The organism is Pseudomonas extremorientalis (assembly GCF_001870465.1).
GTDB lineage: Bacteria > Pseudomonadota > Gammaproteobacteria > Pseudomonadales > Pseudomonadaceae > Aquipseudomonas > Aquipseudomonas extremorientalis.
On sequence record NZ_MDGK01000041.1, the window covers coordinates 57672 to 173014 of the forward strand.

The window sequence follows — 115343 nt, forward strand, 5'->3', positions numbered from 1 at the left end:
ATTGGTCCAGCAATACACTTGAAACGGCCACGCAACCCCGTGACTTCTTCAAGGCCATATGGCACTCCTTGCCCGGCACCAGCAGTTTGGAAGACCTTTATCACGGCCAATTCCTGAAAGCAGGCGTAGACCTTGGCATTGATGTCGCGATCCTTGTTGCCACAGAGGGCGCCAACAATTTGTGGAGCTTGGCCAAATCTGCTGCATCTTGGGCGGCTGCCAAGGTATCCGCAGGGTTTATCGAGAAGTTTGGCGTTAAAGAGGTTGAAGCAATTGAGCTCAAGGACTTCACGGCTGCCACTACCACGCAATCTACCCGCTCGTTGAGCCGGCTACAGGATGGCCAGCTAACTGAGCAGACAGCTGACATGGCCAATGGCTGCGTGTGGCTTTCCGGAGCTCAGGACCGGGCCAACATCACCGCCATACGCCAGGGCAATGAGTGGTATGCCTACGACGCAAAGACCATGGCCGCTTATGGTCCTGCGCTTGAGGGTTTTGTGTCTGACACATCCTCGGTCCTGAAACAAGAAACCTTTTCCGACGGCACCAAAGCCCTGGTCACCGAAAAGCCTTTGGCCGCAGATGCCTATACCGTCACGCGCACCCATGGCTTCGACTTGATCAACGAGGGCAAGGTTTACCGCTACGACTCTCGCCAACCAGGCTTGCTACGAGACCTGGAGTCAGCCGACCACTACACGCCGCTGGAAAGCTTTGAAGCCTGGTGCCCAGCCCCGAGTATCGGCGGCCGCGTCAAGCGCGGTGCCAACGACGTCTGTTTTACCAAGTTCATCGAGGAGGTATCCGGCGAATTGAAGCAGGAACTTCAGGCGCTTGAGCACGTGCGCCTGTTTCCCTCAGCGCCGAAGTTCCTGCGCAAGGGCCAGTTTGTGATTTTCGAACGCCGCCGCTGGAAAATGGTCGACGGCGAAAGGGGGCCAAAATTGCATCCGGTGCCTGGGACCAAGCCCATCGTCTACAAATCAAAAATCACCGGCACACTCAAAAATGAACCCGAATTCGGCTTTTTCAGCGCACAAAACAGTGAGGGGCTGGAGCGAGAAACACGCGTGGTCAAGCTCAACCGCATCACTGATGCTGTCGACGATAAACGTGAACTGCGTGGGGTGATCGTTAACGACACGGCACCCGGCAGTACCGCCAAATACCTGGTGATCGAGGCGGATACCGCCGAGTTCTACTACGCACGATTGGAGGAGACACCCGGCAGCCAACTGACGTTCAATAAATGCACGCCTAGGGAGCTACCGATGGTGAGGGCTTACCGGAATAAATTCAGCATCCGTCAAGGTGTTGCCAACTTACCGTTTGATGCCAATTTCATTGCGCTGCCAAAATTGAAGTTTGCCTTTGAAGATCTGGAGCGCACGGGCTACTTGAAAGAGGACATCGATGAGTTAAAAGCAATGTGCAAGAATCTGACGGATGAACAGCAACGCGAGGTTGTCTATCAGCTACAGCGGGCCAAAGCGATTGATAAAGCGGATATTGCCTTGCAACCCAACCAGGTTACCGCGCTGGACCAACCCGCCAACTTCACATCGTGGACCGCTGAACAGCAAAACAAATTCTACGCACAACAAGCGCAAGACAGCGTGAACCGTTCCATGAAAGCCACAGGCCTGGGGCCTGCTAACCAAATGCACTCAAAAGCGGACCTGGCCCGCGCTGAGGCCGCGGATATGACGATTAACTGGTTGCGCAAGACCGTACCGCCTGGGGCGTTGAACCGTCCAAACCTGATTGTGAAGTCCGGGGCTGGAAACTGTGGGGAAATGGCTTTGCTATCCGAAAACATCATCAAAAAAAGCGGAGGAAAGGCCCAAACATGGTATGTGGAAGGAGGCGACCACGTATTCACAGTTGTCGGCGGACCGGCCTCGGGAGGTAAAGCCACCATTGATTTTTCACAATCCGAATGGAAAGACGCCTGGATCGTCGACCCCTGGGCCGAAATTTCATGCAGGGCATCCGAGTACACCGAGTTAGTGAAGAAGAAGATGGCCGAGTGGGACGCTAAAGGCCTGAAAATTCACACCCGTGGCCAATGGCGCAAGCCTGTGGACCCACAGTGGATCAAAGAGCTGACCACGCATGAAAAAAGATCCTATTAAGCCGTAACGTCGTAACCTGCGAAGACCTGGCCCCACCGCGCTATTCAGGGCGCCAGGTTTTCGGATGCCCGCCGCCTTCAAGCACCCACCTGAACTCAAGTGCAAAAAAGTATCAGTCCTAGTGCTCCCAAGGATTTGTCACATCGCCGTTTCAAGGCTGTAATCGACGCACACTCTTCCTGACTCCTTGTAGGAAGACACAACAACAATAACTGTCCTTCCGTAGCCCCCTGGGCGCGGAAATGGAGTGCGCGATGAAGTTCACAGCAAAAGCACTGCTCGTCTCTACCTGCATGACCACCTGCATGACCCTCAGCGCCGTCAGCTTTGGCGCGCAGACCCTGACCATTGCCACCGTCAACAACAGCGACATGATCCGCATGCAAAAGCTCTCGAAAACCTTCGAGGCCGAGCATCCGGAGATCAAGCTGAACTGGGTGGTGCTCGAAGAAAACGTACTGCGCCAGCGCCTGACCACCGACATCGCCACCCAGGGTGGGCAGTTCGATGTATTGACCATCGGCATGTACGAAGCTGCACTGTGGGGCGCCAAGGGTTGGCTGGAGCCGATGAAGGATCTGCCGGCGTCCTACGACCTCGACGATGTCTTCCCTTCAGTACGTGACGGTTTGTCCGTCAAAGGCTCGCTGTACGCCCTGCCGTTCTACGCCGAAAGCTCGATCACCTATTACCGCACCGATCTGTTCAAGGACGCCGGGCTGACCATGCCCGAGCACCCGACCTGGACCCAGATCGGCGAATTCGCCAGCAAACTCACCGACAAGAGCAAAGAGCAATACGGCCTGTGCCTGCGCGGCAAAGCCGGTTGGGGCGAGAACATGGCGCTGATCACCACCCTGGCCAACGGCTACGGGGCGCGCTGGTTCGATGAGAAATGGCAGCCGGAATTCAACGGCCCTGAATGGAAGGACGCGCTGAACTTCTACGTCGACAACATGAAGAAATCCGGCCCGCCGGGCGCTTCCAGCAACGGTTTCAACGAAAACCTGGCGCTGTTCAACAGCGGCAAGTGCGCGATCTGGGTGGATGCCAGCGTGGCCGGCTCGTTCGTCACCGACAAGACCCAGAGCAAAGTGGCTGACCATGTCGGCTTCACCTTTGCCCCTCATGAAAAGACCGACAAAGGTACGTCGTGGCTGTACTCCTGGAGCCTGGCGATCCCGACCAGTTCCAAGGCGAAGGACGCCGCCAAGGTGTTCACCAGCTGGGCCACCTCCAAGGAATATGGTGCCTTGGTCGCCAAGACCGACGGCGTCGCCAACGTACCGCCAGGCACGCGCAAGTCGACCTACAGCGACGAGTACATGAAAGCCGCACCGTTTGCCAAGGTGACGCTGGAATCGTTGAAAGTCGCGGACCCGACCAAACCGACGCTCAAGCCGGTGCCGTATATCGGTATCCAGTTGGTGACCATTCCTGAGTTCCAGGCGATTGGCACCCAGGTCGGCAAGTTCTTCTCGGGCGCGCTGACCGGTCAGCAGACAGTGGATCAAGCCTTGACCGCCGCGCAGACCACCACCGAGCGTGAGATGAAGCGGGCGGGCTACCCCAAATAACCCAGCCCCACCCACAGTCAAATGTGGGAGGGGGCAAGCCCCCACCCACATTGACCGCGCTCCGATTCGTATCTGACTGGTCTTGACCCTAATGAATACACCCGCCAAAAACCGCCTGGCCAACCCCGGCTGGTTCCTCGTCAGCCCCTCGGTGGCCTTGCTGCTGCTGTGGATGATCGTGCCGCTGGGCATGACCCTGTACTTTTCGCTGATCCGCTACAACCTGCTCTACCCCGGTGAAAACGAGTTCGTGGGGTTGGAAAATTTCGCTTACTTCGTGACCGACTCGGGCTTCCTGCCCGGCGCCACCAATACCCTGTTGCTGGTGGGCAGCGTGCTGCTGATCAGTGTGGTGTTCGGTGTGTTGATCAGTGCCCTGCTCGAAGCCAGTGAGTTTTTCGGTCGTGGCCTGGTGCGGGTGCTGCTGATCTCGCCGTTCTTCATCATGCCTACCGTCGGCGCGCTGATCTGGAAGAACCTGATTTTCCACCCGGTGTCGGGGATTCTCGCTGCCGTGTGGAAGCTGTTCGGCGCCGAGCCGGTGGACTGGCTGGCGCACTACCCGTTGCTGTCGATCATCATCATCGTGTCGTGGCAATGGCTGCCCTTTGCGATCCTGCTGCTGATGACCGCCATGCAGTCCCTCGACCAGGAACAAAAGGAAGCTGCGCGCCTGGACGGTGCCGGCGCCATCGCGATCTTCTGGCACCTGACCCTGCCCCACCTGGCCCGGCCGATTGCCGTGGTGGTGATGATCGAAACGATCTTCCTGCTCTCGGTGTTCGCCGAAATCTTCACCACCACCAACGGCGGCCCCGGTTACGCCTCGACCAACCTCGCGTACCTGATCTACAACCAGGCGCTGGTGCAGTTCGACGTGGGCATGGCCTCGGCCGGCGGCTTGATTGCCGTGGTCATCGCCAATATCGCGGCGATCATCCTGGTGCGGATGATCGGCAAAAACCTGACTGACAAGCCTTGAGGGCCGCGCCATGACGCTTCAACAATCCCGCCGCCTGCAAAGCCTGTTGCTCGGCACCCTGGCCTGGGCCATCGCGATCCTGATTTTCTTCCCGATCTTCTGGATGGTGCTGACCAGCTTCAAGACCGAGATCGATGCGTTCGCCACGCCGCCGCAGTTCATCTTCACGCCGACGCTGGAGAACTACCTGCACATCAACGAGCGCAGCAACTACTTCAGTTATGCGTGGAACTCGGTGCTGATCTCCTTCAGCGCCACCGCCCTGTGCCTGCTGATCTCGGTGCCGGCCGCCTACTCCATGGCGTTCTACGAAACCCAGCGCACCAAAGGCACGCTGCTGTGGATGCTGTCGACCAAGATGCTGCCGCCGGTGGGCGTGCTGATGCCGATCTACCTGCTGGCCAAGAGCTTCGGCCTGCTGGATACACGCATCGCGCTGATCATCATCTACACCCTAATCAACCTGCCAATTGTGGTCTGGATGGTTTACACCTACTTCAAGGACATCCCCAAGGACATCCTCGAAGCCGCCCGCCTGGATGGCGCCACCCTGTGGCAGGAAATGGTCCGCGTACTGCTGCCGATTGCCAAGGGTGGCCTGGCGTCAACCGTGTTGCTGTCGCTGATCCTGTGCTGGAACGAGGCGTTCTGGTCGCTGAACCTGACCTCGTCCGCCGCCGCGCCGCTGACCGCGCTGATCGCCTCCTACTCCAGCCCCGAAGGGCTGTTCTGGGCCAAATTGTCCGCCGTGTCGACCCTGGCCTGCGCGCCGATCCTGATCTTTGGCTGGATCAGCCAGAAACAGCTGGTGCGCGGTCTGTCCTTCGGCGCCGTTAAATAATAATTCCTAGCGGAGGCCCCTCATGGCCAATCTGAAAATCAAGAATCTGCAAAAAGGCTTCGAAGGCTTTTCCATCATCAAGGGCATCGACCTGGAAGTGAACGACAAGGAATTCGTGGTGTTCGTCGGCCCCTCGGGCTGCGGTAAATCCACGCTGCTGCGCCTGATCGCCGGCCTGGAAGAAGTCAGCGAAGGCACCATCGAACTGGACGGGCGCGACATCACCGAAGTAACCCCGGCCAAGCGCGACCTGGCCATGGTGTTCCAGACCTACGCGCTGTACCCGCACATGAGCGTGCGCAAGAACATGTCGTTTGCCCTCGACCTGGCCGGTGTCGACAAGAAACTGGTGGAAAGCAAAGTCAGCGAAGCGGCGCGCATCCTGGAACTTGGGCCATTGCTGGAGCGCAAGCCCAAGCAACTGTCTGGCGGCCAGCGCCAGCGTGTGGCCATTGGCCGGGCAATTGTGCGTAACCCGAAGATCTTCCTGTTCGACGAACCGCTGTCCAACCTCGACGCCGCCCTGCGCGTGCAGATGCGCCTGGAACTGGCGCGCCTGCATAAAGAACTGCAAGCGACCATGATCTACGTGACCCACGACCAGGTCGAAGCCATGACCCTGGCCGACAAAGTGGTGGTACTCAACAGTGGCCGTATCGAGCAGGTCGGCTCGCCGCTGGAGCTGTACCACCAGCCGGCCAACCTGTTCGTGGCGGGTTTCCTCGGCACACCGAAGATGGGCTTCCTCAAAGGCAAGGTCACCCGCGTCGAAGGCCAGGGCTGTGAAGTGCAACTGGATGCCGGCACCACCATCAACCTGCCGTTGAGCAGCGCCACCCTGAGCGCCGGCAGCGCGGTGACCCTGGGCATTCGCCCGGAGCACCTGGAAATCGCCACGCCCGGCCAAACCACCCTGACCGTCACCGCCGACGTCGGCGAGCGCCTGGGCAGCGACACCTTCTGCCACGTCATCACCGCCAATGGCGAGCCGCTGACCATGCGCATCCGTGGCGACATGGCCAGCCAGTACGGCGAGACGCTGCACCTGCACCTGGACCCGGCGCACTGCCATCTGTTCGACACCGATGGCGTGGCCGTGGCCCGCCCACTGCGCGCTGCCGCCTGATTTCGCGAGATTGAACTGATGAAACTGAATAAACACAACCTCACCCAGCTGGCACCGCAAGTGAAGCTGCCCACCTATGCCATTGCCAGCACCACCCAGGGCATCGCCCATATCGGCGTCGGCGGTTTTCACCGTGCGCACCAGGCGTATTACACCGATGCACTGATGAACACTGGCGAAGGGTTGGACTGGAGCATCTGCGGCGTCGGCCTGCGTGCCGAGGACCGCAAGGCCCGCGACGACCTGGCGGGCCAGGACTACCTGTTCACCCTGTACGAACTGGGCGACACCGACGACACCGAGGTGCGGGTGATCGGCTCGATCAGCGACATGCTGCTGGCCGAAGACGGCGCCCAGGCGCTGATCGACAAACTGGCCGACCCGGCCATTCGCATCGTCTCGCTGACCATCACCGAAGGCGGCTACTGCATCGACGACAGCAACGGCGAGTTCATGGCCCACCTGCCGCAGATCCAGCACGACCTGGCGCACCCGAGCGCACCGAAAACCGTGTTCGGCTTTATCTGCGCCGCGTTGACCCAGCGCCGCGCCGCCGGCACCCCGGCATTTACCGTGATGTCCTGCGATAACCTGCCGCACAACGGCGCCGTGACCCGCAAGGCCCTGCTGGCGTTCGCAGCGCTGCACAATGCCGAGCTGCACGACTGGATCAAGGCCAACGTGAGCTTCCCGAATGCCATGGTCGACCGCATCACACCGATGACCAGCACCGCCCACCGCCTGCAATTGCATGACGAGCACGGTATCGACGACGCCTGGCCGGTGGTGTGCGAACCCTTTGTGCAGTGGGTGCTGGAAGACAAATTCGTCAACGGGCGCCCGGCCTGGGAAAAGGTCGGCGTGCAGTTCACCGATGACGTTACGCCCTATGAAGAAATGAAGATCGGCCTGCTCAACGGCAGCCACCTGGCGTTGACCTACCTGGGTTTTCTCAAGGGTTATCGGTTTGTGCACGAGACCATGAATGACCCGCTGTTCGTAGCCTACATGCGCGCCTATATGGACCTGGACGTCACGCCGAACCTGGCGCCGGTGCCGGGCATCGACCTGACGGAGTACAAGCAGACGTTGGTAGACCGCTTCTCCAACCAGGCGATTGCCGATCAACTGGAGCGCGTGTGTTCCGATGGCTCGTCGAAGTTTCCCAAGTTCACCGTGCCGACCATCAACCGGTTGATTGCCGATGGGCGCGAGACGCAGCGTGCGGCGCTGGTGGTGGCGGCCTGGGCGTTGTACCTGAAAGGCGTGGATGAGCATGGCGTGAGCTACAAGATCCCCGACCCGCGTGCCGAGTTCTGCCAGGGACTGGTGAGTGACGATGCACTGATCAGCAAGCGCCTGCTGGGGGTGGAAGAGATTTTTGGCACGGCTATTCCCAAGTCGGCCGAGTTTGTGGCAGCGTTCGAACGGTGTTATGCAAGCTTGCGTGATCACGGCGTGACCAGAACCCTGGAGCATCTCCTGAAGAAACCGACTTAAACATGTGGGAGGGGGCTTGCCCCCTTGTACATTGGAATGCATTGCCAACTCGAACAATAAACTGCTGAGCACACCCTCATGACCCAGCAAAACCTGTTTCTCGGCATCGACTGCGGCACCCAGGGCACCAAGGCCATCGTTCTCGACGCCTCCAGCGGCAGGGTACTGGGCCTCGGCGCTGCGGCGCATACCCTGATCAGCGGCGCCAACGGTCGCCGCGAACAGCACACCCAGGAATGGCTGGACGCCTTCACCGAGGCCACCCACCGCGCCCTGCAACAGGCCAGTGTGGACGGCCAGGATATCCTCGGTATCGGCGTGTCCGGCCAGCAACATGGCTTGGTGCTGCTGGATGAACACGGTGAGGTATTGCGCCCGGCCAAGCTGTGGTGCGACACCGAAACCACGCCTGAAAACGAGCGCCTGCTGGCCTATCTGGGCGGTGAGAACGGCTCGCTGGAACGCCTCGGTGTGGCGATTGCACCGGGTTATACCGTGTCCAAGCTACTGTGGACCCGCGAACAGCACCCGGACCTGTTTGCACGCATTGCGCATATCCTGCTGCCCCACGACTACCTCAACTATTGGCTCACCGGTAAGGCCGTCGCGGAATACGGCGATGCGTCCGGCACCGGCTACTTCAATGTGCGCAGCCGTGAATGGGATGTGGACCTGCTCAAGCACATCGATCCCAGCGGCCGCCTTGAAGCGGCGCTGCCGGCGTTGATCGAAGCGGATCAAAGCGTCGGCACAATCCTGCCGGCCATCGCCGAACGCCTGGGCATCAACCCCAACGCCATCGTTTCCAGCGGCGGCGGCGACAACATGATGGGCGCCATTGGCACCGGTAATATCGCGACCGGCGTGATCACCATGAGCCTGGGTTCATCGGGCACCGTGTATGCATTTGCCGACCGACCCAACGTCAGCCCCCAGGCTTCGGTCGCGACGTTTTGCTCATCCAGCGGCGGCTGGCTGCCATTGATCTGCACCATGAACCTGACCAACGCCACCGGGGTCATGCGCGAGCTGTTCGACCTCGACCTGGCCGCGTTCAACACCCTGGTCGATCAGGCGCCCATCGGCGCCGACGGCGTGAGCATGCTGCCATTCCTCAACGGTGAGCGTGTACCCGCACTGCCCCACGCCACCGGCAGCCTGCACGGCCTGACCATGACCAACCTGAGCCGCGCCAACCTGTGCCGCGCCGTGGTCGAGGGCACCACCTTCGGCCTGCGCTACGGCCTCGACCTGCTGCGCGAGACCGGCCTGCAAAGCCAGAGCATCCGCTTGATCGGCGGCGGCTCGAAGAGCCCGGTGTGGCGGCAGATGGTGGCCGACATCATGAACACCGAAGTGGTCTGCACCGAACAAAGCGAAGCCGCGGCCCTGGGCGCGGCGATCCAGGCGGCGTGGTGCCAGTCCGGCGAAGCGCTGGCCAGCCTGTGCGACAAATGCGTAAGCGTCGACCCCGCCAGCCGGACCCTGCCGGTGGCGGGCAGCGTAGGCGCCTACCAGCAGGCTTACGAGCGCTATCAACAACTCGTGGCAACCCTTTAAGAGCGAACGACTATGTATCTGGTGTGTGGTGAAGCGCTGTTTGATTTCTTCAGCGAGGAAGATGCCAGCGGGCAGGCTTCCAAGGTCAACTACAAGGCGATTGCCGGCGGTTCGCCGTTCAACGTGGCGGTAGGCCTGCGCCGCCTGGGTATCGAGGCCGGGTTGTTCGGCGGCTTGTCCACCGACTTCCTTGGCCGTCGCCTGTTGCAGGTGCTCAAGGATGAAGGCGTGAGCGAGCAGTTCCTGGTGGAGTTCGCCGCGCCGACCACCCTGTCGATGGTCGCCGTGGGTGCCGATGGCTCACCGCAGTACAACTTCCGAGGCGAAGGCTGCGCCGACCGCCTGCTGGAAGTCGCCCACCTGCCCGCGTTGGGGGCTGACATTCGCGGCCTGCATATCGGCTCGTTTTCCCTGGTGGTGCAGCCGATTGGCGACACCCTGCTGAACCTGGTCAAGCGCGAAAGCGGCAAACGCCTGATCAGCCTCGACCCCAACGTGCGCCTCAACCCGCAGCCGGATATCCAGCTGTGGCGCGACCGCGTGGCGGAGCTGGTCAAGCATGCCGACCTGATCAAGGTCAGCGACGAAGACCTGCACCTGCTCTACCCGGACCAGTCGCCGGAAAGCGTGCTGCAGGGCTGGCTGCAACACCGTTGCCAATTGGTGTTCCTCACTCGTGGCGGCGACGGTGCCAGTGTGTTCAGCCGCCAGCACGGCAACTGGTCGCAACCGGCAGTCAAGGTGGTGATGGCCGACACGGTGGGGGCCGGCGACACCTTCCAGGCGGCGTTGATTGCCTGGCTGACCGAGCAGCAGCTTGACTCGGTAGAGGGCCTGCAACAGCTCACGCGGGCACAGATCGACGTCATGCTGGGCTTTGCCATTCGCGCCGCGGCGATGACCTGCGGCAAGACCGGGCCGGACCTGCCCTATCGTCATCAGCTTGGATGAAGCTTTTGTCAGCCAGGCAAACTTTAATCGATGGTTAATCCCGCAAGCCGAGAGTGAAGTTGTACCCACTTGTTGCGGAGAAACACCATGAAACTGCGCACGTTGATGCTCGGTGCCACCCTTGCACTGGCGGCTGCGTCTGGCCTGGCCCAGGCCGAGGATCAAACAGCCGCCGTCAAACCCGTGCCTTACCACTACGGCCTGCCGATGAATATCGACAAGGTGCTGGCCATGAACGAAACCCCGACCGATGAGTGCAAGGTCATCAAGGCGGATATCAAGTTCCTGGATAAAGCAGGCAAGGTAGAAGACGTGAGCTACCGGAAAATGTCCGAAGCCTGCGACTTCCAGAACTGAGGCGTTGAAGCAATAGAGCCAGGCTCGCACAAATAGGCGTACGCTTGCGGGCTTGTCATAAGGCTGAAAGGATTCGCCATGCGCTTGAACTTCCGTACCCTCGCCACCTTCACCGCCCTGCTGTGCTTCGCCCTCGCACTGGTCTGGGGCCTGCGTCCCGACCTGCTGCTGTGGTTGTGGAGCGTGGAGTATTCCAACGCCACCGGGATGGTGTCGCGCCGCAACGCCGCGCTCTTCCTGGGCATCGGCATCATGTTCTACCGCGCCCGTCACGCGCCTCCTTCGGACACGCGCCGCGCCCTGACCACCGGGTTTGTCGCCGGGTGCCTGGTGCTGGCGCTATTGGGGTTTGGTGAGTGGATCAATGGCAATGCGGGGCCAGGCATCCTGCTGGCAGTGGCAACAGAAACCGTATTGGGCCTGGCGTTTATCCAGGCCCACAGGTCTTCGGTCCCTCATACTCAAGCGTCAAGCTAATAGAAGCTGCGCCCTCCCGCGCGTTGCAGGGCGGGTGCATGGGTATGCTTGAGGTCTTCGCGCAACCCGGCAATCAGGTTGCAAATCGCTCGACTGCTGTCGAGTTTGTCCGCGTTGATACCTTTGACTTCCAAATCCACCCGGTCACGGTCACGGTCGTCATAGATCTTGATCGTCAGCGAGGCATCTTCGGCTTTGGTGCATTCGCACCGTTTAGGCAGGAAACTTCCTTCAATGATGCTGCGAAGCTCTAGTTCCGAAAGCATGGTCAACCTCTCCTTTTCTGAGACTGCCAACAGATTGTTATGAACCTGGCAGGCGTGTGCCCGCCACGTCTTGCCGACCCTGGCAGACGCTTGTAACTCCCAAGCCTACTCGGCAAAAACGGCCCTCGTTGTAACCTTTCCTCATAAGCACTGTGCGTTGTTATAGAGGTTGAACAGTGTCGACGGAATCGTCGTCGAACCGCTGCGATTAATCGTTTAACCCTGGGCTTCAAGTTAAACGGCGCCCTGTGCAGCCACCCTTTCAGCAACATGTCGCAAACTATCGAAGTTGATGTTCGCACCGGAGTTGATCGCCACCAGGGTATGCCCGCGGAATTGATGACGGGCCACGTAGTGGCGGATGCCCGCTACCGCCAACGCACCGGAAGGCTCGGTGATGGACCGCGTGTCGTCGTAGATCAACTTGATGGCGCTGCACAGTTCGTCGTTGCTGACAGTGATGACTTCATCCACCCAGTCGCGGCAGATCTCGAAGCCATACGCACCGACCTGCGCCACTGCCGTGCCGTCGGCAAACCCGTCGACGCTGGGTAGTATCACCCGTTCACCGGCCCGCAGTGCCGCCAACAGGCAGCTGGAACCTTCGGGCTCGACGCCAATGATGCGCACCTCGGGCCGCAGGTATTTGACGTAGGCGGCGACCCCCGCGATCAGGCCACCACCGCCCACCGGCACGAAGATCGCGTCCAGCGGCCCTTGCTGCTGGCGCAGGATCTCCATGGCGACGGTGCCTTGGCCGGCGATCACGTCCGGGTCATCGAAGGGCGAAACAAAGGTGCACCCGGACCACTCGGCCAACTGCAGCGCGTGGGCCAGGGCAAACGGGAAGCTCGCGCCGTGCAGCACCGCTTCGGCGCCGCGTGAACGCACGCCCTGCACCTTGAGTTCCGGGGTGCTGGCGGGCATTACAATGCGTGCCTCGATCCCCAGTTCCCGTGCCGCCAGGGCCACACCCTGGGCGTGATTACCCGCCGACGCGGTCACCACGCCACGGGCTTTTTGCTCAGGCGTAAGCTGCACCAGCTTGTTGTAGGCGCCGCGAATCTTGAAGGAAAAGGTCGGTTGCAGGTCTTCGCGTTTGAGCAACACCTGGTTACCCAGCAGCGCCGACAGGGCCGGGGCCGCCTGCAACGGCGTGCGCACCGCCAGGTCGTATACCGGGGCGGCAAGCATCTTCTTCACGTAATGCTCAAGCAGTCCCGGGTCGGCGGTGTGAGGCGCGGTGCAGGTGCTCATGGGTGTCTCCTGGCTTTTTGTCAGAAACCCTGGAGACGGAAAAACAAAACCCGCCTCTAGGGCGGGTTTGGGTACAGCCGTGCGCTATCCCGCCAAATGAGGAATGGCGGTAATAATGCTTGGCTGGCTGCGAAAGGCTTGAAATGTCATGTAACCAAACTAACCGGCGGCCTGCGGGCAAGTCAATGGTCAAGCGCCATTTGGCGCCCAGGGGTTTACTGTCGATATACGAAACATATACGCTTTGTATATTTCCACCACACAGTGAACACCATGGGCATCGTCAAGATCACCGACCAATTGCACGAACAACTGCGCCTGGCCAGCGCCGCGATGGACCGCTCCATCAACGCCCAGGCCGAATTCTGGATCAAGATCGGGCTGCTCGCCGAACTCAATCCGCAGCTGCCCTACAACGAGCTGATCAACAAACTGCTGTTGGACAAGCCCGACCTGATCCGGGGGCGCAGTTGATGATCAAGACTGCCGCACAACTGGCGGTGATGCGTGAATCCGGACGCCTGCTGGCCCAGGTTTTCACCATGCTCGACGGTTTTGTCGCCGCCGGTCGCTCCACCCTGGAGCTGGACGCCGCCGTCGAAGCCTTCATCCGCAATGACCTCAAGGCCCGCCCGGCGAGCCTGGGTCAGTACGACTACCCCTTCTGCATCAACACCTCGATCAATGAGGTGGTGTGCCACGGCATGCCCAGCGCCAAGGACATCCTCAAGGACGGCGATATCATCAACATCGACATCACCCTGGAAAAAGGCGGCTTTATCGCCGACTCCAGCAAGATGTACATGATCGGCACCGTCGCGCCCAAGGCCCGGCGCCTGGTGGAACAGACTTTTGAAGCGATGTGGGCCGGCATTCGTCAGGTCAAGCCCGGCGCACGCCTGGGGGATATCGGCCACGCGATCCAGAGCCACGCGCAGGCCAACGGCTACAGCGTGGTGCGCGAGTATTGCGGCCACGGCATTGGCCGACAGATGCACGAAGAACCGCAGGTCCTGCACTTCGGCCGTCCCGGCACCGGGTTGGAACTGCGTGAAGGCATGGTGTTTACCGTGGAACCGATGCTCAACCAGGGCAGCTCGAAAGTACGCAGCCTCAAGGATGGCTGGACGGTGGTCACCAAGGACAACAGCCTGTCGGCGCAGTGGGAACATACCGTGGCCGTGACGGCGGATGGGTTCGAGGTCTTGACCTTGCAACCCGGCGCCTGAACGACACAACCCCTGTAGGAGCCGGTGTTCATACCACATTGGCGCCGCCCGCTATCCGCTTCAGCCCCAACACCATCAACCCCGCCCCAAGCCCCATCGCCAGCAGGAACAACGGATACGACACCCACCACGGCGTCCCCGCCGTCATCATGCTGAACTCCGACATGCCGCCGATGCTCGCAATCAGGTTGAGCGGCAGGAACACCACGTTGATCAGCGTGAGCTTGCGCAACAGGTTGTTCATGCTGTTGTTCATCAGGTTGCCGCGCGCATCGATCAGGCCGGAAAACACGTTGGAATAGATCTCCGCCTGCTTGTAGCACTGGTGGTTCTCGATGATCAGGTCATCGATCAGCCCGATGATCTCGGCGCTGAAATGTTCCTTTTCCGCGTGGTTGCGCAACCGCGACAACACCGCCCCGTTGCTGTGCAGCGCGTTGATGTAATAGATCAGGCTCTCGCTGAGGTTGAACATCTGCATCAGGTGGTGGTTGCTCATGGACGCATTGAACTGCTGCTGCAACTCGCGGGCGACCAGCTTGATCACCTTCAGGTGGCCGAGGTAATGGTGGATGTTGTTGAGCAACAGATCGAGCAGCACATCCAGCGGCGTGTGCAGTGGACGGCGCTTGCCCAGGCCGCTGAGCGGGGTTTCGTCGGTGGCGATCACCAGCAGGCGGCTGGGAGAAAACAGCAGGCCGCAGGACGACACTTCGAACACCAGGTTGCCGCCGCCGGAGTAGTTCTCCGGCCGTTTCCAGATCAGGAACAGATTGTCGGGGTGAAATTCGATACGCGAGACTTCGTCCGGGTCCAGGGCCGAGGCCAGGGCGTGTTCGTCCAGCTTGTGGTGGTCGCGCAGCCACTCACGTTCGGCCAGGTCAGGGTTGTTGAACAACATGACCGGGGCTGCGTCACTCTCTCCGCCCTGCAGCTTGCCATCGGTCAGGTCGAAACGCTGGATCATCGCCGGGTCACCAGACCTGGCCCTGGCGCTTCAACTCCAGGCGCCGCACGAATTCCTCCAGCACCAGGCCATACAAGTCGTCCTGCAAGTACGCATCCTCGATGCCCGCATCCAGGTTGGGGTTGTCGTTGACCTCGATCACCACCACCTTGTCACCGGACTGCTTGAGGTCGACGCCGTAGAGGCCATCGCCGATCAGGTTGGCGGTCTTCACCGCCAGCTCCACCACTGCCCTGGGCGCTTCATGGACCGCCAGGGTGCGGCATTCACCGTTGATGTCCTGGCCGATGGCCTTGTGGTTGTAGATCTGCCAATGGCCCTTGGACATGAAGTACTGGCAGGCAAAGATCGGCTTGCGGTTGAGCACGCCGATGCGCCAGTCGTACTCGGTGTAGAAGAATTCCTGGGCCAGCAACAGCACCGAATGCTCGAACAACTCGGCGGTGGCCTTGAGCAAAGCCTCCTGGCTTTCAACCTTGATCACGCCTCGGGAAAAGCATCCGTCAGGGATCTTCAGCACCAGCGGGAAGCCCAGGCGCTCGCCGACCCGTTCGAAGTCTTCCGGTCGTTCCTTGTACAGAATCTCGGTGGCGGGCATGCCCAGTTGGTGGCTGTTGAGCAAGTCGGTGAGGTAGACCTTGTTGGTACAGCGCAGGATCGACGCCGGATCGTCCATCACCACCAGACCTTCGCTTTCGGCTTTCTTGGCAAAACGGTAGGTGTGGTTGTCGACACTGGTGGTTTCGCGGATCAGCAAGGCGTCGTACTCGGCCAGGCGCGAATAGTCCTTGCGCTCGATCAACTCCACATCGATGCCCAGGCCCTTGCCCACGCGGATGAAATTATCCAATGCCTTGGCGTTGGACGGCGGCAACTGTTCCTGGGGATCGTGCAGGATGGCCAGGTCATAACGGGCCAGGCGACGTGAGCGCGGCTGGCGCCAGATCTTGCGGCTGAAGTTGTCCAGCGCATGGGCGAATTGATCTTCCTGGTCATCGCGCAACTTGTGCAATACACCGGACTTGATCCCTTCGATATGCCAGCCGTTATTCCTTTTGAAATCAACTAACAGGATGGGACACGGGAACGCTTCAAATAACTGACGGGCCAGGTCCTGCAACGGTTCTATATTGGTCCGGCCGAAGTAAAGTGTCAGGGTAAAGCCTTCGGTATTGCTGTAAAGATGATGACTCAAGGCTTTATCGAGGGTTTTATCCAGGTCGTCCAGGGCCAGCCCGTACAGCGACTTCTTCGTCAGTTCGCTGATGGTGCGCACCGACGGAATCACCTTGTGCCCGCGGGCTTCTGCCAGCAGCGAGCAGTAATAACCGTGGCCCAGGTACTTGTAGCCGCGACACAGGTTGATCACCTGCACACGCTTGCCAGTTTCGGTTTCCCGGGTCTGTTCCAGGTACTCCTGGGCGGTGACGATGTCTTCGCTGGGGAAGTAGGAGGCCCAATCTTCCTTGCGCTCGACAATGATCACGACTTGACGGGTTCCTTTGAGGGGGGCGAGAAAATAACCCTTGTCAGTTATTGTCGTCGCGACTGTTTGCTCCGATACTTCACGCCAATGACCTTGTACCGCCGACATAATAGTTGATCCGCTTTAGAGAACTCGACCTTTTCTATTAAGCACGATCATTTAGAGAAGTCCCGTTTCGTTACACAACTTTTACGGCGGTCATATGGCTCTTTGCTTTCGCGTTGCAACCTCCAACGATGTGTCTGAACTGGTGGCACTGGAACAGCGCTGTTTCAGCAGCGACCGGCTGTCATCGCGCAGTTTCCAGTGGATGGTCAGCCGCGCCCACGGCCAGTTGCTGGTGGCGGAAAATGACCGGCAGTTACTCGGCTATGCGCTGGTGTTGTTTCGTCGGGGCGCCTCCTCGGCGCGCCTGTATTCGATTGCCATTGCCGAGCATGCACGCGGCATTGGCTTGGGCAAGCAGTTGCTGAACGGCGTGGAAGCTATCGCCGTGGCACAGGGCTACACCTGCATACGTCTGGAAGTACGCACCGACAACCCCGGCGCCCTCAACCTCTATGAGCGCAACGGTTATCGGCGCTTTGCCCTGATCAACGACTACTACGAAGACCACACTCCCGCCCTGCGCCTGGAAAAACACCTGTAGCAAGCCCGCTCACTACTTGCACGGATCAAGCTCGCACGGATCAAGCCACCTGTTTGATTGCCGCCTTGGCTTCAAGCTCACGCACCAACGGCAACACGCGCTTGCCGAAGTATTCGACTTCTTCCTGGAAGTGCAGGAACCCGGCGAGTACCAGGTCCACCCCCACCGCCTTGAGCGCAACGATGCGCTCGGCGATCTGCTGCGGCGTGCCGATCAGGTTGGTCTTGAAGCCATCGTTGTACTGCACCAGGTCCTCGAAGCTGGATTTGGCCCAGTTACCCTCTCCCTCCGGGGACGCCTTGCCGGCCTGTTTCGCCGCATCGCCGAAGGCATTCACCGCTTCCGGGTCGGCCTTGTCGATGATCTCCGCCAGCACGGCGCGCGCTTCTTCCTCGGTGTCGCGGGCGATCACAAAGGCGTTGACACCGACTTTGACCGAGTGGTTATTGGCTGCCGCCTTGGCGCGGATGTCATCGACCTGGGCCTTGATACCTTCCGGGGTGTTGCCGTTGGTGAAGTACCAGTCCGACACCCGCGCCGCCATGTCCCGTGCCGCCCGCGAGCTGCCGCCCTGGAATACTTCGGGCTGGCCCAGCGGCTTGGGCTTGAGGGTGTAGTTGTTGAAGCGGTAGAAGTCGCCCTTGAAGGTGAAGTCATCCTGGGTCCAGATGCCCTTGAGGGCGCGGATGAACTCTTCGGAGCGGCGATAACGTTCGTCATGCTCCAGCCAGTGTTCGCCAATGGCCTGGAACTCACCCTTGAACCAACCGCTGACGATATTCACCGCGATACGGCCATTGGTGAGTTGGTCGATGGTTGCCAATTGTTTGGCCGCCAGTGCCGGCTGCCACGGGCCGGGCAGGATCGCGGCGATCACCTTGAGCTTGGTGGTCGCAGCCAGCAACGCATGACTGAATGCCACGGACTCATGCTGGTTTTCGGCGCCGTAGCCGGCGGTGAAGCGGATCTGGGTGAGGCCGTACTCGAAGCCGGCAGCCTCGGCCAGTTGCGCCAGCTTGCGGTTGTAGTCGATGCCCCAGTGGGTGCGTTGCTCGATTTTGCTGACCACCAGCCCACCGCTGACGTTGGGCACCCAGTAGGCAAATTTCACGGCGTGTTGAGTCATCGGACGGTACCTCGCACAAAAGGGATGTACCAGGGCTTGAGCAGCAAGCGTGCCAGGCCGGCGAAACGCCCAGGCCAGGCGGCTTGGGTCAACGACCCTATGGCGTCGCCAGTGTTTTGGATTGCGCTGGTTTGTCGATCCGCTGTTGCCAGGGCAACAGTGACCCGCTGTTTTTCCCCGGAAATACGCGCCCCGGCACCCGGCACGGACTGTGCAATCGCCTCTGCATCGATCACTGCCCAGGAGCCTCGCCATGACCGAACATCACGTCATCAACCCGCTGTCCACCGGCGTCGACTACCCCACGCTGGCGGCACGCTTCCGCCCGATCTTCCAGCGCATCGCCGAAGGCGCCGTAGCGCGCGAACACAGCCGCACCCTGCCCCATGAGCCGATCCAATGGCTCAAGGAGGCGGGGTTTGGCGCGGTGCGCGTACCGGTGGAATATGGCGGTGGCGGCGCGTCACTGCCGCAGTTGTTCGAATTGCTGATCGAACTGGCCGAAGCCGACTCCAACGTGCCCCAGGCCCTGCGCGGGCACTTCGCCTTTGCCGAAGACCGCCTGAATGCACCGCCCGGCGCCGGACGCGATGTGTGGTTCAAGCGATTTGTGGACGGCGATATCGTCGGCTGTGCCTGGACCGAGATCGGCAGCGTGGCCATTGGCGACGTGGTCACCCAGGTCAGCCCCGACGGTGACCACTGGAAGCTCAACGGAGAAAAGTTCTATAGCACCGGCAGCATCTTCGCCGACTGGATCGATGTGTACGCCCAACGCAGCGACACCGGTGGCGACGTGATCGCCGCGACCCGCGCCCGTCAGCCTGGCGTGGAGCACAGTGACGACTGGGATGGCTTTGGCCAGCGCACCACTGGCAGCGGCACGTCACGCTTTACCGATGCGGTGGTGGACGCGGACAACGTGATCGACTTTGCCACGCGCTTCAAATACCAGACCGCGTTCTACCAACTGGTGCTGCTGGCCACCTTGGCGGGTATCGGCCGTGCGGCACTGCGCGATGTGGCGCATCAGGTGCGCAGCCGCAAGCGCATCTACAGCCATGGCAATGCGGCGCATGTCAGCCAGGATGCGCAGATTCAGCAGGTGGTGGGTGAAGTGGCGGCGCTGGTGTATGCCGCCGAAGCGAGCGCGCTGAAGGCGACACTGCCCGCGCAACGGGCGTATGTGGCGCGATTCGGGGGCGATGATGCGGTAGAGCGCGAAGCCAATGTGGCGGCCGAGATTGAGTCGGCTACCGCACAGGTGGTGGTGTCGTCGTTGATTCAGCGAGCGACCAGCGAGTTGTTTAATGCGCTGGGGGCTTCGGATGTGCGCCAGGGTAAGGCGCTGGATCGGCATTGGCGGAATGCGCGGACGGTGTCGTCGCATAATCCGCTGATTTACAAGGCGCGGATTGTGGGGGATTGGGTGGTCAATGGGGCTGAGCCGCCGTTTGTCTGGCAGATTGGGAATGGGCCTGGCGTAGTGGGTTGAGGTTTTTGACTGTGTGTATATCCGTTATTTAGGTGATGGCGGAACCCTAAATGGCCGTTACCTGAACAACGGATATGCCCCCAATCAGAAAGCCAGTTTATAGCCAATAGCCATGAGCATAACCGCCAAACACGGCCGCAGCACCCCATCCGGCAACTTCCCCGTCATATGACTACCGATATAGATCCCCGGCAACGACCCCATCAACAAAAACCCCAACAGATGCCAATCCATATTGCCCATGCTGGCATGCCCCAACCCGGCTACCAGGGTCAACGGCACGGCATGTGCAATCTCAGTCCCCACCAGCCGCCGCGTGGCCAGGAACGGATACAGAATAAACAACGCCACCGTCCCCAGCGCACCCGCGCCAATGGAGGTCAGCGCCACCATGGTGCCGAGGATCGCCCCTGTCACCACCGTCAGCGCATTCAGGTTGCGCGGGCTCATGTGATAGCTATCGCCCGCATGCCGCTGGGCAAACGCCAACAGGCTTTTCTTGAACAGAATCGCCAACGCCGTCAGCAGCAGCACCACACCGAGCGCCTGCTTGATCACCGCATTCATGGCGCTGGGGTCAGTATGCAGGCTGGCCAGAAACCACAACGTCAGCAACACCGCCGGCACGCTGCCCAGGGTCAGCCAGCCGGTGATGGTCCAGTCGATGTTCCTGTTCTTGCTGTGCACCAGCACGCCACCGGACTTGGTGATAGCCGCGTACAACAGGTCGGTACCCACGGCAGTGGCCGGGTTGATGCCGAACCACAACAGGATCGGCGTCATCAACGAACCGCCGCCCACACCGGTCATGCCCACGATAAAACCCACGATCAGGCCGGCAACCACGAAACCAATATTACCCACATCCATTACAGCTACCTGCGGCCTTATAAATTTCTGGCCGCAGGATAGCGATTTTTCTTATAACGACTTATACCAATATGATCTGACTTTATGCCTTTTAGGACAGTCGATGACAGACATAAGCCTGGGTCTGATACGGAAAGGCCACGGTGTCCCGCCCCTTCAACGCCGGATGGGTGTCGATCAGCGCCTGCAATTGCGCGGTAACGCGGGCCTTGGGCTCATCGTCCAGCGCGGCAATAAAGCTCACCGAGAGAAAGCGATCCATGATCACCTCTTGAGGACTGCCGACATGGCTATAGGGGAAACAGGTGACTTCGGGCTGGGAAAAATACTTGTCGCTGAACGCGTCACGCCAACGCCCGGTATGAAAGCGCGGCGTATCGCCCTCGTACGGGGTGATGATGTCGGTGATCGCGGCGACCCAATCCACCGATTCGTCTCGCACATTCCACACCAGGCCAAGGCGACCATCGGGCTTGAGCACGCGATGGATTTCCGCCAGGGCCGCCTCGGTGGAAAACCAGTGGAAGGCCTGGGCGCACACCACTGCATCGGCGCTGGCGGCTGGCAACGGGATGGATTCAGCGGTGCCATTGAGCAGGCGCACATCCGGCATCAGTCGGGTCAACTGCGCGCCCATCGCCGCCACCGGCTCGACCGCGATCAGGGTCGGTGCCAGGGCGCTGAGCAAGCGGGTGAACTTGCCAGTGCCGGCGCCCAGGTCAATCACGCTGGACTGCGCGCTGATGCGCAATGTGTCGGCCAGCCAGCCGGTGAGTTGCCTCGGATAATCCGGCCGCCCCTGGGCATAGGTGACGGCCTGGGTAGAGAAACCTTGTTGAGCAGACGTGTGCACACCAGTCATTGCCAATCTCTCCTCGGGTAAAGCGGGGGCATAGTGTGCGCCTTCCCTGGCCAATTTTCTAATCGACAGTGGGCAACCACACTCGGAACCGCGCCCCGCCCAATGGCGACGCCAACGCCGTCAAGGTGCCGCCCTGGGCTTCCAGGGCGCGTCGGCTGATGGCCAGGCCCAGGCCGAAACCGCCGGTGGCGCGATCACGGCTGCGGTCCAGGCGGTAGAACGGTTCGAAGATGCGTTCACGCTGGTCAAGCGGGATGCCGATGCCATCATCGTCCACCCAGATTTCACACCCCTTGGCGCAGACCTTCACGCCGACCTGAATGCGCTTGTCGCAGTAACGTGTGGCGTTGCGCAGCAGGTTTTGCAAAGCGCGTGCAGTGAGGCGCGGGTCGAGGCTGAAGCGCTCCACGGCACAGTCGAGCGCGACATCGATGACGATCTCGGGATTTTCCAGTTCGTCGTCGACGCTGCCCAGCACGCTGTCGATAAACTCATCGAGCACCACCTCGACCCGCTCTGGCAGTTGCGCCGGGTTTTGCAGGCGGCTGTAGGACAGTAGCTCCAACACCAGCTCATCCAGCTCGCGGATATGTGCTACCAGGCCGTGCAGGCGTTCGCGGCTGGCCTCGGGCAAATCTTCGGACAACGCCAGGGCCAGGCCGAAATCCAGGCGCGTGAGCGGTGTGCGCAGTTCATGGGAAACGGCGTTGAGCAGATCGCGCTGTTGGTTGAGCAGGTGCTCGATGTCGTCGGCCATGGCGTCGAACACCGACGCCAGGCTGCCGATGCTGGAACTGGCCGGAAGACCGGTGCGTTCGGCCAGGTTACCCTGGCCCAGTTGCCCGGCGGTGCTTTTCAGGCGTTCCAGGTCGCGCCAGTGCGGACGCAGCCATATGAGCAGGCAGGCCAGCAGCGCGGCGACGATCAGCACGTTGATCGCCCAATACAGCACGTTCATGTCCATGGGGTCGGGCGGAATGGTCAGCTTGACCACGAACTGCTCATTGATCGGCGAGCTGATCTGCTCCATCCAGCCCCATTCGCCCAGGCGCACCACCGACTTGCCCTGCTCCAGCAGCTGTTCTTCCGCCGGGGTGTAGCTGGCGTCCTGGCGCAACAGCAATTGCACTTTCAGCGGCGCAAAATCGCGGCCCAGTTGCTCGGTCACCTGTGACCAACGCTCTACCGGCGCCCGCTGATATTGCTTGACGATCAGCTTTTGCTGGCCGCGGGTCTGCTCGATGTTGTAGTTCATGTAGCGGTGTTCGAACAGCTGGATCACCAACGAAGGGATCAAATAGATCGCCAGGCTGTAGGTGACGATGGTGATCAGGTAGAGGCGCAGCAATACACGAAACATGGCTCAGCATTCCCACTCGGAACGGCTGAACAGGTAGCCCTTGCCCCACACCGTCTTGATCTTGCGCGCCTCGCCGGCGTTGTCGTCGAACTTGCGACGAAGCTTGGAGATGGCCACGTCCACCGAGCGGTCGGTGCCGTTGAACTCGATGCCGCGCAGGCGTTGCAGGATCTGGTCGCGGCTGAGCACTTCACCGGCATGCCGCGCCAGCACCACCAGCAGGTTGTATTCGCCGCTGGACAACTCCACCGCCTGATCGCGCCAGGTCACGGTGCGCTCCGACAGGTCGATGCACAGGTTGCCCATGATGATCTGGTCGTTGGCCACCTGGGGCTCGGACAGGCTGCTGCGACGCAGCAAGGTGCGCACACGGGCGAGCAGTACACGTGGCTCGCAGGGCTTGGTCACGTAGTCGTCGGCGCCCATTTCCAGGCCCAGCACCTGGTCGTGGCTGTCATCGCGGGCGGTGAGCATCAGGATCGGCAGGCCCGCCGAGTCGGCACGCAGCAGGCGGCACACCTGCAGGCCGTCGAGGCCGGGCAGCATCAGGTCGAGGATCACCAGGTCCGGCGGGTTCAGGCGTGCGCGCTCACGGACATGGTCGCCACGGCTGAGCACATTGACGTGGTAGCCATTGCGTTCCAGGTAGCTGGCAATCAGCTCGGAGAGTGCGGCGTCGTCTTCCACCAGGAGGATGTTGGGCATAAAGGTGTTTCCAGAAAATACAGTTGTTGGTCGTACACAAATCCCATGTGGGAGGGGGCTTGCCCTCGATAGCGGTGGCTCAGTGAAGCGTATTTCGACTGATACACCGCTATCGGGGGCAAGCCCCCTCCCACATGGCATCTCCATGTTTGCAGGATTGTGCAAGGATATACGCCCCCGGCGCCCCGCGCGCCGCACCTTACATTTCTTCACACACGAGCTACACAGCTTCACAGCACCACGGCGCAGGTGACTTTAGGATGCGCCAGTCAATATCGGGATAAGAGCATGTCGAAGAATCTGTTTGCGCCATTTTGCCTGCTGGCCCTCACCCTGGCCCTGAGCGCGTGTGGCGACTCCGCCGCCGAAGCGCCGCAAATGCCCCTGGCCAAAGTGCGCATCGAAACCCTGGAAGCCAAGCCCCTGTCGATCAGCAGCGAACTGAGCGGGCGCATTGCCGCGCCGCGCATCGCCGAAGTGCGCGCAAGGGTTGCTGGCGTGGTGATGCAACGGGTGTTCAAGGAAGGCCATGACGTGAAACAGGGTGACGTGCTGTTTCGCATCGACCCCGCGCCCTTCAAGGCCGACCTCGACAGCGCCCAGGCCAACCTGAGCAAGGCCGAGGCGGATGCGTTCAAGGCGCGCCTGCAGGAGCAGCGCTACAGCCAATTGGTGGAAGGCAACGCCATCAGCGGCCAGGACTACGACAACGCCCGCGCCGCCGTACGCCAGACCAACGCCGAAGTGGCCGCCAACAAGGCAGCCGTGGAACGCGCCCGCTTGAACCTGGGTTACGCCACTGTGACCGCACCGATTTCCGGGCGCATCGGCCGGGCGCTGGTGACGGAAGGCGCGCTGGTCGGGCAGAACGAGGCCACGCCGCTGGCGATCATCCAGCAACTGGACCCGATCCATGCCGACCTGACCCAGTCCAACCGCGAGCTGAACGACCTGCGCCGCGCCTTCCGTGCCGGCAGCCTGAAGCAAGTCGGCCAGGACCAGGCCAAGGCCACCCTGATCGAGGACGACGGCAGCCTGTACCCACTGCCGGGCAAGTTGCTGTTCGCCGAGATCAGCGTCGACCCGGGCACCGGGCAGATCATCCTGCGCAGCGAGTTCCCCAACCCGGACCTCGACCTGCTGCCCGGCAGCTTTGTACGGGTGCGCCTGGAGCAAGCCGTCGACAAGCAAGGCATCAGCGTGCCGCAACGCGCCATCACCCGTGACAGCGCCGGTATCCCGATGGTCTTGCTGCTGGACGCCGAGCAGACCGTGAGCCAGCAGCCGGTGGAGTTGGGCGCGGTGGTCAACGATCGCTGGATCGTCAGCAACGGCCTCAAAGCCGGTGACCGCATCATCGTCGAAGGCCTGCAGCACTCGCGCCCCGGTGAAAAAGTTGAAGTGGACGACAGCCCGCTCGTAAAGGAATAACCCGCCATGCCGCAGTTCTTTATTGACCGCCCGATCTTCGCCTGGGTGGTCGCCCTGTTTATCCTGCTGGCCGGTCTGCTGGCGATCCCGCAACTGCCGGTGGCGCAGTACCCCAACGTCGCGCCGCCGAAAGTAGAGATCTACGCGGTGTACCCCGGTGCGTCGGCGCAGACCCTGGACGAAAGCGTGGTGAGCCTGATCGAGCAGGAGCTCAACGGCGCCGATCACCTGTTGTATTTCGAATCCCAGAGCAGCCTGGGTTCGGCCACCATCACCGCCACCTTCCAACCGGGCACCAACCCGGAAATGGCCCAGGTCGATGTGCAGAACCGCCTCAAAGCGGTCGAGCCGCGCCTGCCGCAAGCCGTTACCCAGCAAGGCTTGCAGGTGGAGAAAGTCTCCGCCGGCTTCCTGCTGCTGGTGACCCTCACGTCCAACGACGGCAAGCTCGATGACGTGGCGCTCAGCGACTACCTGGCGCGTAACGTGATGAACGAGCTCAAGCGTCTGGACGGTGTGGGCAAGGCCCAGCTGTACGGCGCCGAGCGTGCCATGCGGATCTGGATCGACCCGCAGAAGCTGATCGGTTTCAACCTCACGCCGGCCGATGTGAACGCGGCGATCAGCGCGCAGAACGCCCAGGTCTCGGCGGGCAGCATCGGTGACTTGCCGGGTACCAATACCCAGGAAATCACCGCGGCGATCCTGGTCAAGGGCCAGTTGTCGACGCCGGCCGAGTTCGCCGACATCGTGCTCAAGGCCAACCCGGACGGTTCCACCGTGCGCATCGGCGATGTGGCGCGGGTGGAAGTCGGCAGCCAGGAATACCAGTTCTCCACGCGCCTGAACGGCAAGCCGTCCACCGCCGTCAGCGTGCAGTTGTCGCCTGGCGCCAACGCGTTGAGCACCGCCACCCTGGTGCGAGCCAAGATGGACGAGCTGTCGCGCTATTTCCCGGCCAACGTGGAGTACAAGATCCCGTATGACACCTCGCCCTTCGTCAAGGTCTCGATCACCAAGGTGGTCTACACCCTGCTTGAGGCAATGGCGCTGGTGTTCGCGGTGATGTTCCTGTTCCTGCAGAACGTGCGCTACACGCTGATCCCGACGCTGGTGGTGCCGATTGCGCTGATGGGCACTTTTGCCACCATGTTGCTGCTGGGCTTTTCGATCAACGTGCTGACCATGTTCGGCATGGTGCTGGCTATCGGCATCCTGGTGGACGACGCGATTGTGGTGGTGGAAAACGTCGAGCGGATCATGGCCACCGAGGGCCTGTCGCCCAAGGAAGCGACGAAAAAGGCCATGGGCCAGATCACCGGCGCCATCATCGGCATCACCCTGGTGCTGGTGGCGGTGTTCCTGCCGATGGCGTTCATGGCCGGCTCTGTGGGGGTGATCTACCAGCAATTCTCGCTGTCGATGGCCACCTCGATCCTGTTCTCGGCGTTTCTCGCCCTGACCTTGACCCCGGCCCTGTGCGCCACCTTGCTCAAGCCGATCCCCAAGGGCGAGCACCATGCCAAGGGCGGTTTCTTTGGCTGGTTCAACCAGCGTTTTGAAAGCCTCACCGACCGCTATGAAGGCTGGGTAGCCTATGCCCTCAAGCGCAGCGGCCGCTACCTGCTGATCTACCTGGTGTTGCTGGTGGGCCTGGGCTGGATGTTCAGCCGCCTGCCCTCCTCGTTCTTGCCGGTGGAAGACCAGGGCTACACCATCACCGATATCCAGTTGCCGCCGGGTGCGAGCAAGAACCGCACGGTGCAGGTGGCCGAGCAGATCGAAGCGCACAACGCCGAAGAGCCTGGGGTGGGTGATACCACCATGATCATGGGTTTCAGCTTCTCCGGTTCGGGGCAGAACGCAGCGCTGGCGTTTACCACGCTCAAGGATTGGTCGCAGCGCAGCAGCGATGACTCCGCATCGTCGATTGCCGACCGCGCCAACATGGCCTTCAGCGAACTGAAAGATGCAGTCGCCTACGCCATCCTGCCGCCTCCAGTGGACGGCCTGGGCACGTCCAGCGGCTTCGAGTTCCGCCTGCAAGACCGGGGTGGCGTCGGCCATGCCGCACTGATGGCGGCGCGTACTGAATTGCTGGCCGCCGCCGAGAAAAGCCCGATCCTGGCCAACGTGCGCGAAAACGCCCTGGCCGAAGCACCGCAAGTGCAGCTGGAAGTGGACCGCAAGCAGGCCAACGCCCTGGGCGTGTCGTTTGCCGACGTCGGCAACGTGCTGTCCTCGGCCATCGGTTCGGCCTATATCAACGACTTCCCCAACCAGGGCCGCATGCAGCGGGTGGTGGTGCAGGCCGAAGGCGACCAACGCAGCCAGGTGGCGGACTTGATGAAGATCAACGTGCGCAACAACGCCGGCAAGATGGTGCCCCTGTCCGCCTTTGTCGAAGCCAGATGGACCCAGGGTCCGACCCAGCTGACCCGCTATAACGGCTACCCGGCCATCGCGATTTCCGGCGAAGCCGCTCCAGGGCACAGTACCGGTGAGGCCATGGACGAGATCCAACGCCTGGTCAGCCAATTGCCCGCCGGCCTGGGCCAGGAATGGACCGGGTTGTCGTTGCAGGAGCGCTTGTCCGGCTCCCAGGCGCCGTTGCTGTTGGGCTTGTCGTTGCTGATCGTGTTCCTGTGCCTGGCGGCGCTGTATGAAAGCTGGTCGATCCCGACCTCGGTGCTGCTGGTGGTGCCGCTGGGTGTGCTGGGCGCGGTACTGGCCGTGGCCTTGCGGGGCATGCCCAACGATGTGTTCTTCAAGGTCGGCCTGATCACCATCATCGGCCTGTCGGCGAAGAACGCGATCCTGATCATCGAATTCGCCAAGGACCTCTACGACCAGGGTGAAGACCTGATGAGCGCCACCCTGAAGGCTGCGCGCTTGCGCTTGCGCCCGATCATCATGACCTCGCTGGCGTTCATCCTCGGCGTGGTGCCGTTGGCGATTGCCACCGGCGCCAGTTCCGCCAGCCAGCAAGCGATTGGTACCGGCGTGATCGGCGGGATGATCACCGCGACACTGGCGGTGGTGTTTGTGCCAGTGTTTTTTGTAGTGGTCATGAAGCTAGTGAAGAAATCTCCACGTTAAACCGAGTTAAACCCTGTGGGAGGGGGCTTGCCCCCGATGCGGTATGTCAGCTGAACCATTTTTCATTGATACACCGCCATCGGGGCAAGCCCCCTCCCACATGATGAGGTACAGTCAGTTGACCCACTGTCAGCTGTGAGCCGCCATGCCCTTCCTCGCCCGCACCCACCCTCGCCTCTCCGCCGCCGCCGTGCTCGGCCTTGCCGTGGGCATCCTGGCGCCGGCCGACACCCTCGTCAGCAAAATCCTGATTGGCTGGAACGCCGGGGTCTGGACCTACCTGGTGCTGATGCTGTGGCTGACCCGTCGCGCCAAGGCCGAAGACGTGAAGCGCATCGCCGAGGTCGAAGATGAAAACGCCGGCCTGGTCCTGTTCACCGTGTGCATCGCCGCCATCGCCAGCCTGGCGACCATCACCTTCGAACTGGTCGGCAGCAAGGACCTGGCCACCACCGAACGGCTGCTGCACTACGGGTTTACCGGGCTGACGGTGATCGGTTCATGGTTGCTGATCGGGGTGATCTTCAGCGTGCATTACGCGCGCCTGTATTACACCTGGGACGGCAAGGAACCGGCGCTGCGCTTTGCCGAAGGGCTGACGACCCCCAATTACTGGGATTTCCTGTACTTCTCGTTCACCATCGGCGTGGCGGTGCAGACCTCCGATGTGGGCGTCGCCACGCGAAGTATGCGCAAAGTGGTGCTGGGGCAGTCATTGATCGGGTTTCTGTTCAACACGGCGATCCTGGGGTTCTCGATCAATATCGCCGCTGGCTTATTCGGTTGAGGCTGCACAAACCTTCTAGACGCTTATGCCCAGCTGGGCGCTAATTACCTCACCTATTCCGCCTCGGTGTTTTATGGCCGCGCACAATTGGATCGACCTGTCCCAGGACGCCGACACCGGCATCGAGACCCTGCGCGCGCATTTCGAAGGCCATGCGTACGACCCGCATTGGCACGACAGCTACCTGATCGGCGTGACCGAGCAAGGCGTGCAGCAATTCAACTGCCGCCGTACCCGCCACAACAGCGTGCCCGGCCAGGTGTTTCTGGTGGAGCCCGGGGAACTGCATGATGGCGATGCGCCCACTGCCGACGGCTTCACTTACCACATGCTCTATCTCGACCCGCAGTGGTTGGCGCGGGAGGTGAGCGCGGTGTTTGAAGAGGCACCACTCGATAGCCAACTGAGTTTCGCCAATACCTTGACCAGCGACCCGCGCCTGGCCATCGCCACCACTCAAGCTTTCCAGACCCTGCACGGCGGCGAACTGCGCATCGTGCGCCAGCGCGCCATGGACCATCTGTTGGAGCGCCTCACCGGCCAACTCTACTGGCGCACCCGCTACCGCGAAGACCCGCGATTGCCACTGGTTGCGCACAAGGCGCGGGAATACCTGCACGCTCATCTGCACGTGGATGTGGGCATGGACGAACTGGCCCTGGCCTGCGGCGTCGACCGTTTCCGCCTGACCCGTGCGTTCAAGAGCGCCTTTGGTTTGCCACCCCACGCGTATCTGGTGCAACTGCGTCTGGCCCACGCCCGGCACTTGCTGGCCAAGGGCGAGCAACCCGCCGATGTCGCGATTGCCCTGGGCTTTGCCGACCAGAGCCACTTGGGCCGCTGGTTCGTGCGCGCCTACGGCTTGACGCCCGCCGCGTACCGCAAGCGCTGCTCAAACCTTCCAGACAGGTGATACGCCGGCCAGCGAAGATCGACGCCATCGATTGGTTTTCGGAGTCATCTGCCATGTTGTCGTTTATGTTGTTTGCCTTTGTTGCCTCGATTACCCCAGGCCCAACTAATATCCTAGTGCTGAGCAACAGCGCGCGTTACGGCTTCAAGGCCGCGTTGCCCGTTATTCTGGGGGCTTGCGCCGGTGCAGCGGGGATCGTACTGCTGGTGGGTTCCAGCGTTGGCCGGTCGCTGGTTCATTTGCCCAAGCTACAAAGCACGATGCACTGGGCTGGCATTGCCTGGCTAAGTTACCTCGCCTGGCAGATTTTCAGCGCACCCGCTGAGGGAATCGATGTGCGATCAACGCAAAAGCGACTCGGTTTACGCGGCGCCGCCAGCCTGCAATTGATCAACCCCAAGACCTGGACGATGGCCTTGGCGGTGGTCAGTGTATTCGCGGGAAGCGGTGCAGAACGCCAGGGCCGGGTGCTCACCCTGTCGCTGGTCTTTTTCCTCATTTCCCTGCCGTGCCTCACGGCCTGGGCCCTGTTGGGCGCGGCTTCGAGCCGACTCCTGCGCTCGCCGCAGGCCATGCGACGTTTCAACCGATGCATGGCCCTGCTCCTGCTGGGTTCTACCTGGCTGAGCGTGTGGATCTAAATCGGCATAGGGGGCGGCTTCCATAGGCCGCGCCCCTGCCACACCACCCGGCATGCGGGTCCGCACCGGGCGGTTCGAGAGATTGAGGTCACGACAGACGCGGAAGCCCCAAGCGATCAAACCACGCAAGATTCAGCACCCAATTGAGCGCCCATCGACTGTTATCCCACCAACGACGGGTGTTGCATGCCACTTTCTGGGCCACCTCTCGCGCCAAGGGCCACCAACTCACGAAACACCGTCGTCCCTCGCTTCCATTGCTTGAGCTGGATCGCTCTAAGTCGATGCCGTATCCATTTGTCCATTTCACGCCAGACACCTGGTGTTTGCGACAACTTGAAGTAGGCTTTCCAACCCAGCCCTATAACGCTCTCTCTCGCGCTGTGGTCAGCTTACGGCGGGACTTTCACCCACAAGATTGCGCCTATGCTGGGCGCACAAAAAAGGGAAGCCGAAGCTTCCCCTGTTCAAGTGAGCGGGCGCCTTAAAAATCGTAACGCATGCCGACGTTGACACCCCACGGCTGATCGATCTTCTTGCCCTTGCTGGTTTCGAAGTCGGCATGCAGCTTGACGTTCTCCGACACCGACATCGCAATGCCAGCAGCCAACTCGATGCGTGAGCCAGACAGGTCATTGTTGAAGCTCTGATCGTTGATGAATACCTTGTTGCTCTGGTCAAACTCATGGGCCAGCGCAGTACGCAGGTACGGCTGCAACACACCGCCGCTCTCCAGCTGGATGTTCTTGCCTACCGTCACACCGGCTTTACCCACCACCGAGCTGGAACGATCACCCTTGGCGTGCAGGCCGTTGGACAATTCATAGCTCTGCGCCTGGGTAATGGTCGCTGCCAACTGGCCGTAGGGCTCGACGAAATAGTCGTTATCCAACTTGATGTGGCGACCCACTTCTACCGAGGCGCCCACAGCGTTCTGCGCGTAGTTTCCCTTGGCTTTCTTGCCGTCGCTCATGGTGACGTCAACGTTGTTATGCAGGCGGTTCAACTTGGCCACGCCGTCGAAGTACAGGCCGCTTTCGGCGTCCATCCAGGTGGCATAGCCGCCCACGTAGTAGCTCTTGACCTCACCCTTGCTGCCACGGTTCAGGCTCAGGTCCGAGGTGCTGTGACCGGCCATCACACCAGCCAGCCATTGGCCATCACCACTGGACAACGGCGCATCGGCACCAATGGTGAAACCCTTCTGGGCTTGCGTGTAACCCGCACCGTTCTTGTTGGCGGCTACTTCATGCTTGTTACCGTAGCTGCGCATCCACAGGCCATTGTTCCTGCCCTCGCTGAAGCGCAACTCACCCATGCGGGTACGCAGGATGGACGACTCACCATACAACACGGTGGGTGCGCTGTTGAACAACGCCAGTACCGAATGGGCGCCGGTGCTGGTGCCGCGCCGGGTGGGGTCGAGCAGCCAGTCTGTGCCGTCCTTCTGCAAGCCATAGGCGAAGGCGCCGATGTCCACGGTGTCACCCACCAGAGAGAAGTGTGCGTCGCCGCCCTCTGTGTGCACAACCCTGATCGGCTGGCCGCTGGCCAGTTCAGAACCGGTGGCCGCCAGCAACAGGCTGTGGTTGCCTTCCGCCTTGCCTTCAACATTGAGGAAGTCGGTCTCGTGGGTGGAGAAGTCGGTGTGCATGACGAAGGTGCCTTCGCCTTCCAGGCTTTTCACGTCCAGTTGGTAGAACTCATCTGCACCACCGAAATGCACGGCACCGCCGCCCATTTTCAAGGCCTCGACATTGCTGTCGCCCACCAGTACCCAGTTGGATGCTTCGTTAACGCTCAGCTCGGCCACGTTCTTCAACTGGCCGGTCAGCCAGGAGCCGTTATTGAGTTGCAGCTTGGCGGTACTGCCCTCTTCCACGACAACGTCACCGACCAGGAAGCTGCGGTCGACGTTCATATTGGCGGTGGAGCCACCAATCACCTCAAGGATGTTTCCGTTGCCACCTGTCAGCGTGGAGCCGTTACGCACCTGAATATTCGCTTCGGTGCTGCCATAGGCATCCCCCTCCACCAACAGTGCAGCGCCGTTGCGTCCTTCAACGCTGGTACGGTCCAAGACCAGGGTGCTGTTGTTCAACGTGTCACTTTCGTAACTGAGGCGTACCCCGTTCTCACCGCCACTGATGCGACTGTCGGTTGCATTGGCCGTGGCGCCCCATAACAGGATACCAACGCTATCGTCGGCCGTACCATTGACCTCCGAGCCAGTAAAGTTCAGCTCACTGAACGCCGTGGCAAACGCGCCACGGGTCGAGCCGTTGATAACACTGTTGAACACGTTAAACGTAGAACCCTGCTCGGTGTGAAAGTCACGTACCGCTGAAATGCCCATACCGTTGTGATTGGTGATCGTGCTGCCTTGTATATCTGCAGTGCTACCCTGAAGACTGATGGCGGACACAGCCGAGCTTCTGGCAACGACAGTTGCTCCGTTTAACGAAATTTTCGATCCATTGAAAGCCTGAATGTCCTGAGCGCGGGTGCCGGCGTTCAAGGTCAACTTGCCCGCATTCACGCGGGACTGGTTCATCGTTGCGCCATTGGAGGTCAAGTGGGCGTTCTCACCGATAACCCAATCGTCCTGCATGTGCCCCTGTTCAATGGTGCGTTCCATGCCTGGGTGCAGCTCGGAGCGAGCCTCCACCAGCGAAGCAGACAACATGAAGAAACTGACCACAGGCGCTTGAAGCGCCAGCGCCAGTGGATGTTTTTTAAAAAGTGCGTTGATACTCATTGCATACATACCCGTAAATAGAATTCCCAAAGGAACGAATTGACCGGCACCCAGCGAGATGGGACCAAGCCTCGACGGGCTGCAGATTAGGGATAGAGGGGGAATGGGTATGTAGGATTTATCTGCGTGTGATACTTGAATAAAGAAAGCCAGCAGTAAGACAAAAAAAGAGGAGCTTGTCGCTCCCCTTTATCACTTACCTGTCATGCTCCAGGCCACGGCGTACCGTCGCAGTAAACCGGCCCTGCTGAAACGCCACGCACTAAATACAAGGCTTCGGGTGAGTCCGTCGGTCCGGTGCCGATGATCGGCACGTTATATTTGATCACTACCGAGCCCATACTGTGGTTCGCCTTGTTGATGGGTTTGATGTACGTATCATACGGGCCGATGGATACTGTGAAGCCCAGTTGCTCCTCTTGGGGTGTAAGCGGTCCATAAGGAAATGTATCCGTAGCAGATGCAATAGGCATGGCCCCGTCATCATCACTGCAGGCCGTCCAATGCACCGTGATGATCATGCCGCGCTTCATCAGTTCGGGATCCGGTGGAACTGCCACGCGCGCAAACCTTTGCGGTGCAAGCAACGCCCCGCAACGAATCTCACCCGGCAGCGGCGGTGTTCCCGGCACCTCTGGCAGTGCTCCCAGCACTGTCGGTTTCTGAAGGGCAATGATATTGGCATTGACGTTGATGCTCTGAGGCCCAGAAGTCGCGCGATTGTTTGTACCGGCCACCTCGATTTGATAGTGCAGCGGAATCGTCGTATTGGAATGGCGTTGAATATAGGGCCACGGAACCCTCATGAGAATTTCATCGCCCGGCATTGCCGTTGCAGCCACCACGGGCCGGCTATCGACCAGTTCGTGCATATAGTACAGATGAATGGTGAAATCGCGAGCCGACGGCAACGGCGGATCACTCCACAACTCCACCACGACATCAGCATCCAGGCCGTTGTCGGTGTCATCAAGTTCATTGGTCTTGCCCGACCCCTTTCCGGTCAGCACTGGCAACAGAAGATTGGTGTTGATGGGATCGGGTTTCTCTGGATAGTCCGGCCCCCCCTCGAACAAATCCAAATTGATGACTGTGGCTGTCGGGACTTTATGCGGTACACCGTGGCGGCGTACCGTGTACTCAACCGTCAGACTGATAGGGCCAATACTGGTCCCATACAGTGCCACAAGAACCGAATAACCCACATGAAAATCGAATGGCAACGGTGCTCCACCCAAGGGGAGTGGCCCAACGTCCAGCGTGCCGTGTGTGGTGGTCAAGTGCACGATAAACTCGTCTGCCGTTCGATCAGCAGCATAAGTTGGAATGATCACCAACATGCCGAAAGATTTCGCCGTATCTGGACGATCGATCAGGCGGTCCCCTACCCCCGTCACCGACACAGCGTCCCTGACCCCGCAAGCCGTCAGCACGGGAGCTGGAGTAAGCGCTACTGAGATGGGTAACTCGAATGAGGCATCGCTCACGTTACCTGCGACATCAACGAGCCGGTATTCAAGCTTTCTGGGACCCTCCGCTGCTTCGGCCAAGGCTCGGCTATAACGCACCACCCTATCTGGAAACACCGGGCCCTGAGCGATGATTACATTAGAACCCGCGTAGGACAGTCGCCAGAAGTCACCTGAATCAGCCCCTTCCGCCGCGTAATCGGGAATCCCAAAGGGGACGCCCCCTCCAGCATCATGAGACGCCAGAAAAGTCTCGGTAAGGCTACCTGGCCAACCTGCAGGCAGCGTCAAAGCACGGGGTACGTAAGGAACGCTATCGTAGGGAGCGGTACGGTCGACCACCAAAGGCAATTGGCGGGAGCCGGAAGGATTACCTCCCGGACCGCCCGACGTTATCTTATAGCTGACGTGGTGGAGCCCTTCTGTCAGCAGTCTCCTCGGAATTCGTGTGGAATAGAACATGGGGAGTGGAGTGGAAAAAAAAACCGGTTCGCTGACGACCAAACCTGATTCAAAGTTACCGATATCGTCAAAGTGAAGGTCTAGAACATCCGCTCTTGCTGGGTTCATAGGGGTTGGAACCCAGGTAGACAGCGGGATATCAATCTGTAGAAACGGAGCATCTGAAGCGTCACGCGATATCAGTCCCGGATAGTTGGCCTCGTCGACCAAACCATCAATTAGCGGATCATCCAAGGCTATCGGCACGGGTGTAACACTCAGCGTTGGTTTTTTAAGGTTCCTGTTGATATTTTTCATTTCTAACCGCCTATGATCTGATTTAATTTCTTACAGTCGTCTATTGCATGAGCACCACAGATCTTCCACGCAAACACTGCCTCTTGCGCCGGTTGAAAAAGCGAAACTTCCTCTCAGCACATAAGCCTCAACTTACCGCTACTAAAAATCAGCTACCGTCGCAAAACCCCGTATCACCAGGGAAACAAACCTTCCCGCTCCCCGCAGACACTCGATCAATCCTGACCAGGCGATCAGTAGACTTCCCAATGGGAACGCCGCCACGCAACAAGCGATAACGTGCGTACGCAGAAGCATAGTTTTGCATCGGCTCGATTTTTTCCCAGGGCCAAACCCTTATCTTCACGCCGTTGGCTACATCAGCAGGGCTGTCTAATGGAACTTGCTCCACAAAATCAGTCCCCGGAATGGAAGGAGGAGCCCCAGCATTGTCGGTGTAACCTTCACAACTAAACTCAATGACATCATGCAACTGGAAAGAAGCATCATGAGGTACTTGCCATATCACACCTTCACAAATGGGTGGCCGGGAATTGCATGTCAAATACTGGGCGCCCCCATGTAACGTATGTTGGATTGTCGGTGGCCTAAGTACTATCAAAGGATCAATATGAACATTCACCAACGTTGTCGGTGAGTCTTGTTCATTCACACCGTTGGTGGTCACATAGAAAACGGGGAGTTGAGGATGATTGCCACCTGCCGTTATCACACTGCCAGGTATATCAGGCAAGAACCGGACGGGCTGGTCGAACACATCTCCCGTCTGAACAACGTAGTGAGCAACCGCCCCCACTGTTCCCCAATGAAGTGTCAACCGTTCTCCAGCAACTGGCACCATATACAGCCGTACCCAAACTTGCGCGCCCAGCGTCTCATCCCGAATATCAAGTTCATTATGTAATCCCGACCCCAGTCCAAAAACATCCACCCTCGACAACGACGTGTTGAGTCTCGCGGGCGCGTTAGCGTGGTCCTGACCGGCAATTGTCAAATCCACCCAAAAAAAATCCGAGGGCGATGGAACCGGGGGGATACCTGCGCGATGGATTTCATAATGCGCCTGTATTTGCTCCCGAACCAAAGTCCCGGGAGGCCGCAAAATGCTCCAAGGTATATCGACCCAACTTGGGAACCCCGTGATAGGTCGCGGTGGGAGAACCGGACGGCCGTCCCAAAAGAACAAGACGTTGTCCCCCGGCGCAAAGTCGTCATATTGGGTAGGGATACCCGCTGCGACGATCGCCCGTGCATCTTCGCGATCGATCAGTAGATCATCATAGGCCGGAGGTCGGATCTGGGGACGCGGTAGATTGCTGGGGATGGCAAGCAGGTTGACCTGGAACGTCAGCGGGGCGCTTAATCCGGAAAAGTTACCAGCGCGATCATACAAACGATATTGCAGGTGGTTTGTACCGTTTCTGAGTGTGCGAAACACGCCTGAAGAAACTCTCAAGATCAAGGGTGCATCAATGAAATCGAAGGTTTCACGCCCCTTCAGGATCGCCGGCACCGGGGGTACATTATGATCCAGGTAGTATCCGATCTCATCGCGCCCGGCCCTGTCGATGTAGTCGGGTACCAGAAATTCAATGGTCGGGTTGGCAGCAAGTACATCCTCAGTGATGCCCGTCAAGGCAATATCCGGGTCAACGAATTGAGCTGTTTCGTCCGGATCAATAAATCGAGGAGGGTTGTTATCAACAGTGAGCTTGGAAGGCTGTGATGGAACGCTAAAGCCAGTTTCGTCCACAATTGTGAAGTAAACATGAGCGACCGCATCAATTTCCCGCATGTAATCGGCAGGTACATACAGAGAATAGGGAAAGTCCGCCGGGTTCAGTGGGCCGGTGAACGGATGCTCGTCGGCCAATACATCGATCCCTTGAATCCGCCACCACAGTTTAAGCGTCTCGACTCGACCCTGCGATGGACCCGGAATCCATTGAGGAATGCGACACTCCAAGGGTGCTAGCGAGACGGAAAGACGAATCAGGCCATCAGGATCAGTTGGATCTACCCCAACAATTTCTTCAAAGTCTCCATGCATATTAACCCCCGCAGCAGCATGCAGCAGGACGGTCTGATGTGACACGAACGGGCTGGAAGCGGGCATTTTCGGGCTCCTATCTTTGGTGACGTGAAAGGAGTAAACACCCGTCGCCAATACCGCGAAACTGTCAGAATTAACAGGTAGCCCGACCATTCGTCACTTTAAGAAAAGCCCCGCGCCCCAGACATTACTCCATTCCCGCTTGACGACCTTTCGCGATTAGTGTCTCCTGAAACCGGTTTCAAACCTTGTATTTCCTGTAACACGCTAAATAAATCCTAATAAGAAAGGCCCATAACCGTGACGTCATTTTCCGCCGCCCAACGCAGCCGCGTGACCATGCTCGACGTCGCCGAGCGCGCTGGCGTATCCAAGGCCAGTGTGTCGCGCTTTATCGGCGACGACCGCGCCCTGCTCTCCGATGCCATCGCCCGGCGCATCGAACAGGCCATCGACGAACTCGGCTACCGCCCCAACCAGATGGCCCGTGGTTTGAAGCGCGGGCGCACGCGCCTGATCGGCATGCTGGTAGCCGATATCCGCAACCCCTATTCCATTGCCGTGATGCACGGCGCCGAGACCGCCTGCCGCCAGCACGGCTACAGCCTGGTGGTGTGCAACACCGACCGCGATGACGAACAGGAGCGCCAGCACCTGGCGGCGTTGCGTTCGTACAACATCGAAGGGCTGATCGTGAATACCCTCGGCCATCACTTGGACCAATTGCTGGAACTGCAACGGGAAATGCCCTTGGTGCTGGTGGACCGCAAGGTCGAGCCGCTGCACAGCGACCTGGTCGGCCTGGACAACCCGGCGGCGGTGCGTATGGCCGTGGAACACCTCGAGCGACAGGGTTACCGCGATGTGCTGATGGTCAGTGAAGCCACCGATGGCACCAGTTCGCGCCTGGAGCGCCTGGACAGTTTCAAGGCTGAAATCGCCAGCCGCCCGGCATTGACCGGCGCTGTGCTGGCGTTGGATGAAACACTGCAACAACACCTGCACACCTTTCTTGCCAAACCTGGCCCCAAGGCACTGTTCTGTGCCAACGGCGTGGCGGCGCTGGCCTGCACCCGTGCGCTGAAGAACCTGGGTTGCAACCTGTTCGACGACATCGGCCTGATCGCCCTGGATGACCTGGACTGGTACCCGCTGGTAGGCACGGGTATTACCGCCCTCGCCCAGCCGACCGCATCCATCGGTGCAACGGCATTCGATTGCCTGCTCAAGCGCTTGCGCGGCGATACCGAGCCAACACGTACCCTGGATTTCCTGCCCGAGCTGATCGTCCGTGGTTCGACCCGGCCCCTCTAAAAAATTTTGAACAAAAATGAAACCGGTTTCAGAGGTAAACAACAATGCATAAATACCCCGTCTCCATCAGCCTTTCCAGCTACGGCGCCGACTTGGTACGCCAGCAAGGCCAGTCGAGTTTTGTCGAGGTTCTCGCCGCCGCCGGCGCCCAGCGCATCGAATGGCGCGAAGAGCTTTTAACCCATGAACAGCCCCAGGAACTGGCCGAGGCCGCGGCGAATCAGGACCTGGAATCGGTGTTCTCATCGCCCCTGGAACTGTGGGTCGCCGGCCGCGCCCAACCGAATGCCGAGCTGGCAGCAACCCTGGATCGTGCGCAGGCTTTTGGCGCACGCTGGCTCAAGGTCTCCCTCGGCTACTTCACCGACACCAACGACCTGGAAAGCCTGCACGCCCTGCTCAACCGCCACCCGGTCCGCCTGTTGGTAGAGAACGACCAGACCCTGCACGGCGGCCGCATCGAACCCCTGCAGCGCTTCTTCACCGAAGTGGAGCGCCTGGGCCTGCCGGTGAAGATGACCTTCGACATCGGCAATTGGCAATGGCAGGACCAATCCGCCCTCACCGCCGCGCGCCTGCTGGGCCGGCATGTGGATTACCTGCACTGCAAGGCCGTGGCCCGTCGCCCGGATGGCAAGCTGGTCGCTGTGCCGCCGGGCGCCACCGACCTGCATCTGTGGGAACAACTGCTCAAGCATATGACTCAAGGGATTACCCGGGCGGTGGAATTCCCGCTGCAAGGCGATGACCTGGTCGAGGTCACCACCCGGCACATTGCCGCCCTCGCCATCCTTGGCCAACCGCGCGTGGAGAATGCCCATGTCTGAGATCGATATCCTGTCGTTTGGGGAAACCATGGCGATGTTCGTCGCCGAACAGACCGGCGACCTGGCGCAAGTGGCGCAGTTTCACAAGCGCATTGCCGGGGCGGACAGCAACGTCGCCATCGGCCTGTCACGCCTGGGCTTCAACGTGGCCTGGCTGAGCCGGGTCGGCAATGATTCTCTCGGCCGCTTTGTGGTCGACACCCTGAGCAAAGAAGGCCTGGACTGCCGGCATGTGGCGGTCGACCCGTTGCACTCCACCGGCTTTCAGCTCAAGTCCCGTGAAGAAACGGGTGATGACCCTCAGGTCGAGTATTTCCGCAAAGGCTCGGCAGCCAGCCACTTGTCCGTCGCTGCCATCAGCCCTGCCCTGCTGCAAGCCCGCCATCTGCATGCCACCGGCATTCCGCCGGCGTTGTCCGCCGCCACCCGCGAGTTGTCCGCCGAGCTGATGACCCAGATGCGCAAGGCCGGGCGCAGCGTGTCGTTCGACCCCAACCTGCGCCCATCGTTGTGGGCCAACCAACAGACGATGATCCGCGAAATCAACGCCCTCGCTGGCCTGGCCGATTGGGTCCTGCCGGGCCTGGGTGAAGGTCGCCTGCTGACCGGCTTCGAGGACCCGGCCGATATCGCCGCGTTCTACCTCGACCAGGGCGCCGAAGCCGTGGCGATCAAGCTTGGCCCGGACGGCGCCTATTACCGCACCCAGATGGACCAGGGCTTCGTCGCCGCCGTGCGGGTGGACAAGGTGGTCGACACCGTTGGCGCCGGCGACGGTTTTGCCGTGGGCATGATCAGCGCCCTGCTGGAAAACCTCAGCTTTCCCGAGGCGGTGCAGCGCGGCAACTGGATCGGCAGCCGCGCCGTGCAAAGCCGTGGCGATATGGAAGGCTTGCCCACCCGTTCAGAGTTACCGATTCGATCCGTTGCCTGACCCATTCCCTGTTGCCACAACTACAACAAGCTCAGGAGCAACCCCATGGACACCGTGAAACTCGCCACCCGCCGTTGGTGGTACATCATGCCCATCGTTTTTATCACCTACAGCCTGGCGTACCTGGACCGCGCCAACTATGGCTTCGCCGCCGCCTCCGGGATGGCCGAAGACCTGATGATCACCCCCGGCATGTCGTCGTTGCTGGGCGCGCTGTTTTTCCTTGGCTACTTTTTCTTCCAGGTGCCGGGGGCGATCTACGCGCAGAAACGCAGTGTCAAGAAGCTGATCTTCGTCAGCCTGATCCTGTGGGGCGGCCTCGCCACCCTGACCGGCGTGGTGTCCAACGCCTACATGCTGATCGTGATTCGCTTCATGCTCGGCGTAGTGGAAGCTGCCGTGATGCCGGCGATGCTGGTGTACCTGTGCCACTGGTTCACCCGTGCCGAGCGCTCGCGCGCCAATACCTTCCTGATCCTCGGCAACCCGGTGACCATGCTGTGGATGTCCGTGGTGTCGGGCTATCTGGTGCAGCATTTCAGCTGGCGCTGGATGTTTATCATCGAAGGCCTGCCAGCCGTGCTGTGGGCGTTTATCTGGTGGAAGCTGGCCGATGAGCGTCCAAAGGATGCCAAGTGGCTGAGCGACGCCGAGAAACAGGACCTGGAAACCGCGCTGGCCGCCGAGCAAGTCGGGATCAAGGCGGTGAAGAACTATGCCGAAGCGTTCCGCTCGCCCAAGGTGATCATCCTGGCGCTGCAGTTCTTTTGCTGGAGCATCGGCGTGTATGGCTTTGTACTGTGGCTGCCGTCGATTCTCAAGCAAGGCTTGCAGATGGACATGGTCGAAGCCGGCTGGCTGTCGGCGCTGCCTTACCTGGCGGCGGTGATCGGCATGCTGGTGGTGTCGTGGGGCTCGGACAAGCTGCAAAAACGCAAGCGCTTCGTATGGCCGCCGTTGCTCATTGCTTCGATTGCTTTCTACGCGTCCTACGTGCTCGGCGCCGAACACTTCTGGTGGTCCTACACCCTGCTGGTCATTGCCGGCGCGTGCATGTATGCGCCGTACGGACCGTTTTTCGCCATCGTCCCGGAAATTCTCCCGGCCAACGTCGCCGGGGGCGCCATGGCGCTGATCAACAGCATGGGCGCCCTGGGTTCATTCGGCGGCTCGTACCTGGTGGGCTATCTCAATAGCAGCACCGGTTCGCCTGGCGCCTCTTACCTGCTGATGAGCGGTGCGTTGCTGCTGTCGGTGGTGCTGACGATTTTTCTCAAGCCCGGCGCCAGTGACCGTACGCCGGCGCCCAACCCGGAATTGAAGGTAAAGACCGCATGAAAAAGTCTGTCGTGTTGTACAAGAAACTCTCGGCACCGTTGATGGCCCGCCTGCATGAACAGACCGAGGTCACGCTGATCGAAGCGTTGGACGAGACCGGCCTGGCCAAGTTGCGCGCCGCCCTGCCCGGCGCCCACGGCCTGTTGGGCGCAAGCCTGCGCCTGGACGCCAGGCTGCTGGACCTGGCGCCACGACTGGAGGCGGTGGCGAGCGTGTCGGTGGGCGTCGACAACTATGATATCGACTACCTCACCGAGCGCGGCATCCTACTCAGCAATACGCCGGATGTGCTCACCGAAACCACTGCCGACACGGGTTTTGCGCTGATCCTGGCCACCGCGCGCCGTGTGGTCGAACTGGCCGACATGGTGCGCGCCGGCCAGTGGAGCAAAAACATCGGCCCGGCGCATTTCGGCAGCGACGTGCATGGCAAGACCCTCGGCATCATCGGCATGGGCCGCATCGGCGAAGCGTTGGCCCAGCGCGGGCATTTTGGTTTCGGCATGCCGGTGATCTACCACAGCCATTCGCCCAAGCCTGCGGTGGAAGCCCGTTTTGGCGCGCAGTACCGCAGCTTGAACGAGTTGCTGCAACAGGCCGACTTTGTCTGCCTGACGTTGCCACTGACCGCCGAAACCGAGAAACTCATCGGCGCCGAACAGTTTGCGTTGATGGGCCCGGAGACGATCTTTATCAATATCTCGCGGGGCAAGGTAGTGGATGAGGCCGCGCTGGTGGAGGCATTGCAACAGCGCACCATTAGGGCGGCGGGGCTGGATGTGTTCGAGAAGGAGCCGCTGGATCATGCCTCGCCGTTGTTGCGCCTGAACAATGTGGTGGCCACGCCGCATATCGGCTCGGCGACCCATGAGACGCGGGAGGCGATGGCGACGTGTGCGGTGGAGAATCTGTTGCAGGCGCTGGCCGGCCAAAGGCCGAAAAACCTGGTGAATGCAGCAGCGTGGAAACAGTAGTTCCTGACCCACCCCAAAACAAATGTGGGAGGGGGCTACACCCCGATCTGGGTGGATCAGTTATAGATATGTCGACTGACACTCCGCCATCGGGGGCAAGCCCCCTCCCACATTTAAATCACATTATTTCAGCCAGCTAAATAACGAACCTGGCCACCATCCCATTCAGGTCCACCGCCAACCGCGACAGCTCATGGCTGGCCGCGCTGGTCTGGTTGGCACCCGCCGCCGACTGGGTCGCCAGGTCACGGATATTGACCAGGTTGCGGTCCACTTCGCGGGACACCTGGGCCTGTTCTTCCGAGGCGCTGGCGATCACCAGGTTGCGTTCGTTGATCAGGCTGATGGATTGGGTGATCTGCTCCAGGGCCACACCGGCGGCGCGGGCCATTTCCAGGGTGTCCTGGGTGCGCTGGTTGCTCTGCTGCATGGACTGTACGGCTTCACCGGTGCCGTTCTGGATACCGGCGACCATCTTCTCGATCTCCTGCGTCGACTGCGCCGTGCGGTGGGCCAATGCCCGCACTTCGTCGGCCACCACCGCAAAGCCACGCCCGGCCTCACCGGCACGTGCCGCTTCGATGGCGGCGTTAAGCGCCAGCAGGTTGGTCTGTTCGGCAATCGCGCGGATCACGTCCAGCACCTTGCCAATGTCCCGGCCTTGGGTGGCCAGGCCTTCGATCATCGCGGCAGTGGTCTGCACGTCCTGGGTCATGGTCTGGATCGCGCCGACGGTTTCCACCACGCGGTCGCGCCCTTCCCGCGCCGCCTGGTTGGACTGGGTCGACGCCTCGGAGGTGGACACCGCGTTGCGCGCCACTTCTTCCACCGCCGCAGTCATCTCGTTGACCGCCGTAGCGGCCTGGTCGATTTCATTGTTCTGTTGCTGCAGGCCCTTGGAGGCCTCCTCGGTGACCGCACTCAGCTCTTCAGCGGCAGACGCCAGCTGGGTGGCCGACCCCGCAATGTGCTGGATGGTCTGGCGCAGGTTGCCTTGCATGGTCGACAAGGCGTTGAGCAAGCGCGCCGGTTCGTCCTTGCCGTCGTCTTCAATGGTCTTGGTCAGGTTGCCACCGGCAATGGTTTCGGCCACCTCCACGGCTTTGCGCAAGGGGGCGACAATGCTGCGGGTCAGCAGCCAGGCCAGCAATACCGTGAGCAATGCGGCGGCAACCGAAACGACAATAGCGCCAGTGATGGCACTGCTGTAATTTTGCCCGGCGTCCTCGTTGGCTTGCTTGGCATCCGCCGCGTTGATGGCGATCAGCTTGTTCAGCTGTTCGCCCATCTGGTCGGTGCCGTCCTTGATCCGCGTGTTGATCAGGGTCCGCATCTCATCGACCTTGTTCTCCCTGGACAGCGCCAGCATCTCGGCCTGAGCCTTGAGATAGTTGTCCAGGGTGGTCGTGAATACCTTGTACAGGGCGGCCTCCTCGGGGCCGGCAGGCAAGGCTGCGTAACTGGCCTGGGCGGTCTTCACCTTGTCGGCGAGCACGCCGATACGCACTTCAGCTTCCTGAAGGCCGGCAGGCTCACGGTTGACCAGCACGCGGAACGAAAGGATGCGCATACGCAGCACATTTTCGGTGATCACCGACAGTGACGTCACGCTCGGCAGCTGATTGGTACTCATGTCCACCGAGGCTTGGCGGATCAGCGTCATACGGTTGACCGCAAATACCCCCAATACAACCACTAACACAGCAATAAACGCGAAACCGAGAGAAGCGCGAGGAGCGATATTCAGATTACGGATGGACATGGGGGTGCTCTCAAAAGTAGTGTCTGCGCGCGTCCCTGCCGCGAAACGATCTGTCAGCGTCAACGCACTGCCAAGACCTTGGTCACCACCGTTGTCATTAGTATGTGGGCCTAACCACGCTATCGGCAGGCGCTGTGGTTTCCCGCAGGGGCTTTATAAATATTTTTTTACACTTCTGACGACAGGCAGTTTCTGGCATCCTGCGCCTCCATTTTCTGACCCGAGCCCGCATTTTGTCTGACGCTCAAGCCCCGCGCCCCCGCTATAAATCCGACCTGATCTACGGCCTGGAAGACCGCCCGCACTTCACCGCCGCCATATTTGCCGCGCTGCAGCATGTGCTGGCGAGTTTCGTCGGGATCATCACCCCCACCCTGATCGTCGGCGGCGTGCTGGGCCTGGAAAGCGAAGTGCCATACCTGGTGAGCATGGCGCTGTTCGTGTCGGGGCTCGGCACCTTTGTGCAGGCACGCACCTTCGGCCCGATCGGCTCGGGGCTGCTGTGCCTGCAGGGCACCAGTTTTTCGTTTATCAGCGTGATTCTCAGCGCGGGCTTCATGGTCAAGGCCCGGGGCGGCGGCACTGACGAGATCCTCTCGACGATCTTTGGCATCTGCTTTTTCGCCGCGTTTATCGAGGTGGTGCTCAGCCAGTTCATCGGCAAGCTGCGCAAGCTGATTACCCCGGTGGTCACCGGCACCATCATCACACTCATGGGCTTGTCGCTGATCAAGGTGGCGGTTACTGACATGGCCGGCGGGTTTGGCGCCAGCGACCTTGGCGCGGCGAGCAACATGGGCCTGGCGGCGCTGGTGCTGCTGACCATCGTGGTGCTCAACCGCTTCAATAACCCCTTCCTGCGCCTGGGTTCGATTGTGATCGGCCTGACCCTGGGCTTCGTCGTGGCCTGGTTGCTGGGCCGCGTGGACATGGCGGCGCTGCCTGAGGTGCCGTTGATCAGTGTGCCGGTGCCGTTCAAGTACGGGTTCTCGTTCGACTGGGTGGCGTTTATCCCGGTGGCGGTGATCTTCCTGATCTCGCCGCTGGAAGCAGCCGGTGACCTGACGGCCAACTCGATGATTTCCCAACAGCCGGTCAAGGGCCCGCTGTATATCAAGCGCATCAAGTCCGGCCTGCTGGCCGATGGTCTCAATTCGGCGATGGCCGCCACCTTCAACAGCCTGCCGATGGTGACCTTCGCCCAGAACAACGGCGTGATCCAGTTGACCGGCGTAGCCAGCCGCTACGTGGCGTACTTCATCGCCGGCCTGCTGGTGCTGCTGGGGCTGTTTCCGATGATCGGTGCGGTGCTGCAACTGATGCCCAAGCCGGTACTGGGCGGCGCCACCCTGATCATGTTCGGCACCGTGGCCGTCGCTGGGATCAAGATCCTTGCCGAAGCCGGGTTGCATCGGCGCAATGTGCTGATCGTGGCGATCTCCCTCGGCATGGGCCTGGGCGTCGCCGCCGTGCCGGAAGTATTGCGCGAGCTGCCCAAGGCGCTGCACAACATCTTCGAGTCGCCGATCACCGTGGGCGCTTTCTGTGCAATCGTGCTGAACATTTTCCTGCCGGAAGAGTTCATAGAGCTGGAAGAAGATGAATTTGATCCGGAGTCCTCTACCCTCAAAGTGATGCAGGACCCGGACGTCACGAAATAGGAGCACCTTTGTATGCGCAGGCTCATGGTTCTATCGCTGTTGCTGCTGACCTTGAGCGCCTGTGCGCTGTTCCCCAACCGTGATCCGGTGAACATCAACGTAGTGGGCATCGAGCCCCTGCAAAGCCAGGACCTGGAAGTGCGCTTCGCCGTGAAACTGCGGGTGCAGAACCCCAATGAAACGGCGATCGACTACAACGGCGTGGCCCTGGACCTGGAGGTCAATGGCCGACCGTTGGCGTCGGGGGTGAGTGACCAGAGCGGCTCCATCCCGCGTTTTTCCGAGACGGTCCTGATGGTGCCGGTAAGTGTTTCGGCGTTTTCCGTGTTGCGTCAGACCCTGGGCCTGAGCCAGACCCAGAGCCTGAACAACCTGCCCTACGTGCTGCGGGGCAAACTGGCGGGTGGGCTGTTCGGTACGATGCGCTTTGTGGACCGTGGCACGCTGGACTTGCCCAATACCGCCACCTGGTAATTGACGCGGCTCACTTGTGGCGAGCGGGCGTGCCCCGCGTTGGGCTGCGTAGCAGCCCCAGCCCAGGCTCCACACAGTGTCAGACAAAAACGGTCGCTGGCTTCAGGGCGGCTTCGCCACCCAACGCGGGCAAGCCCGCTCGCCACAGGATTTTGCTCAATCCGTCAGGTAGCGCACGCCGGGCCTGGCGCGCTCGTCCACCACCAACTCGAAGATATCCGGCCGGGCATAATGCCCCACCACGTCATAGTCATACCGCGCGCGTACCAAGTCATCCGTATTGATTTGCGCCGTCAGCAGCCCGGCTTCGCCGAGTAGCGGCCCGGCGAGAATATCGCCCATCGGCCCGACAATCACACTGCCGCCCGCAATCAACGGGCGCTCCGAAGGCCAGTTGGCCACCTCGATACCCAACGCCTCGGGCGAGGCCTGCACCTGGCACGCGCTGACCACAAAGCAACGCCCTTCATGCGCCACATGACGCATGCTCACCTGCCACATCTCGCGCTCATCCACCGTCGGCGCGCACCACACTTCCACGCCCTTGGCATACATCGCCGTACGCAGCAGCGGCATCATGTTTTCCCAGCACACTGCCCCGCCGACACGGCCCACTGCGGTGTCGATCACCGGCAGCGTCGAACCGTCGCCCTTGCCCCAGATCAGCCGTTCGGTGCCGGTGGGCATCAACTTGCGGTGCTTGGCCACCAGGCCACCCGCCGGCTCGAAGTACAGCACGGTGCAATACAGGGTGCTGCCACTGCGCTCGATCACGCCGAGCACCAGGCTGGCGCCGGTACGTGCGGACAAGCCGGCCAGTGCCTCGGTTTCCACACCTGGGACATCGATGGCATTGGCAACGTAACGGGCGAAGGCTTCGCGGCCTTCCGGCAGGCGGTAACCCAGCTGTGTGCCGAACGCCTCGCCCTTGGGATAACCACCCAGCAGCGCTTCAGGCATCACCACCAATTGCGCGCCGCTGCGCAGGATCTGGTCCTCATAACTCAGGATTTGCGCCAGGGTTTCACCCTTGCCGCCGGGCAAGGAACCGATTTGCAGGGCCGCCACAGTAGAAACAGGCATCACGATCACTCCAGGTAAAGGGGGTTGCCCATTCTCCCGCCAGCCTCGATCATGAATAAAGCCCACTTCAGTGCTGAATGATATGAGCCAAATAAATATCGACCAGGTCGATCTCAACCTGCTGAAAACCTTCGAAGCGTTGCACGACGAGTCCAGCGCCAGTCGCGCAGCCTTGCGCCTTGGCGTCACGCAATCGGCGATCAGCGCGGGGTTGCGGCGCTTGCGCGAGGTGTATGGGGATCAATTGTTCGTGCGTACCGGGCGCGGCCTGGCGCCGACGTTGCGGGCCAACCAGTTGAAACCGGTGATCAGTGAGGCGCTGGACCGCTGTCGGCAGAGCCTGGCAATGGTCAACCCGGATAACCAGCAGTATCAGGGCCGCTCAGTGGTGCTGGGGTTATCCGATGATTTCGAGCTGGCCTACGGCCGCCGATTGATCGAAGCGATTGCACAACGTGCGCCCAAACTGCGGGTAATTTTCCGTCAGACCCACAGCCAGATCGTCGCCGGCGCCCTGCTCGACCGCACCCTGGACCTGGCAATCACCGCCGGCGGTTTTGCCCAGGGCAGGCTGAGCCGCCAGGTGCTGGGGGAAGGTGATTATCGTTGCCTGGTGGATTCGGACCAGGCACACATCAGCCTGGACGAATTCGTCACGCGTGAGCACATTTTGGTGTCGTCAGGCGGGTTTATCGGCATCACCGACGAAGGCCTGGCGGCGCAGGGCCTGAACCGCCAGGTGTGCGCGTCGACCAGCCACTTTGCCGCACTGCCCTTTTTGCTCAAGGGCAGCCAAGCCGTGGCGACCATTCCAAGGCATGCGGCCCAGGCCATTGCCGAGATGACCGGCCTGCGCGTATTGCCCTGCCCGCTGGCACTGCCGCGCTACCCGGTGGAGCTGGGCTGGCGCACCCAGGCGCAGCTGGATCCGCTGTTGTTGAAAGTACGTGAAGCCATCGTGGCGGGCTTTACTTGCTGGCCGCCATCAGCTTGTTGACTTCGCTGCGCACCATGTTGGAAAACTCCGGCGGCGACATGCCGTCAAGCTCTGCGCGAACCCATTCGGCCCACTTGCCCTTGCGCTTGGCGCGCTCACCGAACAAGCGTGCAGCTTCGCCCTTGGCTTTGCCCAGGTTGGTCTGCCACAGGTCGTAGAGGCGGGACTTTTCATCTTCCAGCTCGGCGCGTTCGGCGAGGGTCTTGTTGGCGAGATTGAAGCTCATGTTGAATTACCTGCTGCACAAATAGGCTACATCTTACACTGTAGGTCGAAATTTCCTGATTCGGATTTTGCTCAAGAACAGGCAGCGGCAAAAAAACTGCAACTTTTGCCGCTGGGCAACACTCCATTGTTCACTGCCACATTCACTCGCAAGGAGTCACACAATGGCCCGCAAAACCGCTGCCCAAGCCGTCGAAGACCAAATCAAGGACCAAGCCTTCAGCGAACTCACCGCGCTGATCGAAGAATCGGACAAACTGCTCAAGAGCAGCGCTTCCCTGGTAGGCGAAGAAGGCGAAACCCTGCGCGAGCAGGTCGCCATCAAGCTCAAGCAAGCCCTGGACTCGGTGTCCAACGTGCGCGAGCGCAGCAAGCCGGTGGTGGATGCCACCGAAACCTACATCGGTGGCCACCCATGGCAGACCGTGGCGATTTCCGCAGGCTTCGGCCTGGTGGTCGGCCTGCTGCTCGGTCGTCGCAACTAAGCGGCTACAGGGGCTGCGCCAGCGGCGCAGCCCTGTTCAACCTTGCGCGATTTCCCGCAAGTGTTCCAACTCTTTGCGATCGACTTCGATCCCCTGCTCCTGCGACTTCGCCCGTGTGCGATGGCGCCGATCCCCCGGTAAACGCCGCAACCCTACCGCATGCATCTGCCGCACCAGCTCCTGGCTGCGCTCGGCAAACGCTTGCCCGGCGGTCTTGCTCGGGTCGATCACGATCAACAGTTGGCCAGTCCAGGGTGTGCGCGCCCCCGGATGATCGGCCCAATTGAACTCGAACGAGAAATTGCCGCCGGTCAACGCTGCTGCCAGCAGTTCGACCATCATCGATAACGCCGACCCTTTGTGCCCGCCAAACGGCAGGAGTGCGCCGCCCTCGAGGATCGCCTTGGGGTCCTGGGTCGGCTGGCCCAGGCTGTCGACGCCCATGCCCGGCGGCAGGCGCTCGCCTTTGCGCGCAGCGATCTGAACATCACCGTGGGCGATGGCGCTGGTGGCCAGGTCAAACACAATCGGCAAGCCATCGGCGCGAGGCGCGGCAAAGGCGATGGGGTTGGTGCCGAACAACGGGCGGTCGGCGCCATGGGGCACCACGCAGGTCATGCTGTTGACCACGCTAAGGGCCACCAGGCCTTCTTCGGCGAACGGCTCGACATCCGGCCACAGGGCGGCGAAGTGGTGGGAGTTATGGATCGCCAGCAGGGCAATGCCGGCACTGCGGGCTTTCTCCACCAGCAGCGCACGTGCGGCTTCGAGCGCCGGCTGGGCAAAGCCGTTGGCGGCGTCCACGCGCACAAACCCTGAGGCGACATCCGTCACCTGGGGCACGGCCTTGCCATTTACCCAGCCACTGGCCAGGGTGCTGATGTAGCCGGGAATACGGAAAATGCCATGGCTGTGGGCGCCATCGCGTTCAGCACTGGCACAGTTGTGGGCGAGGATCGCCGCGACTTCAAGGGACGTACCGTGCCGTACGAACACCTCTTGCAACAGCGCGACCAGTTCAGCGAAAGCGACCGTGACGCGGGAACCCTCAACGACGTTGGACGGCGTAGACATCTGAAGCTCCGATTTTATGATTGGAAGGCGCAACAAGACGAAAGACCATGATTAAACAACGCGCCGACGGCCTGCTGTCAATCGACTTTATCGGCATGGCCGTCTCCGATCAGTTATGTACCGCAGTCATCGCACCCTTTGCCCCTAACGTGCTGCTCATTATCGTTGCCATCCCCAGGCCCTTAAAGAGAGCAGCCCATGGCCCATGTAGATCCCCCGTATTTTTTTGATGAGTACCTGCGTCCGGTTTCGAGAAAACACCCAACCGACCGAGAGCGGGCGCTGGGTTTGACACTCAAGGATGTCAATTGGCTGAGTACGGTGTACGGCGCCACCCATGTCGGGCGCTATAATCGTGACGCGCCGATGACCGTGGAAACCCTGATGTTGAAAAGGCGCGGCAAGCGTGCAGTCGCGCTCGCCGGTGCGTTCATGATGAGTTCGAGCCCCGAAGAGAAAAAGACTGCGCTCTACACCCCCTATGCCGGTATCGAGGTATTCAATCAGCGCAAGGACTGCCTGGATGAGATAACCCGGCGACTCAAAGACCCAACCTCATACCTTGATTTAATCAGGTTTGTACCTATTGAATGGCGCAACCAGTTCAACCCCGGCAACCCCTTCACGCTCAGCACCGCCACGGTTGAACACGCGGTATTCGAAGACCAGCAAAACACCCTGCGTGCCAACCAGACCCAGGATCTGCAGTGGGCGTTGAAAGAACTGCAAACCCTGCCGACGCTGCCCGACCTGCTGGAAGCGGTCCTCGACCTTGTCGGGGCAGCGAGCCCACACTTTCAAGGGCTCAAGCTCAAAGACACGCGGGTCAACAGTTTCGTCTCATCAACCCCGGACATTCCCGGGAGCACTTCCCACTGGGTGGCTTCGGCCACCCTGGCTGAAACCTTGCTGCAGTACTACGCCAGGCACGATTGGCCGGCGCAGCGCACACGCACTTTCGTCAACCCCAGGCATGACACCAGCCGGTTCAGCGCGGCCCAGCATCAACAAGACCTGCAACGCTGGGAAAGCCTGGTTCAGCAAGCCAGCGCAATCTTCTCCAAGCTGCTGAGCGCCCTGCTGCAAACCTGGTGGAATGCCCCCATCAGCCAGAACATGTCACGCCTGGATTTGTTTACTCAAATCATGAGCGACAAGTTCCGCCTGGACATGCTGCTCAAGCGCCAGTCACAAAGCGACATTTTGTCCTCAGACAACGCCTACCGACTGCTCGCCGTCTTCCTCCCCGACGAGGCTGAGCGCAACGCGTGGCAAAAAGGCTTGCGCATCGAAAAAATCAGCATCCATGCGCCCTATCAACATCACGTGGAGCTTGCCGCCACATTGTTGATCAGTGACGAGCACGCCTACCTGTACACCCAATCACGCGGGCTGCAGGTGCTCAAGGATGTCGACGACCTGAACGACACGCTGTTGAGCATGCTCAAGGCCGCCGGGCATCAAGACGAATTGTTGAACTTCCTCTCCCTGGAGGAGCGCAGCATTTACCTCGCCATGCGTGGCGTACAGGTTAGCGGGCGGGCGACACAGGGCAGTGTGTTCGGTGGGATGCTCACAGACATTCAAGACAAGCAACTGAGCAACCTGGAGCATGCACTGACGCAATTCCGCCGCAGCGAGGGCACCGTGGACCTGGCCGCTTTGCTCGATTGCTCCCTGGACATCCGCCAGATGCTCGACAGCCGCCTGCTGGACCTCGACGCCAGCGGACGCTGGAGCATGCACCCCGTCAGCAGCGGAAACGGCCGGCCATCCACCGTGCAGGCAGAACGCGCCAAGCTGCAACTCCAAGCACTGCAGACCGATGAAAACGCCTTGCTGGCCGCACGGGCCACTCACCCGACGCTGCGTAGCCTGGCCACCAAAGCCCTCAATGAGGAAATGAATAAGCGCCATCTGGGCCTGGATGCCAGCGACGTCTACGTCAATACCTACCCCAGCGAGGCGCAGGACAGGGAAGAGCGACTGCCGCAGTCATCGGTCAACATGGTCGAGCACTTCATCAAGCGCCTGGCCAACGCCGCCGCGGATATAGGCAGCTCACCGCGCATCGGTTTTTACGACGCGCGGCGCGACGGCGCAGCCTTGAGCTTGAACAACCTCAACAGCCATATTTTCAATGCAGTGATCACGCAGACCACCGCCTACTTCGTCAAACGCGACGTACGTTCGTTGCCCGGGCGATTCATGAAAAACCATGGTGATCAAATGATCGCAAGCCTCCTCCACGGCCTGCGCAGTGAGGCAGAGCTACGGCGGCTCAACAACACCTTGGGCCAAACCCCTTACGCGATGCTGGATACGGTCTTGCGTCGCGACAGCATGACCCGCGATAAACGCCATGGATTGCACGGTTTCTTGCCGGATGTTTTCGAGGTCACGGTCAGCATCAACGGTGACAAGCCGGTTCACCCCCTGGCCAACTGTTTTGTGCTGACGGAACGGGGCGGACTGGACCCGCGCCTCTCCGGTGCAGTCGTGCTGTGGACGCCGCAGCGCGGCCATGAAGCCTTCGACTCGCTGACCAGCCTGCGCAACCGGCTTCAACAGCGCCTGGAACACCCTGGCCGACGCACCGCCCTGCTGCAGAACTTGCCCATCAGCCTGCGCTCCCCGCACCAGCGATACCGACTGGGCCCATTGCAGCGTATTGACGAGCATTTTTTACTCAACCGCCAAAAGAGCCACCTGGTGCATCATCTGGATACCCTCGACTACTGGCTCGCCATGCCTCTGGGACCGATCCAGTTGCAGGACTGCCTGGATGCCGAGATGGGCCGTGTGGCACCGTCAAATATCGGCAGGGCGAAAGCCATTGCCAATGCCATGATCCAACAGCAAGGCCTGCCTGCCTGGCTGGGCATGGCGTCGCCAAAAGATCAGTTGCTGCATGCCGAACTGCTCGAGCAATATCGTCTCAGCGCCCCGGATAACCAAGATTACCTTCATAGCCTGCCGCTTCTGGAGGAACAGGTCGCTGAAACATTGACCGCCCTGCTCAACGCGCGCTTCCCACACCAGGCATTGTCCCCGGCCGACATTCTGATCCCGGCACGCTTGGCACTCAATGGGCACACCCAAAGCCTGACTGAGTTTGCCCTGCGCCATTTGCCCGACCTGCAGCCCGATAACCTCACACCGCACGCACGCGGCACAACACCCTTGCCCGCCGCATTGAATGGCGAAGCGATCGTCCAATTGGTACGCCAATTGGACATCGGGAAAATCTACCGCGACCTGTTGACCACCCACCTGACAGCTGACACCGAGGATGCGCGCAAACGCCGCGAGCTATTCTGCCAGCAGCTTCCGTGGCAAGTACTGCTGCATGCCCACGAGGAAAAGCTGGCGGAACGCCTGAGCACGACGGCGTGGGGTTTTATCCAACAGATTTTCGATATGCCAGATGCCGTTGCCCGGGAAGCTGTCAGCGGCGCCACCGCAATGATCCGTCCGCTGGAACTGATTGCCACCCGCGGGGCGACTCCGGCCAGGGTGCCTGGCGTTTATGTGATAGGCGCGAGGGCCGGAACAAGCGGGCCATTGGTGCTCTATGCACCCTATGCCCCGTTGAGCGTTTTGAAGGAATACGGCGACGAAGAAAAATTGCTGGATGACATCAGCCGCCCAGGCCCACTTCAGGCCTGGATCATCAGCCAGTTGGGGGATCCCGAACAGGCAACATGGCGCAATCTGTTCGAAGCGTCGACCTCGCAGGAAAAAGAAAAAGAAAACATCAGCCTGGCTTCGAATCCGATCAAAGGCAACCTGCTGCGACTGCTGTTTCATGACAATGCCCTCCAGTTGATCAACATGCTTTCCAACCAATTCACCAAAGAGGGCAAGCATCTGTGGGAGGGCGTAACCAGCCTTGTACGTAAAGGCATTCCCATGGCACTGCAATTCATTGCGGGCAAACTCAAGTTTCCGCTGGTGGTCTGGCGTAGCTTCAGGCTGTTTGAAGCCTCCGCCGAGAATTTGCAAGAGCAGCACTTTGGCGCCGGTCTGCGCCTGTTTATCCAAGGCGTGGCTTCAATGGCGTCGCTGCGCCAAGAGCTCGACGGTGTGACCGCGGCTGAGACTGACACGCAGCCACCCAAGACCTGGGAAGGCCCGGTACCTGCCACCACCTTAGAAACCCTGGACATCACGGACCCATTGCGCACTCGGTTACGGCGGTTCGAAGACGTCACGGTGGCATTGACCGATTTGTCACTCGACCGCCAGAACCACGTGTACACCCAGCCGATCAACAGCCGCACCTATGTGCCCGTGGCCGGCCGAGTCTACCCGGTCGCCCGCAGCGGCACACAATGGCGAGTCAGCCTTGCTCGGGAACTGGGCCCCTTTGTCGAACGCAACGCACAGGGTCTGTGGGTGTTCGATCTGTCCATGCGCGAGCCGCGCTTCGGGCCAACCGTGTCCCGTATCAGGGACCGGGTCAGCACCCATCTATCAGAACGCGACGCCATCAATATCGAGGCTGTCGGCATGCCGGCCATTCGCGGGCTTGATCGTGACAAAGGGCTGTCGATCGACCGCGCACTCAACGTTGCGCTGTATTACACCAATACCTGCCAGCGCAACCTTGCGGAGTTTTCACTGCAGCGCCTTACCGAATCCACTGTCGGTCGCTTCTTGAGCGAGATGTTCGGCCTGCTGAATTTCAACCCCGGGCAAGTGGAGAAAATCCGCAACCGGGTCATGGAAGTCATGGAGGAGATGACCCGGCAGGATTTACTCACCCTGGACTCCAATCGATTTGTCACCGGCACTTCACGCTGGCCCATCGACGACGAAATCGCTTTTGTGATTCCTGAGGATGCAGAGCGGAAAATCTATCTGCTGGATCGCTTTTTCAATACCGGCATGGATCAATACCGCGAGCACCTCACTGCACCGTTCGATCTCGAGGATCATGCACGGGCGGCTACCCTTATCCATGAGATCAGTCACTTGGCGTCGAACACCGAAGACATTGCCTACATGGACACCATCCGCCCGTTCGTGGACCTGATCCATCGCGGTACGGCCGAGGGCTTGCGCAAGCACACGAGCCTGTCCACTTTGCAAAGCACTGCCCTCTCCGCGCTCACGCCGGCAACGATGCTGTTCAAGAGCTGGGATGCACTAGAACAACGCTGGGAAGACTTCGGCAAGACCGGCTCCACCAAACTGCGCGACAGGGTACTGCACCTCACGGGCGCCAGGACATTGGATGAGGCGCGGCAGACATTCATGAGCAATGCGGACCTTCGGATGGACATCATCCTGGCCAATGCCGACTCGGTGACCTTTCTGATTACACATCTGGGAAGGCGCTTGGAGCCAGGGGCCTGAACAGGCCCCTGGAGGATGTATCAGTCTTTCTGGTCACGCAGAACGTTGCCTGATGCGCCGTCGATACGGGCTTCATACACGGTGCCATCGGACTTGCGGCCTTTGACTTCCCAATAGCCGTCGTTGTCGGCTTCTGCCGAATAGACCTCGATGTAGCCGGCCTTGGTCTTGGCTACTTCGATGGCTTTTTCAATGGTAATCCAGCCTGCGCCCGGCTTGTCCGCCAAGGCAGCACCTGCACTGAGCAAGGCGGTGGTTGCACACAGGGTGACTAAGGTTTTCTTCAGCATCTTCGTACTCCATTGTGGGAATGTCCTGAATATTTTTAGGTAGCGCCAAACGAGAATAAGTTCCAATTGATGTGCAATCGCCATGACGGCTGTTCTCGCCGTCCACCTTGGGAGGTTAGAATGTTGGAAATCAGGATGAGTTAATGAGCGAAAAGTCCCTTTCAGAAGCCGAATATGACGCCATCACCGACGCCGCCGCGCATTGGTGCATGCGCCTGCATGCAAGCGATTGCACGCCCGGCGAACGTCAGGCCTTTGCCCAATGGCATGATTCGCACCCCCTGCACGCCTTTGAATACGCCGCGATGCTGGAGATCTGGGACGTCGCCGACCACCTGCCGCGCAGCGACATCCCGCCGGTAACAGTGCCCTCCAAACCCCGCAGCCGGGTGCGCACCTATGCCGTGGCAGCGGCCATCTGCCTGGCCGCCCTGCCCCTCGCCGCCTTCACCGGCTGGGAAGCGGGCTGGCTGCCGAGTTCCTATGAACGCTTCGATGCTGCCAACGGCTTGCGCCAGGTCACCCTGGGCGACGGCAGCCAGGTGGAACTCAACCTGGGCACCGAACTGGTCTACAGCAACTACAAAGACCAGCGCCGCGTCACGCTGAACAAGGGCGAAGCGTTTTTCAAGGTCAGCCATGACAGTACCCATCCTTTCATCGTGCACGCCGGCACAGGCCAGGTGCGCGTCACGGGCACTCAGTTCAACGTCTGGAAATATGAAGACCAGGTGCGGGTGATGCTGCTGGAAGGCTCGGTGCAGGTCAGCAGCGACCAGGTGCACGGCAGCGTCCCCCTCACCCCCGGTATGCAGGCCAGCTATCAACAGGGCGATGCCACACCGAGCGTGCGTGCAATCAGCCCCAATGACTCGGCCCTGGCGTGGCGCCAGGGCAAGCTGATCCTCGACAACCTGGCCCTGGCCGATGCATTGCCGCTGATCAACCGTTATCTCAGCAAACCGGTGATGCTGGCCGACGCCAACACTGGCACGATTCGCATCGGCGGTATCTACAACATCAACGAGGTCAACAACCTCGTGCCCTCCCTGCCCAAGGTTCTGCCGGTCTACCTGACCCAGAACCAGGACGGCAATCCCGTCCTCAATTCCATTCCGCGTAAAGCCCCCAAAGGCTGAGTCTGTTGCGTCGTGCTTTAGGCATCCTTGCGCCCGCACTGTCCATTTTTTTTACACACACCGTCCCTGGATCGCCCGTGCAAAGCGGATTCATCGTTTCGTCATGCACGGTGTTACGGCGCTGATACAACGGGGTGAAGCGGTTGTGCAGTGGCTGGATAGCCGGGGCTTTCAGGGCGGTTGTCTCATGGCTGATACAGCACGGCCATCATTTAGCCTTGCAGTTATCGCAAGCCTTTGAAAAACAGTAATAAATCAAAAGCGGCACGGCTTCTGCTCTTTCCCTGACAACGTTGTTTAGGGTCAGCGTTGAGAATAAGGAATGCCGCCGTGATCACATTCACTCAAGGTTCGATGAACGTACTGCTGGCCAGCTGTGTACTCAGCGCCAGTATCAGTCTTCCAGCCCTGGCAGGTGACGGCGTGATCGTGACGGGCCGCAACGTACAGGGCCACATGTATGGCCGTTCCTCCTTTGGTCCTGACCCTTATCCCCAGACCGCCAACGCCAATCCCAGCCGAGAAATCAACAGCGCCCTGTCGGGCGAGCTGAGCGACCGTGACTTCGGTAGCGTCAGCAGCGGCCTGGGCATTACCCGCGCCCTCCAGCCCAACAGCAACCTCACCGGCTTGAGCGCCACGCAAAACGGTATGTCCACGTTGGGTGCCGGCGCAGCAGCCAGCCGCTCGGGCGGCAGCGGCAGCATGGGCGGGCAGATCAGCGATTCGATTCAGCGCGGCATGGCGCCCTTGAGCAATCTGGGCGGCATGCTGGGTGGCAAACCATGAAACGCGCCCTGTTCATTCTGGCCCTGCTGGGCAGCGCCGTGGCCATGGCCGACAACACCGCCGTCATCAACAACAGCGGCAAGGACTACACCGGCAACCTGATGATCAACCAGGCGGCGGGCAACCAGCAGCAAACGGCAAACAACCGCGCTGTCACGCTGGGCGGCCAGGCCACCACCGGCAATACCCAGAGGATGGATGGCAAGGTCGACCCTTCCCTGAACGCCAAGGCGGCGATCGAGGGCACTTCTTTTACCAATGGCAACGGCATGTTGGGCGTCAACCAGTCCGCCGGGGCCAATAACCAATCAGTCAATGCCGTGCGGATCAGCGTCAATTCTGGCCCGCAAGCCATCGACGACAGCGTCCTGTTGCAACAGAACACGACGACGCTGGCAACCGACTCAGGGCTCACCCCCACCACTGGCAGCCGCCAGGTCGTGACAAGCGACCAGGCCTTCACCGGCAGCCGAGGAGTGATACAGGTGAACCAGAGTGCCGGGGTGGGGAACCGAGTGGCTAACACCCTGGGCATCACTATCAAGTAACCGCTTGGTAGCACACGTTAGACCGTACCAACACTTAACCAACTAATTAGAAGCAAGGAGAAACACCATGAAACCTCAAATGGCTCTGAAACCAATGGTTTTCGCGCTCGCTGCACTCATGGCTGCTGCTGCTCAAGCAGGGGGTGGCTGGCATCCTGCGCCTCAACCTACCGGTGTGGTTGCCTCGGTGGTTACGGACGTGCAAAACAGTATCGGCAACAAGTTCGATGACACCAAGACCGAAAATAACGCGTCCAACGATAATTCGGTGAACAGCAACAGCGGTAACGTCGGCGTTAACGTTCAATCCGGCAGCGGCAACCTGGCTGACAACTCTGGCGCGATCTCCAGCGCCAAGGGCGACTTTGCTACTGTTTTCGCGGTAGTCGATGTCAACCAAAACAGCGCGCTGAACAACTTCATCAACAAAGGCACTCAAAACAATGCCTCCGTGGATAACGGCATCAACGGTAACTCCGGCAACGTGGGTTACAACGGCCAAGCCGGTCAAGGCAACCAGGCTAAAAACAACCTGGTAATCACCACTGCTGATGGCAAAAACATCGCAGCGGCCGCCAACACCGAGCAAAACTCGCTCGCCAACAACTACCTCAACACGGCGGCTACCAGCCACGGCTATGGCTATGGCGGCAAACCTCAGTATGTCTCCAACAACTCGAGCCTCGACAACTCGGTTAACCGCAACTCCGGCAACGTAGGTGTGAACCTGCAATCCGGTGCCGGCAACCAAGGCAGCAACAGCCTCGCTGTAGGCCAAGGCTGCAGCGTTTGCGGCAGCGGCGTGCGCTTCTGATCCAACGGGGCCTTGGCAACAAGGCCCCTTTCTTTTTCCGGTGTCTACTAGGTCATACGATCATGCGCCTCGCGACCCTTTCCCTGCTGATGCTGCTCACCGGCCCGACCTGGGCAGGCACCATGGCGATCTCCGCCATGCCTGGCGGTGCAGTCATCTACAAGAAGGTCGAGAGCATCCGTGAACGCAAATTCGCCAACCTGGTGGAACAGAAAACCGATTTCAGCTGCGGTGCCGCGGCACTCGCCACCATCCTGCGCCAGGGCTATTGGCTCGACGTCGACGAAGACCACGTGATCAAAGGCATGCTGGTCAATGCCGACCAGGACCTGGTTCGCACCCAGGGTTTTTCCATGCTGGACATGAAGCGCTACCTCGAAAGCATCGGCATGCGTGCCCGGGGCTACAAGATTTCGCCGGACACCCTGGTGACCGTGAAAATCCCCGTGGTAGTGCTGCTGGAGATTCGTGGCTACAAGCACTTCGTGGTGTTGCAGCGGGCCGACAAGGACTGGGTCTATATCGGCGACCCGGTGCTGGGCCACAAGCGCTATTCGCGCGACGACTTCGTCAAGGGTTGGAACGGCATCGTGTTCGCCGTGCTGGGTGAAGGCTACGACAAGGCCAATGCCTTGCTCGACCCGCCCACACCGCTGACCGCCAAGAACCAACTGAATGAGTTCAGGCCCGTAGGCGATGCCGAACTGATGGACTTCGGTTTCATCCAGAGCGACTTCTTTTAAGAAGCACAATAAGGGGCAGGACGCTCCAGGAGCAGCAGATGAACACTTCCCGTTGGCTGACGGTCTTGTGTCTGGCAGCCTCAATGCCCGCTTATGCTTCATCGGCGTTCAAGCCGATCGAACTCAAGGATTCGGAAATGGCCGAATTGCGCGGTCGTTATGTAATGCCGGGGCGGATCATCAGCTTCGGTATTGTCATGAGCAGTACCTGGACCAATGCCGTGGGCGACACCCTCACCGGCAAGGCCAGCATGCAAGTCGATTCATCGACCATTACACCGCAGTTCTACGTGCAGACCACCGGCTCGACCGGGAATGGCACCAACCCGAACACCGGCACCGGTAACGTCACTGGAGGTGCCGGCCTGGGCACCGGCACAGGCGTGACCCAGAGCGTGCGTGCTGCCGGCGACAAAAACACCGCCTACAACAATGTCGGGATCAACGTCACTGAAAACGGCTTTGCACCTTCCAATGCCGCGCAATCGGGACAGGTACTGGTGGCCGGCGGTACCGTGACCGGCGACAGCGCGGCAGGCCGCGTGAGCGTATCGGCCAACAATGGCGGTTTGCAAATGGCGATCCAGGCCAATCATAACCAAGGCAACAGCCTCCAGCAGATTGGCGGCGGCCAGCTGCTGCAAGGCACGGTATTAACTGGAAACAGTAACTTCGTCAACAACATGACCCAACTCAACGTGGTCATGAATAACGCATTGAACAACCCGGCGTTGAACTGCAATCTGGATCAACTCAAAGGCCTACGCACTCTCGGTTATTGAACTACGCTGACCCTCGACACTTTCGCATTACAAAAGGACGGCTTATTTCATGCATCGATCGTTATCGCTACGTGCGGTGGTCTGTTTAAGTACGCTCTTGCCCGCATCCGTGTTGTATGCCGCGCCAGACGCCGATATCGAAGCCCTCAAGCAGGAACTTCTGGAGCTCAAGCAGCGGTACGAAGTGCAACAGAAAGCCCTGGCGGTGTTGGAGCAACGGGTGCGCCAGGTCGAGGACACGCCGGCGACACCCGCGCCCAAGCGCCTGGCCAAATCCCCGGCGGACTTTCAAAAGGCCAGCGGTGCCACTGTGGCAGGCACGGGAGCGGCGGCGGCCTCCGGCGGTGCGGGCGGCGGCAGCTCCTATGGGCAGTCGCTCAAGGACGATTCGGCGCCTGCGCAAAGCGTGAGCAACCTCTATAACGAGGCCAGCGGCTTCTTCGGCAATGGCAAATTCAGCTTTGAAACCGGCATCACCTATGCGCGCTACGATGCACGCCAACTGACGCTAAACGGCTTCCTGGCGCTGGACTCGATCTTCCTGGGCAATATCAACCTGGACCGGATCAAGTCGGATAACTGGACCCTGGACCTGACGGGGCGCTACAACGTCGACAACCGCTGGCAGTTCGATGTGAACGTACCGGTGGTGTACCGCGAGTCGACCTACCAGTCGGGCGGCGCCGGCAACAATGCCAACGCCACCTCGGAAGAATCGGTGAGCCGTGACCCGACCATTGGCGACGTCAACTTCGGTGTGGCCTACAAGTTCCTCGACGAAACCCCCACCCTGCCGGATGCGGTGGTGTCGCTGCGCGTCAAGGCGCCAACGGGCAAAGAACCGTTTGGCATCAAGCTGGTCAGGTCAACTGCCAACGACAACCTGTATGTACCGGAAAACCTGCCCACGGGTAATGGTGTCTGGTCGATTACCCCGGGTATCTCGCTGGTCAAGACCTTCGACCCTGCGGTGCTGTTTGGCTCGTTCTCCTATACCCATAACTTCGAGGAGTCGTTTGACGACATCAGCAGCGACGTCAACCAGAAAGTCGGCGGCAAGGTCAGCCTGGGTGACAGTTTCCAACTCGGTGTGGGCGTCGCGTTCGCCCTGAACGAGAAGATGAGTATGTCGTTCTCGGTCTCCGATCTGGTGCAGCGCAAGAGCAAGCTCAAGCCTAACGGAGGGGACTGGCAGTCGGTGGTGTCCAGCGATGCCAACGCCGGTTACTTCAACGTGGGCATGACCATTGCCGCGTCGGATAACCTGACGATCGTGCCGAACCTGGCGATCGGGATGACGGATGATGCGCCGGACTTTACGTTCAGCTTGAAGTTTCCGTATTACTTTTAGGGAGAGCCGGGGGGCTGCTTCGCAGCCCGACGCGGGGCAAGCCCGCTCGCCACAACGAGCACGTTCGCCACAGCAGCACAAGGAAAAGCCCCGCAACGATAAGGGTCGTTGCGGGGCTTTTCGGTTTACCCGCCCTAGCGGATCTGGTGTTTGTGCAGCAACCGGTAGAACGTCGGCCGGGAAACCCCCAGCACACGGGCGGCGACACTCAGGTTGTCGCTGTGCCGGTCGAGCACATCGCACAGCGCCTGGCGTTCGGCGCGGTGCTTGTAGTCTTCCAGTGTAGCCATCGGCGGTGAAATTGCCTGTTCACTCTGCAATCCCAGATCAACGGCTTCGATCTGGCGCCCTTCAGCCAGCACCAGGCCACGGCGCACGCGGTTGGCCAGCTCGCGCACATTGCCCGGCCAGGCGTGCTTGGCCATGGCCACCAGAGCAATCTCGCTGAAACTGCGCGGGCGTCGGCCCGTCTCCTGGCTGTAAAAGCGCGAAAAATGGTTGGCCAGCATCGCCACGTCGCCATGGCGTTCGCGCAACGGCGCCGTCACCACTTGCAGGACGTTGAGCCGGTAATACAAGTCTTCGCGAAAAGCGCCCCTTTCAACTGCGGCCTCCAGGTCGACGTGGGTCGCGGCCAACACCCGTACATCCACGGGAATGGGCTGGCTGCCACCGACGCGCTCGATCTGTTTTTCCTGCAGAAAGCGCAGCAGGTTGGCTTGCAGCTCCATCGGCAAATCACCGATCTCATCCAGGAACAGCGTGCCGCCGTGGGCCGCTTCAATACGCCCGACCTTGCGCTGATGGGCGCCGGTAAACGCGCCCTTTTCATGGCCGAACAATTCGGACTGGATCAAGTGTTCCGGGATTGCCCCGCAGTTGATCGCGACAAAGGGCTTGGCATGGCGCTGGGACTGGCGGTGCAACGTCCTGGCCACCAGTTCTTTACCCGTGCCGCTGTCGCCACGGATCAACACCGGCGATTCGGTGGGCGCCAGCTTGGACAGCAATTTACGCAGTTCACGGATCGCCCGGCTGTCGCCCAGCAGCTCATGCTCAGGCTCATCCACCAGGGTGTGGCCCTTGCCGCGCAAGCGCGCCATGCCAAAGGCACGGCCCAGGGTGACCTGCACCCGGGCGACGTCGAAGGGCAAGGTATGGAAGTCGAAAAACCACTCGCAGACAAAATCACCGACGTTCTGCAGTCGCAGTACGTCCGGGCTGAGCACGGCAATCCACTCGGTGCCGCTGCGGCCAATCAACTCCTTGACCGCTTCGGGGCGTTCCAGGTGAGAGGGTTGCAGGCGCAGCAGGCCGACATCACAGGACCGCTCGCCGACCCCTTCCAGCGGGCAACTGTCGACCGCCCAGCCGGCCGCGCGCAAACCGGGCAGCAGGTCATGGCAATCGTCACAGGGATCAACCACTAGCAACCGACGTTGAACGGGAGGCATACCCATGACTGTTCCTTGGCGTCAAAATCGTTAAAGTTATTTAGAAACAACAGTTTGTGACGTCTGCTCGTAACCCTAGCAAGATCTTGACGCGACGCTTGTACGATTTCGCTATAAGTGTGGGCAAAAAGCCACTGGTCGGTGTTTTCAACGAAGAAAGTTGCGAACCTGGGAAACTTTCATTCAGCTTTCAAAACAGCCGCTTACATGACGTCAATCACTAAAATCCGAAAATAGTTGTTCTAACATGTGACCCGTACCCCGCCATCGTGCATCAGTACAAGTAACCCGCCGCACGGTCAGCCCAACCGCCGGCAGTCACTTGAATGGGCATTTAGAGAGACGACCCACATGAACGCCCCGCTCCGCATCAACGAAGCTCTTTTGATCGCAGACCGTGCTTTCCAACCCTTTCAGTGCGTGGCCTGGCATGACGGCAATGGCGCCCTCAGCCTGAGCGTCATCGACCGCACCAATACCCGCATCGGCAGCCAGCAACTGGATGCCGGCGTCTATTCCGATCCAACTCAGTTGGAAAACTTGCTGTTGCAGGCTCGTGCCGAGCTGGACAAGAGCGGCTATCAATTGCAAACCTGGGCCATGCCGAAGTAATTCAACGCACCGTTGAGCTGACGTCTTCGGTGAAGAACACGGTTTCGGCAACTTCGTGATCAATGTTCGAGCGCAGGGCATTGATCAGAAGTTCCCGGTTAGACGCGTGGTCTTTCATTTTTTGGTAACCGATGTTCCGTTGGGCATAACGTTTAAGATGGCCACGGATAAAGTGGTAACCAATATTGCGCGCATCTTGCGTCCTATAGTGGAAGCGGGCCAGCCATAAGGGCCGACCGGTGGAGGTTTCGTTCACCACAAACTCCCGAACCAATGGACGCACAGATGGCAACTCCAGCACATCCACCTTCTTCGACTTATGAGAAATCTGCAGCAATCCTTCCGACGTGGGCGAATACCTTAGAATCATCCGGTCACGCACCGCCGAGGCCTGCTCCATAAACTGCAGAATCTCGTCATAGAGCTCGCCGGGGGTGTGCTTGAAGAATGCCAGCAGGTCCTGATGCTTGGGTGAAGCCACTGGTACTTTGAGCGCGTCGATAAGCAGGTCCCGTTGCTGGCTCATACGTTTGATCGCGTTAATCCATTCGCTGCGTGCCCGACGAGCCGATATCCTGGGCATGGATTCCAACTCGGAAATCAACCCGTACTGGCGCCTGGCATCTCGCCATAGGCGTTGCGCCTCACCGCCGATCACCGCCAACGACTCAGCGACATCGACCGACTCGGCCTGCGGCTGGACATTTGGCTGCATCGTCCATACCGGCGCCTCTTTGGTCCCCAGGCGCTTGAAGGTAAAGGCACGTCGATCATCGAACGGTTCCAGCAGATCAAGATATTCCTGTTTTGCATCAGGTAAGGCAGGGCTGCGTCGATTGCCGATCACCGCCCCTTCAGCAACCTCATCAATCAACATCTTGGCGCTGTTGCGGACTGTACCGGAAATCGCCTCCAGGCTGGCCTCCTCATACTGCCGATACAGGTCGATCAGTTCCTCCTCCACCGATAGCTGTAATTCTTTGACATAGGCGCGAAATCTCCCTAACGCCCGGGGGACGACGTACATTGGGAAGGGACTCAACTGGTAAGCCAGGCGGTGATAGGCCAGCACCAACGCGTCCAGCACGTCATTGGCGACCCGCAGTTTCTGGTCCAGATTGAAACCGCCCGTGGTATACAACTCCCGATAGGACAGCAGCTTCATGCTGCATAGCGTGCTGACCTCCTGAATCAGGTTCAGCGTCGCGTCCCTGGCGACAGTGACCCGCCCATCAAAACATTGCAAGGCCAGGGTACGCAGGTGCAGTTCCCGCCACATCATGGACATGCGCCGACCCGCCCAGTCCGCAGTGTCCAGCGCGGTCACTGCGGTATCAACGACCTTACCGGTGCGCTTCATTTCTTCAAACTGAAGCTCGGCGTCCCGGCACGCTTCAATCGCATTCAACTGCAACGTCGCGTAATCAGGTAATTTGGCTGCAAAACCACGCCAGGTCTTGGCGTCCAGAACCACGACACTCAAGCTCTGTGCGTCGAACGCCTCGGCGTTGAGTTGATCCTCATGGAGCAGTAACGCGCGTTTACTGGCGAGCAACAATGCCCTGTTACGCCGGGCCTTGACTGCACCTGCGCTGAACCGGTTGTACAACGCACTGTACTCTCTGACCAGCTTGAGCTGCCGCCGTCGGGTGAGTGCCTCCATCAAGGCCGTAGAACACCAAAGCGTCGCATCCGCCCTGGCCAACTCATCCTCGATCAACTCCCGAATACCGGGCTCGGCAGTTCGCACATTCAGCGCCTGCAGCGTAGCGCTGTCGGGGAAGCTCAGGTCTGCAAACTGCAGCACCAGTTTGTCGTACTCCTCATCGAGCGTCTTGCGTCGTTGCTCATCACTCTTAAGCTGCGCCAGCCGTTGTTTTTCCAGGTCGAGGGCTTCCTGAAAGTCGTGGGGTACTGCCGTCTCCGGTGAAAATGACCAATCTCCCTCGGCGTCGGACACCACTTGCGGTCCCAGGCGGTTTGCCAAGTCATCGTTCACCACGCGCGTGATGCCATCGTGCTCTTCAACCTTGAACATGTCTCCATCGATGCTTACGTACAGGCTTCCACCCGCACGGAACAGGCCCCGTTGCTTACCCGTGCTGATGCGTTCGGCAAACGGCGGCACCCTGACCTTGTACAACGCCAACTCCGCCAAACGAATAACCGACAGCCGTCGGTACAAACCACTCCACAACTGCTCCAGGCCAGGGTCCCCCCGCACCAACTCCTGGGCACTGCGTACCGTCGGCAACTGAACCGTTGGCGTCTGCATACGGCTGGTCTGGCCACCTTCGGACAGATACTCCGGCGGCTCACTCCAGCTCATTTCAATGCTTTGCTCCAGATCGGCGCCCTGGGCCAGGTCGAGCAAATCATCCGCCTTTGATCGCCCTGCAACTTTGGTGGAAAGGCGGCCGCGACTGAGCAGCAGCAAACCGATATTCAGCAGCAGGTCCGCCACGCTGGAGACCTTGTCTTCGGAGTCCTTGTCACCGATGCTACTCAGGTCCTGCACCACCGACCACACCAGAAACAGCCAGCCCAACGCCCTTCCCGCCGGGCCGCCATAAAACGTCAGCAGCAGAAGCAGGCCCACCCCTAACAGCCATTTGATCCAGCCCCAGAAGGCATCCAGTTCGGACGACGTCGACAGCTCCGTTACACTCAAGACGGTCTCAACGCTGCTCTCGAACAGCGCCGTCAGATAGTCCCCTTTGACGTCCATATCGGCCAACGTGACGCCCTCAACAGACCACAACGACCGGTTGAAGTCGACCCGCTGGAACGCCGCAAGACTCGGCGCAGTCAGGTCCGGCACCAGGTAGCGCGACCGCGCCGATTCCGGCAACCAGGCCAACACCTGAAACTGCAACTGACCCGGGCTGGCAATAGCAGCCAGCAGCGCATCCCCCGTGGCGAACTCGATGAATTTTACGGCACACATCGGCCGATAGAGGATCTGCGGGCCTTCGCCAAGGCTGCGCGGCCCGATGATGAACATGTTGCGCACTTCATCAGGCGCTTCACTCACTGCCGGCTTGAAGGCTAAAGGGCGCAGCACTACCGACTCGGTGAAAGCAGTGCGCGGTTGAAAAATGGCCGCCACGCTCACATAGGCTTTGCGGGAAAACGCCTGTGGGTACTTGAGGTGGTATTCGAGCGCCAGCATGGGCACCTGCAGGCGTAATTGCTCAGTAAAACGCGCCTTCCGCCAGAGTACCTCGCTCGGGTTGTCCTTGAATTTCTCTGTGATCAACCGACCGTACCCACCCCGAATGTCCGCACGCCCAACCAGGCTTATAGCGTCACTGGGCGTGAGCCACACCGCCGGGTGGCCGGGGGCTGTGGTGAGTGTGACCCGACTCGGATCAAGCTCCGTCAACGCCAACCATGAAAACTCACTGAGGGTCCAGGTGCCATGGGTGTAAAGCGGCGGCAGTTGCCACAACAACCCGGGCTGCGCGTGCAAGTCACGCTCATCGAGTTCGATCATCACCTTGATGCGATCAGGATCGATCACCGGTCGGTCCGGATAGTCCTCGGCCAATTGTGCCGACAGCGCCTGACGGGCGTAATCCAGCAACGAGGGAACGCCTTCGTCAAATGGCCGCCAGTCAGGTTGCCGGATTCGCTTGGCCAGGTCGATGGCATAGCGGCTCATCTGCCATTGCAGGTCGACGGGGGCCTGCAGCAGCCAGCCGGGCAGCGCGTCATACAGGCGTTGCATGAGCCTTGAGCCGATGGGCGCGCTGTCAAAGTCATGGGTGATCACCTCGACTGCACGCGCCAATACGTTCTGCGGCTTGGGTATCTTGGGTATGGACCGGACCAGCGGCAATACCGCCTTGATATCGACTAACTGCTTGGCCAGGAAGGTCAGGCTGAAACTTTGAAAGATGTTCCCGGCTGGTTGGTACAAGCGCCATTGCATCGAATGGCCTGGGTTGATTTTACTCATCAGGTTGACCAGCCAATCGCCCAGTTGCGCCAGGGAGTCGAAGCGCTGGATGCCCCTGGACAGGGTGAACAGCAACACGCTGGTGCGCTCGCCGTACTGCTTGACCAACACAAGCCCGCGCAGCATCTCCAGGTTCGTCGCCCCCCGCTCGCCCCATTGATCGATGATATAGGCGTGCCCATCGACCGGCTGGAAGCGCGAGGTCGGCAACGAACGGCTGACCAGGTTGATCACCGTGTCAAACTGGTGCCCGGTCAGCGAACTGTGGATCGCCACATCCAGCAGTGCATTCCTGAGGGTATCGGCCAGCCACAGGTAGCGAATGGTCTGATCGTCGCCTGGGCTCAGCCAGTAATCCACCAGCGCCTCCTGATAGCGCTCGAGCAACACCGGGCCTTGCTGATTGAGCATTCGCTCGACATGACGGATATCGACGCTCAAAGGCAGCGGCAAACCGGCGGCGTCGCGCGCGATGGAGTGGTCTTGGGCAAAATCGACGAACCGCCCCGTCGCGCACCACTCGATCAGCGCATCCGGCAGGTTTTGTGCGTCATGGCGTTCAATGGTGTAACTGCCGTTGTCATAGCGATACACCGGTCGCAGCAATATCGGCTCGGTGTGATTGATGGGCAGCCAGGGATACTGCACGCCCAAGCTGTGTTGCACCACGCGCAACGCAACCTCCCGCAACGACGGGGGGTCGGCAAAATGTTGGAGGATGTTCTGAGCAAGCTCCGCGCAACGCTCGCGAAAGGGAGGAGTAGACAGGGCGACCATGGGACATTCCTTGCTGATGAAGCGCCCCGCCATAGCGGGCGCATTAAGTCAGCTTCCATTGTCGGCGCGGTGCCCCGCCTCATTGCTGTATCTGTCTATCGCACGACGTCGGTGCCTTTGCAGCCCGCCAGGATAAACCGCTCGATCGCCTCGGCAGCCCCCTCCTCGACGTTACTGCCGGTGACCACACTGGCCTGGCGCTTGACGCTTTCTTCCGCCTGCCCCATGGCAATCGACAACCCGGCCACCTGGAACATCGCCGGGTCGTTACCGCCATCGCCGATCGCCGCAGTCTGCTCCAGCGATATACCCAGGTGTGCGGCCAGGGCCTTCAAGGCTTCGCCCTTGTTGGCCAGCATCGCCGTCACATCCAGGTAAACCGGTTGCGAACGCGACACCTGGGCCAGCCCCTGTACCTTGGGCTGCAACTGTGCTTCCAGCTCGACCAACCGCTGGGTGTTGTTGCTCGCGGCGACGATCTTGTCGATGCGATCGAGGTAGGGCTCGAAACTCTCCACCACCACCGGCCCGTAGCCCAGGCCATCGGCTTCGCGCTGCACCATCGGCCCGGGCGGGTCGCGGCGCAGCCAGTCACCATCGGCAAACACCCACACTTCCACGTCCGGCTCGCCGGAAAACAGCGCCAGGGTGACCAGCGCCGCTTCCGCCGGCAAATGGTGGGCAACCAGAATGCTGCCATCGGGGTTGATCAGCGTGCCACCGTTGAAGCCTGCCACTGGCACATCGATACCGAACGTTTCGATCAGATGCAGCATGGCCTTGGGCGGACGCCCACTGGCCAGGCTGAAAAACACCCCGGCGTCACGCAGCGCGTGCACCGTGTCGACGGTGCGCTGGCTGAGGCTGTGATCGGGGTGGAGCAAGGTGCCGTCCACGTCACTGAGGATAAAACGGATGGGATGAATCGCTGCATCACTCATCCGAGGCGGTGCCAGGTGCGGCCATCGCGGGCCAGGAGCGCGTCGGCGGCGGCCGGGCCGTCTTCACCGGCCTTGTAGGCCTGGATGCCGTCGTCTTCCTTCCAGGCATCAAGAAACGGCTGCACGGCGCGCCAGCCATTTTCGATGTTATCGGCACGCTGGAACAAAGTCTGGTCGCCGGTCATGCAGTCATAGATCAGGGTTTCGTACCCGGTCGACGGTTGCATTTCAAAGAAGTCCTTGTAGGCGAAACCCAACTGGATATTGGCCATGTCCAGGGTTGGCCCGGGCTTCTTCGCCAACAGGTCGAACCACATGCCTTCGTTCGGCTGGATCTGGATTTTCAGGTAGGTGGGCTTGAGTTCGTCGACTTCGGTGTCACGGAACTGCGCATACGGGGCCGGCTTGAAGCAGATCACGATTTCAGTGTCGCGCACGCTCATGCGCTTGCCGGTGCGCAGGTAGAACGGCACGCCGACCCAGCGCCAGTTGTCGATCATCACTTTGAGGGCGACGAAGGTCTCGGTGCTGCTGTCAGGCGCAACGTTGGCTTCTTCACGGTAGCCCGGCAGTGGCTTGCCGCCGATTTCGCCGGCGGTGTACTGCCCGCGTACCGAGTTGGCCCGCGCATCCTCCAGGGACCAGGGGCGCACAGCACCGATCACCTTGGCCTTTTCACCGCGTACCGCATCGGCACCAAAGGCTGCGGGCGGCTCCATGGCCACCATCGCCAGCAACTGGAACAGGTGGTTGGGCACCATGTCGCGCAGGGTACCGGTCTTTTCGAAGAAGTTGCCCCGGGTTTCAACGCCGACGGTTTCGGCGGCGGTGATTTGCACGTGGTCGATGTAATGGTTGTTCCAGAACGCTTCGAACAGCACGTTGGAGAAACGGCTGATCAGGATGTTCTGCACCGTTTCCTTGCCCAGGTAATGGTCGATGCGATAGATCTGCTTCTCGCTCATCACCTTGAGCAGGCTGGCGTTCAGCGCCTCGGCGGTGGCCAGGTCGGAGCCGAAGGGCTTTTCGATGACCACGCGACGGAAGCTGTCGTCGGTTTCCGTCAACAGGCCTGCACTGCCCAGGCGTTGCACCACTTCACTGAAGAAGCGCGGCGCGGTGGCCAGGTAGAACACCGCGTTGCCGGTACCGCTGTCGGCAATCTTGCGGCCGATGTCGGCGTAGGTGCTGTCGTCGAGGAAGTCGCCCTCGACGTAGCTGATGCCCTTGGCCAACTGCGCCCACAAGGCGGGGTCCAATGCGTTGTCGGCATTGCCCTTGACCTTGCTCGCCGCTTCGGTGCGGATGAAGTCTTCGAGTTTCTTGGCGAAGTCGGCATCGCTGATGGCATTGTGGTCCACGCCGACAATGCGCAAGCCATCGCCCAGCAGGCCGTCACGGCTGAGGTTGTACAGCGCCGGCATCAGCAGGCGCTTTACCAGGTCACCATGGGCACCAAACAGAAACAGGGTGGTGGGCGGAGCGGGTTCGGCCTTGGGTTTCTTGCCGTTGGCGGTCATTTTTTGGAAGTCTCCACGTGACCACCAAAGCCGAAGCGCATGGCAGAGAGCATTTTGTCACCGTAAGTGCTCTGCTGGCGCGAACGGAAGCGGGCGAACAGCGAAGTGGACAACACTGGCACCGGCACAGCTTGTTCCATGGCGGCTTCGATGGTCCAGCGGCCTTCGCCACTGTCGGCCACGGAGCCCGAGTAACCGTCGAGTTTCGGGTCGGTGGCCAGGGCATCGGCGGTCAGGTCCAGCAGCCAGGACGAGACCACACTGCCACGGCGCCAGACTTCGGCGATGTCGGCGACGTTCAGGTCGAAACGCTGGTCTTCGGGCAGGTTTTCCGAGTTCTTGGTCTTGAGAATGTCAAAGCCTTCGGCAAACGCCTGCATCATCCCGTACTCGATGCCGTTATGGATCATCTTGACGAAGTGCCCGGAACCGGCGGGGCCTGCATGAATGTAACCCTGCTCGGCACGCGGGTCGGCGCTGGAGGAACGGTCCTTGGTACGCGGGATATTGCCCAGGCCCGGGGCCAGGCTCTTGAAGATAGGATCAAGACGCTGCACGGTCTCGGCGTCGCCACCGATCATCATGCAATAGCCACGCTCCAGACCCCACACGCCGCCGGAGGTGCCGACGTCGACATAGTGCAGGCCCTTTTCCGCCAGGGCCTTAGCCCGGCGCACGTCGTCCTTGTAGTTGGTGTTGCCGCCGTCGATGATTGCATCACCGTCTTCGAGCAGCGTGCTCAATGCGTTGATGGTGTCTTCGGTGGGCGCGCCCGCCGGCAACATGACCCACACGGTGCGCGGCTTTTGCAGCCCATCAACCAGCGCCTTGAGGTCGGAAACGCCGGTGGCGCCCTCTTCGCTCAGGCCTTTTACAAATGTTTCGTTACGGTCGTAAACAACGGTGGTATGCCCATTGAGCATCAGGCGCCGTGCAATATTCCCGCCCATGCGGCCTAGTCCGATAATCCCCAGTTGCATGTGCTGATGCTCCTAACTACTAAAAAATGTGTGACATAGTTTATAGCGCAATGCGGCTAATGAGGGTTAGTCCAGCGCGGATACCGCTAGTTTCATGGAAAAAAGTTGCCATCGTTTCAGCATCACGGCACAAAAAGTCACACGACCATCAAAAATAAAAAAGTTCCATTGCCCGCAAAAAGAATTCAGAATTGTCTCCGACTGCTGCCGAGAACCTCGACTCAAGCGTTCTGGCACACCGCGACACACCGGCTATTTGCGAGGTAAGCAATGAGCACTGCACAGATGACACGTCCGCCACAGACCCTCTACGTCACTATCCGTCGCGACGAGTTGCGCCAGTTGAAAGACGAGCGCGAACAGCTGCAGCAGGAAGTCCTGCGCCTGCGTGCCCATATCATCCAGGCCCAATTGGACCAGCCCGCCGGTGCGCAACCCGCGCTCTGCTGAGCCCCGTCATCGCTTTGTAAGATAACCGCTACAAAAATCTCACAAAGTTTTCACATGCCTCTCCCGATACTCCAGCCCCCAAGGGCCACCCCATGCAAGGGTGGCCTCCGTTGCGTGCAGCCCTGCGCGTCAACTGGAAAATCATCGGGTTGGAGCGCTGGATGGCGATGTTCGAACGCAGCACCAAGTCTGCGAAAGGCTTTGATTGGGCCGGCCTGGGCTGGCTTTTCCTGTTTTTCTGGTACTTCTCGGGTATTACCCAACTGCTGATTCAACTCAGCGGCACAGCCGGTTTCAGTGGGTTTCGCCAGGCATTCTTCATGAGTGCCATATGGCTGGCACCGCTGCTGATATTCCCTCGTCGTACGCGCCTGATCGCTGCCTTGATCGGCGTGGTCCTGTGGGCCTGCTCCATGGCCAGCCTGGGTTATTTCTTCATCTACCAGCAGGAGTTTTCCCAAAGCGTCATCTTCATCATGTTCGAATCGAACATCTCTGAAGCCGGCGAGTACGCCACGCAATACTTTGCCTGGTGGATCGTGCTGGCGTTCATTGCCCACACCGCCGTGGCTATTTTCCTGTGGACCCGCGTGCGTCCGGTGTACCTGCCGCGTGGCCAGGCGCTGTTGGCGGCCACGGCAATCCTGGTGGGCATCATCGGTTACCCGCTGGTCAAGCAGATTGCCCGCAGCGATACCCTGGGCGACGCGATGGATCGCTTTGAATCGCGTATCGAGCCTGCCGTGCCGTGGCAGATGATCGTCGCCTACCGCCGTTACACTGAGCAACTGGACAACATGCAAGCCATGCTCGACAGCGCCAGCCAGATCCCGCCCCTGACCAACCTCAAGGACACCATGGCCGGCCAACCGTCGACCCTGGTGCTGGTGATCGGCGAGTCCACCAACCGCCAGCGCATGAGCCTCTACGGCTACCCGCGCAACACCACGCCGGAGCTGGACAAACTGCGCGACCAACTGGCGGTGTTCGACAACGTCATTACCCCGCGGCCCTACACCATCGAGGCGCTGCAACAGGTGCTGACCTTCGCCGACGAAGAAAACCCGGACCTTTACCTCAAGACGCCGTCCATCGTCAGCGTAATGAAACAGGCCGGCTACAAGACCTACTGGATCACCAACCAGCAGACCATGACCAAGCGCAACACCATGCTCACGACCTTTTCCGAACAGGCCGACGAACAGGTGTACCTGAACAACAACCGCAACCAGAACGCCCGCCAATACGACGGCGACGTGCTGGCGCCGTTTTCCAAGGCCCTGGCCGATCCGGCCGAGCGCAAGTTCATTGTGGTGCACTTGCTGGGCACCCACATGAGCTACCAGTATCGCTACCCGCCGACCTTCGACAAATTCACCGACCGCCAGGGCGTGCCGGCGGGCATCAGCGACGACCAGTTGCCGACCTACAACAGCTATGACAATGCGGTGCTGTACAACGACTTCGTGGTGTCGAGCCTGATCAAGGACTATGCCAAGACCGATCCCAACGGCTTCCTGCTGTACCTGTCGGACCATGGCGAGGATGTCTTCGACTCGATTGGCCACACCACCCTGGGACGTAACGAAGGCAAACCGACAGCGCCGATGTACACCATTCCGTTCATGGCCTATGCCTCACCGAAATGGCGCGAAACCCACGACTGGAGCTTCGCCGGCGACTTGCAAAGGCCCTACACCAGCTCGCAATTGATCCACACCTGGGCTGACCTGGCCGGGCTGAGCTTCAACGAACTGGACCGCACCAAAAGCCTGGTGAATGACAGTTTCAGGCCGCGCCCGCAGATGATCGGCAACCCCTACATGCGCCAGCAGAAACCGCTGATCGACTTCAGCCTGATCAAGCCGAAAAAGGTGAATCCGACTGATGTGGTGCTGCAGGAGAAACCGGCCTTGTAACACAAAGGTAACAATCATTCTCGTTTAAGCCTAAAGTTCCCCCTCTCCTTTCGTCTTTGAACCAAAGCCTTTTCCGACCGGAAAGGCCGCAAAGACGACAAGGAGTCTTCCGCGATGTTCACGCCTTTCAGCCGTTCCATGACGTTCACCCTCAGCCTCTTCAGCGTCGTCGCAAGCCCCGACCTGCTGGCTGAAACAGACCCCGAAAACCAGTCCCTCGAGCTGGGCGCCACCCGCATCACATCCGAGGGCCTCGGAGCCACCACCGAACACACCGGGGCCTACACCACCGGCTCGATGAGCACCGCCACGCGGCTGAACCTGTCGGTCAAGGAAACCCCGCAATCGATCTCGGTGATCACTCGCCAGCAGATGGATGATTTCAATCTCAATACCTTGACCGAAGTGCTGCGCCAGACCACCGGGGTCAACGTCCAGCACAACGACTCCGACCGCGTGTCCTATTCCTCTCGTGGCTACGGCATCAACAACTTCCAGATCGATGGGATGCCCAACACGTTCGGCTACATGAAGTCCGATTCCGACACCATCATCTACGACCGCATCGAGGTGGTTCGCGGTGCTACCGGCTTGACCACCGGCGCCGGTGACCCCTCGGCCACGGTCAATATGGTGCGCAAGCGCCCCACCGCCCAGTGGCAGGCGAAAACCGGGGTGAGCGGTGGCAGCCATGACAACTACTACAGTTTCGTGGATGTCGGCGGCCCGTTGGCGTACGACGGCAAGCTGCGCGGGCGTACAGTGCTGGCCTATCGCGACAGCCAATCCTTCCGTGACAACTACGCGCTGCAGCGGGCAGTCGGCTACGGCATCCTTGAAGGCGACCTGTCGGACGACACCGTGCTGGCGGTCGGTTTTGATTACCAGGACAAACAGGTACAGGGCACTTCCTGGGGCACCGTGCCCTACTGGAACAGTCAGGGTGGCAAGGCCGGACTGTCACGTTCCACCAATATGGCAGCGCACTGGAGTTCCTGGCCGCTGACCGACAAGACCACCTTTGCCAGCCTCGACCACCACCTGGGCGGCGACTGGCACTTGAAGGCGGCCTACACCCATCGCCAGAGCGACACGGATGGCAAGGTGTACTACGGCGGCGCAGGTTTCCCCAACGACGACCGCAGCGGCATGACGGCCTGGGCCAGCCATATGCGCGGCACCTCGAGAATGGAGGCGATTGACCTGAACCTGGCTGGCAGCTATGCGCTGCTGGGCCGTGAACATGAACTGATGATGGGTTATGGCGAAGCCACACAGCGGGACGTCTCGCCGGTGATGCGCGACAACATCCCGGACGGCTACTACAGCATCGAAGACTGGAAATACATGGGCGGGATCGGCAAGTTTCCCGACACCGTGACCGGCCTCAAGGGTGAGCACAGCAGCAAGCAACAGAAAGCCGGCTACCTGGCCACGCGCCTGAGCCTGACCGAGCGCCTGCATGCGGTACTCGGCAGCCGTTATGGCAGCTGGGAGCTGGAAAGCGCGGCGCCTGAATACACGGCCAATGACCAATTGCTCAGGGCCAACAAGACCCGCCAGACCCACAATGATATGTGGACGCCCTACGCCGGGCTGCTCTACGACATCACCCCGGAGTACACCGTCTACGCCAGCTACACCGACATCTTCAAGCCGCAGAGCCTCAAGGACGTCAGCAACAAATACCTGGAGCCCGTGGTGGGCAGCAACTATGAAGTGGGGCTCAAGGGGAGCTTGTTGCAGGAGCGCTTGAACGTAGCGGCCGCCTATTTCTGGAGCAAGCAGGACAACGTCGCGGAACGGGATGACTCCGTACCGCCGAACCCGATCACGGGCGAGGAGTACTACAAGTCAGGCGGCAAGGGTAACAAAGTGAGCGGCTTCGAGCTCGAGGTAGCCGGCGAGGTGATGCCGGACTGGAACCTCACGGCCGGCTACACCTATACCCACTCGGTGAATGGCACGGACAAACGCAACAACACCGGCCAACCGCTAAACCTGCTGAAGGTTTCCAGTGCCTACCGCTTACCCGGTGCATGGCGCAACCTGACGGTAGGCGGTGCCGTGAACTGGCAGAGCGATATCCATGAATTCGGCAACCGGCCAACGGGGGCCCGTGACAGCGAGGGAAATCGAATCACCACACGGGCAAAGATCACTCAGCAGGCCTACAGCGTGGTCAACCTGATGTCCCGCTACCAGTTCGACGAACATGTTACGGCATCGCTTAACGTCAACAATCTATTTGATAAAAAGTATTACGAGCGCGTTGGTTTTTATAACGGCGTGTATTGGGGTGACCCACGCTCGATCACCTTGGCATTGGACTGGAAGCTGTAGGATTTTTTAACCAAAAGTTAACGAAATTGTTAGCTTTTGGTTTTTCTGGCGTTAATTCCTACTTAATAAACTCCCTCCACACTCGCCCCATGAATCTGATCAAGGACAGAGCGGATACCGATCACACTTACCGGAAACACTGCCATGAAACTCTCTACCCTGATACTTGCCAGCCTGATGACCCTGACCTCCGCCGCCGCCTTTGCCGAAGGTGGCTCGGAGCGTTCCAAGGCGTTCTACAAGGACTTTACCTTCGTGCAGCAACAAACCCACGGCACCGCTGAACAAACCGCGCTGGCCGATGGAAAGAGCGTAAAGAAAGAAACCGCTGACAAGTCCGCTGCCGAGCAACAACCAAACACTTGATGTAACCGTAATACCCTTTGCCATCCCGCTCCTTTGGCCAAGGTCAACTTTGGCGCCATTCAATGGCGCCTTTTTTTGCCTGTTATTTATTAAAGCGATTTTTTCCAGAACAACATGCGCCCGTGGGCCGGGTCAAACTTCGAGTCATCAAAACCAAACTTGCGATACGCCGCTTGAGCCACCGCATTACCCTCCAGTACCTCCAGGGTGATCTTGCAGCAGCCACGCTGACGGGCGATTTCCTCGACCTTTTGCAGCATTTTCTGGCTCAGCCCCAAACCACGGAATGCATCCATCACCACCACGTCGTGGACATTGACCAAAGGACGGCAGGCAAACGTGGAAAACCCTTCAAAACAATTGACCAGACCCGCCGGTTCTCCCCCCACAAACGCCAGCACGCTGAACGCATGGGGCCGTTTGGCCAGCTCGCCCGGCAGTTGCTCCAGGAGGTCGGCGGGCAGGCTGTGACCACCGCCCATCGGGTCCTCAGCGTAATGGTTGAGCACGCGGCCGATGGCGTCGGCATGCACGGGGTTGGTGTAGCTGGCTTGCAGCACCAGGATGTCTGGGGTGTCCATGTCCTTCCTCGATCACGATTACAAGGGATTCGGCTCCCTGTGAGGGGCACGATTGTAAGCGTGGAGCGAGCGCCAGATGAAGGAGATTAACTACAAATATGCGCATGAATACGCGAACGTTGCGTGGTTGAAAAAGCGCAATCAGACGATTCCTGGATTTTTTCGTACGGGCGTCAGCCGAAACGCTGCAACTGCATTTCTTGCAGGCGGCTGAGTGTCCTGCGAAAGGGAAACGCCAGGTAGCCCTCGGTATAAAGTCGCTCCAGCGGCACCTGGGCCTCGATGAACAGCGGTACTTTACGGTCGTAGCACTCATCCACCAGGGCGATAAACCGACGCACGCTGTCATCGTGCACCGACAGCGCCGGCAACTCACGGTCGCCGGCCACTACACGCTGAACGCCATCCTCGGTGCCACGGGCAATCCGGCCAGGACGCTGTTGCGCGCTGAGGTTGGGGACTTCGCCAATCAGGATGGCCTTGAAGCGATCGCACAGCAGTATGAAATCCATGGCCGCCAGCGGTTGTTCGCACAGGTCGGCGTAACGGCACCAGAGCACGGTGTCGCTGGACTGCACGGCGACGATGGCGCGATGCCCCACGACAATCGGCCCGCTGCGGGTTGGCTCGCCCTGGGCCAAGCGCTGGAACACGCACGCCAGCGCCTCGGGTTGATTGACCCAGTAGCGCTGGAGTCCTACACCCGGATGCAACCGGTGATCCTCTCCCCCATCCACCGCAACCACATGCATGTGCTGCTTGATCGCTGCAATGCCCGGCAAAAAGCGCTCGCGGTTGAAGCCATCGGCATACAGCTGGTCAGGTGGTTGGTTGGAGGTGCAGACCATCACGACGCCTTCTTCGAACATCACCTGGAACAGCCGCCCGAGGATAATCGCGTCACCGATGTCATTGACGAACAATTCGTCGAAGCACAGCACACGCACTGCCTGGCTCAGTTCCCGGGCCAGGGCCTGCAAGGGGTCGTGGGTGCCGGTCAGTTGGAACAGACGCTGATGCACCCACTGCATGAAGTGATGGAAATGCTGGCGCCGCGCGGACACTCGCAGGCTTTGATAGAACTGGTCCATCAGCCAGGTCTTGCCCCGCCCCACCGGGCCCCACAGGTACACGCCAGTGATCGGCGCATGGCCGTGGTGCAGGGCTTCGTGGCAGGCTTGCAGGGCATCCACCGCGCGGCGCTGGGCAGCGTCGGCGACGAAACCCTGTTGGGCAACGGCGTGTTGGTAGGCAGCGAGGGGCGTGTCGAAAGTCATGCCCGCCAGTATGAACTACAGCGAAATATCCAGCCGCGAAATCTTGCCCTGCTCGTTCAAGCGAAAGGTGTAGCGCAGCTCCAATGGGCTGCCCGGAAAATTGCCGGACACGATATTGCTGACCAACACCTTGCCGGTACGGTGTTGCACCTTGAGCACTTCGACCCGCGGCTGATAACGACGCCCGGTGTCTTCCATCCAGCGTGCAATGGCGGCGGCGCCCACCTGGTGCTGACCTTCATCGAACACATTGGCATCCTCGGCAAAACACTGGGCGATAGCCGAGGTGTCACGGGTATTGGCCGCTGCGATATAGGCCACGATGGCCGGCGCCAACTCAGGGATAGACATGGCACAGCTCCTTTCTTGGTGATTTGTAGTGCCATGCTAAGCCAGGGTCGTGTCAGTTTTTGTCAGGAGTGAAGGGACCGGATTCATTCTGTTCCATCAGCTTGCGCCAGGCCCGCAGCCAATCGCTGCGCCGGCCCGGGTAACGTTCACCAGGCACCTCGGCACTCGCCACGCGGTCGGTGCGAAAGGTGCGATAGGCACCGCGCAACTCACACCAGGCCACGATCACCCGTACTTCATTCAGAAAGCCCAGGGCCAGGGGCCAGATCAGCCGTTGGCTCTGGGTCTGGCTGGCGTCGGCGTAATCGATCTGCAGCTTGGCCTGGTTGCGAATGGCCTCGCGAAACACATCGAGCGACACGCGGTTTTCCGGGTAACCAAACCCTGGCGGGCCAGGCAGCAGTGTCGGGTTGCGCAAGGCTTCCTGGGCGGCGGGATCGAGTACATCGGCGATCTTCGCCAGGGCATTGGCCGCGGCGCGACTGAGCACCTCGTCGCCACGCTGGTCGACATAACGCAGGCCGAGCACGATGGCTTCGGTTTCCTCGGCGTTCAACATCAAGGGTGGCAGAAACAAGCCACTGCGCAACACATACCCTACCCCCGCCTCACCAAAAATCGGCGCGCCCAAGGCAGTCAATTCGGCGATATCGCGATACAGCGTGCGCTCGGACACCTCCAACTGCGCCGCCAGCACGGCAGCGGTCACGGGACGTTTCTTGCCCCGCAGGGCCTGGAGCAAAGTCAGTAGACGAGTGGTTCGCGACACAGGAACGCCTGCCGAGAATAGAAAAGTGACGCAGCTTAACAGAGCCCCCTGTCAGAAAACGTCAGCAGTAAAAAAGCCCCCTTGACCGAATACATTACCAAGATCATATTAAATACATGTTACTAAACATGTAAAAAAATCACTGCCTCAGGAGTTCTTGTATGCGCAATAAAGTCTTTGGCCGCCGCAGCGGCCTGCAGGTATCCGAACTGGCCTTGGGCACCGGTAATTTCGGTACGGGCTGGGGCCATGGCGCCGAACGCGACGAAGCCAAGGCGATTTTTGACGGGTACCTCGAAGCCGGGGGCAATTTCCTCGATACCGCCAATGGCTACCAGTTCGGTCAGGCCGAAAAGCTACTGGGGGAATTTATCGCCTCGGAACGCGACAACCTGGTGGTGGCCACCAAGTACACCCTGCGCACCGAACCGTCCGATGAAGGCACGATCCGGCTCGGTAACAACCGCAAGAACCTGGTGCGCTCGGTGGAAGAAAGCCTCAAGCGCCTGAACACCGAACGCATCGACCTGCTCTGGGCACACATGAGCGACAACGTCACGCCCATGGAAGAGATCCTGCGCGGTCTCGATGATCTGGTGCGCGCCGGCAAGATCCACTACGCCGGCCTGTCCAACTTCCCCGCCTGGCGCATTGCCCGCGCCGACCTGTTGGCCGAGGTACGCAGTTTCGCGCCGATCATCGGCATCCAGGTGGAATACAGCCTGGTCGAGCGCAGCGCCGACCGCGAGCTGCTGCCAATGGCCGAAGCATTGGGGCTGGCCGCCACGCTATGGTCGCCCCTGGGCGGTGGCTTCCTGACCGGCAAGTACCGCAACACCCAGGACGACAACCGCGCCAACAAACTCGGGATCCTGGTGCACGCCGAACACACTGCACGTGAAACCGCAGTGCTCGATACGCTGCTGGCGGTTGCCGGTGAAATCGACGCCACACCGACCCACGTCGCCATCGCCTGGCTGCGGGACAAGGCCCGGCGCTCGACCACCGCGCTGGTCCCGATCCTGGGTTCGCGCACCCGCGCCCAGCTGGACAGCACCCTTGGCGCGTTGAATGTGCATCTGTCGGCCGAGCAAATCACCCGTCTTGACACCGCCAGTGCCATCCCGCTGGGCGTGCCGCACGGGATCATCGCAGAGCGCTTCCCCGTCGATAACGGCCTGGACACCCCGCGACCACCGGTTATCTGAGGCGAAAAAAAAACGGCCTGTCGAACAGGCCGTTTTTTATTCAATGATGCAACTCAGGCAAGGCTCTTACTGACCACCTCGAACACATCACTCGACAACTCACCGGACGCCAGAATGCGCTCCAGCTCGGCTTTCATCAGCGCCTGGCGCGCGCTGTCGTATTTGCGCCAGCGGGTCAGCGGCGCCAACTGGCGCGAAGCGATCTGCGGGTTCAAGCCATTCAACTGGATCACCAGGTCCGCCAGGAAGCGATAGCCCGAACCGTCCGCCGCGTGGAAGTTGATCAGGTTCTGCCCGGCAAAGGCACCGATCAAGGCGCGTACCTTGTTAGGGTTCTTGAGCGTGAACGCCGGGTGCTCCATCAACGCCTTGACCCGCGCCAGCCCGCCCGGCAACGTGCTGCCAGCCTGCACGCTGAACCACTGGTCCATGACCAGCGGGTTGTCCTTGAAGTTCTCGGCAAACACCGCCAACGCCTGTGCTTTCTCCGCCTCGAACGGCGAATTCACCAGCACCGCCAGCGCGGTCAGGCGCTCGGTCATGTTGTCGGCAGTGTCGAATTGCTCGATGGTCGCCGCCAACACTTCTGGCTTACCGCTGAGCATCAGGTACGACAGCGCGATGTTCTGCAACGCGCGACGGGCAAAGTGCTCGGCGGCCGCCACGTACGGCGTTTGTCTGGACAGCTCTCGATTGGCCTGGTAACGCAACCACAGCGCCTCGTGCAGGTTGTCCGCCAGTTGCTTGCGCGCAAACTCACGGGCGGCGTGGATGGCATCCACATCCGCCACGTCGCTGATTTCGGTCAGGTAGGCTTCACCCGGCAACGACAGCATTTCCGCGACCATCGCCTGATCCAGGCTTTCATCACTCAGCACGCTGCGCAGCGCAGTGATCAAGCGCTGATCCATCTTCAAGGCCTGGCCCTGTTGATGCTGCTCAATCAACTCCTGCAGCACCTGCACCGACAACTGCTGGCCGGCGTCCCAACGGTTGAAACCGTCACTGTCATGCTGCATCAGGAACATCAGTTGGTCGCGGCTGTACGGGAAGCTCAGCTTCACCGGCGCCGAGAACCCGCGCAGCAGCGAAGGCAACGGCTGTTCGGCGATATCAACGAAGGTAAACGTCTGCTCGGCCTCGGTCACCGAAATCACCCGCGACGTGCCTGCCGCAGCCGTCTCACCGGCCAGGCGCAAGGCAATGCCAGCGCCCTTCCCGTCCAGCAAGCCCAGCTCCACCGGAATTACGAACGGCAGTTTTTCCACCTTGTCCGGGGTTTGCGGGCAGCTCTGGCGGAAGGTCAGGCTGTAGGTTTTCGCCGCCGCATCGTAGGACTCGCTCACCGCCAGGCGCGGCGTACCGGCCTGGCTGTACCAGCGCTTGAACTGGGTCAGGTCGGCGCCGTTGGCGTCCTCCATGGCCTTGATGAAGTCGTCGCAGGTCACGGCCTGGCCGTCATGGCGTTCAAAGTACAGATCGCTGCCCTTGCGGAAGCCTTCGGCGCCGAGCAAGGTGTGGATCATGCCGACCACTTCCGAGCCCTTTTCGTACACGGTCAGGGTGTAGAAGTTGGAGATCTCGATGAAGCTGTCCGGGCGTACCGCGTGGGCCATCGGACCGGCGTCTTCGGCGAACTGATGGGTACGCAGGTACGCCACGTCCTGGATGCGCTTGACCGTGGCCGAGTTCATGTCGGCGGAGAATTGCGAGTCACGGTAAACGGTGAAGCCTTCCTTGAGCGACAGCTGGAACCAGTCGCGGCAGGTCACGCGGTTGCCCGACCAGTTATGGAAGTATTCATGGGCAACGATCGCCTCGACCCGCTGGTGCGCGGCGTCGGTGGCAGTTTCGGCACGGGCCAGCACGGCGCTGGAGTTGAAGATGTTGAGGCCCTTGTTTTCCATGGCGCCCATGTTGAAATCGTTCACCGCGACGATCATGAAGATGTCGAGGTCGTACTCACGGCCATAGGTTTCTTCGTCCCAGCGCATGGACTTTTTCAGGCTGGTCATGGCGTGCTGGCACTTGTCGATGTTTTCCGGCTCGACGTAGATGCGCAGCGCCACGGTGCGGTCGGTCATGGTGGTGAAGGTATCTTCGACACACCACAGGTCGCCGGCCACCAGGGCGAACAGATAAGCCGGTTTCTTGAACGGATCTTCCCAGGTTGCCCAATGGCGGCCGTCCTCACCCGGACCGCTGGCGATCGGGTTGCCGTTGGACAGCAGGATCGGGTAGCGGTGCTGCTCGGCGATCACCGTGGTGGTGAAGGTGCTCATCACATCCGGGCGATCGAGGTAATAGGTGATCTTGCGAAAGCCCTCGGCCTCGCACTGGGTGCAGAACATGCTGCCGGACTTGTACAGGCCTTCCAGGGCAGTGTTGGTTTCCGGATGGATTTTTACCGTGGTATCCAGGGTAAACGTCGCGCTTTGCGGATGCACCGTCAGGTGGCTGTCGGTCAGCTCGTAGTCATCAGCGCTCAGTGCCTGATCGGCCAGGTTCACGCTCAACAGCTCCAGCTGCTGGCCGTCCAGCACCAACGGCGGCAAACTGGCGCCGCGCTCGGGATTGCGGCGCATCACCAGTTGCGCGTGGACCAGGCTGTGGTCCTCGAACAACTCGAAGGTCAGGTGGGTCTCGTCGATCAGGTAGTCCGGCGCCTGATAGTCCTTGAGGTAAATCATCTTCGGTTGTTCGGTGCGCATGGGTGGCATCCTTCTACTGATGCACGGCGAGCTGGTAGGCCGTGTACTTACGAATATTGATCACGCCGGTATCGAAGATCAGGTACTGGCCCTTGATCCCCAGCAGCGTGCCTTCGGCAATCGGGTTCTTGTCCAGGTTGAAGCTGACGATCTTCGCCGGATACTGCTCCACCGGGTAGCGGATTTCGAGCGGCTCGATGTCGGTGACCGGTTGGATGGCCTGCAGGCCAAAGCGTTCCTGCAAACCCAGCAGGCCGTCAGCACAGGCGGCGAACAGATGGTCACGCACCTGCTTGAGGTCGACGGACTGGGCGTCGCCCTTGAGCAGCGCACGCCAGTTGGTCTTGTCGGCCACTTGGCTGCGGAACAGGTCTTCGACAAAACCGGACTGCTGGCGGGTAGCCACGCGCATGATCGGCAGCGCCTGGCTCGCGCCCTGGTCGAGCCAGCGTGTCGGCAACTGGGTGGCACGGGTGATGCCGACCTTGATGCCTGACGAGTTCGCCAGGTACACCACATGGTCGGTCATGCAGAATTTCTCGCCCCAGCCTGGATCGCGGCAGGTGCCGGCGTCGTAATGGCAACGCTCGGGGCTCATGATGCACAGGTCACACTGGGCCAGCTTTGTCATGCACGGGTAGCAATACCCCTGGCTGAAGCTGGTCTTGGTCTTGCGGCCGCAATGGCTGCAATGGATGGCACCGAGGTATTCCAGGCGCACGTGGGTGCCGATCAACGGGTTGACCGGCACCTCGGCACTTCCTAAGCGAAACGCGTATTGAACGGTCGGCTCACCGAGTTGCGCCGACATCTTGCTGACTGCACCGCGACCGATTTCAATCAATGGATCGCATCCGACTTGAACAGGATGTTCGGCACGGTGGTCGACTTCGACTGGCATTCCTGCGGGCCCATGTAGCCGGTGCGCTGGTCTTCCGGCAGGTTCTGGATTTCCCAGGCAATCACCGCCTGCAACGACAGCTCACGCTGTTCGGCAGTGAGCTTGCGGCCATCGGACCACTTGCCGATTTCCACGGCGAGCTTGAGGCTCTCGTAGATATCCGGGGTGATGTTTTCGATCATTTCAGCAAAAGAGGACATGAGGCTCTTCCTTATCAAATAGACGATTTGCGACGGCTGTACAGCCCGCCCAGCAAACCTGTCAGGCAACCGATGACCAAGCCGCCGACATGGGCCGCGTTGGCGATTTCGCCGAAACCGATCATCGAGACCAGCCCCGACAGGCAGAGCAGCAGCCAGACCAGCATCATCACCAGTACCCCACGGGGCAGGCGATAGGCCGGGTTGGGCGACAGCAGTTGAAAAATCCAGCAATGCCCGAGCAGGCCATACAACACGCCGGACAACCCACCGAACAGACCGGGGCCACCATAAGCGTATTGAGCGTAGTTGGAGACCAGGCTGAACAACAGGGTCAGGCCCAGCAAGTTGATACTGCCCTGGCGCGCCTCTATGCGCCGGCCCAACTCCCAGTACCACATGCCATTCATGGCCAGGTGCAGGATGCCGAAGTGGATCAGCATCGGCGTGACCAACCGCCACCACTGCCCCGCCGCCAGACTGTCGGCCAGCGGCGTGAACTGGATGTACTCGCCGATAATGCGAAACTGCAGGAATGTCAGCCAGCTCATGGCTTGCAGGTTTTCACCGAGCAAGGTCACCGCGCCGACGATGATGCTTGCCAGCAACACCAGTGCGGTCAATGGGCTGTGCCGCAGTTGCTGGACAAATCCAGGGCGCCTGGTCGCTGCCTGTTCGGGAATATCCAGTTGCCGGTCCGGGTCACCGGCGGGAAAGCGCTGGTACAGCACGCGCACGTCGTCGCTGATGGTCTCGGGCACCCATAACACTTGCTCCCCGGCCTCTTCACTGACGCGATGGGGCACCTGCATGCGGTGCAGCAGTTGGATAAAGCCGCCCAGGTCCACACTCAGTGGCAGGCGCAATACGGCCACAGTACTCATTGGATGACCTCGGGCCGCTCAACGTCGACCCAGACGAATTTATTCGGGTCCAGTCGCGTTTCCTGATCCAGGCGGTACGCCACCAGCTTGCCGTACAGCACCGCGCTGTAGTCCAGGCAGGCCAGGTTCGGGCGGATCGGCGCCGGTTTGCCGCTGCGCCAGTAGTGCCCGACGAACAACAACGGTTCGTCGACGCCGTAGCGCAGCAGGGAATTCTTTTCGGTGGACGACAACGGTGTACGCGCCACCGGCTCGGGCAGTGCATCGGGCTGGAACACGATATCGCCGTAGGTCTTGGGGTCGTCTTCCCAGAACTTGGTGCGGAAGAACGAGCGCGTCAGGCCATCGCCACCGGTCAACGTGAGGCCGTCCGGCAAACGCATGTCGGTGCCGCGCAACAGGCGGTCGAACGCATTGCAGGCAAAACTGCCTGGCACGGCGGCGGCCTGCAGGAAGTGCTGGTCGATGCAGCCGTCCGGGAAGGTGCCACGCAGCGGCTGGATAAAGCCATCATCCCAGCACGCATGCACCACGCGGAAGCGCCCGGCATCGACAAACAGCGGCATGTCGTAGAACCAGCCGAGGAAATCGTGCCAGTCGGCCGGGTGATGTTCGAACTGGGTCAGGGTCTCGTGGATCAACCGCGCATGCCGTGGGTTGTGCTCACGCACGAACTGCCTGCCACTGCCCGGCGGTGCCGGTGTGGTCCAGCCCAGGGCGTTGAACTCGTGGTTGCCCATGATGCACAGCGCCTGGCCGGCCTCGGTCATGTCGTGGACGATATGCAGCGCCTCGCGGATGCGCGGGCCACGGTCGATGATATCGCCGAGGAACACCGCCATACGCGTTGGATGGCGCCAGGTGCCGCCCTGCTTGTGGTAGCCCAACAGGTCGAGCAAGTGCTCAAGGGTATGGGCGCAACCGTGCACGTCACCAATCAGGTCGTAGCTACGCGCGGGATCGAGCATCAGTCGCCTCCACCCCCCAAGCGGCTGCCCCAGCCCAGCTTGGTGCGGCACACTTCGTAGTAGTTGTGGTCCAGCGGGTGGATCAACCGCAACTTCTGTGCCTTCTTGCTCACGGTGATGGTGTCACCGGGGGCGCAGGTGAAATGGTTCTGCCCGTCACACGAGACCTGCGGGTAGATCTGCATATCTTTGGACACCACGATTTTCAGTTCACTGTTGCCGTCGACCACAATCGGCCGGCTCGACAACATATGGGGATACATCGGCACGATCACAATGGCATCCAGCTTGGGATGCATGATCGGGCCACCCGCCGACAGCGCGTAGGCGGTGGAGCCGGTAGGCGTGGCAACGATCAGGCCGTCGGCCTTCTGGCTGCACACGAACTGACCGTCGATATACAGTTCGAACTCGATCATCCGCGTGGACTTGCCGGGGTGCAGCACCACGTCATTGAGCGCATCGCCCTGGCCGATGGCTTCGCCGTGGCGGCGCACTTCTGCCTGCAGCAGGAAGCGGTTCTCCACCAGGTAATGACCGTCGAGCACCTTGGCCACTTCGACTTCCAGCTCATCCGGGCGGATATCGGTGAGGAACCCCAGGCTGCCCCGGTTGATCCCCAGCACCGGCACGTTATGTCGCGCCAGGGCACGGGCCGCGCCGAGCAGGCTGCCGTCGCCGCCGACCACGATGACCATGTCGCAGACTTCACCGAGCATCTTGCGCGACGAGGTCTGCAGGCCGTGGCCCGGCAGGATTTCAGCGATGGTGTCTTCGAGGATCACATGCAGGTGACGCTCCAGCAGGAATTTTTTCAGCCGGCGGACGGTGTCCAACACCTGGGTACTGCCCAGGCGACCGATAATGCCGATATTGCGAAATTGCTCCATGGGGCTCCTGCGGGATGTGGAGTGTGGCAAAAAAGAACGATTATGGGCGAAAGGCCGTCTCAGGCAAAATCCTTTGTCGCCGTGAAGCCTTGATGACAACGGTTCTCAGCCACCTTCAGCGCAGTTAAAAGGCTATGCTCGGACCATGACTGTGTTCCCCGATCTGCACAACCTGCCCCGCCAGCTGCGCCACCCTGAGGTGCGCGACCTGGCGTGGGTGATGCTCGCCCCGCCGATGCTCGCGCAAACGCCATGGCCGCAACGTCACCCGCTGGCCGGCAGCGACTGGGTGCAGGCGCCGCATCTGCTGGAACGCTGGCTACGCCAACTGGACCAGGACAGCAGCGCCTTGCAGCAGTGGCTGAGCCTGTCACGTACGCGTCGCCTGGGCCTGTATTACGAACGCCTGTGGCAGTTTGCGGTGCAGCATGCGCCGGGCGTGGAATTGCTGGCCGCCAACCTGCCGATCCGCCGTGCCGGGCACACCCTCGGCGAGCTGGACATGTTGCTGCGCGACCGCGATGGCGTGCATCACCTGGAACTGGCGATCAAGCTGTATCTGGGCCCGCAGGACGGTAATGGCCAGGACACTGCGCAATGGCTCGGCCCGGGCTGTCATGATCGACTGGACCGCAAGCTGGCGCATCTGGCCCAACATCAGTTGCCGATATCGGCGCGAGAGGAGAGCCGTGAAGTGCTGGCCGCGTTGGATGTGCAGCAGTTTGATGCGCATTTGTGGCTGGGCGGCTACCTGCTCTACCCCTGGCCCGGCCAGGCTATGGCTCCCAGTGGCGCGCATCCGCAGCATTTGCGTGGGCGCTGGTTGCATCAGCGTGACTGGCAGGCGTTTGTCAGCCTCAGCCAACCGGGCCGTTGGCAGCCCCTGCCCCGGCATGCCTGGCTGGCGCCGGCGCACTACCCCACGGAAGAAGTGTGGAGCGAAGAACAGATGCACGGTTGGCTGGCCGAGCTGGACCCGATGGCTCCGGCGCAGCTGCTGGTGCGGCTGGTGCAGGTGGGTGAAGATTGGGAGGAAGCCGAGCGGTTGTTTCTGGTGGCGGATCTTTGGCCGAATGTGCCGGGGGCGGGCTGAGGTTTTGTCGTGAATGTCAGGGCCTCATCGGGGGCAAGCCCCCTCCCACAGGGGAATGCATTCCCAATGTGGGAGGGGGCTTGCCCCCGATAGCGGTTGCCCAGGCACTACAGCTGATCGATATGCCGATACTCCAACTGCAACCTCATTGCCAACAGCTGGGACCGACCTAGCCTGATCGGCCCACGCTCGATATCCACCAGCAGGCCCGGGCACTCCAACAGCGGCAGCCCATTAATGTCCTTGAGGCGCCCGTCGGTAATCACCAGCAGCCGCTGCTGTTCGGCCGGATACCGTTTGCGCCGCACCGTCAACCAGTCCCCCGCCTCGGTGAGTGCCGCCAGCAATGGCGTACCGCCGCCCGCGCCCAACTGTTCCAGCCAACCCGCCAAGCCCTTGGCCGCTTTCAACCCCTGCACCTGCCACTTCGGCGCCTGCCCGCTGGCCGTCAACAGTGCCATGCGCGACCGGTGGCGGTAGGCGTCGTCAAACAACTGCGCCAACAAGCCCTTGGCGTCGGAGAGCGCTCGATGTCGTCGGGTGGACGCCGACGCATCGACAATCACCAACCACAGCTCATGGGCCGCACGACTGCGCAGGTGAAACAGCAAGTCCTCTCGCGTTTGCGGCCGACCGCCGAGCAAGGTGCCCGGCCAGTTGATCGCGCCCTGCTTCGCGCTGCGAGCCTTGCCTTGCCTGCCGTTGCCTAGTCGCCCTGCCTTGGGTCGCGCATCCGCCCCCGCGTCAGGTCGAGGGCGAATGCCTAGGGCTTTTTTGGCCAGGCGGGCACTTCTCGGCGTGCGCCCGTGGGCAGCGCCGGTGCGGGCATATCGCCCCATTGGCCTTGACCGGGCGAGGTGTCGGAGGGTTTCGGCGACGGCCCTTCGCTCGGCGGGCTGGCCGGTGAAGGAGACTGTTCCTGACGGCGATGGCGAAGAGCGAATTCAGCAACCGCTTGGATATCTTCCTCGGCAATGGCACTGGCTCCCCGCCAAGCGGCATGAGCCCTGGCACCGCGCAACCAGACAAGGTCCGCACGCAGGCCATCGACCCCCGCCGCAAAGCAGCGCTCGGTGATCTGCGCCAGTGCAAGGTCGTCCAGTGCAATGCTGTCGAGCCGCGCCCGTGCCTGGGTGCAGCGCTCGCGCAATGCCGCTTGCGGCGCATCCCACTGGGCGCAAAAGGCAACAGGGTCGCTGTCGAAATCCAGGCGACGCCGGATGATCTGCCCACGCTCGGCCGGCAAGGTCTGCCCGCTCAAGGCCACATTGAAACCGAAGCGATCGAGCAGTTGCGGGCGCAACTCGCCCTCCTCCGGGTTCATGGTGCCGATCAGCACGAAGCGCGCCGAATGGCGATGGGAAATGCCATCGCGCTCGATCAGGTTGGTGCCGCTGGCGGCCACATCCAGCAGCAGGTCCACCAGATGGTCGGGCAGCAAATTGACTTCATCGACGTACAGCACGCCACCGTCGGCCTTGGCCAATACACCGGGGGAGAATTGCGCCCGGCCTTCGCCCAATGCGGCGTCCAGGTCCAGCGTGCCGACCAGGCGCTCTTCAGTGGCGCCCAAGGGCAAGGTCACGAACTGACCACTGGCCAGCAGGTCGGCCAGACCCCGCGCCAGGGTGGACTTGGCCATGCCGCGCGGGCCTTCGATCAGCACACCGCCAATCTTCGGGTCGATAGCGGTCAGGCACAGCGCCAGTTTCAGGTCATCGGCGCCGACCACGGCGGACAGCGGGAAATGGGGAATATCAGTCATCAGCTGTCTTCTTCTATATCCAGCAACAGGTTTTCCAACGCCTCGCGGTATGCCCCCGGTTCCTGCCACATGCCACGCTGCTGGGCTTCCAGCATGCGCTCGGTCATGTCGCGCAGTGCATCGGGGTTGTGCTGTTGCACAAAGGCCCGGGTGTCGGGGTCGAGCAAGTAGGCGTCGGCCAACAGTGCGTATTGGTGATCGTCAATCAGTGCGGTGGTGGCGTCGAAGGCGAACAGATTGTCCACCGTCGCGGCCATTTCAAACGCACCTTTATAGCCATGGCGCTTCACGCCTTCGATCCACTTGGGGTTGGCGGCGCGGGAACGGATCACCCGATTCAGCTCTTCCTTCAACGTGCGGATCTTCGGCAGGTCAGGCTGGCTATGGTCACCGTGGTAGCTGGCGGCCTTGTCGCCGCTCAGGGTTTCCACGGCAGCGAGCATGCCACCCTGGAATTGGTAGTAATCGTTGGAATCGAGCAGGTCGTGCTCGCGGTTGTCCTGGTTCTGCAAAACGGCCTGCACCTGGCTCAGGCGCTGGGCGAATTGCCCGCGGGCGGCAGTACCTTCGTCGGAACCGCCATAGGCGTAGCCGCCCCAGTTCAGGTAAACCTCGGCCAAGTCTTCACGGCTTTGCCAGAGACGCCCGTCGATCGCGCCCTGCACACCGGCACCATACGCGCCGGGCTTGGCACCGAAGATGCGCCAGCCGGCCTGTTTTGCCGCGGCCTCTGCGTCCAGGCCCGAAGCCAGCAACGCTTCACGCTCACTGCGCACCTTGGCGGCCAGCGGGTTCAGCTCGTCCGGTTCGTCCAGCGCAGCCACCGCCTGCACCGCCGCATCGAACAGGCGGATCAGGTTGGCAAAGGCATCCCGGAAGAAACCGGACACGCGCAACGTCACATCAACACGCGGACGATCCAGCAGGCTGACGGGCAGGATTTCAAAGTCATCCACGCGCTGACTGCCCGTCGCCCATACAGGGCGCACGCCCATCAGCGCCATGGCCTGGGCGATGTCATCGCCGCCGGTGCGCATGGTCGCGGTCCCCCAAACCGACAAGCCGAGTTGGCGCAGGTGGTCGCCATGGTCTTGCAGGTGCCGCTCCAGAATCAGGTTGGCGGATTGGAAACCGATGCGCCAGGCGGTGGTGGTAGGCAGGTTGCGCACATCGACGGTGAAGAAGTTGCGCCCGGTCGGCAACACATCCAAACGCCCACGACTCGGCGCACCACTGGGGCCAGCGGGCACGAAACGGCCGCTCAAGGCATCCAGCAAACCGCGCATTTCTGCCGGGCCACAGGCATCCAGCCGAGGTGCCACGACAATACGCAGGCTTTCGATTACGGCCTTCACGTCCTCCCAACCGGGCTCTTCCAATTGCTCAAGCGGCCCTTCCAGGGCTTGCTCGATCAATCGCGCCGCGTAAAGCTCCAAGCGTTCACGGGTATCGCCGGCGGTACGCCACAACTGCCCGTCGATCTTCTGTAGCACCAGCGGCCGGCGTCCAGTCCAGGGTTCGGCCAGGGCGCAGTCCAGCGGGTCGAAGCCCAGCTCGAAGGCCTTGGCCAGCACGCGCAGCAAGCTCGACTGCGGGCCACGGCCATCGCCACGCGGGATGCGCAGCAGCGCCAGCAAGGTATCGATACGCAGGCGACCCTCGGGTGACTCGCCAAAAATATGCAGGCCGTCGCGGATCTGCGATTCCTTCAAGTCGCACAGGTAGGTGTCCAGGCGCGGCAACCACACGGCGGCATCGGCGTCGCTCTCCAGCTCAAGCTCCTGGTCGATGCGGGTTTCGCGCACCAGCTTGAGAATGTCCTTCTGCAGCTCCAGGGCGCGGCGCGGATCGAGCAACTGCGCTTCGTAATATTCGTCCGCCAGCAGCTCCAGGTTACGCAGCGGGCCGTAGGTTTCGGCACGGGTCAGCGGCGGCATCAGGTGGTCGATGATGACTGCCTGGGTGCGCCGCTTGGCCTGGGCGCCCTCGCCCGGGTCATTGACAATAAACGGATATATATTCGGCAGCGGCCCCAGCAACGCATCGGGCCAGCAGTTTTCCGACAGGCCCACGCCCTTGCCCGGCAGCCACTCCAGGTTGCCGTGCTTGCCCACATGGATCACGCCGTGGGCGCCGTAGGTGTGGCGCAGCCAGAAGTAGAACGCCAGGTAAGCGTGGGGCGGCACCAGGTCCGGGTCGTGGTACACGGCGCTGGCGTCCACCTGATAACCCCGCGCCGGCTGGATGCCGATAAACGTCAGGCCCAGGCGCAGGCCGGCGATCATCAGGCGACCGTCGCGGCACATCGGATCGTTCTGCGGCGCGCCCCAGCGCTCCAGCACTGCCTGGCGATTGGCTTCGGGCAGGCACTGGAACATCGCCTCGTACTCGTCCAGGCCCAGGCTTTGATGGCAAGGGCGCAAGTCGAGGCTGTGCAGGTCGTTGGTGACGCCGCCGAGCAACTCGTGGATCAACGCCGTGCCGCTGTCCGGCAATACGTCCGGCAGCGGATAGCCTTCGGCTTGCAAGGCACGCAGGATGTTCAGCGCCGCCGCCGGTGTATCCAGGCCCACGCCGTTGCCGATGCGACCGTCGCGGGTCGGGTAGTTGGCGAGGATCAGCGCAATGCGTTTCTCCGCATTCGGCACCCTCGCCAACTCGACCCAACGCCGCGCCAGCTCGGCGACAAAATCCATGCGTTCCGGCGCAGCGCGGTAGCACACCACGTCCGACTGGCTGCGTTCGCTGCGCCAGGCCAGGTCCTTGAAGCTGATGGGCCGGCTGATGATGCGCCCATCCAGCTCCGGCAACGCGATGTGCATCGCCAGGTCGCGGGGGCCGAGGCCCTGCTCGCTGGCCTCCCAGCCGGGCTGGTTGTCCTGGGCACAAATGGCCTGGATCACCGCGATATCGCGGCGAAACGGGCGTAAATGCGGCGCTTCGGGGCTGGATTGGGCGAAGCCGGTGGTATTGAGGATCACCGCCGCGCCGACCTCATCCAGCAGGTCCTCGACCACCGCCAGGCAGCCGGGCTCTTTCAAACTGGCCACCGCCATCGGCAACGGGTTAAGCCCCGCTGCGTGCAGGCGCTGGCAGAACACATCGATAAAACCGGTATTGGCCGCCTGCAAATGGGAGCGGTAGAACAACACCGCCGCCACCGGCCAGTCGGCGTTCCAGTCTGCCTGCCAATGGTTCAGGCGGGCGCTGGCGTGGTGCGGGTGATAGATCGCCGTGCGTGGCAGGGTTTGGGGCTCGGCCCAGGCATAGGCGCGCCCCAGGTAGGCGCTGGCCAGGCAGCGATAGAAATCCAGGGCATTGCCCAGGCCGCCCTGACGCAGGAAGTGCCACAGCCGATCACGCTCTTCGGCACCGACGGTGCTCAGCCCGCTGAGTTCCGGGTCCGGGCGATCATCCCCCGGCACCAGGATCAGCTGCACACCGCGCTCGGCCAATTCCACCAGACGCTCGATGCCGTAGCGCCAGTAACCGATACCGCCATGCAGTGAAATCAGGATGACCTTGGCGTGGCGCAGCACCTCATCGACGTACAAGTCGACCGAGGCATGGTTCTGCACCTGCATCGGGTTGGCCAGGCGCAGGCTCGGGTAGTCGTCGGGCAACTGCCGGGCCGCTTCGGCCAGCAGCGCCAGGCTGGAATCGCCGCTGCACAGGATCACCAGGTCAGCGGGGGTTTGGCCAAGGTCGGCAATATTGTCGTCCGAGACGAAACCACCGGGCTGGGTCCTGAGCAGGTGCATGGGTCAGACGCTGAGGGCGGCGCGCAGTTGCGCTTCGAGGCCCGCCGCGTCCAGTTCCTGGCCGATCAGCACGAGGCGCGTGGTGCGTGCTTCTTCAGCGCCCCAGGCACGGTCGAAGTGTTTGTCGAACCGCGTGCCCACACCCTGGATCAGCAGGCGCATCGGTTTGTTCGGGATGGCGGCGAAACCTTTGACGCGCAGGATGCCGTGTTGCACCACCAGTTGCGTCAGGGCATCGAGCAGCAGTGCTTCATCGGCTTGCGGCAAGTCGATGGAAATCGAGTCAAACGCATCGTGGTCGTGGTCGTCTTCACCTTCGTGGTGATGATCGTGGTGGCTGTGGCGGCCGTCGATGTGCTCTTCGGAACCGGCGCCCAGGCCGATCAATACGTCCAGGGGCAAGCGACCACTGCTGGCTTCGACGATCTTCACCGCCGGCGGCAGCTCCTCGGCGACTTCCAGGCGCACGCGGGCCAGGTCTTCGGCATTGATCAGGTCGGCCTTGTTGAGGATCACCAGGTCGGCGCTCGCCAGTTGATCGGCGAACAACTCGTGCAACGGCGATTCGTGGTCCAGGTTCGGGTCGAGTTTGCGCTGTGCGTCCACCTGGTCCGGGAAGGCAGCGAAAGTGCCGGCGGCGACGGCCGGGCTGTCGACCACGGTGATCACCGCATCCACGGTGCAGGCACTGCGGATTTCCGGCCACTGGAAGGCTTGCACCAATGGCTTGGGCAATGCCAGGCCGGAAGTTTCAATGAGGATATGGTCGAGATCGCCGCGACGGGCGACCAATTCGCGCATCACCGGGAAGAATTCTTCCTGCACGGTGCAGCACAGGCAGCCATTGGCCAATTCGTAGACGCGGCCGTTGGCCTCTTCTTCGGTGCAACCGATGGAGCACTGCTTGAGGATTTCACCGTCGATGCCCAGCTCGCCGAATTCGTTGACGATCACCGCGATGCGACGGCCCTGGGCGTTGTCGAGCATGTGGCGCAGCAAGGTGGTCTTACCCGAGCCGAGGAAGCCGGTGACGATGGTAACGGGGAGTTTGGCCAGTGTTTTCATCGGATGCCCTTGGGGGCGGGCATATGGGACGATTGGCGCTGCGACGGCGCGCAGCAGCGGATTTCGTCACCGGATCACCCCGCCCGGTTGAAGTAGAAAATCGGTTGCGAGGCAGGTCTCCTGGCTTGGGGCTTGCGGGTCTTGCGACCGGCGCTGGCTGCGCCTTCCCGCCTTGTCGGCAGTGGCGTGGCAGTCAGCTGAACCCTTTACAGTTGCGGGGGCAGCCGCGGCTTGGACCGCGTTCCCTTCTTAGCTTCGGCCTGGGCCGAAGAACCTCGAGGGTGCAAGGCTACGCAGTGCTTGGGGGATGGTCAATGATGGGGTTGGGTTGGCTTGAGTACATATCCATTGCTGCGGTAACGGACATGCCCCCAGAACGCACATCCCCAATTGACTCCCCTCCCACCCCCATGCTCTCCTACACATCTTGTTTCGGGTGCCCTGCAAAGGGTGAAACGGGAAACCGGTGACTCATGCACACACGCATGACAGTCCGGTGCTGCCCCCGCAACGGTAAGCGAGCGAAACGTCATATCCACTGTGCCAGTCGGCATGGGAAGGCGACGTTTTCAGGCATTGAGCCCCTCGCAAGCCCGGAGACCGGCCCGAAAAAATCAGATAACAAACCCGCGGTGGGCGGGCGCTGTTCAAAGCCCTGCGTGCCTGGCTCGCGGGGCTTTCATGCGCTCGTTTCACCCTGACACCTGAAAGGGACGCGCCATGTCGATCATCAGCAGCACTTCGCACGCCACCAGCAGCACCTCTACCTTGGGCCTACGCCTGACCGCCGCCATCGGTGCGTCGATCCTCGGCGCGTGCCTGGTGTATTTCGCCGGCTTCTCGCATATCGAGGCGGTGCACAACGCTGCCCACGATACCCGCCACAGCGCCGCGTTCCCGTGCCACTGAGGCTTGCCGACATGATCAAGCGTATTGCGCAAACCGCAGGTTTCACCGGCCTTCTGGCTGCCCTGTTGCTGACTTTGCTGCAAAGTTTCTGGGTCGCCCCACTGATTCTGCAGGCGGAGACCTTTGAAAAGGCCCCGGCAGCGGCTGAGCTGCACGCACACGCCGACGGCGCAGCTGCACATACCCATGACGCCGAAGCCTGGGAGCCTGAAGACGGTTGGCAACGCGTGCTGTCCACCACGGGTGGTAACCTGGTGGTCGCCGTTGGCTTCGCCCTGATGCTGGCCGGCCTGTACACCCTGCGTGCACCGACCCGTACCGCCCAAGGCCTGCTCTGGGGCCTGGCGGGTTATGCGACCTTTGTATTGGCCCCTACCCTGGGCCTGCCGCCCGAGCTGCCGGGCACCGCCGCCGCTGACCTGGCCGAACGGCAGATCTGGTGGATCGGTACTGCCGCGTCTACTGCAGCCGGTATCGCGCTGATCGTGTTCGGTCGCAACTGGCTGCTCAAGGCGCTGGGCGCGGCAATCCTGGTGGTGCCGCACGTGATCGGCGCGCCACAACCGCAAGTGCATTCGATGCTGGCCCCGGAAGCACTGGAAGCGCAGTTCAAGATTGCTTCGCAGCTGACCAACGTGGCGTTCTGGCTGGCCCTGGGCCTGATCAGCGCCTGGCTGTTCCGCCGCAACCGTGACGATCGATACTCGGCGTGAAACTGGTCGTCGGCCTGGGCTGCCGGGAGGGCTGTGATATCCACACCCTGCTGGCCTTGTTTGACGCCGCCCTCGTCGAGGGCGGTATCGAGCGCCACCGTATCACTGCGCTGGCCAGTCTTGATCGCAAACAGGAAGAACCCGGGCTACTGGCCTTGGCCGCGCTGCTGAACCTGCCGTTGCAATGTTTCAACGCTGAACGACTGGCGATTTATGCCGACCGGCTGAGCCATAAATCGGACGTGGCTTTTGCCCACACCGGCTGTTACGGCATCGCCGAAAGCGCCGCCCTGGCCCTGGCCGAACAGCTCGCCAACGCCCCTGCGCGCCTGCTGATCACCCGCCGGAAAACCGTCCAGGCCACCTTTGCATTGGCGTGCGCCGACTGAAAACCCGATAATCGCCCCTTTCGATCATGAGCAGATTTCATGCTCGCCCGTTTTTCATCAGGATTTCCCATGACCGTCTACTTCATCGGCGCAGGCCCCGGCGACCCGGAATTGATCACCGTCAAAGGCCAACGGCTGATCCGCAGTTGCCCGGTGATCATCTATGCCGGCTCGCTGGTGCCGGCGGCGGTACTGGAAGGTCATCAGGCAGAAACGGTGACCAACAGCGCCGAACTGCACCTGGAACAGATCATCGACCTGATCAAGGCCGCCCATGCCAAGGGCCAGGATGTGGCACGCGTGCACTCCGGAGACCCCAGCCTGTATGGCGCGATCGGCGAGCAGATCCGCCATTTGCGCGAGCTGGGCATCCCGTTCCAGATCATCCCTGGCGTTACGGCGGTGGCCGCTTGCGCGGCCCTGCTGGAAACCGAGCTGACCCTGCCCGACATTGCCCAGAGTGTGATCCTGACCCGCTACGCGGATAAAACCAGGATGCCGGCCGGTGAGGACTTCGACAGCCTGGCGCGACATGGCACCACTATGGCGATTCATCTGGGGGTCAACCACCTGGACAGGATCGTCGCCGAACTGCTGCCCCATTATGGCGCGGATTGTCCGGTTGCCGTGGTGCACCGGGCGACGTGGCCCGATCAGGATTGGGCGGTCGGCACCCTCAGTGACATCGCTGCAAAAGTGGCGACCAAAGGGTTTCGGCGTACGGCGTTGATTGTGGTGGGTCGGGTGTTGGCGAGTGACAGTTTCAGCGAGTCATCGTTGTATCGGGCGGGGCATGCGCATCTTTATCGACCTTGATATTCAACATCACAAAACAGATACAAGTAATTGATTTTATTGAGTAAATTCATTAAAAGAAATCTGACAGCCCAGCTTTCGCAATGAACACTCAACATTAGATAAATAGCGTAACCTATTGAATTTAAAGCACAAAAAAAACGGCGCTCACGGGGCGCCGTTTTTTATGTCCGCAGCGAACGCCTTACTCAGTAGTAGGCGTTTTCTTTCTGCGTGTGGTCGGTCACGTCACGTACGCCCTTGAGCTCCGGAATACGCTCGAGCAAGGTGCGCTCGATGCCTTCGCGCAGGGTCACGTCCGCCTGGCCACACCCCTGGCAGCCGCCGCCGAACTTGAGCACGGCAATACCGTCTTCAACCACGTCGATCAGGCTGACCTGGCCGCCGTGGCTGGCCAGACCCGGGTTGATCTCGGTCTGCAGGTAGTAGTTGATACGCTCGTTGACCGGGCTGTCAGCGTTGACGTTCGGCACCTTGGCGTTCGGTGCCTTGATGGTCAATTGGCCGCCCATGCGGTCGGTGGCGTAATCGACCACGGCATCGTCAAGGAAAGCTTCGCTGAAGGAATCGATATAAGCGGTGAAGCTTTTCAGCCCCAGGGCGGTGTCTTCAGGCTTCTCTTCGCCAGGCTTGCAGTAGGCAATGCACGTCTCGGCGTATTGGGTGCCGGGCTGGGTGATAAAGACGCGGATGCCGATACCCGGGGTGTTCTGCTTGGACAGCAGGTCAGCCAGGTAATCGTGGGCGGCGTCGGTAATGGTTATGGCAGTCATGGAAACTCCTCACAGGCTTGCCGGCAGTTTACGCCAAAATATTACGCAGGTACAAAGTCCTAGTATTTCTGTCGGGAAAGGACAACCGGAGCCTCCACGCCAAACCAACGCTTGAGCCTGAGGTATGTAGCCTTTTCCAGCCAGTGATAGCTGTAAAAGGCGCCAGATGCCGTCAGTACAATGCAAACAGGCAATATCAAGTAGGGGCTTATTCCAGTGTGCCCCACAACCCATCGCCCAGCACACAGCACCAGGTCGTGGAGCAAATACACCGAATAGGAACAATCCCCAAGCATCTTCATAAAGCGAGAGCCTTGAAAGTAAGGCTCCAGCATCACAAAACTCATCACCAGCATCGCGCTGGGCATCCCCCACTCCAACACGCGCGGTACATCGGCCCCCTGGTAAATCGCCGCACAAGCCAGCACGATTCCCAACAACGGCAGCCATGCCCTGGCCCGAAACAGGCCGCGGCGGTACAGCATGCCGATCACAACGCCCATCAGGAATTCAAAAACCATGTCCTGACGATAAAAATCGCTGGTCAAGTCGAGCGCAGGACCGATGTAGCACGCGAGAAACAGTAGCACCGCCACCACCCACAACCGATAGGACGGGGGAACCAACAAGGCGATGGCAAACAGGACATAGAACAGCATCTCGAAGTTCAGGGTCCAGCCGACATTCAGCAGCGGGTAGACCCCATAACCCCCTGGGTGTTCGGCGCAGAGAAACAGCAGCGACATGAGCGCATGACCCAGTTCGAGATGATCATCTGGAAACATCGAGGGGACGAGCGCGATTACGACAGCCGTGACCAGGGTATAGAACCAATACGCCGGAACTATCCTGGCCACTCGCATAAGTATGAATTGCCTGGGTGTCAGTGACTTGTCAGCGGTCGCCAGGAAAATCACAAGGCCGCTGATGACAAAGAATACGTCGACCCCTATACCGCCCTTATCGGCGAACACGAACTCTAGAGGATTATGTGCCTCATAATCGAAAAACGTCCCCATGAAGTGATGCCCCACCACCACCCACGCCGCCAGCGCCCGTAGCGCCTGTACTGAAATCAACATGATCGGAATACCTGTTCCACTCCCGCAAGATAGATATCCGACCGCTTCAGCACCCGCTCAGAGAGATGACTGGATCACTGCCCTTAGTTATAGGTTTTCATAGCGGTTCATGTCCAATACCCCTTCTTCCACCGGCGTGGTTTCGCGGATGTACTGCGATAAATCATGGAAATACTGCCAGAACAATGGATGACTGCGTCGCACACCCCACCGATCCACAATCTCCTCGAAACCCTTGGCATCCTTGGCCTGCTCCATTTCAGCCACGAACTCAGGCACTTCCTGGGCTGGAATATTGAACATGAAGTTCGGGTAGCTGCTCAGCACACCCGGATAAATCGTCACCGTATCCAGGCCCGGCTGGTAGCGATAAGCCTCCCCCAGCAAAAACGCGACATTACTGTGGGCACGATTGCGCAGCATGCTATAGACCACACGTTTGCCACTGGCGGTTTCAACCCGCAGCATCGTCGCTTCAGGCAATTGATCAATCACCTTGAGCCCGGCAGCTGGGCGTGAGGTCAGGCGGCTCAGGGCCTGCTCCGCATCCTGCAAGGCCGGGTCGATCCCATCGCGGGAACAATAGGCGCCGCTGCAGCGGTTGATCGGGTCCGGGCTGGCATTCAAATCGCCATAACGGGTGAGCAACTGGTTGGCAAAGTCGCGCTTCGGATCGTTTTCGTTCAGGTGCAGGCCGGTGGGTTTGTCGTCATCGATTGCCTCGTAATCCAGCCACAGCTTGAGTTTGCCGCTGTTCTGGTACCAATCGTCGAGGAAACCGTCGCGGGAATCGGCCGGCATCAAACGCAGGAAGTTCTGCTCGGCACCATTGCGGATCAGGTCGAAGTACAGCCGGGTCTGGGCCTGGTGCGACACATTGCCGAACACGTCGAAATTCACCGCCAGTTGGTAATAGGTGCGCTCCAGCAGTGGATAGTCGAACAGCCACATCGTTTGTGGCACCTCGCCGATCAGACCTTTGTTGACCGCGGCACTGTCGAAGTGGCGGAAGATGCTCAGCAAGGCATTGTCATTGCCTGCCCACAGGCTCGACCAGCTCGGCGGCGGCAGGTCGGCGTAGCTGTCGCGGCGCAACGCCTCGTATTCGTTGCGCTTATCGCGGTAGGCCAACCACAGGCTGAGCACGCTGCCCACGTCATCGTTTTGCCCCGGCATGGCCAGCAGCGGCGTGGCCTGGCCACGATAGCGCGCATCGGTGATGTACAGGTCGTGGTCCGGGTCCTGGAACAGGGTCCAGAAATTGTCGCGGATCACATCCGTGGCGATCTGCCCACGGCACACCGGCCCACGGATAAAGGTACGCACGAAGTATTCGGCGTTATCCAGCATGAACTGGTAGCGCGCCTTGGCCGGGATGGCTTCGAAGGTTTCAAAAGGGTTGGCACGGCGGCCCGGACCGTAGCCCGGCAAGGCGTTGACCTGCCAGTTGCCGGCGTAGAACAGCTCTTTGATGCGGGCCATCTTCCCGGCGCTGAACGGGTACGTAATGTGGGTTTTATGCACGATCACGCCCTGCACCGGCCACAGGCGGTAATACACGCGGGTGCCGGGGTCATCATTGGGACGGCGCGTAGCGATCAGGTCAATCGGTTGGCCACTCGGCGTGCGCGAACGCACCCACTGGAAGAAATGCCCGGGCTCGCCATTCTCGAAGTAGATGTGCGCGAGGAATAAATGCTCGAACAACCAGCGCGCCACCAGGCTTTCGCGGGCGCCGGGCTGGTTGAACAGGCTTTCCCACTGCTGCACTTGCAGGGCTTCTTTCGCGCTGGGCGCCAGGCCTTGTTCATCAATCGGCGCGCCGGAGGCAAGCCAGCGTTGCAGTGTCTGGTACTGCTGGTCCGTCAGGCCAGTGACCGCCAGCGGCATGCCTTCCCTGGGGTGGGCGCCGGCATAGGCATTGAACTCGCCGGGCATGGCGCACATGTTCTCGCGGTTCAGGCCCAGCACGATGTTTTCGGGCAGCTTGGCGTTGGGTTGCAAGGGCGCGTTATGCCCCAGCTCCAGCATGCGCGCCATCAGCGCGGCCTGGCTGCCCTGGGCGTCCAGCACCGAATAGAAGCCCTTTTGCTGCCAGGCCTGTTTGCCGAAGGCGTCATAGAACAAGCGAGTGGTCGGCGTGGCCTGGCTGCGTTCGCCATCGTAGACCGGCACTTTGCTCGCGCCGCGTGCCGCGCCCTCGGCACTGCCCAGGTTGAGCTGGCAGGCGGAGTCGTAGCAGGCATGGCAAGCCACGCATTTCTCGGTGAAGATCGGTTGAATGTCGCGGGTGTACGAAATCGCCGGGGCGGCTCCGTCGGCCTGTGCGATGCAGGCGACCAGTGCCAGGACGGCGCTGGTGATGAGGCGAAGTGACATGTATCCGGTCCCGATTCAATGCGAGCGCTGAAAAATTGCCGGTGATTCTACCGGGCCATACGCCTCTGCAACATGAGTGATATTCATGTAAAAGCCGCGCATGCTGCAAAACCACGCAGGTTTGATATGATCCATGCCCTCCGTAATGCCTGACCAGAGTAGTCCCATGTCCGATCGTAGCGTTCGTCTGCAAGCCCTTCATCAAGCCCTCAAGGAACGTATCCTGATCCTCGACGGTGGTATGGGCACGATGATCCAGAGCTACAAACTCGAAGAAGAAGACTACCGTGGCAAACGCTTCGCCGACTGGCCGAGCGACGTCAAGGGTAACAACGACCTGCTGGTGATCACTCGCCCGGACGTGATCGGCGGCATTGAAAAAGCCTACCTGGATGCCGGTGCCGACATCCTCGAAACCAACACCTTCAACGCCACCCGCATCTCCATGGCCGACTACGGTATGGAAGAGCTGGCCTACGAGCTGAACGTAGAAGGCGCACGCCTGGCACGCAAGATCGCCGACGCCAAGACCCTGGAGAACCCGGCCAAGCCACGCTTCGTCGCCGGCGTGCTCGGCCCGACCAGTCGGACCTGCTCGTTGTCGCCGGACGTGAACAACCCCGGCTACCGCAACGTGACCTTCGATGAACTGGTGGAAAACTACACCGAGGCCACCAAAGGCCTGATCGAAGGCGGCGCCGACCTGATCCTGATCGAGACCATCTTCGACACCCTCAACGCCAAGGCCGCGATCTTCGCCGTGCAAGGTGTGTTCGAGGAGCTCAATACCGAACTGCCGATCATGATCTCCGGCACTATCACCGACGCCTCCGGTCGCACCCTGTCGGGCCAGACCACCGAAGCGTTCTGGAACTCGGTGGCCCACGCCAAGCCGATTTCGGTGGGCCTGAACTGCGCCCTGGGCGCCAGCGAACTGCGTCCGTACCTGGAAGAGTTGTCGAACAAGGCCAACACCCACGTGTCCGCGCACCCCAACGCCGGCCTGCCCAACGAATTCGGCGAGTACGACGAACTGCCTTCGCAAACCGCCAAGGTCATCGAAGAGTTCGCCCAGAGCGGCTTCCTCAATATTGTCGGCGGCTGCTGCGGCACCACGCCAGGCCATATCGAGGCCATCGCCAAGGCCGTGGCCGGTTATGCGCCACGCGTGATCCCGGACATCCCCAAGGCGTGCCGCCTGTCGGGCCTGGAGCCGTTCACGATTGATCGCAGTTCGCTGTTCGTCAACGTTGGCGAGCGCACCAACATCACCGGCTCCGCCAAATTCGCCCGGTTGATCCGTGAAGACAACTACACCGAAGCCCTCGAAGTCGCCCTGCAGCAGGTGGAAGCCGGCGCCCAGGTGATCGACATCAACATGGACGAGGGTATGCTGGATTCGAAGAAGGCCATGGTGACCTTCCTCAACCTGATTGCCGGTGAGCCGGACATCTCCCGCGTGCCGATCATGATCGACTCCTCCAAGTGGGACGTGATCGAGGCGGGCCTGAAGTGCATCCAGGGCAAGGGCATCGTCAACTCCATCAGCATGAAGGAAGGCGTCGAGCAGTTCATCCACCATGCCAGGTTGTGCAAGCGCTACGGCGCGGCCGTGGTGGTGATGGCCTTCGACGAAGCCGGCCAGGCCGACACCGAAGCGCGCAAGAAAGAGATCTGCAAACGCTCCTACGACATCCTGGTGAATGAAGTCGGCTTCCCGCCGGAAGACATCATCTTCGACCCGAACATCTTCGCGGTCGCCACCGGTATCGAAGAACACAACAACTACGCCGTCGACTTCATCAACGCCTGCGCATATATCCGTGACGAACTGCCCTACGCGCTGACCTCCGGCGGCGTGTCCAACGTGTCGTTCTCGTTCCGTGGCAACAACCCGGTGCGCGAGGCGATCCACTCGGTGTTCCTGCTGTATGCGATCCGCAGCGGCCTGACCATGGGTATTGTCAACGCCGGCCAACTGGAGATCTACGACCAGATCCCGGTCGAGTTGCGCGACGCCGTGGAAGACGTGGTGCTCAACCGCACCCCGGACGGCACCGACGCGCTCCTCGCCATCGCCGACAAATACAAGGGCGACGGCAGCGTCAAGGAAGCCGAGACCGAGGAATGGCGCGGCTGGGACGTGAACAAGCGCCTGGAACACGCCTTGGTCAAGGGCATCACCACGCACATCGTTGAAGACACCGAAGAGTCCCGGCTGTCGTTCGCGCGTCCGATTGAAGTGATCGAGGGCCCGCTGATGTCCGGCATGAACATCGTCGGCGACCTGTTCGGCGCGGGCAAAATGTTCCTGCCCCAGGTGGTGAAATCCGCCCGCGTCATGAAACAGGCCGTGGCCCACTTGATCCCGTTCATCGAGCTGGAAAAAGGCGACAAGCCGGAAGCCAAGGGCAAGATCCTGATGGCCACCGTGAAGGGCGACGTGCATGACATCGGCAAGAACATTGTCGGCGTGGTGCTGGGTTGCAACGGCTATGACATCGTCGACCTCGGCGTGATGGTACCGGCGGAGAAGATCCTGCAGGTGGCCAAGGAGCAGAAATGCGACATCATCGGGCTGTCCGGCCTGATCACCCCGTCCCTGGACGAGATGGTGCACGTGGCCCGCGAAATGCAGCGCCAGGACTTCCACCTGCCGCTGATGATCGGCGGTGCGACCACCTCCAAGGCGCACACGGCGGTGAAGATCGAGCCCAAGTACAGCAATGATGCGGTGGTGTACGTGACCGACGCTTCGCGTGCGGTCGGCGTGGCCACGCAGTTGCTGTCCAAGGAACTCAAGGCCGGCTTTGTCGAGCGCACCCGCGAAGAGTACGTGGAAGTGCGCGAACGCACGTCCAACCGCAGCGCCCGCACCGAACGCCTGAGCTACCCGGCCGCCATCGCCAAGAAGCCGCAGTTCGACTGGAGCAGCTACACGCCGGTGGTGCCGACCTTTACCGGCGCCAAGGTGCTGGACAATATCGACCTCAAGGTGCTGGCCGAGTACATCGACTGGACACCGTTCTTTATCTCCTGGGACCTGGCCGGCAAGTTCCCGCGCATCCTCGAGGATGAAGTGGTCGGTGAAGCCGCGACTGCGCTGTACGCCGATGCCCAGGAAATGCTCAAGAAACTGATCGACGAAAAACTCATCAGCGCCCGTGCGGTATTCGGTTTCTGGCCGACCAACCAGGTGCAGGACGATGACCTGGAAGTCTATGGCGACGACGGCCAACCGATTGCCCGGTTGCATCACCTGCGCCAGCAGATCATCAAGACCGACGGCAAGCCGAACTTCTCCCTGGCCGACTTCGTGGCGCCCAAGGACAGCGGCGTGACCGACTACATCGGTGGTTTCATCACCACCGCCGGCATCGGTGCCGAAGAAGTCGCCAAGGCCTACCAGGACGCGGGCGACGACTACAACTCGATCATGGTCAAGGCCCTGGCCGACCGCCTGGCCGAGGCCTGCGCCGAATGGCTGCACCAGCAGGTGCGTAAAGAGCATTGGGGTTATGCCAAGGACGAGCAACTGGACAACGAGGCGCTCATCAAGGAGCAATACAGCGGCATCCGCCCTGCCCCGGGCTACCCGGCGTGCCCGGATCACACTGAGAAAGCCCAGTTGTTCCAGTTGCTCGACCCCGAGGCCCGCGAGATGCAGGCCGGCCGCAGCGGGGTGTTTCTCACCGAACACTACGCAATGTTCCCGGCGGCTGCCGTCAGCGGCTGGTACTTCGCGCACCCGCAGGCGCAGTACTTTGCCGTGGGCAAGGTCGACAAGGACCAGGTGACCAGCTACACCGCGCGTAAAGGCCAGGACCTGAGCGTGACCGAGCGTTGGCTGGCGCCGAACCTGGGGTACGACAACTAAGCCCGGCTGGATTGTCTATGCTCTCCCTCACACACCTTGTGTCGAGGGATGTATGGACGATCCAGTCAACAACAAACCCCCTACCTTCTGGCAGATGCTGCACAGCGTCGTGGCAGCCGCGTTCGGCGTGCAGAGCGGCAAGAACCGCGCCCGCGACTTCACCCACGGCAAGCCCAGCCACTTTGTGGTGCTGGGCATTCTGTTCACGGCGGTGTTTGCCTTGACGCTGTTCGGCATCGTCAAGCTGGTGCTGCACCTGGCCGGCGTCTAGCGCAGCAGCAGTTGCAGGCTGAAGGGGTAACGGTAGGACGCCGGCTTGCCGACGGCTGACAGTGCGCGGAAATCCACCGGCGCCAACGGACCGAGCAGGCGTTGCGCCTGGGTCGCATCGATCAGTTGGAACAACGCCTCCTGGCGGTCACGCCCGCCATGGGCGTCGATATTCACGCCCTTGGTATCATCGTTGATCAACACCATCGCCCAACCACCCAGGGTGGAATGGCCTGCGACCAGCGTATTCAGGCGACCATCCAAGCGTGCCTGCAAGATAGCCGGCGAGCTGTTGACGGCGCTGAACAGTACGTCCTTGCCAAGCAATCGCCCGCTCTGTTGAAAGGCCTGCATCGCCATAGACCAAATGACGCAGGCGCACCTCGAGGTGCTCGACCAAGCGCGGCGCAGGCCCTGTTCACACAACTGCGCAGCCGGAGCGGTCTTGGTGCCGGAGAACGCCAGCAGTTCGATGGATTGGCCAGCGGCAACGGGACCGTGCAGACGTAGCAGACCCGTGAGCATCAGGTAGCCGGCCTGTTCATCATCGGTGACCATGCTGGCGATCCGTAGCGCACGCGCAGATGCAGGCCGAGGTCCTTGGCACCGGCCTGCATGAATTGCGCGTAGCTGACCCGGAAGGTTTCCGTCGACATGCCCGGGTTGAGAAACACCACCGACGTGGCATGGGCCATGGCCCCATACGCCGATCCCAGCAACCACACACACGCAATCAGCACCTTCGACAGGGTTATCAAGCCTTGAACATTGACCGCCATGGATAGTGGCAAGGCGACAGTCAATCGAGGCTCTTTACTGGTGGCTCACCCAGAATACGGCGGTTCCCACCACCAGGATGATCAGAAACAGAATGGCCCAGGCATCAACGGTACTGTCAGGTTTACGGGCTTTTGTCGGATTGCTCATCGCATCGCCTCTTGTCGGTTTTATAGGAGATAACGCTTAAACACGCTCACAGTAAAGTTGACGATTGCCCGCATGACAAATGTGGGTATCGCGATAACCGTTCTCATTAGTCAATTTGGTTATTTGCATATACTCAAACATCACTTTTGCGCATAAACGCAAACTGGTATCGTGCGCCGGCTCCGTTGGGAGTGCGCGGCCGTGCGCGCAGATTTGCCGAGAACAGGACCTATATGTACGTATACGACGAATACGATCAGCGCATCATCGAGGACCGCGTCAAGCAGTTCCGTGATCAGACCCGACGCTATCTGGCAGGTGAACTGAGCGAAGAAGAGTTCCGCCCTCTGCGCCTGCAAAATGGCCTTTATGTTCAGCGCTTTGCGCCGATGCTGCGGGTGGCCGTGCCCTACGGCCAACTGACGTCGCGCCAGGTACGCATGATGGCCAAGATTGCCCGCGACTACGACAAAGGCTACGCCCACATCAGTACCCGCCAGAACGTACAGTTCAACTGGCCGGCCCTGGAAGACGTGCCGGATATTCTGGCCGAGCTGGCCACCGTGCAGATGCACGCCATTCAGACCAGCGGTAACTGCCTGCGCAACGTGACCACCGACCAATTCGCCGGTGTCGCCGCCGACGAGCTGATCGACCCACGCCCGTGGTGTGAAATCGTGCGTCAGTGGACCACCTTCCACCCCGAATTCGCCTACCTGCCGCGCAAGTTCAAGATCGCCATCAATGGCTCGACCTCAGACCGCGCGGCCATCGAAGTGCACGATATCGGCCTGGAGCCGGTGTACAACGCGGCCGGCGAGCTGGGCTTCCGCGTACTGGTGGGCGGCGGCCTCGGCCGTACCCCGGTGGTCGGCGCATTTATCAATGAATTCCTGCCATGGCAGGACCTGTTGAGCTACCTCGACGCGATCCTGCGGGTCTACAACCGCTACGGCCGTCGAGACAACAAGTACAAGGCCCGGATCAAGATCCTGGTCAAGGCGCTGACTCCAGAGGTCTTCGCCCAGAAAGTCGATGCCGAGATGGAACACCTGCGCGGCGGCCAGACCACCCTGACCGAAGCTGAAGTGCATCGTGTGGCCAAGCACTTCGTCGACCCTGAGTACAAGGTCCTGAGCAATCAGGACGCCGAGTTCGCCGCGCTGGATAAAGAACATCCAGGCTTCGCCCGCTGGCGTGCCCGCAATACCCTGGCGCACAAGAAGCCGGGTTATGTGGCGGTGACCCTGTCGTTGAAACCTACCGGCGTAGCGCCGGGCGATATTACCGACAAGCAGCTGGACGCCGTCGCCGACCTGGCCGAGCGCTACAGCTTCGGTCAACTGCGCACCTCCCACGAGCAGAACATCATTCTCGCGGACGTTGAGCAGAGCCAGTTGTTCACTCTGTGGGGCGAGCTGCGCGAAGGCGGTTTCGCCACGCCGAACATCGGCCTGCTGACCGACATCATCTGCTGCCCGGGCGGCGATTTCTGCTCCCTGGCCAACGCCAAGTCCATCCCGATCGCCGAATCGATCCAGCGCCGTTTCGACGACCTGGACTACCTGTTCGACATCGGCGAGCTGGACCTGAACATCTCCGGTTGCATGAACGCCTGTGGTCACCACCACGTCGGCCACATCGGCATCCTGGGCGTGGACAAGAAAGGCGAAGAATTCTACCAAGTGTCCCTGGGTGGCAGCGCCAGCCGCGATGCGAGCCTGGGCAAGATCCTCGGCCCATCCTTCGCCCAGGAAGCCATGCCCGAGGTGATCGGCAAGCTGATCGACGTGTACATCGAACAGCGCACCGAAGATGAGCGCTTCATCGACACCTACCAGCGCATCGGCATCGACCTGTTCAAGGAGCGCGTCTATGCAGCGAATCATTAAGAACAACGAAGTCCTCGACGAAACCTGGCACCTGCTGCCCAAGGACGCGAGCTTCGACGGCATTTCCAACTGCGACGACCTGATCGTGCCGTTGGCCCTGTGGCGCGAACACGGCCACGCCCTCAAGGCCCGCGACGGCGGCCTGGGTGTGTGGCTGGACGCCGATGAAGAAGCCGAGGAGATCGGCGACGACGTGGAACACTTTCAGGTCATCGCCCTGAACTTCCCGGCCTTCACCGACGGTCGCAACTACTCCAATGCGCGCCTGCTGCGTGACCGCTACGGTTACAAGGGGGAGTTGCGTGCGATTGGCGACGTGCTGCGCGACCAGCTGTTCTACCTGCGCCGCTGCGGGTTCGATGCCTTCGCCCTGCGCGCCGACAAAGACCCGTACGAAGCACTGGAGAGCCTCAAGGACTTCTCGGTGACGTACCAGGCGGCAACGGATGAGCCGTTGCCGTTGTTCCGCCGGCGCTGAATCGCTGCAAATGAAAAACCCTGGCATGCCAGGGTTTTTTCATGGGTTGGATTTGATCGACGCCAGCACCTGCTTCTGCCCCATCGAACACGGCACCCCTTCCGGCTGCGCCTGCACTGCCTCGATCACACCCAGTAGTTGCGCCTTGCTGTGGGCCAACTGCGCCTGCATGGCTTCAATCTGCTCCACCTTGCGCTCCAGCGCTTCGAGCAACGCCTCACGCTTGTGCTCCCCTGGCGCGGGCATCAACGCCTTGAGTTCCTGCAAGGTGAACCCGGCCTGCTGCGCGCTCTGGATCAATTGCAGGGTCTGCAATGCTTCGGGTGCATAGCGTCGATAGCCGTTGGCCTGCCGCCCCACTTGGCTGATCAGGCCCTGCGCCTCATAGAACCGGATACGCGACGCCGCCAGCCCACTCTGTTTTGCCAGTTCTCCAATATTCATCGAACTACCTGCTTGACCTTAAAGTTACCTTTAAGCTTAGCCTGAGGCCTCCCCTGCTCAGGAGTCAACTCATGTCGCCCTTTGAAACTCTGCAACTGCCCAATGGCCAAGTCCTTTCCAACCGTATCGCCAAGGCGGCGATGGAAGAGAACATGGCGGACGCCCGGCAAGCGCCCTCCCCCGAGCTGAAGCAGCTCTACACGGCCTGGGCCGATGGCGAGCCGGGCCTGTTGATCAGCGGCAACGTGATGGTCGACCGCCGCGCCATGACCGGCCCCGGCGGCGTTGCCCTTGAGGACGAGCAGCAACTGCAGCGCTTTCGCGAATGGGCCGACGTGGCGCGGCGCAAGAACGTGCACTTCTGGGTGCAACTCAGCCATCCTGGGCGCCAGACACCCGCCAACCTGCGCCAGCAGGCCATTGCACCGTCCGCCGTGGCGCTCGACCTCGGCGGTTTCTCAAAGATGTTTGCCACGCCCAAGGCCATGACCGAGGCCGACATCCAGGACGTGATCCAGCGCTTCGCCACCAGCGCCCGCCTGGCCGAGAAAGCCGGTTTTACCGGCGTACAGATCCACGGTGCACACGGCTACTTGCTCAGCCAATTCCTGTCGCCGTTGAGCAACCAACGGACGGATCGCTGGGGCGGTTCACTGGAGAACCGTGCACGCCTGCTCCTGGACGTGATCCGTGCGGTACGCGACGGTGTCAGCCCGTCGTTTTGTGTGTCGGTCAAACTCAACTCCGCTGATTTCCAGCGCGGTGGGTTCGAAGAAGCGGATGCACGCGCCGTGGTCGAGATGCTCAATCCGCTGTCCATCGACCTGCTGGAATTGTCCGGCGGCAGCTATGAAGCACCGGCCATGCAAGGCGAAGCACGGGACGGCCGGACCCTGGCCCGGGAGGCGTATTTCCTTGAATTCGCCAGCGAAGTCGCCGCCATTGCCCAGATGCCCGTGATGGTCACCGGCGGCATCCGTCGCCTGCCCATCGTGCAACAAGTGCTCGACAGCGGTATCGCCATGGCCGGCATCGCCACCGCCCTGACGCTGGAACCGCAACTGATCCAGCACTGGCGCGAAGGCCGCGACCCCAACCCGCAACTCAAACCCATCGACTGGAAGCGCAAGCCCCTGGCATCCCTGGCCATTCTCGCCGTGGTGCGCTACCAGATGCGTCGCCTCAGCCGCGGCCATCTGCCCAAGGCCCACGTCGCACCTTGCATGGCGCTGGTGCGTGACCAATGGTTTCTGGCCCGGCGCACCCGGCAATATCGCGCGGCCATGACGCAATCTTCACATTAAAGGCGGAGCATTCGCCGTGATCGAACTGTCCCCTATTGATCAGCAGTTTTTAACCTCACTGACGATTGGAGTTCTTCATGGCGAAAATCAACCTGGCCCAGCAATTGGCGACCACCCTTGAACAGGCGGGCATCAAGCGCATCTGGGGCCTGACCGGCGACAGCCTCAACGGCCTCACCGACGCGCTGCGCACCATGGACAGCATCGAGTGGATGCACGTGCGCCACGAAGAAGTGGCGGCGTTCGCCGCCGGCGCCGAAGCGGCTGCTACTGGCGAGCTGACGGTGTGCGCTGGCAGTTGCGGGCCGGGCAACCTGCATTTGATCAACGGGCTGTTCGACTGCCATCGCAACCATGTGCCAGTGCTGGCGATTGCCGCGCAAATTCCATCTTCAGAGATTGGCCTGAACTACTTCCAGGAAACCCATCCCCAGGAACTGTTCAAGGAATGCAGCCACTTTATCGAGCTGGTCACCAACCCCGAGCAGATGCCCCAGGTACTGCATCGCGCCATGCGTTCGGCGATCCTCAATCGCGGCGTGGCCGTGGTGGTAATACCGGGCGATGTATCGCTGCTGGAGGTCGAGGACAAACTCAAGCCGTGGCCCGCCCTGCATGCACCGCGTACGCTGCCAGCGGAACAGGACCTGCAACGCCTCACCGATATCCTCGAAAACAGCCGCAAGGTCACCCTGCTCTGCGGCAGCGGGTGTGCCGGAGCCCATGATCAAGTGGTCGCCCTCGCCGACGCACTGGGCGCCCCCGTGGTACACGCGCTACGTGGCAAGGAGCATGTGGAGTGGGATAACCCGTTCGACGTCGGCATGACCGGCCTGATCGGTTTCAGCTCCGGCTACCACGCCATGCTCGACTGCGACACGCTGATCATGCTCGGCACCGATTTCCCTTACCGCCAGTTCTACCCCACCGACGCCAAGATCATCCAGGTCGACCGCAACCCACAGGCACTCGGTCGACGTGCCACGCTGGACCTGGGTATCGCCGCCGACGTCAGCGAAACCGTCGCTGCGCTGCTGCCAAGGTTAACGCGCAAGACTGATCGCAGCTTTCTCGAAACGTCCTTGAAGCATTATGAAAAAGCCCGTCAAGGGCTGGACGACCTGGCCCAGCCGTCGAAAGCCAACCGGCCGATTCACCCACAGTACGTGGCACGCCTGCTCAGTGAGTTGGCGGATGACGATGCGATCTTCACCGCCGATGTCGGCTCTCCCACCGTGTGGGCAGCGCGCTATTTGAAGATGAACGGCAAGCGCCGCCTGATCGGTTCGTTCAACCATGGTTCGATGGCCAATGCCATGCCCCAGGCCATTGGCGCGCAGGCGGCATTCCCCAATCGCCAGGTGATCTCGATGTCGGGTGACGGCGGTTTCGCCATGCTGATGGGCGATTTTATTTCGCTGGCGCAACTGAAGCTGCCAGTCAAAGTCATCGTATTCGATAACTCGTCCCTGGGCTTTGTCGCCATGGAAATGAAGGCGGCGGGCTACCTGGACGCCGGCACCGAGCTGAAAAACCCGGATTTCGCCGCCATGTCCAACGCCATGGGCATCCTCGGCATTCGCGTGGAGCAATCCGAAGACCTGGAACCGGCCCTGCGCCGCGCCCTGGCCCATGACGGACCGGTGCTGGTGGATGTGGTCACCGCCACTCAGGAATTGGTGATGCCGCCGACGATCAAGCTGGAACAGGCCAAGGGGTTCAGCCTGTACATGCTCAAGGCGGTGATGAGTGGGCGTGGCGATGAGGTGATCGAACTGGCACGCACCAACTGGCTGCGCTGAACCCAACGTGGGAGCTTGCTCCCACTGCTGGACCTGATTGCCCGATCAAGCGAGCTGTTTTTCGACCCATTTACCGTAGGCATCGATGAAGGCCTGCAGGAACGGTCTGGTCTTCTCGGACACCTTGCCCGCCTCATCGAACACACTGCCCGCGCCGCCCAGGTAGGCCTCCGGCTGCTGCATGCACGGCACATCGAGGAATACCAGGGACTGGCGCAGGTGATGGTTGGCGCCAAACCCGCCAATCGCACCCGGCGATACGCTGATGATCGCCCCCGGCTTGCCACTCCAGGCACTCTGCCCGTACGGCCGGGAACCCACGTCGATGGCGTTCTTCAACGGGGCCGGGACGGAGCGGTTGTATTCCGGGGTCACGAATAACACCGCGTCGGATGAGCTCACCTGTTTGCGGAAAGTACTGTAGGCTGCCGGCGGTGATGCTCCGTCAATGTCTTCGTTGTAGAGCGGCAAATCGCCAATTTCCACAATGTTCAACTTCAGGTTGGCAGGGGCCAGTTCAGCCAATGCCAGGGCGACCTTGCGGTTGATCGAGTCTTTTCTCAAGCTGCCGACCACGACGGCGATGGTGTAGACCTTGCTCATTGGGGTTTCCCGACGTCTGACTAAAGGAGCTTGTAGTTATAAAGTCTTCGCGACGGGTTCACCAGAAGGTTTTTGATAATCCTGCGGGCACTTGCATTGCGCAGCATCATGTAGGAAGCATCTTAAAACATCGGCGAATAGTATTTTTATTCCGTAAGTAAACTACCCAGCTCCATGACGGTCTACAGAACCGCAAATCGAGTGTTTATCTCCAGAGGTTCTAAACAGATGGCAGCAGTATTAGTCGGACAGTTTCATGCCAGAGACGCAGAAGGACGCGTG

General features: G+C 60.7%; 94 protein-coding genes, 3 pseudogenes and 2 riboswitches (2 of these 99 cut by a window edge). Of the genes and pseudogenes, 54 read left to right on the top strand and 43 right to left on the bottom strand.

Annotated features, from left to right (window positions below):
* From BFN10_RS16700 to BFN10_RS16745, 10 genes are all read left to right on the top strand, one after another.
* Positions 1-2138: the 3' portion of a hypothetical protein gene (locus BFN10_RS16700; protein ID WP_130898158.1), read on the top strand. 4258 nt of this gene lie to the left of the window's left edge; the window shows 2138 of its 6396 coding nt (coding positions 4259-6396); the start codon falls outside the window, past its left edge; the stop codon is at positions 2136-2138.
* Positions 2139-2431: 293 nt separating this feature from the next.
* Positions 2432-3715 carry an ABC transporter substrate-binding protein gene (locus tag BFN10_RS16705; RefSeq protein ID WP_371858640.1) on the top strand — a complete coding sequence of 428 codons (1284 nt, stop codon included), beginning with the start codon at positions 2432-2434 and terminating at the stop codon, positions 3713-3715.
* Between the two features lie 91 nt (positions 3716-3806).
* Positions 3807-4697, top strand: coding sequence for a carbohydrate ABC transporter permease (locus tag BFN10_RS16710; RefSeq protein ID WP_071490600.1), 891 nt, complete (start codon positions 3807-3809; stop codon positions 4695-4697).
* Positions 4698-4707: 10 nt separating this feature from the next.
* Complete coding sequence (locus BFN10_RS16715; protein ID WP_003173672.1) at positions 4708-5538, top strand: carbohydrate ABC transporter permease; 831 nt, start codon at positions 4708-4710, stop codon at positions 5536-5538.
* Between the two features lie 22 nt (positions 5539-5560).
* Entirely contained in the window at positions 5561-6664 is a 1104-nt protein-coding gene (locus BFN10_RS16720; protein WP_071490601.1) for an ABC transporter ATP-binding protein, read from the top strand.
* An 18-nt stretch (positions 6665-6682) separates the two neighbouring features.
* Positions 6683-8164, top strand: a complete 1482-nt coding sequence (locus BFN10_RS16725; RefSeq protein ID WP_071490602.1) for a mannitol dehydrogenase family protein — start codon at positions 6683-6685, stop codon at positions 8162-8164.
* Positions 8165-8242: 78 nt separating this feature from the next.
* Complete coding sequence (gene xylB, locus BFN10_RS16730; RefSeq protein WP_071490603.1) at positions 8243-9724, top strand: xylulokinase; 1482 nt, start codon at positions 8243-8245, stop codon at positions 9722-9724.
* Between the two features lie 12 nt (positions 9725-9736).
* The gene (locus BFN10_RS16735) at positions 9737-10675 is read left to right on the top strand and encodes a carbohydrate kinase family protein (RefSeq protein ID WP_071490604.1); all 939 of its coding nucleotides are present in this window, start codon (positions 9737-9739) and stop codon (positions 10673-10675) included.
* 87 nt (positions 10676-10762) lie between these two features.
* On the top strand, positions 10763-11032 hold the full coding sequence (locus BFN10_RS16740; protein ID WP_071490605.1) for a DUF2790 domain-containing protein: 270 nt from the start codon (positions 10763-10765) through the stop codon (positions 11030-11032).
* Positions 11033-11110: 78 nt separating this feature from the next.
* The gene (locus tag BFN10_RS16745) at positions 11111-11509 is read left to right on the top strand and encodes a hypothetical protein (protein ID WP_071490606.1); all 399 of its coding nucleotides are present in this window, start codon (positions 11111-11113) and stop codon (positions 11507-11509) included.
* Here BFN10_RS16745 and BFN10_RS16750 read toward each other — a convergent pair.
* Positions 11506-11775: a DUF1652 domain-containing protein gene (locus BFN10_RS16750; protein ID WP_071490607.1), complete on the bottom strand. Its 270-nt coding sequence runs from the start codon at positions 11773-11775 to the stop codon at positions 11506-11508. The two genes, BFN10_RS16745 and BFN10_RS16750, sit on opposite strands and share 4 nt — an antisense overlap.
* 234 nt (positions 11776-12009) lie before the next feature.
* Complete coding sequence (gene ilvA, locus BFN10_RS16755) at positions 12010-13032, bottom strand: threonine ammonia-lyase, biosynthetic (protein WP_083351446.1); 1023 nt, start codon at positions 13030-13032, stop codon at positions 12010-12012.
* A gap of 273 nt (positions 13033-13305) precedes the next feature.
* Between ilvA and BFN10_RS16760 the strand changes: the two genes are divergently transcribed.
* Together BFN10_RS16760 and map are read left to right on the top strand one after the other, a co-directional pair.
* A complete protein-coding gene (locus BFN10_RS16760; protein ID WP_058425498.1) occupies positions 13306-13506 on the top strand; it encodes a ParD-like family protein in 201 nt (66 codons plus the stop codon).
* The gene (gene map, locus BFN10_RS16765; protein ID WP_071490608.1) at positions 13506-14261 is read left to right on the top strand and encodes a type I methionyl aminopeptidase; all 756 of its coding nucleotides are present in this window, start codon (positions 13506-13508) and stop codon (positions 14259-14261) included. The genes BFN10_RS16760 and map overlap by 1 nt, the downstream gene beginning before the upstream one ends.
* 28 nt (positions 14262-14289) lie before the next feature.
* Here the strand turns inward: map and BFN10_RS16770 are convergent, their stop codons facing one another.
* Both BFN10_RS16770 and BFN10_RS16775 read right to left on the bottom strand, forming a co-directional pair.
* Positions 14290-15228: a magnesium transporter CorA family protein gene (locus tag BFN10_RS16770; RefSeq protein WP_071490609.1), complete on the bottom strand. Its 939-nt coding sequence runs from the start codon at positions 15226-15228 to the stop codon at positions 14290-14292.
* 7 nt (positions 15229-15235) lie between these two features.
* Positions 15236-16822: a RimK family protein gene (locus BFN10_RS16775; RefSeq protein ID WP_071490610.1), complete on the bottom strand. Its 1587-nt coding sequence runs from the start codon at positions 16820-16822 to the stop codon at positions 15236-15238.
* Between the two features lie 94 nt (positions 16823-16916).
* Here BFN10_RS16775 and BFN10_RS16780 point away from each other — a divergent pair.
* Positions 16917-17360: pseudogene (locus BFN10_RS16780) on the top strand (GNAT family N-acetyltransferase); the annotation flags it as partial.
* Between the two features lie 43 nt (positions 17361-17403).
* Here BFN10_RS16780 and sfnG read toward each other — a convergent pair.
* Positions 17404-18489, bottom strand: coding sequence for a dimethylsulfone monooxygenase SfnG (sfnG, locus tag BFN10_RS16785; protein WP_071490612.1), 1086 nt, complete (start codon positions 18487-18489; stop codon positions 17404-17406).
* A gap of 253 nt (positions 18490-18742) precedes the next feature.
* Here sfnG and BFN10_RS16790 point away from each other — a divergent pair, with 253 nt between their 5' ends.
* On the top strand, positions 18743-19984 hold the full coding sequence (locus tag BFN10_RS16790) for an acyl-CoA dehydrogenase family protein (protein ID WP_071490613.1): 1242 nt from the start codon (positions 18743-18745) through the stop codon (positions 19982-19984).
* Positions 19985-20068: 84 nt separating this feature from the next.
* Here BFN10_RS16790 and BFN10_RS16795 read toward each other — a convergent pair whose 3' ends face one another.
* The 4 genes from BFN10_RS16795 to BFN10_RS16810 all read right to left on the bottom strand — a co-directional run bounded on the left by BFN10_RS16795 (position 20069) and on the right by BFN10_RS16810 (position 23781).
* The gene (locus BFN10_RS16795) at positions 20069-20854 is read right to left on the bottom strand and encodes a sulfite exporter TauE/SafE family protein (RefSeq protein WP_071490614.1); all 786 of its coding nucleotides are present in this window, start codon (positions 20852-20854) and stop codon (positions 20069-20071) included.
* Positions 20855-20945: 91 nt separating this feature from the next.
* The gene (locus BFN10_RS16800; protein WP_071490615.1) at positions 20946-21716 is read right to left on the bottom strand and encodes a class I SAM-dependent methyltransferase; all 771 of its coding nucleotides are present in this window, start codon (positions 21714-21716) and stop codon (positions 20946-20948) included.
* A 58-nt stretch (positions 21717-21774) separates the two neighbouring features.
* On the bottom strand, positions 21775-23076 hold the full coding sequence (locus BFN10_RS16805) for an ATP-binding protein (protein WP_071490616.1): 1302 nt from the start codon (positions 23074-23076) through the stop codon (positions 21775-21777).
* 3 nt (positions 23077-23079) lie between these two features.
* A complete protein-coding gene (locus BFN10_RS16810) occupies positions 23080-23781 on the bottom strand; it encodes a response regulator (RefSeq protein ID WP_058424857.1) in 702 nt (233 codons plus the stop codon).
* 288 nt (positions 23782-24069) lie between these two features.
* On the opposite strand from BFN10_RS16810, the gene BFN10_RS16815 reads away from it, so the two are divergent.
* The 5 genes from BFN10_RS16815 to BFN10_RS16835 all read left to right on the top strand — a co-directional run bounded on the left by BFN10_RS16815 (position 24070) and on the right by BFN10_RS16835 (position 30652).
* Positions 24070-25212 carry an efflux RND transporter periplasmic adaptor subunit gene (locus BFN10_RS16815; RefSeq protein WP_071490617.1) on the top strand — a complete coding sequence of 381 codons (1143 nt, stop codon included), beginning with the start codon at positions 24070-24072 and terminating at the stop codon, positions 25210-25212.
* 6 nt (positions 25213-25218) lie between these two features.
* Complete coding sequence (locus BFN10_RS16820) at positions 25219-28311, top strand: efflux RND transporter permease subunit (RefSeq protein ID WP_071490618.1); 3093 nt, start codon at positions 25219-25221, stop codon at positions 28309-28311.
* Positions 28312-28456: 145 nt separating this feature from the next.
* On the top strand, positions 28457-29098 hold the full coding sequence (locus tag BFN10_RS16825; protein ID WP_071490619.1) for a DUF1345 domain-containing protein: 642 nt from the start codon (positions 28457-28459) through the stop codon (positions 29096-29098).
* 73 nt (positions 29099-29171) lie between these two features.
* Positions 29172-30011, top strand: a complete 840-nt coding sequence (locus BFN10_RS16830; protein ID WP_071490620.1) for an AraC family transcriptional regulator — start codon at positions 29172-29174, stop codon at positions 30009-30011.
* Between the two features lie 53 nt (positions 30012-30064).
* On the top strand, positions 30065-30652 hold the full coding sequence (locus BFN10_RS16835; protein WP_071490621.1) for a LysE family translocator: 588 nt from the start codon (positions 30065-30067) through the stop codon (positions 30650-30652).
* A gap of 88 nt (positions 30653-30740) precedes the next feature.
* Here the strand turns inward: BFN10_RS16835 and BFN10_RS28870 are convergent.
* The 4 genes and pseudogenes from BFN10_RS28870 to BFN10_RS16850 all read right to left on the bottom strand — a co-directional run.
* Positions 30741-31011, bottom strand: a pseudogene (locus BFN10_RS28870) (group II intron maturase-specific domain-containing protein); the annotation flags it as partial.
* Positions 31012-31136: 125 nt separating this feature from the next.
* Positions 31137-33410 (bottom strand): autotransporter outer membrane beta-barrel domain-containing protein, encoded by a 2274-nt coding sequence (locus BFN10_RS16840; RefSeq protein WP_071490622.1) that lies wholly within the window; start codon positions 33408-33410, stop codon positions 31137-31139.
* Positions 33411-33613: 203 nt separating this feature from the next.
* Entirely contained in the window at positions 33614-35638 is a 2025-nt protein-coding gene (locus BFN10_RS16845) for a hypothetical protein (protein ID WP_071490623.1), read from the bottom strand.
* A gap of 148 nt (positions 35639-35786) precedes the next feature.
* On the bottom strand, positions 35787-37754 hold the full coding sequence (locus BFN10_RS16850) for a hypothetical protein (RefSeq protein ID WP_071490624.1): 1968 nt from the start codon (positions 37752-37754) through the stop codon (positions 35787-35789).
* Between the two features lie 237 nt (positions 37755-37991).
* Here BFN10_RS16850 and BFN10_RS16855 point away from each other — a divergent pair, with 237 nt between their 5' ends.
* From BFN10_RS16855 to BFN10_RS16875, 5 genes are read left to right on the top strand one after another with little or no spacing between them, the layout of a single operon-like run.
* Entirely contained in the window at positions 37992-39005 is a 1014-nt protein-coding gene (locus tag BFN10_RS16855) for a LacI family DNA-binding transcriptional regulator (RefSeq protein ID WP_071490625.1), read from the top strand.
* A 44-nt stretch (positions 39006-39049) separates the two neighbouring features.
* Positions 39050-39832, top strand: coding sequence for a sugar phosphate isomerase/epimerase family protein (locus tag BFN10_RS16860; RefSeq protein ID WP_071490626.1), 783 nt, complete (start codon positions 39050-39052; stop codon positions 39830-39832).
* Positions 39825-40766, top strand: coding sequence for a sugar kinase (locus BFN10_RS16865; protein ID WP_071490627.1), 942 nt, complete (start codon positions 39825-39827; stop codon positions 40764-40766). Before BFN10_RS16860 ends, BFN10_RS16865 begins: the two co-directional genes overlap by 8 nt.
* Before the next feature lie 45 nt (positions 40767-40811).
* Entirely contained in the window at positions 40812-42104 is a 1293-nt protein-coding gene (locus tag BFN10_RS16870; RefSeq protein WP_071490628.1) for an MFS transporter, read from the top strand.
* On the top strand, positions 42101-43078 hold the full coding sequence (locus BFN10_RS16875) for an NAD(P)-dependent oxidoreductase (RefSeq protein WP_071490629.1): 978 nt from the start codon (positions 42101-42103) through the stop codon (positions 43076-43078). Before BFN10_RS16870 ends, BFN10_RS16875 begins: the two co-directional genes overlap by 4 nt.
* 136 nt (positions 43079-43214) lie before the next feature.
* Here the strand turns inward: BFN10_RS16875 and BFN10_RS16880 are convergent, their stop codons facing one another.
* The gene (locus tag BFN10_RS16880) at positions 43215-44840 is read right to left on the bottom strand and encodes a methyl-accepting chemotaxis protein (protein ID WP_071490630.1); all 1626 of its coding nucleotides are present in this window, start codon (positions 44838-44840) and stop codon (positions 43215-43217) included.
* A 233-nt stretch (positions 44841-45073) separates the two neighbouring features.
* Between BFN10_RS16880 and BFN10_RS16885 the strand changes: the two genes are divergently transcribed.
* Together BFN10_RS16885 and BFN10_RS16890 are read left to right on the top strand one after the other, a co-directional pair.
* Positions 45074-46501 carry a nucleobase:cation symporter-2 family protein gene (locus BFN10_RS16885; protein WP_071490631.1) on the top strand — a complete coding sequence of 476 codons (1428 nt, stop codon included), beginning with the start codon at positions 45074-45076 and terminating at the stop codon, positions 46499-46501.
* 12 nt (positions 46502-46513) lie between these two features.
* Positions 46514-46975, top strand: a complete 462-nt coding sequence (locus BFN10_RS16890; RefSeq protein ID WP_071490632.1) for an LEA/WHy family protein — start codon at positions 46514-46516, stop codon at positions 46973-46975.
* A 156-nt stretch (positions 46976-47131) separates the two neighbouring features.
* Here the strand turns inward: BFN10_RS16890 and BFN10_RS16895 are convergent, their stop codons facing one another.
* Positions 47132-48058: a carbon-nitrogen hydrolase family protein gene (locus BFN10_RS16895; RefSeq protein WP_071490633.1), complete on the bottom strand. Its 927-nt coding sequence runs from the start codon at positions 48056-48058 to the stop codon at positions 47132-47134.
* Positions 48059-48140: 82 nt separating this feature from the next.
* Here BFN10_RS16895 and BFN10_RS16900 point away from each other — a divergent pair, with 82 nt between their 5' ends.
* On the top strand, positions 48141-49055 hold the full coding sequence (locus BFN10_RS16900) for a LysR family transcriptional regulator (protein ID WP_071490634.1): 915 nt from the start codon (positions 48141-48143) through the stop codon (positions 49053-49055).
* Here BFN10_RS16900 and BFN10_RS16905 read toward each other — a convergent pair.
* Positions 49027-49281 (bottom strand): hypothetical protein, encoded by a 255-nt coding sequence (locus tag BFN10_RS16905; protein ID WP_071490635.1) that lies wholly within the window; start codon positions 49279-49281, stop codon positions 49027-49029. The genes BFN10_RS16900 and BFN10_RS16905 overlap by 29 nt on opposite strands.
* Positions 49282-49444: 163 nt before the next feature.
* Here BFN10_RS16905 and BFN10_RS16910 point away from each other — a divergent pair, with 163 nt between their 5' ends.
* On the top strand, positions 49445-49765 hold the full coding sequence (locus tag BFN10_RS16910) for an ElaB/YgaM/YqjD family protein (RefSeq protein ID WP_016979401.1): 321 nt from the start codon (positions 49445-49447) through the stop codon (positions 49763-49765).
* 36 nt (positions 49766-49801) lie between these two features.
* On the opposite strand, the gene BFN10_RS16915 is transcribed toward BFN10_RS16910, so the two are convergent.
* Positions 49802-50839 (bottom strand): Ldh family oxidoreductase, encoded by a 1038-nt coding sequence (locus BFN10_RS16915; protein ID WP_071490636.1) that lies wholly within the window; start codon positions 50837-50839, stop codon positions 49802-49804.
* Positions 50840-51127: 288 nt separating this feature from the next.
* Between BFN10_RS16915 and BFN10_RS16920 the strand changes: the two genes are divergently transcribed.
* Positions 51128-56200 carry a dermonecrotic toxin domain-containing protein gene (locus tag BFN10_RS16920; protein WP_331714766.1) on the top strand — a complete coding sequence of 1691 codons (5073 nt, stop codon included), beginning with the start codon at positions 51128-51130 and terminating at the stop codon, positions 56198-56200.
* A gap of 20 nt (positions 56201-56220) precedes the next feature.
* Here the strand turns inward: BFN10_RS16920 and BFN10_RS16925 are convergent, their stop codons facing one another.
* Positions 56221-56490, bottom strand: a complete 270-nt coding sequence (locus BFN10_RS16925; protein ID WP_071490638.1) for a PepSY domain-containing protein — start codon at positions 56488-56490, stop codon at positions 56221-56223.
* A gap of 143 nt (positions 56491-56633) precedes the next feature.
* Here BFN10_RS16925 and BFN10_RS16930 point away from each other — a divergent pair, with 143 nt between their 5' ends.
* From BFN10_RS16930 to BFN10_RS16960, 7 genes are all read left to right on the top strand, one after another.
* Positions 56634-57629, top strand: coding sequence for a FecR family protein (locus BFN10_RS16930; protein ID WP_071490639.1), 996 nt, complete (start codon positions 56634-56636; stop codon positions 57627-57629).
* A gap of 354 nt (positions 57630-57983) precedes the next feature.
* Positions 57984-58418 (top strand): hypothetical protein, encoded by a 435-nt coding sequence (locus BFN10_RS16935; RefSeq protein WP_071490710.1) that lies wholly within the window; start codon positions 57984-57986, stop codon positions 58416-58418.
* Positions 58415-58966 (top strand): adhesin, encoded by a 552-nt coding sequence (locus BFN10_RS16940; protein ID WP_071490640.1) that lies wholly within the window; start codon positions 58415-58417, stop codon positions 58964-58966. Before BFN10_RS16935 ends, BFN10_RS16940 begins: the two co-directional genes overlap by 4 nt.
* 67 nt (positions 58967-59033) lie before the next feature.
* Positions 59034-59780, top strand: coding sequence for a hypothetical protein (locus BFN10_RS16945; protein ID WP_071490641.1), 747 nt, complete (start codon positions 59034-59036; stop codon positions 59778-59780).
* A 62-nt stretch (positions 59781-59842) separates the two neighbouring features.
* On the top strand, positions 59843-60523 hold the full coding sequence (locus BFN10_RS16950) for a C39 family peptidase (RefSeq protein ID WP_071490642.1): 681 nt from the start codon (positions 59843-59845) through the stop codon (positions 60521-60523).
* A 38-nt stretch (positions 60524-60561) separates the two neighbouring features.
* On the top strand, positions 60562-61305 hold the full coding sequence (locus BFN10_RS16955) for a hypothetical protein (protein WP_071490643.1): 744 nt from the start codon (positions 60562-60564) through the stop codon (positions 61303-61305).
* Between the two features lie 49 nt (positions 61306-61354).
* Positions 61355-62656, top strand: coding sequence for a hypothetical protein (locus tag BFN10_RS16960; protein ID WP_071490644.1), 1302 nt, complete (start codon positions 61355-61357; stop codon positions 62654-62656).
* Between the two features lie 134 nt (positions 62657-62790).
* Here the strand turns inward: BFN10_RS16960 and BFN10_RS16965 are convergent, their stop codons facing one another.
* Positions 62791-64116, bottom strand: coding sequence for a sigma-54 dependent transcriptional regulator (locus tag BFN10_RS16965; protein WP_071490645.1), 1326 nt, complete (start codon positions 64114-64116; stop codon positions 62791-62793).
* A gap of 345 nt (positions 64117-64461) precedes the next feature.
* Here BFN10_RS16965 and BFN10_RS16970 point away from each other — a divergent pair, with 345 nt between their 5' ends.
* Complete coding sequence (locus BFN10_RS16970; protein ID WP_071490646.1) at positions 64462-64722, top strand: hypothetical protein; 261 nt, start codon at positions 64462-64464, stop codon at positions 64720-64722.
* 1 nt (position 64723) lies between these two features.
* Here the strand turns inward: BFN10_RS16970 and BFN10_RS16975 are convergent, their stop codons facing one another.
* The 4 genes from BFN10_RS16975 to gnd all read right to left on the bottom strand — a co-directional run bounded on the left by BFN10_RS16975 (position 64724) and on the right by gnd (position 72901).
* Positions 64724-69493 (bottom strand): dermonecrotic toxin domain-containing protein, encoded by a 4770-nt coding sequence (locus BFN10_RS16975; protein ID WP_130898159.1) that lies wholly within the window; start codon positions 69491-69493, stop codon positions 64724-64726.
* Between the two features lie 62 nt (positions 69494-69555).
* Positions 69556-70401, bottom strand: coding sequence for a Cof-type HAD-IIB family hydrolase (locus BFN10_RS16980; protein ID WP_071490648.1), 846 nt, complete (start codon positions 70399-70401; stop codon positions 69556-69558).
* Positions 70398-71921 carry a glucose-6-phosphate dehydrogenase gene (zwf, locus tag BFN10_RS16985; RefSeq protein WP_071490649.1) on the bottom strand — a complete coding sequence of 508 codons (1524 nt, stop codon included), beginning with the start codon at positions 71919-71921 and terminating at the stop codon, positions 70398-70400. The genes BFN10_RS16980 and zwf overlap by 4 nt, the downstream gene beginning before the upstream one ends.
* Entirely contained in the window at positions 71918-72901 is a 984-nt protein-coding gene (gene gnd, locus BFN10_RS16990; RefSeq protein ID WP_071490650.1) for a phosphogluconate dehydrogenase (NAD(+)-dependent, decarboxylating), read from the bottom strand. Before gnd ends, zwf begins: the two co-directional genes overlap by 4 nt.
* 270 nt (positions 72902-73171) lie before the next feature.
* Here gnd and BFN10_RS29470 point away from each other — a divergent pair, with 270 nt between their 5' ends.
* The 4 genes from BFN10_RS29470 to BFN10_RS17005 all read left to right on the top strand — a co-directional run bounded on the left by BFN10_RS29470 (position 73172) and on the right by BFN10_RS17005 (position 77979).
* Positions 73172-73351, top strand: a complete 180-nt coding sequence (locus BFN10_RS29470; protein ID WP_255337132.1) for a DUF6026 family protein — start codon at positions 73172-73174, stop codon at positions 73349-73351.
* Positions 73352-73512: 161 nt separating this feature from the next.
* Positions 73513-75270, top strand: coding sequence for a phosphoethanolamine transferase CptA (locus BFN10_RS16995; protein ID WP_071490711.1), 1758 nt, complete (start codon positions 73513-73515; stop codon positions 75268-75270).
* 114 nt (positions 75271-75384) lie between these two features.
* On the top strand, positions 75385-77613 hold the full coding sequence (locus BFN10_RS17000; RefSeq protein WP_071490651.1) for a TonB-dependent siderophore receptor: 2229 nt from the start codon (positions 75385-75387) through the stop codon (positions 77611-77613).
* 144 nt (positions 77614-77757) lie between these two features.
* The gene (locus tag BFN10_RS17005; protein ID WP_071490652.1) at positions 77758-77979 is read left to right on the top strand and encodes a hypothetical protein; all 222 of its coding nucleotides are present in this window, start codon (positions 77758-77760) and stop codon (positions 77977-77979) included.
* 89 nt (positions 77980-78068) lie between these two features.
* Here the strand turns inward: BFN10_RS17005 and BFN10_RS17010 are convergent, their stop codons facing one another.
* From BFN10_RS17010 to BFN10_RS17025, 4 genes are all read right to left on the bottom strand, one after another.
* A complete protein-coding gene (locus BFN10_RS17010) occupies positions 78069-78560 on the bottom strand; it encodes a GNAT family N-acetyltransferase (protein WP_071490653.1) in 492 nt (163 codons plus the stop codon).
* A gap of 173 nt (positions 78561-78733) precedes the next feature.
* Positions 78734-79837 carry a cell division protein ZapE gene (gene zapE / locus BFN10_RS17015; RefSeq protein WP_071490654.1) on the bottom strand — a complete coding sequence of 368 codons (1104 nt, stop codon included), beginning with the start codon at positions 79835-79837 and terminating at the stop codon, positions 78734-78736.
* Between the two features lie 15 nt (positions 79838-79852).
* A complete protein-coding gene (locus BFN10_RS17020) occupies positions 79853-80188 on the bottom strand; it encodes a nuclear transport factor 2 family protein (RefSeq protein ID WP_071490655.1) in 336 nt (111 codons plus the stop codon).
* 52 nt (positions 80189-80240) lie between these two features.
* Positions 80241-80957 (bottom strand): helix-turn-helix transcriptional regulator, encoded by a 717-nt coding sequence (locus BFN10_RS17025; RefSeq protein ID WP_071490656.1) that lies wholly within the window; start codon positions 80955-80957, stop codon positions 80241-80243.
* A gap of 161 nt (positions 80958-81118) precedes the next feature.
* Here BFN10_RS17025 and BFN10_RS17030 point away from each other — a divergent pair, with 161 nt between their 5' ends.
* Positions 81119-82165: an aldo/keto reductase gene (locus BFN10_RS17030; RefSeq protein WP_071490657.1), complete on the top strand. Its 1047-nt coding sequence runs from the start codon at positions 81119-81121 to the stop codon at positions 82163-82165.
* A 53-nt stretch (positions 82166-82218) separates the two neighbouring features.
* Here the strand turns inward: BFN10_RS17030 and pepN are convergent, their stop codons facing one another.
* Genes pepN through BFN10_RS17060 form a run of 6 tightly spaced genes read right to left on the bottom strand, consistent with a single transcriptional unit; the run spans position 82219 to position 88719 of the window.
* Positions 82219-84876, bottom strand: coding sequence for an aminopeptidase N (pepN, locus tag BFN10_RS17035; protein WP_071490658.1), 2658 nt, complete (start codon positions 84874-84876; stop codon positions 82219-82221).
* Between the two features lie 13 nt (positions 84877-84889).
* On the bottom strand, positions 84890-85720 hold the full coding sequence (locus tag BFN10_RS17040) for a DUF2797 domain-containing protein (protein WP_071490659.1): 831 nt from the start codon (positions 85718-85720) through the stop codon (positions 84890-84892).
* Complete coding sequence (locus BFN10_RS17045) at positions 85717-85977, bottom strand: YeaC family protein (RefSeq protein WP_017528545.1); 261 nt, start codon at positions 85975-85977, stop codon at positions 85717-85719. The genes BFN10_RS17040 and BFN10_RS17045 overlap by 4 nt, the downstream gene beginning before the upstream one ends.
* Positions 85978-85991: 14 nt before the next feature.
* Positions 85992-86861, bottom strand: coding sequence for a rhomboid family intramembrane serine protease (locus tag BFN10_RS17050; RefSeq protein ID WP_071490660.1), 870 nt, complete (start codon positions 86859-86861; stop codon positions 85992-85994).
* On the bottom strand, positions 86858-87832 hold the full coding sequence (locus BFN10_RS17055; RefSeq protein WP_162276401.1) for a metallophosphoesterase: 975 nt from the start codon (positions 87830-87832) through the stop codon (positions 86858-86860). The genes BFN10_RS17050 and BFN10_RS17055 overlap by 4 nt, the downstream gene beginning before the upstream one ends.
* Positions 87829-88719: an NAD(+) kinase gene (locus BFN10_RS17060; RefSeq protein WP_003217892.1), complete on the bottom strand. Its 891-nt coding sequence runs from the start codon at positions 88717-88719 to the stop codon at positions 87829-87831. The genes BFN10_RS17055 and BFN10_RS17060 overlap by 4 nt, the downstream gene beginning before the upstream one ends.
* A 145-nt stretch (positions 88720-88864) precedes the next feature.
* Between BFN10_RS17060 and BFN10_RS17065 the strand changes: the two genes are divergently transcribed.
* Positions 88865-89812 carry a DUF1853 family protein gene (locus tag BFN10_RS17065; RefSeq protein ID WP_071490662.1) on the top strand — a complete coding sequence of 316 codons (948 nt, stop codon included), beginning with the start codon at positions 88865-88867 and terminating at the stop codon, positions 89810-89812.
* Between the two features lie 107 nt (positions 89813-89919).
* Here BFN10_RS17065 and BFN10_RS17070 read toward each other — a convergent pair whose 3' ends face one another.
* Genes BFN10_RS17070 through cobW form a run of 4 tightly spaced genes read right to left on the bottom strand, consistent with a single transcriptional unit; the run spans position 89920 to position 96403 of the window.
* Positions 89920-90651 carry a vWA domain-containing protein gene (locus BFN10_RS17070; RefSeq protein ID WP_173668588.1) on the bottom strand — a complete coding sequence of 244 codons (732 nt, stop codon included), beginning with the start codon at positions 90649-90651 and terminating at the stop codon, positions 89920-89922.
* Positions 90576-91577, bottom strand: coding sequence for a magnesium chelatase ATPase subunit I (locus BFN10_RS17075; protein ID WP_071490663.1), 1002 nt, complete (start codon positions 91575-91577; stop codon positions 90576-90578). Before BFN10_RS17075 ends, BFN10_RS17070 begins: the two co-directional genes overlap by 76 nt.
* The gene (gene cobN, locus BFN10_RS17080) at positions 91577-95338 is read right to left on the bottom strand and encodes a cobaltochelatase subunit CobN (RefSeq protein WP_071490664.1); all 3762 of its coding nucleotides are present in this window, start codon (positions 95336-95338) and stop codon (positions 91577-91579) included. The genes BFN10_RS17075 and cobN overlap by 1 nt, the downstream gene beginning before the upstream one ends.
* A gap of 3 nt (positions 95339-95341) precedes the next feature.
* Complete coding sequence (cobW, locus tag BFN10_RS17085; RefSeq protein ID WP_071490665.1) at positions 95342-96403, bottom strand: cobalamin biosynthesis protein CobW; 1062 nt, start codon at positions 96401-96403, stop codon at positions 95342-95344.
* Between the two features lie 93 nt (positions 96404-96496).
* A riboswitch (cobalamin riboswitch) is annotated at positions 96497-96696 on the bottom strand.
* A gap of 124 nt (positions 96697-96820) precedes the next feature.
* Positions 96821-97026: riboswitch (cobalamin riboswitch) on the top strand.
* 97 nt (positions 97027-97123) lie between these two features.
* On the opposite strand from cobW, the gene BFN10_RS17090 reads away from it, so the two are divergent.
* The 4 genes from BFN10_RS17090 (at position 97124) to cobM (ending at position 99230) form a co-directional block, all read left to right on the top strand.
* Entirely contained in the window at positions 97124-97312 is a 189-nt protein-coding gene (locus tag BFN10_RS17090; RefSeq protein WP_071490666.1) for a CbtB domain-containing protein, read from the top strand.
* 11 nt (positions 97313-97323) lie between these two features.
* Positions 97324-98025, top strand: coding sequence for a CbtA family protein (locus BFN10_RS17095; RefSeq protein ID WP_071490667.1), 702 nt, complete (start codon positions 97324-97326; stop codon positions 98023-98025).
* Positions 98022-98414, top strand: a complete 393-nt coding sequence (locus BFN10_RS17100) for a cobalamin biosynthesis protein (protein WP_071490668.1) — start codon at positions 98022-98024, stop codon at positions 98412-98414. The genes BFN10_RS17095 and BFN10_RS17100 overlap by 4 nt, the downstream gene beginning before the upstream one ends.
* A 69-nt stretch (positions 98415-98483) precedes the next feature.
* Positions 98484-99230 (top strand): precorrin-4 C(11)-methyltransferase, encoded by a 747-nt coding sequence (cobM, locus tag BFN10_RS17105; RefSeq protein ID WP_071490669.1) that lies wholly within the window; start codon positions 98484-98486, stop codon positions 99228-99230.
* A gap of 188 nt (positions 99231-99418) precedes the next feature.
* On the opposite strand, the gene nfuA is transcribed toward cobM, so the two are convergent.
* From nfuA to BFN10_RS17120, 3 genes are all read right to left on the bottom strand, one after another.
* On the bottom strand, positions 99419-100003 hold the full coding sequence (gene nfuA, locus BFN10_RS17110) for a Fe-S biogenesis protein NfuA (RefSeq protein ID WP_017528557.1): 585 nt from the start codon (positions 100001-100003) through the stop codon (positions 99419-99421).
* 59 nt (positions 100004-100062) lie between these two features.
* Positions 100063-101085, bottom strand: a complete 1023-nt coding sequence (locus BFN10_RS17115) for an acyltransferase family protein (RefSeq protein ID WP_071490670.1) — start codon at positions 101083-101085, stop codon at positions 100063-100065.
* An 87-nt stretch (positions 101086-101172) separates the two neighbouring features.
* Positions 101173-103464, bottom strand: coding sequence for a fatty acid cis/trans isomerase (locus BFN10_RS17120; RefSeq protein ID WP_071490671.1), 2292 nt, complete (start codon positions 103462-103464; stop codon positions 101173-101175).
* Positions 103465-103630: 166 nt separating this feature from the next.
* Between BFN10_RS17120 and metH the strand changes: the two genes are divergently transcribed.
* Both metH and BFN10_RS17130 read left to right on the top strand, forming a co-directional pair.
* Complete coding sequence (gene metH / locus BFN10_RS17125; RefSeq protein WP_071490672.1) at positions 103631-107341, top strand: methionine synthase; 3711 nt, start codon at positions 103631-103633, stop codon at positions 107339-107341.
* A gap of 52 nt (positions 107342-107393) precedes the next feature.
* Complete coding sequence (locus BFN10_RS17130) at positions 107394-107612, top strand: DUF2970 domain-containing protein (protein ID WP_058426282.1); 219 nt, start codon at positions 107394-107396, stop codon at positions 107610-107612.
* Here the strand turns inward: BFN10_RS17130 and BFN10_RS17135 are convergent.
* Positions 107609-108360, bottom strand: a pseudogene (locus tag BFN10_RS17135) (type 1 periplasmic-binding domain-containing protein). The gene BFN10_RS17130 and the pseudogene BFN10_RS17135 sit on opposite strands and share 4 nt — an antisense overlap.
* A 411-nt stretch (positions 108361-108771) precedes the next feature.
* On the opposite strand from BFN10_RS17135, the gene BFN10_RS17140 reads away from it, so the two are divergent.
* Positions 108772-110430, top strand: coding sequence for a nitrite/sulfite reductase (locus BFN10_RS17140; protein ID WP_071490673.1), 1659 nt, complete (start codon positions 108772-108774; stop codon positions 110428-110430).
* Positions 110414-110908 (top strand): DUF934 domain-containing protein, encoded by a 495-nt coding sequence (locus BFN10_RS17145; RefSeq protein WP_048727764.1) that lies wholly within the window; start codon positions 110414-110416, stop codon positions 110906-110908. The genes BFN10_RS17140 and BFN10_RS17145 overlap by 17 nt, the downstream gene beginning before the upstream one ends.
* Before the next feature lie 39 nt (positions 110909-110947).
* Here BFN10_RS17145 and BFN10_RS17150 read toward each other — a convergent pair whose 3' ends face one another.
* The gene (locus BFN10_RS17150) at positions 110948-111352 is read right to left on the bottom strand and encodes a MerR family transcriptional regulator (protein ID WP_071490674.1); all 405 of its coding nucleotides are present in this window, start codon (positions 111350-111352) and stop codon (positions 110948-110950) included.
* 71 nt (positions 111353-111423) lie between these two features.
* Between BFN10_RS17150 and BFN10_RS17155 the strand changes: the two genes are divergently transcribed.
* Together BFN10_RS17155 and poxB are read left to right on the top strand one after the other, a co-directional pair.
* The gene (locus tag BFN10_RS17155) at positions 111424-112656 is read left to right on the top strand and encodes an NADH:flavin oxidoreductase/NADH oxidase family protein (protein WP_071490675.1); all 1233 of its coding nucleotides are present in this window, start codon (positions 111424-111426) and stop codon (positions 112654-112656) included.
* A gap of 77 nt (positions 112657-112733) precedes the next feature.
* Positions 112734-114458 (top strand): ubiquinone-dependent pyruvate dehydrogenase, encoded by a 1725-nt coding sequence (gene poxB, locus BFN10_RS17160; RefSeq protein ID WP_071490676.1) that lies wholly within the window; start codon positions 112734-112736, stop codon positions 114456-114458.
* 45 nt (positions 114459-114503) lie between these two features.
* Here the strand turns inward: poxB and BFN10_RS17165 are convergent, their stop codons facing one another.
* Positions 114504-115061: an NADPH-dependent FMN reductase gene (locus BFN10_RS17165; protein WP_071490677.1), complete on the bottom strand. Its 558-nt coding sequence runs from the start codon at positions 115059-115061 to the stop codon at positions 114504-114506.
* Positions 115062-115289: 228 nt separating this feature from the next.
* Here BFN10_RS17165 and BFN10_RS17170 point away from each other — a divergent pair, with 228 nt between their 5' ends.
* Positions 115290-115343 carry the 5' end (the start) of a hypothetical protein gene (locus BFN10_RS17170; RefSeq protein ID WP_058426290.1) on the top strand. 183 nt of this gene lie beyond the right edge of the window, so 54 of the gene's 237 nt are visible here — the first part of the coding sequence; the start codon lies at positions 115290-115292; its stop codon lies beyond the right edge, outside the window.

Excerpts from the sequence above, each read along its gene's own strand:
- BFN10_RS16800 (WP_071490615.1), bottom strand. The coding sequence starts at position 21,716 with ATGACTGGTGTGCACACGTCTGCTCAACAAGGTTTCTCTACCCAGGCC.
- BFN10_RS16915 (WP_071490636.1), bottom strand. The coding sequence starts at position 50,839 with ATGTCTACGCCGTCCAACGTCGTTGAGGGTTCCCGCGTCACGGTCGCT.
- zapE (WP_071490654.1), bottom strand. The coding sequence starts at position 79,837 with ATGACTTTCGACACGCCCCTCGCTGCCTACCAACACGCCGTTGCCCAA.
- BFN10_RS17005 (WP_071490652.1), top strand. The coding sequence starts at position 77,758 with ATGAAACTCTCTACCCTGATACTTGCCAGCCTGATGACCCTGACCTCC.
- sfnG (WP_071490612.1), bottom strand. The coding sequence starts at position 18,489 with ATGACTCAACACGCCGTGAAATTTGCCTACTGGGTGCCCAACGTCAGC.
- BFN10_RS16940 (WP_071490640.1), top strand. The coding sequence starts at position 58,415 with ATGAAACGCGCCCTGTTCATTCTGGCCCTGCTGGGCAGCGCCGTGGCC.
- BFN10_RS16750 (WP_071490607.1), bottom strand. The coding sequence starts at position 11,775 with ATGCTTTCGGAACTAGAGCTTCGCAGCATCATTGAAGGAAGTTTCCTG.
- BFN10_RS16775 (WP_071490610.1), bottom strand. The coding sequence starts at position 16,822 with ATGTCGGCGGTACAAGGTCATTGGCGTGAAGTATCGGAGCAAACAGTC.
- BFN10_RS16825 (WP_071490619.1), top strand. The coding sequence starts at position 28,457 with ATGCCCTTCCTCGCCCGCACCCACCCTCGCCTCTCCGCCGCCGCCGTG.
- BFN10_RS16835 (WP_071490621.1), top strand. The coding sequence starts at position 30,065 with ATGTTGTCGTTTATGTTGTTTGCCTTTGTTGCCTCGATTACCCCAGGC.
- metH (WP_071490672.1), top strand. The coding sequence starts at position 103,631 with ATGTCCGATCGTAGCGTTCGTCTGCAAGCCCTTCATCAAGCCCTCAAG.
- BFN10_RS16890 (WP_071490632.1), top strand. The coding sequence starts at position 46,514 with ATGCGCAGGCTCATGGTTCTATCGCTGTTGCTGCTGACCTTGAGCGCC.
- BFN10_RS17045 (WP_017528545.1), bottom strand. The coding sequence starts at position 85,977 with ATGTCCTCTTTTGCTGAAATGATCGAAAACATCACCCCGGATATCTAC.
- BFN10_RS16720 (WP_071490601.1), top strand. The coding sequence starts at position 5,561 with ATGGCCAATCTGAAAATCAAGAATCTGCAAAAAGGCTTCGAAGGCTTT.
- BFN10_RS17090 (WP_071490666.1), top strand. The coding sequence starts at position 97,124 with ATGTCGATCATCAGCAGCACTTCGCACGCCACCAGCAGCACCTCTACC.
- BFN10_RS16860 (WP_071490626.1), top strand. The coding sequence starts at position 39,050 with ATGCATAAATACCCCGTCTCCATCAGCCTTTCCAGCTACGGCGCCGAC.
- BFN10_RS16760 (WP_058425498.1), top strand. The coding sequence starts at position 13,306 with ATGGGCATCGTCAAGATCACCGACCAATTGCACGAACAACTGCGCCTG.
- nfuA (WP_017528557.1), bottom strand. The coding sequence starts at position 100,003 with ATGACTGCCATAACCATTACCGACGCCGCCCACGATTACCTGGCTGAC.
- BFN10_RS16875 (WP_071490629.1), top strand. The coding sequence starts at position 42,101 with ATGAAAAAGTCTGTCGTGTTGTACAAGAAACTCTCGGCACCGTTGATG.
- BFN10_RS16950 (WP_071490642.1), top strand. The coding sequence starts at position 59,843 with ATGCGCCTCGCGACCCTTTCCCTGCTGATGCTGCTCACCGGCCCGACC.
- cobN (WP_071490664.1), bottom strand. The coding sequence starts at position 95,338 with ATGCACCTGCTCAGGACCCAGCCCGGTGGTTTCGTCTCGGACGACAAT.
- BFN10_RS16960 (WP_071490644.1), top strand. The coding sequence starts at position 61,355 with ATGCATCGATCGTTATCGCTACGTGCGGTGGTCTGTTTAAGTACGCTC.
- BFN10_RS16930 (WP_071490639.1), top strand. The coding sequence starts at position 56,634 with ATGAGCGAAAAGTCCCTTTCAGAAGCCGAATATGACGCCATCACCGAC.
- BFN10_RS16740 (WP_071490605.1), top strand. The coding sequence starts at position 10,763 with ATGAAACTGCGCACGTTGATGCTCGGTGCCACCCTTGCACTGGCGGCT.
- BFN10_RS17075 (WP_071490663.1), bottom strand. The coding sequence starts at position 91,577 with ATGACTGATATTCCCCATTTCCCGCTGTCCGCCGTGGTCGGCGCCGAT.
- BFN10_RS17130 (WP_058426282.1), top strand. The coding sequence starts at position 107,394 with ATGGACGATCCAGTCAACAACAAACCCCCTACCTTCTGGCAGATGCTG.
- BFN10_RS17010 (WP_071490653.1), bottom strand. The coding sequence starts at position 78,560 with ATGGACACCCCAGACATCCTGGTGCTGCAAGCCAGCTACACCAACCCC.
- BFN10_RS16845 (WP_071490623.1), bottom strand. The coding sequence starts at position 35,638 with ATGAAAAATATCAACAGGAACCTTAAAAAACCAACGCTGAGTGTTACA.
- BFN10_RS16880 (WP_071490630.1), bottom strand. The coding sequence starts at position 44,840 with ATGTCCATCCGTAATCTGAATATCGCTCCTCGCGCTTCTCTCGGTTTC.
- gnd (WP_071490650.1), bottom strand. The coding sequence starts at position 72,901 with ATGCAACTGGGGATTATCGGACTAGGCCGCATGGGCGGGAATATTGCA.
- BFN10_RS16795 (WP_071490614.1), bottom strand. The coding sequence starts at position 20,854 with ATGGATGTGGGTAATATTGGTTTCGTGGTTGCCGGCCTGATCGTGGGT.
- BFN10_RS17155 (WP_071490675.1), top strand. The coding sequence starts at position 111,424 with ATGTCGCCCTTTGAAACTCTGCAACTGCCCAATGGCCAAGTCCTTTCC.
- BFN10_RS16810 (WP_058424857.1), bottom strand. The coding sequence starts at position 23,781 with ATGCCCAACATCCTCCTGGTGGAAGACGACGCCGCACTCTCCGAGCTG.
- BFN10_RS17165 (WP_071490677.1), bottom strand. The coding sequence starts at position 115,061 with ATGAGCAAGGTCTACACCATCGCCGTCGTGGTCGGCAGCTTGAGAAAA.
- BFN10_RS16910 (WP_016979401.1), top strand. The coding sequence starts at position 49,445 with ATGGCCCGCAAAACCGCTGCCCAAGCCGTCGAAGACCAAATCAAGGAC.
- BFN10_RS17050 (WP_071490660.1), bottom strand. The coding sequence starts at position 86,861 with ATGAGTACTGTGGCCGTATTGCGCCTGCCACTGAGTGTGGACCTGGGC.
- BFN10_RS16900 (WP_071490634.1), top strand. The coding sequence starts at position 48,141 with ATGAGCCAAATAAATATCGACCAGGTCGATCTCAACCTGCTGAAAACC.
- BFN10_RS17140 (WP_071490673.1), top strand. The coding sequence starts at position 108,772 with ATGTACGTATACGACGAATACGATCAGCGCATCATCGAGGACCGCGTC.
- BFN10_RS16865 (WP_071490627.1), top strand. The coding sequence starts at position 39,825 with ATGTCTGAGATCGATATCCTGTCGTTTGGGGAAACCATGGCGATGTTC.
- BFN10_RS16715 (WP_003173672.1), top strand. The coding sequence starts at position 4,708 with ATGACGCTTCAACAATCCCGCCGCCTGCAAAGCCTGTTGCTCGGCACC.
- BFN10_RS16725 (WP_071490602.1), top strand. The coding sequence starts at position 6,683 with ATGAAACTGAATAAACACAACCTCACCCAGCTGGCACCGCAAGTGAAG.
- BFN10_RS16710 (WP_071490600.1), top strand. The coding sequence starts at position 3,807 with ATGAATACACCCGCCAAAAACCGCCTGGCCAACCCCGGCTGGTTCCTC.
- BFN10_RS16830 (WP_071490620.1), top strand. The coding sequence starts at position 29,172 with ATGGCCGCGCACAATTGGATCGACCTGTCCCAGGACGCCGACACCGGC.
- map (WP_071490608.1), top strand. The coding sequence starts at position 13,506 with ATGATCAAGACTGCCGCACAACTGGCGGTGATGCGTGAATCCGGACGC.
- pepN (WP_071490658.1), bottom strand. The coding sequence starts at position 84,876 with ATGCGCACCGAACAACCGAAGATGATTTACCTCAAGGACTATCAGGCG.
- BFN10_RS16945 (WP_071490641.1), top strand. The coding sequence starts at position 59,034 with ATGAAACCTCAAATGGCTCTGAAACCAATGGTTTTCGCGCTCGCTGCA.
- BFN10_RS16980 (WP_071490648.1), bottom strand. The coding sequence starts at position 70,401 with ATGAGTGATGCAGCGATTCATCCCATCCGTTTTATCCTCAGTGACGTG.
- BFN10_RS16815 (WP_071490617.1), top strand. The coding sequence starts at position 24,070 with ATGTCGAAGAATCTGTTTGCGCCATTTTGCCTGCTGGCCCTCACCCTG.
- BFN10_RS17115 (WP_071490670.1), bottom strand. The coding sequence starts at position 101,085 with ATGTTGATTTCAGTACAGGCGCTACGGGCGCTGGCGGCGTGGGTGGTG.
- BFN10_RS16955 (WP_071490643.1), top strand. The coding sequence starts at position 60,562 with ATGAACACTTCCCGTTGGCTGACGGTCTTGTGTCTGGCAGCCTCAATG.
- BFN10_RS16975 (WP_130898159.1), bottom strand. The coding sequence starts at position 69,493 with ATGGCGGGGCGCTTCATCAGCAAGGAATGTCCCATGGTCGCCCTGTCT.
- BFN10_RS16925 (WP_071490638.1), bottom strand. The coding sequence starts at position 56,490 with ATGCTGAAGAAAACCTTAGTCACCCTGTGTGCAACCACCGCCTTGCTC.
- cobW (WP_071490665.1), bottom strand. The coding sequence starts at position 96,403 with ATGAAAACACTGGCCAAACTCCCCGTTACCATCGTCACCGGCTTCCTC.
- BFN10_RS17120 (WP_071490671.1), bottom strand. The coding sequence starts at position 103,464 with ATGTCACTTCGCCTCATCACCAGCGCCGTCCTGGCACTGGTCGCCTGC.
- BFN10_RS17065 (WP_071490662.1), top strand. The coding sequence starts at position 88,865 with ATGACTGTGTTCCCCGATCTGCACAACCTGCCCCGCCAGCTGCGCCAC.
- BFN10_RS16745 (WP_071490606.1), top strand. The coding sequence starts at position 11,111 with ATGCGCTTGAACTTCCGTACCCTCGCCACCTTCACCGCCCTGCTGTGC.
- BFN10_RS16840 (WP_071490622.1), bottom strand. The coding sequence starts at position 33,410 with ATGAGTATCAACGCACTTTTTAAAAAACATCCACTGGCGCTGGCGCTT.
- BFN10_RS16820 (WP_071490618.1), top strand. The coding sequence starts at position 25,219 with ATGCCGCAGTTCTTTATTGACCGCCCGATCTTCGCCTGGGTGGTCGCC.
- BFN10_RS29470 (WP_255337132.1), top strand. The coding sequence starts at position 73,172 with ATGAGCACTGCACAGATGACACGTCCGCCACAGACCCTCTACGTCACT.
- BFN10_RS16705 (WP_371858640.1), top strand. The coding sequence starts at position 2,432 with ATGACCACCTGCATGACCCTCAGCGCCGTCAGCTTTGGCGCGCAGACC.
- BFN10_RS16895 (WP_071490633.1), bottom strand. The coding sequence starts at position 48,058 with ATGCCTGTTTCTACTGTGGCGGCCCTGCAAATCGGTTCCTTGCCCGGC.
- BFN10_RS16905 (WP_071490635.1), bottom strand. The coding sequence starts at position 49,281 with ATGAGCTTCAATCTCGCCAACAAGACCCTCGCCGAACGCGCCGAGCTG.
- xylB (WP_071490603.1), top strand. The coding sequence starts at position 8,243 with ATGACCCAGCAAAACCTGTTTCTCGGCATCGACTGCGGCACCCAGGGC.
- BFN10_RS16790 (WP_071490613.1), top strand. The coding sequence starts at position 18,743 with ATGACCGAACATCACGTCATCAACCCGCTGTCCACCGGCGTCGACTAC.
- BFN10_RS16935 (WP_071490710.1), top strand. The coding sequence starts at position 57,984 with ATGAACGTACTGCTGGCCAGCTGTGTACTCAGCGCCAGTATCAGTCTT.
- ilvA (WP_083351446.1), bottom strand. The coding sequence starts at position 13,032 with ATGAGCACCTGCACCGCGCCTCACACCGCCGACCCGGGACTGCTTGAG.
- poxB (WP_071490676.1), top strand. The coding sequence starts at position 112,734 with ATGGCGAAAATCAACCTGGCCCAGCAATTGGCGACCACCCTTGAACAG.
- BFN10_RS17095 (WP_071490667.1), top strand. The coding sequence starts at position 97,324 with ATGATCAAGCGTATTGCGCAAACCGCAGGTTTCACCGGCCTTCTGGCT.
- BFN10_RS17060 (WP_003217892.1), bottom strand. The coding sequence starts at position 88,719 with ATGGAGCAATTTCGCAATATCGGCATTATCGGTCGCCTGGGCAGTACC.
- BFN10_RS16970 (WP_071490646.1), top strand. The coding sequence starts at position 64,462 with ATGAACGCCCCGCTCCGCATCAACGAAGCTCTTTTGATCGCAGACCGT.
- BFN10_RS16965 (WP_071490645.1), bottom strand. The coding sequence starts at position 64,116 with ATGGGTATGCCTCCCGTTCAACGTCGGTTGCTAGTGGTTGATCCCTGT.
- BFN10_RS17070 (WP_173668588.1), bottom strand. The coding sequence starts at position 90,651 with ATGGGGCGATATGCCCGCACCGGCGCTGCCCACGGGCGCACGCCGAGA.
- BFN10_RS16850 (WP_071490624.1), bottom strand. The coding sequence starts at position 37,754 with ATGCCCGCTTCCAGCCCGTTCGTGTCACATCAGACCGTCCTGCTGCAT.
- BFN10_RS16805 (WP_071490616.1), bottom strand. The coding sequence starts at position 23,076 with ATGTTTCGTGTATTGCTGCGCCTCTACCTGATCACCATCGTCACCTAC.
- BFN10_RS17150 (WP_071490674.1), bottom strand. The coding sequence starts at position 111,352 with ATGAATATTGGAGAACTGGCAAAACAGAGTGGGCTGGCGGCGTCGCGT.
- BFN10_RS16770 (WP_071490609.1), bottom strand. The coding sequence starts at position 15,228 with ATGATCCAGCGTTTCGACCTGACCGATGGCAAGCTGCAGGGCGGAGAG.
- BFN10_RS17030 (WP_071490657.1), top strand. The coding sequence starts at position 81,119 with ATGCGCAATAAAGTCTTTGGCCGCCGCAGCGGCCTGCAGGTATCCGAA.
- cobM (WP_071490669.1), top strand. The coding sequence starts at position 98,484 with ATGACCGTCTACTTCATCGGCGCAGGCCCCGGCGACCCGGAATTGATC.
- BFN10_RS16735 (WP_071490604.1), top strand. The coding sequence starts at position 9,737 with ATGTATCTGGTGTGTGGTGAAGCGCTGTTTGATTTCTTCAGCGAGGAA.
- zwf (WP_071490649.1), bottom strand. The coding sequence starts at position 71,921 with ATGACCGCCAACGGCAAGAAACCCAAGGCCGAACCCGCTCCGCCCACC.
- BFN10_RS17020 (WP_071490655.1), bottom strand. The coding sequence starts at position 80,188 with ATGTCTATCCCTGAGTTGGCGCCGGCCATCGTGGCCTATATCGCAGCG.
- BFN10_RS16870 (WP_071490628.1), top strand. The coding sequence starts at position 40,812 with ATGGACACCGTGAAACTCGCCACCCGCCGTTGGTGGTACATCATGCCC.
- BFN10_RS17145 (WP_048727764.1), top strand. The coding sequence starts at position 110,414 with ATGCAGCGAATCATTAAGAACAACGAAGTCCTCGACGAAACCTGGCAC.
- BFN10_RS17000 (WP_071490651.1), top strand. The coding sequence starts at position 75,385 with ATGTTCACGCCTTTCAGCCGTTCCATGACGTTCACCCTCAGCCTCTTC.
- BFN10_RS16995 (WP_071490711.1), top strand. The coding sequence starts at position 73,513 with ATGGCGATGTTCGAACGCAGCACCAAGTCTGCGAAAGGCTTTGATTGG.